Genomic DNA, 115343 nt, shown 5'->3' with positions numbered 1-115343 from the left:
GGACTACAAATATCTGCCGCATGGTGTGCTGGAAGATATTGATGCACTGACCCTCGACGATGTTAAAGCTGAACATAAAAAAATGATGGCGGAAGATGATATGGTCATTTTAGCAGCAGGCAGTGTCAATGAATCGATCACAGAAGAACTGTCACTCATTTATGCGAGAGAAACCCCTGTGGAACAGACCCATCAGCCGTATCCCCATGCTGCTGTCGGTGAAGTAAAACGGGAAACAGATCATCAGCAGATTGAACAGGCAAAGTTAAACATGGGTTTCAGGGCAGATTTGGACAGTGCGACAATGCGTATGGCTTTTAACGTGCTGAATCAGATGTTTGGGGGCTCGCCATCAAGCTACTTGTTCAGTAATATTAGGGAAAAGCAGAGTCTTGCCTATCAGATTGGTTCACAGATTGATATGAGAAATGGCTATATGTTTGTCATGGGCGGGGTCGATCCTGAAAATCTCAAAAAAGCCGAAACCGGTATTTTAGAGGAGCTTGAACGCTTCAGAAACGGTGATTTCAAAGATGAATTTCTCAATGAAATCAAAGGTATGATGAGAGTGAACCGCAAGGAGATCATGGATAAACCAAAGGGATTGATCGCCCTTGAATACAACCATCTTCTGAAATCAGAAGGGACACCCTCATGGGAAGCACAGCTCGAGAGCGTTGACAGGGAAATGATTATTGAAGTCAGCCGAAATGTAAAACTGGATACGATCTACGTATTGAGGGAGAGTGAAAAGAATGAAGCTGATTGAGTATAAAGACATTGATGAAAAAGTGTACAGACATACAAACGCTAACGGCCTGGAAACTTTCATCGTTCAAAAACCGGGTTACAGTAAGAAATTTGCCACGTATACGGCGAAATACGGCTCAATGGATGATCATTTCACAGTAGATGGCGAGTCACATCGTGTGCCTGACGGCATTGCACATTTTTTAGAACATAAAATGTTTGAGAAAGAAGACGGGGATGTATTCAATCTGTTTTCAAAATATGGAGCCAGCGCGAATGCGTTTACGTCATATGACCGGACCTCCTATCTTTTCAGTGCAACGGATGATTTTGATAAAAACCTCAAACTTCTGATGAATATGGTTGAACAGCCATATTTTACCGATGAAACGGTTGAGAACGAAATAGGCATCATCAATGAAGAGATAAAAATGTATCAGGATAACCCTGGATACAGGCTTTATTTTGAAACCTTAAACCAAATGTATCATCATTTACCGGTAAAAACGGATATTGCCGGTACTCAGGCATCCATCAGCAAAATTACAAAAGAGCATCTGTTCCTCTGTCATTCCACATTTTATCACCCATCTAATATGGTGCTGATCCTGGTCGGGGATTTCGATGTTGAAGCATTGATGACATTTGTTGATGAGCACCAAAACGCCCGCGGTATTGAATATATCCCAGAGATAGAACGAAAACTGCCCGAGGAACCTGCAGATATTGTGCAAAAGGAAAATATTATTGAGATGGATGTGCAGGAGACTAAGATAATGCTCGGATTCAAAAGCATGCAGGAGTCATTGGATAATACAGCAAGACAGAGACGCGACATTTCAATGATTTTTGCCCTGGATATGGTTTTTGGGGAACAGTCCGAATTCTATTATGAAATGATGGATAGCGGTCTGATAGATGATTCCTTTAATTACAGCCATATGGAAGAAGCTTCATTTGCCCATACGATGATCGCTCTGAATACCCAGGATCCAAAAACATTCAGGAATCGATTTATTCAAATTATCGATGAAGTCAAACAGAAAGAATTTTTCACGGAAGAGAAGCTGTCAAACCAGAAAAGGGAAATTCTCGGCGATTATCTTGCCAGCCTGAATTCACCGGAATATATCGCTAATCAGTTCACCAAGTATCATCTGGATGGCTATGACCTGTATCACCTTCCTGAAATCATTGATGATATCACTGTTGACGAAGTAAAAGCGGACTTCATTGATGTAATGGACACCGATTACATGGTGGAGTGTATATTGAAACCGCATGGCTAGGTATATTATCATAGGCAGTACCGGTGACATAGGAAGTGCTGTACATAAAGCTCTGGACGGCAATGAAATCATCACATTTTCAAAATCAAGGCCTGCCAGATACGACAGTACGCACTATTTTCTTGATTTATCAAAACCGTTTGATCAGGGGCTGCTTAAAGAAAAATTGGGGAATATAGACAGTGTGGATGGTCTGATCTGGTGCCCTGGTGAGAGTTTATACAGCCTGATACAGGATACTGCACTGGAGGCGGTGGATACACAGTATCACCTGTCTATCCGTTCCCTGGTGACATTTATACACACCCTTCTCCCCCTCCTGAAAAGAAGCAAAAATGGGCGTATTATTGTCATCACTTCCGTCTGGGGGAGAAATGGCGCGAGTTTTGAAAGTATATATGCCTCGATGAAAGGTGCTCAGGAGGCCCTTGTCAAGTCTCTGGCGAAGGAACTTGCGGCTACAGATATTACTGTGAACGCTATAGCACCGGGGGTTGTAAAAGGAGCAATGACAGATATGCTCTCCGCTGAAGACCAGGCCTCTCTGATTGACGAATTACCTCAGAGGAAGTTTGTGGACACCGATGAGATTGCACATGCCATAAAGTATCTGTTGGATGAAAAAGCGGATTCAGTGACTGGTGAGATCATGAATATCAACGGGGGGTGGTACACGTGAGTGAAGAAAAAATTGAAGGCAAGGCGATGTATCCGGAAAGAAATATTGAGCAGTATATGGAATATGAGATTTTAAATAACCGGCCGGGACTGCTCGGAGATATCTCCTCCCTTCTCGGCAATCTGGGGATCAGCATCAACACGATCAACGGTGTTGAGAACCGGAGACGCGGGCTTCTTGTGCGCACGGACGAAATGAATAAACTGCAGCGTTTTCAGCAAATGTCAAGGTATATCGATGATATCAACATGCTGAAGGTAAGAAAACCGCAGGTCAGAGACCGTCTGGCAGTCAGACACGGCAGATTCATCAAACGGGCAGAAGAAGATAAGAAAGTATTCCGTTTTACCCGTGAGGAAATCGGTATACTGGTGGATTTTCTTGCAGAAATTTTCCAAGAGGAGGGCCACCGTCTGATCGGTATCAGAGGGATGCCGCGCGTCGGGAAAACAGAATCCGTCGTCGCAGGCAGTGTGACAGCCAAGAAAAAATGGCTGTTTCTGTCATCCACTCTGATAAAACAGACGGAGCGGACCAGTCTGTTAAAAGGTGAGTATAATGATAATAATGTATTCATCATTGACGGTGCTGTGACGACGAATTCCACAAAGGAAAAGCATAATCAGGTCATCAGGGAAATCATGAATTTTCCGGCGATCAAAGTGGTGGAACATCCTGACCTTCTGGTGGAGAGTCTGCGGTATAAGATAGATGATTTTGACTATATCATTGAACTTCGTGAGGATGAGAACCAGGAGATCACGTATGAGAAACACAAGAAGAAACACTGGTTTCAAAATGATGATATGGATTTCTTTGGTGGAATGTAGGAGGTAACAGAACCATGAAACTTGGGGCATATTTAAAAGAGAAACGTGAAAATTCCGGTATTACACTTAAAGAAATACAGGAGAAATCCGGCATCCGGAAAAGCATCATCAAGACAATTGAAGCCGATGATTTCTCGCGTCTGCCGGATCCCAGGCATACAAAATATCTGATCGGCCAATATGCGGATACACTGGGACTCGATGGTAATGCCCTGATCGAAAAACACGCTGATGAATTTCCTGACTATACTGTAGAGGGTAAGAAGCGTCATCAATCCGGTAACGAAGATTATAAGTATCTGAAAAAGGTATTGATCAGTTTTCTTGTGATGATTGGTGTATTGTTCACTGGCTGGATGATTCTGCTTCAGATCGGTTCAGAAGCGGATATTTTTGAGCAGAAACCTGTTTATGATGTAAGTGATGTCAGCATTGAAGAAAGTGAAGAGGCTTCAGAGGAAGAATCCACCGAGGAAACCCCTGAGGAATCAACGGAGGAAGCGTCGACCGAGGAAGCGGCTGGTAATACAGAATTTTCATTTACAGGTTCAGAGGGCAATACTCTGTATTATGATATACAGACAGACGGTCCGTTCACACTTTCTCTGAGCGGCGGCAGTGCTTCGTGGGTGACGCTTTCTGATGATGCAGGCAATACATATGCATACGAAGAGCTGAGTGAAGGGGAGTTTGATATCGCTGAAGAAGCGAATATCCTCTATCTGACGCTGGGCAACTCTACGGACTTCTCGGTCATGGTTGATGGTGAGACGCTGGACGATGCCCAGAAGCCGGATGCTGTGACGGTGTATTACCAATTCAATATAGAAAAGGAGTAAGCTTATGAATATACCTAATCAACTGACAGTGTTTAGGGTAGTGCTTATCCCTGTTTTCCTGTGTTTTGCTCTCATTGATTTCGGTTTTGGAACAATTTCGGCCCTTGGCGGAGAGGAAATAAGGATCAGCCAGTTTATTGCCGCCGTCATTTTCATCATAGCGGCGCTGACCGATTTTGTTGACGGTTATCTGGCCAGAAGATGGAGCCTGATCACCAACACGGGAAAGTTCCTTGATCCGCTGGCAGATAAAGTGCTGGTAACCGCAGGTTTGATCGTATTAGTCGAATGGCAGATGATTTCATCCTGGATCGCAGTATTGATCATTGCAAGAGAATTTGCAGTCACCGGGCTCCGGCTTCTGCAGATCGAGCAGGGATTTGTCTCGGCTGCCGGACAGCTCGGCAAGATAAAAACCATTTTTCAGATGATCGCGCTTGGCCTGCTCCTGTTCGGTGATCTGTTCACTCAGTATCTGCCTTTCTCCCTGGGTATGATTACGATGTATATTGCTGTATTCTTTACAGCTTTATCAGGCATTGAATACTTTTATAAAGGGCGGGCGGTATTTATGGCTGATAAGGAAAAATAAAATACGCACGTTTTACAGTACGACTATGTTATTGTTGATGTATGGAGATTGCTGAAAAGGGAAAACTGGTTCCGGTATTATGAAAAATGATTTTAAACAGCGAATATACGTTCGCTTTTTATATTTTCTCGTGATATAATAATAATCAAGAGAAATATTGGAGGGTTATTATGGACGAAAGACAAAAAGCGATTGATACAGTGATAAAGAATATGGAAAAGTCATTTGGCAAAGGTGCGGTCATGAAACTCGGGGATGAATCGGTACGTAAAGTATCCGCAACTTCAAGCGGGTCGATCACCCTGGACAGTGCCCTTGGTGTCGGCGGCTATCCAAACGGCAGGATCGTCGAAGTCTATGGTCCGGAATCCTCCGGTAAAACAACCGTGGCACTTCACGCTATTGCTGCAGCACAAAAAGATGGCGGTATTGCGGCCTTCATCGATGCAGAGCATGCCCTTGATCCCGAGTATGCCAAAACGCTTGGCGTAGATATTGAAAACTTGTACCTGTCACAGCCGGACACAGGAGAACAGGGGCTTGAAATAGCTGAAGCGTTTGTAAGAAGCGGAGCGGTGGACATTGTGGTTGTAGACTCTGTGGCAGCACTCACACCGAAGGCGGAAATCGAAGGTGAAATGGGTGACGCGCACGTCGGTCTTCAGGCCCGCCTGATGTCCCAGGCGCTCAGGAAATTGTCCGGTGCAATTTCGAAAAGTAATACGACAGCTGTTTTTATTAACCAGATACGTGAAAAAGTGGGTGTGATGTTCGGCAATCCGGAAACTACCCCCGGCGGACGTGCGCTTAAATTCTACAGTTCGGTGCGGCTGGAGGTCAGGCGTGCGGAACAGCTTAAGCTCGGTCAGCAAATTGTAGGCAACCGTACGAAGCTTAAAGTGGTTAAAAACAAGGTTGCACCGCCTTTTCGTGTTGCTGAAGTGGATATGATGTACGGCGAAGGGATATCCAAGACCGGAGAACTTGTAGATCTTGGCGCCGAACATGAAATCATACAGAAAAGCGGCGCATGGTATTCCTATGAAGGTGAACGGCTCGGCCAGGGTAAAGAGAATGTGAAAGCTCATCTTAAGAATAATCCTGAACTTCTGGCAGAAATTGAAGAAAAACTGAGGAAGGCGCTCGGTTTCGGAGAAAATGCAGAAGAAAGCGAATCGGAGGAGTCTTCAGAAACACCGTCAGAGTCATTGTTTGAAGACGATGAAAATTAATAATGAACAGTCAGGCACCTGAAAGCGGAGTGCGCTTTTATGGTGCTTGATTTTATGTACAAATATCTTTAGAATTGATTATATATAATATTAGGTTTGGATTATATTATATACAACAATAGCTAGAGCCTGTTAGGGAGGTGTTTATTGTGGACATGATAGACATTTTCTTAATCTTGCTTGGCATTATTCTAGGTGTTGTAATCGGATATTTTATCGTCAGAGATATTTTGACTAAACGGCAGCAGAAGGCTCGGAACTCTGCAGAAAACATTATCAGTGAAGCAGAGAAAGAAGCTGAAAGTCTCAAAAAGGAAAAGCTGCTCGAGGCAAAAGAGGAGAACCAGGATCTCAAAGATGCGTTTGAACGTGAATCCAATGCAACCAGGGAAGAGTTTAAAGCGCAGGAATCCAGGCTTCTCCAAAGGGAACAGACGCTCGATCGTAAGAGTGAAGTTCTGGATAACAAGGACGGGGCACTGGATAACAAAGAAGCCAAAATTGAAGAAAAACAGCAAATGGTTGATGCCGAGGATCAGAAGATTAAAGAAATCATCAGTCGGCAAGAAGAAGAGTTATCCCGCATCTCCGGACTTACACGTGATGAAGCACGTAATGAAATCTTCACAGAAGTGGAAAAAGAACTGTCACACGATATGGCCGTAATGGTTAAAGAGAAAGAAGATCAAATGAAACAGGAAGTGGATAAGAAAGCGAAAGAGCTGCTCGCTGTAACAGCACAGCGCTATGCAGCTGAGTATACAAGTGAATCCACAGTATCTGTAGTCAACCTGCCCAACGATGAAATGAAAGGACGCATCATTGGCAGAGAAGGCAGAAACATACGTACGCTTGAAACGTTAACCGGCATCGATTTAATTATCGATGATACGCCGGAAGCTGTCATTCTTTCAGGATTTGATCCGATACGCCGCTCTATTGCTAAAAATGCATTAGAAGCATTGGTCGAAGATGGAAGAATTCATCCGGGGCGAATTGAAGAAATGGTGGATAAAGCGAAACGCAGTATGGAAACAAACATCAGAGATGCCGGGGAGGCAGCAGCATTTGAACTGGATATCCACAATCTTCATCCGGAACTTGTGAAACATCTGGGTAAGATGAAATTCCGCCTGAGCTATGGCCAGAATGTATTGAAACATTCAGTGGAAGTCGGTCATCTGGCCGGGATGCTTGCAAGCGAACTGGGAGAAGATGTCCAATTGGCAAAACGCGCAGGACTGCTGCATGATATTGGTAAAGCCATTGATCATGAAATGGAAGGAAGCCATGTTGAGATCGGTGTTGAACTTGCTAAACGGTATAAGGAACACGAGACGGTCGTCAATACGATTCATTCCCACCATGGTGATGTGGAACCGACAAGTATTATCGCCATTATTGCAGCTGCGGCGGATGCACTCAGTGCAGCGAGACCGGGGGCGAGAAGAGAAACACTTGAAAATTACGTCAAACGGCTCGAAAAACTTGAATCCATTGCGGAGAACTATGAAGGTGTTGAAAAAACCTTTGCGATCCAGGCCGGGCGTGAAATCCGCGTGATGATCAAGCCCGATGAGGTGGATGACCTCAGCGCGCACAGGCTGGCAAGGGACATTAAGAAACAAGTCGAAGATGAACTGCAATATCCTGGGCACATCAAAGTGACAGTGGTCCGAGAGATGAGGGCAGTAGAATATGCCAAATAGAAAACCAGCAGGGTTTCCTGCTGGTTTTTTATACGATTTATAAGTTAATCTCTATATTGCGGATATTTTTAAACGCTTCGCTTGTTTCATGGGTTCTGTTTGAATAACGTTCATATTTCTCTGCAAGTTTGTAGGCGCTGAGATAGAGTTCCAGGCTATCTTTGGCTTTATCTTCAACGGACTCACTTTTTGATGGGTTTGCCATGAGTGTAAGTTTTGCAAATTCCTTCGGGTCGATGGATAATGTCAAATTGATTCACTCCTAAATATTTTATTGATTAAAAATACCCTGAAACATGTATAATAAAACATGTAATTTACAATTAAAGGATGGAATATAATGCGCATTTTATTTATAGGGGACATAGTCGGAAAAATCGGCAGAAGAATGCTGAGTGAACATCTGATGAAACTGAAAAAGGAATACGGTGCCCAGGTGACTGTTGTGAACGGGGAAAATGCTGCCCACGGCAAAGGCATTACAAAAAAATTATACAAGGAAATTTTAATGTATGGTGCGGATTTCATCACACTTGGAAACCATACCTACGCCAAAAGTGAGGTCTATGAACTTCTGGATTCAGACGTGCGCATGGTCCGTCCGGCGAATTACCCTGAAGAGAATCCAGGGAGAGGATATGATTTTATCAATGTCAATGGAGAGAAACTTCTGATCATGAACCTGCAGGGAAGAAGTTTCATGCCGGCGATTGACTGTCCGTTCAAAAAGGCGGATGAAATATTGGCGAATAATGAAGCGACAGCCGTATTCGTAGATTTTCACAGTGAAACAACAAGTGAAAGCATTGCAATGGGCCGCTATCTTGACGGCAGGGCGGATGCTGTTGTCGGCACACACACACACGTACAGACAAATGATGAACAGGTGCTGCCTGAAGGCACAAAATACATTACAGATGCGGGCATGACCGGATTTAAAGATGGCGTGCTGGGAATCAGAAAAGAAGAAGTGATCGAACGGTTTCTTACACAGATGCCGGTACGTCACGAAGTGCCGGAAGAAGGTGAAGGGATCTTATCCGGTGTCATCATCGATACAAAAACCAATAAAATCGATAAGATAAGGATCGAGGAAAAGAGAGCGCAGCCGCAGGACTGATTTTTGAGAAACTCCCCCATGATATCGAAAAGTCCCCCTCAATTCTGATATATTAATTTACAATAAGCGGGCGATAAATTATAACGACCGCTTCAAAAGTATCATGTAAAGCGATCTATCTGATGTATAAGGCTGAATTCGAATGGATGGATGCATACACCAAAGGCGTGATGCAGCTTTTCGTGTATTTTTTACTTTTATTCTGTTAAATATACAACAGTTGTGTCATAATTAAAAAAATAGTTCGGTTATCGAAAGAAATGGGTGGAACGATTGGTTACAGTTTATAAGTATGCCCTGACCTATAAATGGTTCATTGTCATCGCCCTGTTGTTCATGCTGGTGGAATTGGCCGCTGAACTCACTCAGCCATATCTGATTTCAAAGGTCATCGATGACGGGATCGTTGCACAGGATATTGATGTGGTTTGGTTTTACCTGCTGGTCATGATACTGATCAGCGCTGCCGCATTTTTGAGCGGGGTGGGAAATACATATTTTTCCGCCCATATCGCCACCGGTTTCAGCTATGATCTCAGGACCGCGATCTTCAAAAGAATACAGTACTTTACACTGGCCACGCTGTCCAGGTTTCCGACGTCCAGTCTGATTACCCGGTTGACACAGGATATCCTGCAGACGGAGAGCCTTTTGTACATGTCCCTCCGTATTATGCTGAGAGCTCCTCTAATGGTCATCGGTTCGCTGGTGATGTCGTTTGTCGTCAATCCGGTGCTTGGCTTCTACCTGTCAATTTTAACGCCGGTGCTGCTGATATTTTTATTTGTTGTGGCGAGAAAAGGCGGCAAAGTGTTTTTGAGCGTTCAAAAAAGATTGGATAAAATCAACCGGTTCATCCAGCAGAATCTCGAAGCTGTCAGACTGATCAAAGCGAACGACCGGGGTGCATTCGAAACAGATAAATTCAGCAGAGTTGCCGACCGATTGAAGACGGACACGGTATATGCTTTGCGATTGATGGAATCCATCATGCCGGTATTGCTCCTCATCATCAACGGCAGTCTGCTGATTGTCATCTGGATGTCATCCAGCCTGTTGCAGGCGGGCAATGTGCAGGTCGGGGAAGTGGTAGCAGTCATCAACTACGGCCTCAGAATGCAGGGCGGTTTCTCAATGTTCGCATTCATCATCATGATATTCAGCCGTTCCAAGGCATCGAGTGAACGTATGGAAGAAGTGCTAAAATCCCCGATCAGCGTCAACAAAAAAGCCAAGGCGGCCAAAGAAGATAAAGCTGGCTCTTTAAAATTTGAAAATGTATCATTCAAATATCCTGGGTCTTCCAAGTATGTTCTTGAGGATATCTCTTTTGATGTCTCAGAAAATGAGAAGTTTGTCATCATGGGCGGCACAGGATCAGGCAAGAGCACACTGCTCAGCCTGATCCCAAGGATGTATGATGTTGAAGAGGGGAATGTATATGTCAATGGTAAAAATGTCAGTGAATGGCACGAAGACGATCTGCGGGAGGCCATCGGCTACGTCCCCCAGTCGGCTGTGCTATTTTCAGGCAGTATTTATGATAACCTGCTCTGGGGCGACTTGGCGGCGGAAGCGTCGGAAATATACACTTCTGCGAAAAAAGCGCAGATCCATCATTCCATCGAATCATTTGATCACAGATATGACACCCGTGTCGGCCAGCGGGGTGTCACTTTGTCCGGCGGACAGAAGCAGCGCTTATCCATTGCCCGGGCGCTGGTCAGAAAGCCTTCCATCCTGATTCTGGACGACAGCACATCAGCGCTTGACATTAAAACTGAATCAGCCCTCTGGGATGCTTTGAAAGATGAAAATGCCACGAGAGTCATCGTCACCCAAAAAATTATTACAGCAAAAACCGCTGACCGGATCCTGTTGATGGATGATGGCAGAATCAGTGCAATCGGGGCTCATGCAGAACTGATGGAACAATCCGTCCTTTACCGCAGGATTGCAGAGTCCCAGTCAAAAGGGGGACATCTCGATGATTGATTTTCTCAGGCGGCCTTTTGGTCATGAACCGATACTGTCAAAAGAGGATCTTACGAAGCGAAGGCGGAAGGAGGCAGCCCGGGCGAATGACATACCGGGCACTCTGAAACGGCTGTGGAAATTCATCTCCGAGGAGAAAATTCTGCTATACGGCATTATTCTGCTTGTGACACTGACCAGTCTGCTCAGCATTACCGGACCGTTTCTGGTCGGTTATATCGTGGATAATTATTTTGTGCCGCGTGCGTTTGACGGACTTTTCCGAATCCTGCTGATCTTACTGATCACCTACATCCTTCTGTCAACAACTCAGTACATTGCAGCGTTCCTGATGGTGGGACTGTCACAGCGGACCGTTTACAAGATGCGCCGCCGGCTGTTCTCACATATGCAGAAGCTGCCCATAAGCTTCTTTGATCAACGGCAGCATGGCGAACTGATGAGCCGGATGACCAATGATATTGAGACCATATCACAGACGCTGAATTCGTCTTTCATCCAATTGACGACAAGCATCGTCACTTTGATCGGCACAGTCAGTGTGATGATCTATCTGAGTCCGCTCCTGACATTGGTGACGATGACCGTTATCCCGGTATTGGTTCTGGCGGTGAAATATATTACAACACGCACCGGACCGCTATATAAAAAACGTCAGGAATCCACTGGAGAACTCAATGCGTATATTGAAGAGATGGTCTCCGGACAGGAAATTGTAAAAGTCTTTTCACAGGAAGAAACGGCGATCAATAACTTTAATGCCCGTGCCCGCAGCCTCAGGGAAATAACGTTCTGGGCATTTCTTTTCGCCGGCCTCATCCCCAAAGTGATGAATACGCTGAACAACATCAGCTTTACGATTGTTGCCGGTGTCGGCGGTTTGTTTGTATTCTTCACCAACGGTATTGTCACGATTGGAACTATTGTCGTCTTTGCCGAGTATGCGAGGCAATTTACCCGGCCGCTGGCTGACTTGTCGAACCAGTTTAACCAGGTCCTTTCAGCCATTGCGGGCGCAGAGCGTGTTTTCGGCATCATGAACACAGAAACAGAAGCGGATAATGGCACGATTACAGAGCGGGAGATCAAAGGTGAAATCGAGTTCGATCATGTGACTTTTTCCTACGACTCTGACCAGCTGGCACCGACGATCAATGATTTAAGCTTCAGGATTGTCCCTGGGGAATCCATCGCCCTAATCGGTGCGACCGGTGCCGGTAAGACCACCGTCATGCAGCTGCTGGCGAGGTTTTATGAGACGGACGGTGGAGCAGTGAAAATTGATGGTGACGATATCCTCGATTATCAGCGCAGTGTCGTGCGTTCCCAGACAGCATTCGTGCTTCAGGAACCGTATCTGTTCGAAGCGACAATCAGAGAAAATATCCGTTACGGCAGGCTCGATGCAACCGATGAAGAAGTGATTGAAGCGGCAGAATTGGCGAATGCCCACGATTTCATCATTCAGCTGGAAGCGGGCTATGACACGGTGCTTGAAGCAAATGATGGTTTTGTCTCCCAGGGTCAGAAGCAATTGATCTCAATTGCCCGGGCACTGATTACCGATCCGGCAATTCTGCTGCTTGACGAAGCGACAAGCAGTATCGATACAGTGACGGAGTTGAAGATCCAGGAGGCGCTTGAACGTCTGATGAAAGACAGGACAAGCATCATTATTGCCCACCGTCTGAATACAATTAAAGCGGTGGACAGGATATTCGTGATGGCACATGGGAAGCTGGCGGAAAGCGGGACCGACAGCGAACTGATGGCCCATGGCGGCCATTATTACCAGATGATTGCCGATAATGAATAGGCCGCAGACTTCACAAACCGGTTCAGATGTATTAAGATGTAAATAATCGAATAAAATTCATTACCACTAGGGGTGTCCGAATGGACTGAGAATTACCCTTACCACCTGATCTAGATGATACTAGCGTAGGGAAGTGGCATATTTTCATATATGCACACCACTCCGCTAGTGGTGTGTTTTTTATTTGAAAATATTTAATGGAGGTTATCGATTTGACGCTCAGAAAAGGTTTGACGCTCGCTGATGTACTGATCACTGTGGTCGTCGCACTTGTATTCGCAGTGGTCTACTCGATTTGGGGCGGTGTTTATACGGCACTTCAGCCGCTCGGGCTGCATTTGAACGAGCTGGTCTACGGCGTATGGTTCATCGCGGCTGTTGTGGCCTATCTAATAATCAGGAAACCCGGTGTCGCACTTATCGCTGAATTCGCAGCTGCTTCGGGGGAAACTATTGTCATGCTGCAGTTTGATGTCATGCTGATGCTATACGGTGTTATCCAGGGACTGGCATGTGAAATTGTTTTCGCACTAATCAGATATAAGAGCGTGTCATTGATGGCTGCTGTGTCAGCAGGTGTTGCCGCCGCTTTGTCCACGCTGCCGCTGGATTGGTTTTACGGGTATCTGGGGCAGCTTGAAACATGGAACCTGGTATTGATGATCGGCTTCAGAGTGTTGAGTGGTGCACTGATTGCCGGATGGCTGGCCCATGTATTATATCGTGCCTTGAAAGAAACCGGTGTCCTGAAACTGGTTGGCAGCCGCAGGGCTGGTCATGATGAGGGGTTGTAAAATATGATTGAGATAAAAAATCTGCGGCTTAGATTTCCCGACGCGGAGGAAAAGCGCTTCACCGGCCTGGATATCACGATTAAAGAGAAAGAGAAGGTACTGATTCTCGGCCCCAGCGGGTCGGGTAAGAGCACGCTCCTCAATGTCATGGGATCGCTGATTCCGCATGCCATGGAGGTGCCGTTAAAAGCATCAGTGCTTAATGTGCCCAAAAATGGCGCATATGTATTCCAGGAACCGGATTCTCAGTTTACCATGCCGAGTGTGGCTGAAGAACTCGCGTTTGTTCTCGAGAACAAGTCAGCCCCGGTTAACGGCATGGAAGAAAGAATCAAGACGGTATTGGATACAGTGGGATTGGATGTTGATATCCGTACGACTATTGACACGCTCTCTGGCGGTATGAAACAAAAACTTGCGGTTGCCTCCGCCCTATTGCAGAATGCTGAAACATTTTTCTTGGATGAACCGACAAGCATGCTGGATGAATCCGCCGCCAGAAATTTATGGGAGACAGTCGGAAGTATCTGGGACGATAAGACCGTGGTCATTGTGGAACACCGTGTCGACCATATCTGGGATATGGTTGACCGGGTAATATTAATGGATGATTCAGGCGGAATCACAGCCGATGGAGCGCCCGGACAAATATTAGAAGAACAGCGGGCACTGCTGGATGCATTTGGTGTCTGGCACCCCTATTCATGGCACCGGGCGCCCGCCCCGGTTTCCTATGATCCGGGTGAAACACTGATCAGACTTGAAGGATTAAAGATCACCAGAGGGAAAAGGCAGATTCTCCATGCCGACGGCATAAATATCAATAAGGGTGAGTGGGTGACTGTTGAAGGCGGGAATGGCAGTGGTAAAACCAGTTTTCTGCTGGCAATCATGAAACTGATAAAGTCAGATGGCCGTATCCATTACAGAGACAGAAATATCACGAAAACATCGGAGATCGCCGGAGACGTCTATCCGGTTTTTCAGAATCCGGAACTGCAGTTTATCACCCATAAGGTATTTGATGAAGTTTATATCAATTTAGAATTGCACTTTGACAAAACAGAGGCGATGAGACAGACAGGCTTAATACTCGAAAGGATGGGCCTGGCGCCCCTCTCCCATCTCCACCCCCTTGAAATATCGACAGGCCAGAAAAGGCGGCTCAGTGTTGCGACCGCTGCAGGAGGCGTCCCAGAGGTCATTATGCTGGATGAACCGACGTTTGGCCTGGATCAGAACCATGCATTCAGGCTCCTTGAGTTATTTGACGAGATGGTCAGACAGGGAACAACAGTTGTGATGATTACCCATGACGAAGAGATTAAGAAACGTTATCCGTCAAAACGACTGATGATCGAAGATGGCATGCTGCGTGAGAAAACAGGTGTTGAAAATGCTTGATATGATCAAGAATTACACGACGTTTATCGACAGGACCAACCCTGTGACTAAACTATCATTAGGTGTGATGATTTTTATCACCGTTGTATTGATGCATAATCCGAATCAGTTATTTTACCTGGCGCTGATGCTGATGCTGACACTCCTGCTGTTTTCAGGCGTCCGGATAAGGTATCTTGTCCTGCTGATTGGTGTCATGCTGGCATTCGGATTATTTTCCAGTGCCTACATGATTTTCTATGGTGAAGGGCGTACGACATTATTCAGTTTCGGCATCATCCATGTGACTGAAGAGAGCCTCATGCGCGGCATCCATATAATGATGAGGGGGCTTGCGTTATCATTTTTCGGCGCTCTAATCATATTTACGACACGGATTACAGATGTCTTCTACAGTCTGATGCAACAGCTCAGGATAAAACCGAAATACGCCTATTCATTTATGGCTGCCATACGCATGGTACCGATCATCGCCCGGGAATATATATCGCTGCGCCAGGCACGCAAAGTCAGGAAGCCCCTGATCCATAAAAAATATGTTTCAGGTATTACAGGCTTTAAAACGACCATTGTCACGCTGCTCAGCCAGAGTATACGGAGAGCATGGCGGCTGAGTGTGGCAATGGAGTCCAAAGGTTTTGATGACGGACCGAGGACTTACTATCATCAGACATCATTTTCAATCTCTGACTTCTGGCTGGTGATTTTTACAGTACTGCTCTTTATCTTTTCAATGATTTTCGGAACAATTATTGAACCTTTTGCAACAACTGATGCAAGATAGTCCAAATCGTGGTGAAACACCTTTGAATTATAGGGATAAAACATTTATACTTGTGTATAGATTTTAAAATGGAGAATATAAATCCCGAACGATTTTCGATTCAATATATGTAGAGGTGGAAGTAAAATGTATTCGAAGGACGAAATTGTAGAAGAAGCGAAACAGCTGGGCAGAATGATGTCGGAAACCGAGCAGGTTGAATTCTTCAAGAAGGCGGAAGCGAAGATTCATGAAAATAAAGAAGTCCGTGAGAAGATGGCAAGTCTGAAGAGCCTGCAGAAACAGGCAGTCAACTTTCAGAATTACGGTAAGGACCGTGCTTATCAGATGACTGAGGAAAAGATCAAAAATCTGGAGACGGAACTGGATGAGATGCCGATTGTCGTCCAGTTTAAGGAATCGCAGGGTGAGGTTAACGGACTGCTGCAGATGGTTTCCCACGCCATCAGCAAGACAGTTACAGAGGACGTCATCACATCCACCGGCGGGGACCTTCTTCAGGGGGAGACCGGCGCAGCGATGAGAAACAACCCAAACAATCAGCAGTAAGAGACAAAAGAGTATTAAATATAAAGGCTGTTCATCTTAACGAGATGTACAGCCTTTTGTTAAATAGGGGGAGTATATGACACGGAATATCACCTTAACGGGAGTATTTGTCGCTTTGAATGTCGTTCTCGGCCTTTTTATTATCATTCCCCTAGGGCCGGTGAGAGCAGCCCCTGTTCAGCATCTGATCAATGTAATCAGCGTTGTTTTCACAGGTCCTTGGAGCATTGCCCAGGCCTTTCTGTCATCAACGATCCGCGTGCTGATGAATACGGGATCACCCTTCGCATATCCGGGCAGCATGGTCGGTGCGCTCCTGGCGTGGCTGATGTACAGGAAATTCAGGACACTTCATATGAGCGCCATCGGTGAAGTCATCGGCACCGGCATCATTGGTTCGATAGCGACACTGCCGCTGATTATGGTTCTGGGGCTGGAACTCGACTTCTTTTATGTGTTGGCCCCGGCCTTTATCGCCAGTTCGTTAATCGGTGCGGCACTCAGCTGGTTTATACTCAGACAGCTGGATAAAAAAGGGATACTTGAACGCTTCAACAAGTAAAGTGCATCATGGTATAATTAAAAAGACAATCAGAGAGATGGAAGTGTTGATATGACAAAAGTAACGCCGATGATGCAGCAGTATCTGAACATCAAAGACGAACACCCTGATGCATTGCTTTTATACAGGCTGGGGGATTTCTACGAACTTTTCTATGATGATGCAGTTGTAGCAAGTAAAATTCTGGAAATCACCCTGACTTCAAGGGATAAGAATAAAGACGCGGTACCGATGTGCGGGGTCCCGTATCACTCTGCCAAAGGGTATATGGAAAAGCTCATCGATCATGGCTATAAGATCGCCATCTGCGAGCAGATGGAAGACCCGAAGCAGTCAAAGGGCATGGTTGCCCGGGAAGTGGTCCGTATTATTACTCCCGGCACCCTGATCGATGACTTCGGGATGGACGACGGCAGCAACTTCATCCTCTCTTTATTGGAACGCGGGGGGGTTTATAGTGCCGCCTATTCCGATATTTCCACCGGGGAAATCAATGCGTTTTCAGCCCGGGATCTGACTGTCCTGAAAAGTGAAATCGACCGGGTCAGACCAAGTGAAATCGTTGTTGAGGAGAATAGCACAGGCATACTGGCGGAATTATATCAGGATCCTCCGTTCAATACGGCCTATTCAAACGAAGATGAATTTCCACTGGATTACAGCCGGGAAATTACAAACAGTGAAAAAGAAGTGCTGAATTTGCTGGTCGCCTATATCAGAGCGCATAATATGCGTGAATTGAAGCATTTCAGAACGGTCGAAAAACATAAAATTAAGGAGACGATGCAGCTGAACTATGCTGCAATTTCCAATCTTGAATTGCTGGAGAGCCTCCAGACGAAAAAAACCAAGGGTTCGTTGTTCTGGTACCTGAATAAAACGGGCACGCCGATGGGCAAAAGGAAACTCAGAAAATGGATGGAGCGGCCTTTGCTTGATAAAAATGCGATAAAACTCAGGCAGGATGCAGTCCAAACGCTCCTTGATCACTTTTTGGAACGGGAAGATATCCGCATGAATCTGGATAATGTATATGATATCGAGCGGCTGGCCGGCAGGCTCAGCTTCGGTAATATCGATGCCAGGGATCTGGTGCAGCTGAAGGATTCACTGCGTTCACTGCCACATATAAAGGCTGCACTGGCAGAGGCAGGACTGATCGATTCACCATTATTCAAAGACTGCGATACACTGGATGATGTCTGCGCTATACTGGAAGAGAGTCTGTCAGACTCCCCCCCGAAAACAATTCGTGAAGGCGGAATTTTCAAAGAAGGCTTCAGTGAAAAACTGGATGAACTCAAATATATATCTGACAACGGCCGTTCCTGGCTGAACGGATATATAGAGGATGAGCGTGAACGCACAGGTGTCAAAAATTTGAAAGTCGGATTCAATAAAGTATTTGGCTACTACATCGAGATATCGAAAGCGAATGCCCAAAATTTTGATGCGGAAAAGTTCGATTATAACCGTAAGCAGACACTGACGAATGCAGAGCGTTTTATCACACCGGAATTAAAAGAAATGGAAAACAAAATTCTGGGTGCGGAAGATGAAAGTATTATATTGGAATATGAGCTGTTTACAGACCTCAGGGATGAAATGGAGTCATACATCCCAAGGCTTCAGGGAACAGCGGACATCATCAGCACTCTGGACTGCCTCATTTCATTTGCCGCTGTTGCCAACGATTACAGGCTCGTCAGACCAGAGTTTACAGAAGGGGAACTGTCGATTGAAGACGGCCGGCACCCTGTCATAGAGAAAGTGATCGGAGAAAACACTTACGTGCCAAATTCATTGGAAATGACTGACACGGCATTCCTCTATCTCATCACAGGGCCGAATATGTCGGGTAAAAGTACTTATATGCGTCAGACGGCGATTATCTGTATACTTGCCCAAATAGGGATGTATGTTCCGGCAAAATCAGCCAGAGTGCCGATATTCGACCAAATTTTTACACGTATTGGTGCGAGCGACGATCTGGCTAGTGGTAAGTCGACATTCATGATAGAAATGATGGAAGCTGATGAAGCATTGAAAAATGCAACAAAAGACAGCCTGCTGATTTTTGATGAGATTGGCCGGGGCACATCGACGTACGACGGCATGGCGCTGGCACAGGCAATGCTCGAATATATCCATGAAGAAATCGGCGCCAAAACGCTGTTCTCGACCCATTATCACGAAATCACCCGGCTCGGCAACACTTTAGACGGCCTGAAAAATGTCCATGTCAAGGCGACGGAGTATGACGGCAAACTCGTTTTCCTGCATAAGGTAAAGCCCGGTGCAGTAGAACGCAGCTACGGTATACATGTCGCCCGGCTGGCAGAACTGCCGGGCAAAGTGACCCACAGAGCAGATGAGCTGTTGCATGTTTTTGAGGGCGGCACAGATATCTCCGCTGATATGCAGCTTGAACTGCCGCTGGATGATTCTGAGGCCGATAACGCACATCCTGTGGTGGATATGCTCAAGGATGCCGATATCGACAATATGACTCCGATGGATGCCATGATGACATTAAGCGAAATGAAAAAGAGACTGGAAGGCGAGTGATTAGATGTCTCCGATCAGAGTACTCGATCCAAAAATACAGAATAAGATCGCTGCGGGTGAAGTGGTTGAGCGCCCCAGTTCAGTCATCAAGGAACTGATTGAGAATTCAGTTGACGCAAATGCCGATGAAATCGAAGTGTTCATCGAGGAATCGGGGATGAAGCTGATGCGCATCGTCGATAATGGCGAAGGTATCCATCATACCGATGGGCCGCTGTTGTTCCAGCGCCATGCGACGAGTAAAATCGATGATGATTACGATTTATTCCAGATCAGGTCACTCGGCTTCAGAGGCGAAGCGCTGGCAAGTATCGGTGCCGTTTCTAAAGTAAAAGTGGAAACAAAACATCGCGAGGGTGACCCAGTCCTCATACAGTTTGAAGGCGGCACGCTTAAAGAAGAGATGCCGGGCAGGGAAAGACAGGGCACTGATATATCCATCAGTGAATTATTCTATAATACACCGGCCCGTTTAAAATATGTAAAGTCCATGCGTACTGAGAGCGGCAAGATCATTGATATCGTCCAAAAGATGGCACTGTCTCAACCCCATATCAGCTTCAGGCTTATAGTGGATCACAAAGAGCGGCTTTTAACAAAAGGAAACGGCAATTTAAAAGAAGTCATCAGTGACATATATGGTATTAATATCGCCCGGCAGGCGGTAAAGATAGAAGCGTCGGATGCGGACTTTAAGTTGTCCGGCTATGCGGTCAGACCGGAAATCAGCAGGAGTCACAGAAATTTCATCCATACTTCAGTAAACAACCGCCATATCAGAAATTTCAAACTGTCCCAGTCGGTAATCAACGCTTATCACACGCTGCTGGCCAAAGACAAATATCCGATTGTCATCATAAATGTTGAAATGGACCCCAAATTAGTCGATGTAAATGTCCATCCGTCTAAAGTGGAAGTCAGATTTTCAAAAGAGCGTGAACTGAATACACTGGTTGAACAGTCAATACGCAATACTTTAAGAAATGAAATGCTCATCCCGGATGTTTCGACTGGAAATAGTGCACCTGTTGACAAAACTGAACAGCCGGCGATGGATTTCTCCGGAGCAAAAAAGGATGCACTGACAGAACAGATCAAACGACCGGAATCTGTCGAAGAATCGGATATCACCCGCAAAACATCGTTACCGTATCAGACAGAAACAAAAGGCGTTTACGGGCCGGACAGAAACACTGCGAAACAGTTGCAGGATGATGTTGCTGAGTTTAAAGGACCGGAGCAGTCCAGCTCCGGCAGCAGGGATATCAAAGCAATGATTGACGAACCACTTGAAGATAGCAGATCCGTTAAGGAAAAACTGCCTTATCTGGAAATCATCGGGCAGCTGCACGGCACGTATATCATTATGCAAAATGAGTCAGGGATGTATATGATGGACCAGCATGCCGCACAGGAAAGAATTAAATATGAGTTCTACTACGATCATATCAATACTGAACAGGATGAAGGCGTGCCGCTGCTCATCCCCTATAATTTCGAGTTCCCGCTGGATGATATCATCACGATTGATGAGAAACTGAGGGATTTGAGGGCTCTGGGATTCGAAATTGATAAAACTGGCATCAAACAATATTCAGTCACCAGGCATCCCAGCTGGATCAAAGAAAAGAATCCGGAGGCGGACATTGAAGACCTTATTCAATTCATTGCCAGAGCAGACAATTTTTCGGCCAGTAAATACCGTGAAGAGATGTCGATTATGATGAGCTGCAAGCAATCGATAAAGGCCAATCACTATTTGGATAAAGCGCATATGGAAGCCCTGCTCTCGGAGCTTCGGAAGTGTGATTCACCATATACTTGTCCGCACGGCAGGCCGGTCATCATCCACATGACCACGTATGAAATAGAACGCATGTTCAACAGAATTATGAAATAGGGGGAGAAGGCATGAAAATTTATGAAGAATTTATCAGGAATGAAGACAGACAGATTGCTGTCAAGGTTTTCATGCCGGAAAAACCTGTCTGCGCAGTGCAGATACTGCATGGTATGGCCGAACATATGGAACGTTATTCTGAGATGATGGCATGGTTCGCGATGAATGATTGCATGGTAGTCATGCATAATCACAGAGGCCATGGGGCGGATGCAGAAACGCCGGGACATTTTGAAGATTTCAATCTATTGATCACAGACGCACTGGCCGTCTCATCAATCATTCCCGGAGACTGCAGAAAATTTATCCTCGGGCATTCCATGGGATCGATTGCAGCACGTCGGCTGCTTGAGACAAATGTCTATGATGGTGGAATTATCGTCGGCACAGGCAATAAGGATACGGTCGCTGATTTTATTTCAGCGAAAGCGATGGCGTCGATTGCCAAAGCAGCACCGGCGAAAAAAAGTAAAACAATCAACAAACTGGCATTTTTAGGTTATGACAGCAGTTTTAAAGGGAATCATAGTAACAGATGGCTGTGCAGCGATGACACAGTAGTGAATAACTACAACCGTGATCCCCATTGTGGATTTCTGATGAGTAACCGCGCGCTTTATGAGATATTGAGGCATATCGGACAGGCGCAAAAACAACAGAATCTGAAATCCATCGCCAGTCATTTACCGATACTGTTAATCGGCGGCAAGGAAGATCCTTTTTCAAATAACGGCCGGGATCTGCGCAGATTGGCAAAAACGTTCATCCGCTATACTGATTCAGTGACAGTGCAGCTCTATGAAGACTCAAGGCATGAAGTGCTTTTTGAAAAGAATCGTGAGCAGGTTTACAGCAGACTGCTGGAATGGGTGATGAAACATGTCTGACAAGAAGAAGTTGCTTATATTGGCCGGGCCAACAGCAATTGGCAAAACCGCACTCAGTATAGAGATCGCCAAAAGATTCAATCTGGAGATTATCAGCGGCGATTCGATGCAGGTGTACAGAGGTATGGATATAGGTACCGGGAAAATCCCCGAAGATAAGAAAGCAGGGGTTAACCACCATATGATTGATATCATGAATCCAAGCATCTCATTTTCTGTACAGGAGTTCCAGAAGTATGTGGTTGAAATCATTGATGAAATTCATGAAGACGGCAGGATACCGTTTATCGTGGGGGGCACCGGGCATTACATACGTGCACTCGTATATGGCTATGAATTTGATGAGGAAGACGATGGGGAGAAACAGGACCTTACAGAAAAGTTCGAGGCGATGGGCACGACTGTACTCCATGACAGATTAAGCGAACTGGCACCGGAATTGGCTGAGGAGATCCATCCAAACAACAGGAAGCGTGTCATCAGAACACTGGTGAAATACGAACTGAGTGACAGAATCAGCAGCAGGACCGGGCCCGGCTACACAGATGAATTGAAATATGATACATTTATCGTAGGATTGACACGTGAACGGAAGAATATTTACGCAAATATAAACGACAGAGTTGAGCAGATGATTGCAGAAGGACTGGAAGAAGAAGCACGAGAGCTGTTTGATCACAGGTCTCCATCCAGAACAGCCGCGCAGGCAATCGGGTATAAGGAATTCGTACCCTATTTTGAAGGCATTGAGACTTTGGAGAATGTCAAAAACAGGATTAAACAGAATACCAGACAATTTGCTAAACGGCAGCTGACGTTTTTCAGGAACCAGCTGCCGGTGGCGTGGTATGATATGGATAAAGGACAGACGGATATAATATCTGAAGATATATATCAATTTCTACAGACAAAGGAGAGAAGGTAGGATGGCTAATGATAACCTGCAAGATAAGTTCCTCAGTGAGTTCAAAGAATCCGCAACAGAAGTGACGGTATTCCTGGTTAATGGTTTTCAGCTCAAAGGCACGGTCGTAGACTTTGATAAGTATGTGATTCAACTGTATTCCGGCGGCAAGGATAATCTGATATATAAGCATGCCATCAGCACGTTCATGAAATGATGGACTCAGCATCCCAATCCACCCGGATGGGGTGCTTTTTTAGCTCCCGGCAGTACATACAGTAATTAATAACGGAGGTGCTGTTATGACAGACACATACAATGGAATCATCGTCGGCGTCAATACACCGGACAGGAAGGATGCGGATAAGGAGATTGAAGAATTGGTCAGTCTTGCTGAATCCATCGGCATCAGGATTATCGGCACACATGTCCAGAACAGATCATCCATCGATTCGAAATCGTATGTCGGCAGCGGTTTTTTAAATGAAGTATATGATCACCATGTTGATTCATCCATTGATTATACAATTGTCAACGATGAGATTACAGCGAGTCAGAACCGGACGATTGAAGAAATGATGGATACCCGAGTCATTGACCGGACGCAGGTGATTCTGGACATCTTCAGTTTGAGAGCGCAGTCAAAAGCGGGGAAGCTGCAGGTCGAGCTGGCACAGCTTCAATATTTGTTGCCGCGGCTGCGCGGCCAGGGGATCAACCTGTCAAGGCTGGGCGGGGGCATTGGTACCCGGGGCCCCGGTGAAACTAAACTGGAGACAGACCGGCGCCATATTAACTCAAGAATTAAAGAGATAAAGAAACAATTGGAAGTGATCGAGTCCCACCGTGAGCGGTATCGGGAACGTCGCAACCGTAACCAGGTGGTTAAGCTGTCCCTCATTGGCTATACCAATGCCGGTAAATCTTCACTGTTCAATGCGATGGCACAAAGTGATACACACGAAGCAGATTCTTTGTTTGCCACGCTTGATCCCAAGACAAGGAAACTCGTCCTGCCTGCCGGATTTGAGTGTGTGGTCTCGGATACGGTCGGATTCATCCAAAATTTGCCGACGACCCTCGTGGAAAGTTTTAAATCTACGCTGGAAGAAGCGGCGGACAGTGATTTTCTGATCCATGTCATCGATAATGGTTCAGATAACATGCAGGTGCATTATGATACGGTGAGGCAGCTGGTCAGACAGCTGGGTATGGAGGATATACCGTCGATTGTATTTTTCAATAAGTCGGACATTGATGACCAGCGGCATTACACGCCCTCAGAGCCCCACCAGTATGTGCATAAGGACATGCCGGGCGATGTGCTGAACGGGTATCTGGAACAATTTATGAAAGAATACATGGGCGGGTATAACGTGACAGTAAGTCTGAATGAACCTCAGAAGCTTTACGATCTTAAGCGGTATACCATCGTCGAATCCCAGGCGCTGGATGACATTCAGCAGTATTATCATATTAAAGGATATGAACCGGAAGGGTCATGGAGCAAAAGGATTACAGAAAGAAATGAGGAGTAAACGTGCATCACGTGACTAAAAGCATAGAGGAACTTATCGAAACCTCTCTTGCAGAAATTGAACCGATTATGAAGGAGAATAAAAAAATCAGCCGCGCGAATTTCCATAAGGTGATGACAGCCTTTCATGATGCGGGTGTAACGGAAAGTGACTTCACCGGAACGACCGGTTATGGATATGATGATACCGGCCGGGACAAACTGGAAGAGATCTATTCTCAGGTCTTCAGAAGTGAAGATGCTATTGTAAGGAGCCAGATCATTTCGGGGACGCATGCCATCAGTCTCGTGCTGATGGCGCTGCTTGAGAGGGATGATGAACTGATCTATATCAGCGGGGAACCTTATGACACACTTGAAAAGGTCATTGGCAATTCGGAGGAAGATGTCGGCAGCCTTAAGGAAAAAGGTGTCGGCTATGAAGTGGTCGACCTTGTGGATGACAAGTTTGATATTGAAGGTATCCTGGATAAGATCAGCCATAGAACGAAAATAGTCGCGATCCAAAGATCCAGAGGTTACAGCATGCGCAAGTCGCTTACCATCGATGCAATGGAAACAGTGATAGAAACGATCAAAAAAAGGTATCCGGATACAATCATTTTCGTCGATAATTGCTATGGAGAATTTGTGGAGACGAGGGAGCCTGTTGAAGCTGGCGCTGACATTATCGCGGGCAGTCTCATTAAAAATCCGGGCGGCGGCATTGCCAAGATGGGCGGTTACATCGCCGGGAACCACGATCTGATCAAAAGGATCAGTTACCGGTTGACGGTGCCGGGGATTGGCAAGGAAATGGGCGCCAGTCTGAATGTGTTAGCGGATATGTATCAGGGATTCTTCACCGCGCCGCATACAGTCATTGAAAGCCTGAACGGTGCCGTGTTCACGAGCCATCTGCTGTTAAGCGCAGGACTGAAGACAGACCCGGCACCGGCAGACATCAGGACAGACCTGATACAGAGTGTCTCATTCAATACCGAAGCAGAGATGATCACCTTTACCCAGATGATACAGAAAGCATCTCCTGTAAACTCTAAATTTCTGCCCGTGCCGGATGATATACCTGGGTATGATGCGCCGGTCATCATGGCAGCTGGGACATTCGTCCAGGGGGCATCTCTGGAATTGAGTGCCGACGGCCCCCTCAGAAGCCCCTATACTGTGTTCGTGCAGGGGGGGCTTGTATTCGAGCATGTCGTTTATGCGCTGGGTGAAGCTTTAAAAGAAATGAAGGAAAAAGAGATGATCCACATATAGCAGATTTTTAATGAATATCATCTCAAAAGCGCGGAAATAAACAACTTCATCGTATTCGGCCTCCACTTATGCTATAATTCATAAAAATCAGAATATTAAAAGGAGGACTATATTTGGCACGTTACGTGGAAATCAGTTACCCGATTCATGAAGCGATGCCTGTACACCCGGCCCTCCCCAAAGTTGTTCTGGAGCCGAGAGAGCGACTGGACAAAGGGGATGACTGGAATGGCTCGTTACTCAGTATCTATTTGCATGCCGGCACACATGTGGATGCCCCGTGGCATCATCTGAACGACGGTATGGGCATTGACCAGATCCCCATTGAAGATTTCATCTATAAGAATCCGGTCATGCTGGATGTACCGCTCGCACCGAATGAATTCGTGTCCGTCGATGTACTCAAAGCTGACGCGGCGCTTCAAAATGCGGATCTGATCATCTTTAACACGGGGCACTGGCGATACAGGGACTCGGATATAGAGAAGTACTCTGGAGATTTTCCGGCAGTCTCCCCTGAGGCGGCTGAATACTTGAGAACGGAGATGCCGAATGTCAAAGCTGTAGCCATCGATACCCTCAGTATTGAAAATTTGAATGATGCCAAAGATAATGGCTATTTTGTTCATCATGCATTTTTAGACCATCATAAATATGAAGAACCGCCCATGCTGATTTATGAGGACATCAATCCGGAGCCGTTAATCGGAAAAACGTTAAAATCAGCGTTTACAACGCCGCTGAGAATCACCGGTCACGATGCATCTGTGGTGAATATTGTTGTGGAAACGGTAGTTTAGATAAAAGGACAAAGCAACCATCGCTTTTATCTTTCGTATTCATATGCCTGCAGCAAAGAAACACATACATCCAGAACCGGTGTATGAATATCTCCCTTGTTGTCATGGAAGTACTTTTGGATAAATTCAAATTCTGTCGTTTTATGATATCCCATGTCATAAAACATGCTTGTGCCCATTTCCCGATGATAACTTTCGTAGATCGACAGGGCGGTATCAGCGAATGACGGGTCGATGATCTGCCTGCTGCTGTTGATAACCGCAATACCTTCTTCGAGCAGCTGATGGGTGACGTCAGTGACGCTTTTGATTTCAAAAATTTTTGCGGTATTTTTGGACAGTCCAGTGAGGGTGTTGATACCCAGATTGATCAGGAGCTTTTCATATCTCAGCTTTTCAAAGTCATTCGACTTCGAGATTTCCAGCTGTGACTGTCCCAAATCATCAATCAGCTGATCCAGATATCTGTAATTCCGGCTGTCTATGATCAACTTTGAATCCTGGAAATGCTCTATCCTGTCCTCCAGCTTCTGTCCGCTGATGTAGACGACGGCAGGTATGCTGTTTTCAAACCATTCATCAAATCCCATGCCGTTCTGACACAGAATAATTTCCGTGTCCGCATGCACCAGTTTTATAATCACGTTTGATAATTCTTTAAGTGCGGTTGCTTTTGTCGATATGAATACCACGTCGAAACTGTCTGTCGGAGATGTATTAATATTTTCTACCACGTATGGATAATAAGTGTCCGTGTGATTCTCTGATATCGTTAAGCCGTGCCTTTCCCTTCTGCCGAACAGAACAACTTCATGTCCTGTTTTTTTTAATTCCCTGGCGAGGATACTGCCTACGGCGCCGATTCCTATTACTGCTGCTTTCATTTGATTCCCTCCTGTTTAAAAGGCATAATATCCATATCAATCATATGTTAAAATAATTATAATATACATCACATGAAAGGGATAGCCGGATGAAAACTACAAATGAACTGGTTCAGATGAAACGGGATAAGGAAAAAATAACGATGGTTACCGCCTATGATTACCCGAGTGCCAAGCAGAGTGAGCAGGCGGGACTGGATACCCTCCTGGTGGGTGATTCATTGGGCATGACGGTTTTAGGATATGACAGCACTGTCAAGGTTACCCTGGATGATATGATCCATCATGCGAAAGCGGTCAGAAGAGGTGCGCCCGATACTTATGTTGTCGTGGACATGCCATTTGGAAGTTATCACACCGGCGATGACGCGGGTGTGCGTAACGTCCTTGATCTGTACCGGTCAACCGGTGCCAATGCCGTTAAACTCGAGGGGATTGAGTGTCTGGAGATTATCAGGAGATCTGTCAGTGCCGGCGTGCCGGTATGCGCACATCTGGGACTGACGCCCCAGTCTGTCGGGGTGACCGGGTTCAAGATGCAGGCAGCTACCACAGAAGGTGCAGAACAATTGATTGAAGATGCAAAAAGGGCGGAAGCGGCAGGGGCGACCATGATCGTCCTTGAAGCGATACCGGCCGACCTTGCAGAAAAAGTCTCTGACATGCTGGATATACCGACGATTGGCATTGGTGCCGGTGTAAACACCGACGGCCAGGTGCTCGTGTATCATGATCTCCTGCAGTATGGCAGTGACAGGCAGCCGAAATTTGTTAAAACTTATAGTGATTTTAACACCGCAGGTGTATCCGGTCTGAAAAGCTATGCCGCCGAAGTTAAAGAAAGTGTGTTTCCAGATGAAACGACAACTTATAAAAAGAGGGTATTTGATCAATGATGGAAACTGTTTACACTATTAAAGATGCAAGGGAAGTTTTAAGCAGCTGCAGGGACAAGAAAATAGCGCTTGTCCCAACAATGGGGGCGTTGCATGAAGGGCACACGGCATTGATGGCGGAAGCGGCAAAATACGGGGATATCGTAGCTGCAAGCATTTTTGTAAACCCGCTTCAATTCGGTCCTGATGAGGACCTTGATGATTATCCAAGAAATCTTGAACGGGATTTGAAGATATGTGAGGAGAATGGGGTGGATGTCGTGTTCGCACCTTCTGAAGCCGAGATGTATCCTGAGCACCCTGAAGTGATACTCAGTTTAAAAAGCATGTCTTTGGTACTTGACGGCGTGAAAAGGCCGGGGCATTTTGAAGGCGTCATCACGGTGGTGAATAAACTATTCAATATCATCCGTCCGGATTTTGCGATGTTTGGTGAAAAGGACCGCCAGCAGCTGATGATTATCAAGCGGATGGCCGAAGATTTCAACCATGACCTGGAAGTCATCGGTGTACCGACGGAAAGGGAAGAAAGCGGTCTCGCGAAAAGCAGTCGCAATGTGAATTTAAGTGAAGTTGAAAAAACAGAAGCCCCTGCAATTTTCCAGGCACTCGAAATCGGCAGGGATTTGATCCATGCAGGAGAGCAAAGCGCAGCGTCTGTCAAAGAACGGATTGAAATGCATATAATAGATCATACTTCAGGGAAAATTGATGACCTTCAAATTTTTACCGCCCGGAATCTGGATGCTGTTCAAACGATTGACACAGATGTTATAATATTCATTGCTGTTAAGTATGAGCGTGCGCGATTAATAGATAATATGATGGTGATTATAAATGATTAGAACTATGATGAACGGTAAAATTCATCGTGCTGTTGTAACAGAAGCGAATTTAAACTATGTGGGCAGTGTCACAATAGATCCAGTGCTTCTGGAGGCTTCGGATATCCTGCCGGGTGAGAAAGTCCAGATTGTAAACAATAATAACGGTGAAAGAATTGAAACATATGTCATTGAAGGACAACGCGGTTCGGGAGAAGTCTGCCTGAATGGCGCTGCTGCCCGAACGGTGCAGATTGGTGATGCTGTGATTATCATCAGCTATGTCCAGCTGGAAGCAGCAGAAATTTCAGCGCATGAGCCGAACGTAGTGATCGTGGATGATACAAATAATATAATAAATGATGATTACAAAGAAAAGAGACAGACAGAATATATTGCGCATTAAGTAATTAGACGAGCGTTTAGTTACTTTTTATACAGGGGGACGGAAGGATGTTGAGAAGAGCGTTTACCATAGTTTTTCTATATATACTCGCTATGTTTGCCGCACCGATGATACAGTCATATGATTTTGAAAACGGCTGGAATGCACAGTATGCTCAAAACTGGCTGCAAACACATGTCTATCCCAACTATGACCGCAGCATGATCCAGCAGGTGAACAGCACTCAGACACAGGATGTTGAAATCACCATGGATGAAGCGGCAGATAGTGAAGATGAGGAAGTGATTGACAGTGAGTATGTCGGTGACTTCGTCGTAAATGACGCACCCGGACTGTTTCATCTGACGCTGGTGGATGAAGGCAGAGTAGCCGGCGCTTATACGAATAGTGACGATGTATCCATCAATGACATCAATATAGAAAATCTCGACCGTGAAAAGGTCAGGGAAGTTTATGGTGAACCTCAGGATTTCATCATCAAAGGATGGAAACGGCTGCGCGTGGACAGTGAACATTTTGAAGTGTTTGATCTGCAGGAAAATTACGTATACTTTTTCTATGATACCCATAAGAATGACAAAGTGAACGGCATGCTGCTCCTGGATAAGGAACAGGTCACAAACATTGATACACTGTATAACAATCCTGAGGCAGCAGACAGCTCCAGGCTGAATCATCTGATGGTGAATGCATCAAGAATTGAATATGGCTTAAAACCGCTGGCACATGATGAAAATGCAAGTGCTGCCGCACGCGGTCACAGCCGGGATATGGCACAGAATAATTACTTTGATCATAATTCTCCGGATGGAGAAACGCTGAAGGACAGGATAGAGGAAACGGATGTAACATACAGGATGGCAGGGGAAAACATTGCCATGGGGCATACTTCTCCAATATTCTCCCACCACAGTCTGATGAATTCACCGGACCACAGGGTCAATCTGCTTCATGAGAGTTTTACTCATCTTGGTACCGGCACCGCTTTTGGCGACGATGATACGCCGTACTACACAGAGAATTTCATAAAAAAATAGAAAATGATTATAATAGGGTAATATTTAACTTTTTCGTTGTTTAAGTATAATAGAGAAGGGAAGTATTGTTGAGGAAGTAAGATTAATAATCTTATTTTCAATATCGGATTCCATCCTAATAGATGTTCAAATGAGGGGATGCAATTGATCACTAAAACACAGGAAAAAGAAAAACCGGATTCGAAAGATATACTTGAGCAAGTAAGAATCATACTTGGCAGATAAGACACAACCGGACATAGCGCAGATGGATGGAGACCGATATTAGAGATAAAAGGACGTATGCGAATTCGCATACGTCCTTTACACGTGGATTAAAATTCTCTGAACAGGCCGACGACTTTGCCGAGCACTGTCACACTGTCCAAATAGATGGGATCCATCGCCGGGTTCTCGGGCTGAAGACGGTAGTAGCCGCTTTCCTTATAAAATCTTTTGACTGTCGCTTCATCATCTTCTGTCATCGCCACGATAATATCCCCATTATGTGCAATATTCTGTTTTCTGACAATGACGCGGTCGCCGTCGTGTATCCCTGTATCTATCATGCTGTCCCCGGCAACGTTCAGCAGAAAGATCTCGCTGTTATGGTTTGCAGTAAAATGCTCCGGGAGCGGAAAATATTCATCTACGTTTTCCACAGCAGTGATCGGCAGCCCGGCTGTGACTTTACCAAGTACAGGCACCTGGATGACTGGAGAGTACTCGCTGTTTTCTTCCATTACAACTTCTATGGCACGGGGTTTTGTCGGATCACGTTTTATGAAGCCTTTATCCTGAAGCTTTGAGAGATGGCCATGGACGGTTGAACTGGACTGCAGACCGACTGCATTGCCAATTTCCCGCACACTTGGCGGGTACCCTTTTTCCTGAACGGTTCTCTTGATGAATTGGAAAATTTGTTTCTGTCTGTCTGTGAGCTCTTTCATACTATACCTCCAGCAATTTTATTAACTTAATTCTACCATATGGCGCCGAACGTTACAAACGTTTGTTCGTTGAAGTGTTGACATAGAACAAGTGTTCCGTTAATATTAATGATACAAACTTACGTTCGTGGAGGTAATGGTTATGTCATTAAAGGAGTTTAAGATGCTGTCCGCTGTCTTCGTATTTGTGCTTGTGTCCGGTCTTTTTTTCATGTTGCAGTCCCACAGCAAAGAGAACATCCATTCCGAAATCATATATATAGACGAGTTTCAGATTATTGATACAGGTGATGAACAGAAAGATATTATGGAAACGGGTGTTCCGCCGGAACGGTATGCCGGTGGTTCGTCCAGGGGGGATAGGTGAATTGTCAGGATTGATAAATTCGCTGAAGGGCTGTTTGAAAAGTATGGGAATGGTCTCATGCTTTTTTTTGTGTTAAATTATAAGTGAATGGACAGGAGGGTTCATCATGCTGGATAAAAGAAAACTGGATCGGATTAATACCCTGGCTGCCAGGAAGAAATCAGGCAGTATCGGCTCCGGAGAATTGCAGGAGTTGAAGGGGCTGCGTGAAGAGTACCTCGAAAATTTCCGCTCTTCATTCAGAAACCAGGTGGAACACACAAAAGTAGTTGACCCCCGAGGTAATGATGTGACACCTGAAAAGTTAAAACGGATCCAAAAGCAAAAAAATATAAAGAAATAAAGGAGAATTGCCATGACGTTCGATAAGACAGATCAGCTCGCTATTAATACGATCAGGACACTTTCAATTGACGCAGTGGAAAAAGCACAATCCGGGCATCCGGGGCTGCCCATGGGGGCGGCGCCAATGGCCTACACACTTTGGAGCCGTCATCTGAATTTCAATCCGAATTCTGTTGACTGGTTCGACCGCGACCGCTTTGTATTGAGTGCCGGTCACGGTTCAATGCTTGTATACAGTCTGCTTCACCTTACCGGTGCACTCGAGATGGAAGAATTGAAAGAATTCAGACAGTATGGTTCCAAAACACCTGGCCATCCGGAGTTTAAGCATACAGACGGTGTGGAAATCACGACCGGTCCGCTCGGACAGGGGCTTGCAATGAGTGTCGGCATGGCTATGGCAGAAAAACATTTGGCTGCGAAATACAATCGTGACCAATTCAATGTGGTGGACCATTACACTTATGTCATCGCCAGCGACGGCGACATGATGGAAGGTGTTTCCCATGAAGCGGCATCTTTGGCAGGTCATTCCGGTCTGGATAAACTGATCGTTATGTATGATTCAAATGACATTTCTCTTGACGGTGATTTGGATAAAGCATTTTCCGAGAGAATACAGAATCGTTTTGAAGGCTATAACTGGCACTATATCAGAGTCGATGACGGTAATGATACAGAAGCAATCGATCAGGCGATTACCGAAGCGAAATCTTCTGATAAACCTGTTTTAATTGAGGTTAAAACAATTATCGGCTATGGTGCGCCCAACAAGCAGGGTAAAAGTGCCGCCCATGGTGCCGCGCTTGGCCCTGAGGAAAGGCAAGCAGCATTTGAGTATTACGGTTTTGATCCGGAGGAGACATTTGTCGTCGACGACTCTGTATATGATCGTTTCAGTGAAACACTGAAGACACGCAGCAACGGCAAAGAAGCTGAATGGCTTCAAAATCTCGAAGATTACAAAGCGGCACACCCGGAGCTTCATAAGGAACTGACTGAAGCGATTGAAGGTATTCTGCCCGAAGGATATGACAAAGATATGCCGTTCTACGAAGCGGGAGAATCGAAAGCGACAAGGGCAACCTCCAGCGATATGATCCAAGCGCTGTCAAAAAGTGTACCGGCTTTATTCGGCGGAGCTGCTGATCTTGCAAGCAGTAACAAGACAAATGTCAAAGATGAGCCGGACTTTTCCAAGGAAACACCGGCAGGTCGAAACATCTGGTTCGGTGTGCGTGAATTCGGCATGGCAGCGTCATTAAACGGTATGGCAGCCCATGGCGGGATCCGTTCGTATGGTGGTACATTCCTGATCTTCAGTGACTATATGAAACCGGCGGTCCGCCTGAGCGCATTGATGAAGCTTCCGGTCACTTTTGTTTTCACCCATGATTCTGTTGCAGTGGGCGAAGATGGACCGACACATGAACCGGTCGAACAGCTTGCCGGTCTGCGTGCGATTCCCAACCTGAATGCAATCCGTCCTGCAGATGGCAATGAAACACGTGCAGCATGGAAAGTTGCAATGGAAGCAACTGAATCCCCGACGGCACTGGTATTGACCCGTCAGAATGTCAAAACGATAGATGTACCTTACGACAAAGTGGAAGCAGGTGTCCAAAAAGGTGGATATATCGCTTTTGATGAGGGGGACGACGCTATCCTGTTCGCTACCGGCAGTGAAGTGCCGCTTGCAGTAGATGCAGCAGAACAGCTGAAGACTCAGGGAGTAAAAGTCAAAGTTGCCTCTATTCCGAATATGCAGCAGTTTTTAAAACAGGATGAGGCCTATATCGAAAGTGTCCTGAATCCACAGATTGAAAACAGGACTGCAATTGAAATGGCTGCCAGTCTGGGATGGCACAAGTTCATCGGCATGCACGGCAAACTGCATACCATCGACACGTATGGGGCAAGTGCGCCCGGAGATCTTGTGGTTGAGAAATACGGCTTTACTGTTGAAAGGGTACTGCAAACTGTTCTGGAGAAATAACTTATTGAAAAACACCTGTTTTTGATGTAAACTTTATAATGGTCTACGAAGAAAGAGGTGAGCAGTTTGGCTACTTGGATTTGGTTGATAATTGTTGCGGTTGCACTCATCGGTGGCGCGGCGCTTGGATTCTTCATGGCAAGGAAGTATATGATGGACTACCTTGAGAAGAACCCGCCTATTAATGAAGATATGCTCAGGATGATGATGACCCAGATGGGTCAAAAACCTTCCCAGAAGAAGATTAATCAGATGATGACAATGATGAACCGCAACATGGATTCAAAAGAAACTAAAGATCGCGTAAAGAATACGAAAAAATAATAAATGAACGCTCTGTAAACGTGAGGCAGAGCGTTCATTTTTTTGTATAAATGGATTGAGTATGTACTATACTCAGTCATCACAAAGTAATCTTATTTCATGTAAGCAGGAAAAGTATGAAAGTTAATTTCCTAAAATTATTAATATTGGTATTTTTCAAAATATTTATTGTGGAAGCATTTCCCTTCGTATATAATTAAGTTATATCTTATAAGGAGGTAAAAAAATGAACAAGAAGAAATTTTTTCTATTCTTTGTTCTGGTACTCACATTAGCGCTCGCTGCATGTACTGACGATTCTTCGGTAGATGAAGAAGTTGATGAGAGTACCGGAGGGGGAGAGGAGTCGTCTGATGCCGATGCTTCAGGGGAATCCGGCGGTACGGGTGACTTGACGGTCGGTCTGATGGAGGACGTGGTTACAGTGGATCCGCATGGTTCCAATGACTCTGCATCTGCACAGGTCAGGCGGAATGTTTATGAAACACTGGTGTTCCAGGGGGTTGATATGGCGCTCGAACCAGGCCTTGCCACAGAATGGGAGGCGACTGAAGATGATGTCTGGAACTTTCAGCTCAGAGAGGGAACGACATTTCACAGCGGTGCTGAATTTACCGGCGAAGATGTGAAAGCAACACTCGACCGTGTTCGGGATGAAGCAATCGCTTCTGAGGTAGCGTTTCTCTTTGAAATGATTTCGGAAGTGGAAGTGGTTGGGGACTACGAAGTGAATTTACATACAGAATACCCATTCGCTCCGCTGCCGAGCCATCTGGCGCATAATACCGGCGGCATCATCAGCAAAGACTTGATTGATCAGGACTATCAGGCGGCACTGGATGAAGCCGGTGTAGATATGACCGCGGATGAATACTATGACCTCCGTGCAGAAGGCGGTTCTGAATATGAAGACATGGTCGAACAGATTTCAGAATACACCGGTTCGGTCATCGGTACTGAATCCGACGGTACCAATCACCTTCAGCTGGAGTCCCGTTCTGCCGGTGAAGAAGTTGTACTGAGTAGATTTGATGATTTCCAGGGCGGAGAACGTAATTTTGAAAATGTCACCTTCCGGGTGATTCCTGAAAATGGTGCACGGATGGCTGAACTGGAGACCGGCGGGATCCAGATTGCTGATGAAGTTGACTCATCAAGCGCCCCGCGTGTGGCAGAAGGTCAGGATACTGAGTTATTCGAACAGGAATCTGTAAGAATGAACTATCTCGGCTTTAATTTAGAGAAAGAACCATTCGATGATGAGAGAGTCAGACAGGCGATATCCCATGCAATTGACAGGGATGCAATTGTTGAGGGTGTTTATGATAACATGGGTATTTCTGCCCAGAGTCCTCTGGCTCCGGATGTGTGGGGATATGATGAAGACCTGGAAAGTGTTTCCGTGGACATGGAACGCGCACAGGAACTGCTTGCTGAAACGGAGGTTGCTGATGGATTCGATACGACCATCTGGGTGAATGATGATCAGCAGATCATAGATACGGCCGTATATATACAGGAACAGCTGGCAGATCTCAATATCAATGTAGAGATTGAACAGTATGAGTGGGGGACATTCCTGGACAGGACAGCAAACGGCGATCATGATATGTTCATCCTGGGCTGGACGACGGTAACCGCGGATGCGGATTACGGGCTGTATGCACTGTTCCATTCAGACAGTCACGGCGCAACCGGCAACCGTTCTTTCTATACAAATGAAGAAGTGGATGCTTTGCTTGATGAGGGACGTACTGAAGCGGATGAAGATACAAGATTTGAAGCTTACTCAGAAGCCCAGCAGCTGTTGATTGATGATGCGCCTGCTGCATACTTGTACCATACAAACTTCACTATCGGTGTGAATTCCTCCCAAATCAGCGGGGCAGAAGTGGATCCGGTAGGAAACATCAGACTTGAAAATGTTTCATTCAATGAATAAATAATGTGCATTAGATCCCGGAACTGTTAAGTTCCGGGAATTTTATTTACCTCTTAATTCAAGAAATACATATACGGAATAAAAGTTCCTTTTAAATCGATCTTTGTTTATTTTATACCAGTACAGTGTTATAGTAGGCAGTAATCATAAAATGAAAGGGGTTGCAAAATGGAATTCAGTATTTGGGATATTGTAACAGATTTCGCTTTAATTTCTTTGCTTTTACTGATCAGTATGCTCCTGCGGGCTAAAATACCGTTGATTCAACGGTCATTCATGCCTGCGAGTATTATCGCCGGTCTGCTCGGTCTTATATTCGGGCCGGGATTTTTAGGCATCATACCGTTTACAGATTTTATCGGAGAGTATCCGGGTGTATTGATTGCGGTAGTGTTCGGTACGCTGCCCTTAACAACACAAAAGTTCAAATGGTCTGAAATTGCCGGCAGGGTCGGGAAACTTTGGTCCTACTCCCAAATCATCATGATCCTGATGTGGGGCGTCGGGCTATTGTTTGCCCTCATCTTACTGGTGCCATTATTTGATGTTCATAACGGTTTTGGCCTCATTCTGGCAGCCGGTTTTGTCGGCGGACATGGCACGGCTGCAGCAGTCGGTGATGCTTTTTCTCAACAAGGCTGGGAAGCGGCGACTTCTCTGGCAATGACCTCTGCCACAATCGGTGCACTGCTCGCAATTTCAGTGGGTCTGGCGCTGATTAAACGGGCATCTAACCAGGGACATGCAAACTACATCAGCAGTTTCGACGAGTTGCCGCAAGAATTGCGGACCGGTCTTCTCTCTGAGGATAAACGTGAATCGATGGGCAGGGAGACGGTTTCCAGCATCTCCATTGACCCGCTGGTTTTTCATCTGGCGCTGGCTATCCTGGTCACCGGCATCGGGTACTACTTAAGTGTGCTGGGTGAATCGCTGTATGAAGGGCTTGCGATCCCGGCGTTCTCCCTGTCATTCCTGGCCGGTCTGACCTTGAGAATCTTTTTGGAACGGACGAACATGGATAAATATCTGGATAAGCCGACGATGTCCAAAATCAGCGGCGGATCGACCGACCTGCTGGTGGCGACTGGAATTGCTTCCATCAATTTGACCGTAGTGGCTCAGAATATCGTGCCGTTTATCATTCTTATGGTGTTCGGTATCCTGCTCACTTACGGCTTTTACAGATATGTATCGCAATTCTACTTCCAGGAAAACTGGTTTGAAAAAGGAATATTCACATTTGGCTGGATCACTGGAGCTGTAGCGATGGGTATCGCACTCCTCAGAATTGTTGATCCTAAATTAAGAAGTAAGACACTGGACGACTTTGGTCTCGCTTATATACCGATCGCACCCGTGGAAATTGCACTCATTACATTTTCACCGCTATTTATTCTTAATGGGTTGCACTGGGTGTTCTCGCTGATAACGATTCTGATCGGTGTAGGAATCTTCATATTCTCATATTATAAAAAATGGGTTCGGTTTAGTTAAGGAGGGTTATTGATGTCTGACAGTCTGGAATGGCTGTATTTACAGGAAGAAGATGTGATTAAAGCTGGCGCATTGGATTTGAAAGCATGTATGCAAACGATTGAGGAAATGTTTCTGCTCATCGGCCGAGGGGATTATATACTTGGCGGTCCGAAACGCAATGATCACGGTTTGATGCTGTGGTTTAACGAATCAGAGGAATTTCCGAATATGCCGACCGCCGGCCCCGACCGTCGGTTTATGTCACTGATTTCCTATTTGGGCGGTGATTTCGATGTCATGGGTAATAAATGGTACGGGTCCAATATTGCAAATACTAAAAAGGGGCTGCCGCGTTCCATCCATACCTTCACGCTGAATGATAAGGAAACGGGCGCCCCGCTTTCCATGATGGCGGGTAATCTGATCAGTTCAACACGTACGGGTGCTGTGCCGGGGGTATTCTCGAAGTATCTGGCCGCAAACGATGCCAGGGTTCTGGGGGCAGTCGGCGGCGGAGCGATCAACCAGTCATGTGTTGAAGCCATTGTCACTGCCGTCAGCAGTCTGCAAAAGGTGGTCCTTTATGACATTAACAAAGATAAGGGTGAGGAAATCGCGCGCTCAATGCGCGACAAACTTAACATCCAGGTAGACGCAGTCGATGATATCGATGACTGTGTTTCGCAGTCCGATATTCTGAGTGTTGCAACGGCCGGCAAAGTCAAACCTAAGATTAATGAAGAAAGTGTTAAACCCGGGCAGTTGATTCTCCTGACCGGTGCTGCTGATATAATGCCCAAAATGTACAGTCAATACAGAATTGTGGCTGATCTCTGGTCCATGCATGAAAAATGGCTTGAAGACGGTCTTCAGCGGCCGGAAGGTGTTGAAAGTATAAAATCCTGGGCAATGTCCGGAGACATTCTTGAAATGGTGCACAACGGTGAAGTCGACAAGGAAAGTATCGATAACTTTGGAGATATCATCAATGGCCATGTCACAGGAAGGAAAGATGATGATGAAGTCATCATCGGTATAATGGGCGGCCTCCCTACTGCCGATGTCGCATGGGGCTATAGAGTATACCAGTATGCACTGGATCAGGAAATCGGGATTAAACTGCCGTTATGGGACAGTTCCTACCTGGTATAAAAATGAATTTAACTTCAGACAGCTGTACTTGGCTGTCTGATTTTTTATGGAAGTCCAAATTTTATGAAATTAAATATTTCAATTATCGAAATATATGGTAGAATTTACAATTGAATGGCGCAGGGGGTGATGGAATGGGCGTATTTAAGAAGCTTGCCTGGTTTTTTAAAAAGGAATGGAAAAGCTATATCCTGGGGGTGGTCATGCTGATATTGGTTGCTTTGATGGAGCTGGTGCCGCCACAGGTCATTGGTTTTGTCATCGACCATATTACGAATGATACCCTGAGTGGAAATCTGCTTATACAATTTGTCATCCTGTTGATCGCAGTGGCAATTCTTACATATATCTTCCGGTATTACTGGCGCATTATGATTTTTGGTGCCAGTTACCGACTGGCCAGAACCTTAAGGTCCCGGCTTTACAAAAAATATTCGGTCATGAGTCCTCAGTTTTTTCAACAGAGACGGACCGGGGATCTGATGGCACATGCCACAAACGACGTCCAGGCGGTGCAGGCAACGGCCGGCGCAGGCATCCTGACGATTGCCGATTCGATAATTACAGGCGGCGCAGTACTGGTGACGATGGCTGTGACCATCAGCCCCAAGCTGACGCTGATTTCCATGCTGCCGCTGCCTCTGATGGTTGTTCTGACCAGCTATTACGGCAAACTGCTGAATCGGGGGTTCAGAAAAGCCCAGGCGGCATTCAGCCGGCTGAATGATAAGACTCAGGAAAGTGTCGCCGGCATTAAAGTGACGAAAACATTCGGCTATGAGAAAAGTGACCGCGAGGATTTTCGTGAATTAAGCGATGAAGTGGTGGATAAAAATCTGAAAGTCTCTAAAGTGGATGCCCTGTTCGATCCAACGATCATGTCCGTGATCGGTATCAGTTATTTCCTGGCTATTGTCTTTGGCGCTGGAATGGTGCTTGATGACACCATTTCAATCGGTCAATTAGTGACGTTTACGACTTATCTGGGTATGATGGTCTGGCCGTTGCTGGCATTGGGCATGTTCTTCAACCTGGTTCAAAGAGGCAGTGCCTCCTACGACAGGATCCGTGAAATCATGGATACAGAAAACCAGGTTGCCGCTGATTATAAATTGGACGCTCCGCCTGAGGGCGACATACAATTCAATATCGGCGCCTTCAACTTTCCTGGAGATGAATCGGAAGGGCTGAGAGATATACGGTTTACAATCCCCGAAGGATCCACTGTCGGCATCGTCGGACGCACCGGTTCCGGCAAAAGTGCGCTGCTCAGATTGCTGCTGCGTGAGTTTGAGATGACGAATCCAGAAGATATCACTTATGGCGGACATCCCGTAAAAGATTACAGACTGGATCGCCTGAGGGATCAGTTTGGATATGTGCCCCAGGAAAACTTCCTGTTTTCAACAACCATCAGGGAGAACATCGCATTCAGCCACCCGGAAATCGATGACAAGGAGATAAAGGCGGCTGCTTTATTGAGTGACATCCATGAAGATATCGCAAGGTTTGCAGCAGGCTATCAGACGATCGTCGGCGAACGGGGCGTATCACTTTCAGGCGGACAGAAGCAGCGGGTGTCGATTGCGCGTGCGCTTATTATGGATCCGCCGGTATTGATTCTGGATGATTCATTGTCTGCGGTTGATGCAGAAACAGAAGCGCGGATCCTGGCGAATATGCAGTCAAACCGGTCAGGAAAAACAAATATCATTACAGCACATCGTATGAGCGCAGTGATGAAAGCGGATCTGATCATCGTCATGGATAACGGTACCGTGATCGAAAGCGGCACCCATCAAGAACTGATGAAGCGAAAAGGCTGGTACCATGACACATATAATGCCCAGGCGTTACGTGAAGCGCTCGAAAGCACGCTCGATGAAATGACCGACAGGAGGGATGGATGATGGAAACAGACCGGACATTCAACCTGACTTTCAACGACCAGAAAACCGTACTCATCCGGCTTATGAAATATGCGCTGCCTTTCAAAGGTGTACTTGCACTAGGTTTTATGATGCTGATCATCTCCACGCTCACCGGGGTCGCCACCCCTTATATCGTGATGATTTTTATCGATGAGTATCTGACGCCCGGTGTATTCCCTGAAAATGAAATCATATGGCTGATCATCATATTTTTCATCGTTCAGATTGCCGGGGCCATTTCCACATATTTTCAAATTTATCTGTTTCAGTATTTGGCATTCAAGGTCATCCAGCAACTGAGAATTGATGCGTTCGAAAAAATCGGGAAACTTGGAATGCGGTATTTTGATAAGGTATCCGGCGGCAGTGTCGTCTCCAGGCTGACCAACGACACAGAAGCCATTGTGGAAATGTTTATCGGAGTGCTTGCAACGTTTCTCATGGCAATCTTCATGGTGATTTCCAGCTTTGTCATGATGTTCATCCTGGATTTCAAGCTTGCTCTGATGGCGCTTGTATTCGTACCGGTCATCATCATTATTATGGCTGTTTACAGAAGGTATTCTGCAAATTTCTTCTCCCATGCAAGACAGCTCCTCAGTGATTTGAACGCCAAGCTTGCCGAATCAATCGAAGGGATGAAAATTGTCCAGGTATTCAATCAGGAAAAACGGTTAACAGCTGAGTTTGAAGAGATAAACGATATGCATTATCATTACAATTTGCGAAATGTGAAATTGGACGGTCTGCTTTTAAGGCCGGCCATCAGTATGATCAGTGTGTTGGCGATTGCATTGATACTTTCCTACTTTGGTGTGCTGAGTTTCAGCGGCGGTGTTACCGCTGGCGTCATTTTCGCCTTCATACAATATATGGAACGCTTTTTTGAACCGCTCAATCAGGTCAGCCAGAATCTGAACGTCTTCCAGCAGGCGCTGGTTGCCGCCAGCCGCGTATTTACTTTAATCGATGACGATCGGCTGCAGCCGGAACAGGACGAAAATTCGTCGTTTGGCATCGATAACGGCCGAATCGAGTTTAAAAATGTCACGTTCAGTTATGACGGGGAGGTCAACGTTTTAGATGATATTTCATTCACTGCAGCGCCCGGGGAAACGGTAGCGCTGGTCGGACATACGGGTTCAGGGAAAAGTTCGATCATCAATCTTTTCATGCGGTTTTATGAATTTGATCAGGGGGAAATACTGATTGATGGGCAGTCGATTAAAAAAATCCCCAAAAATAACATGAAAAGGAATATCGGGCTCGTCCTGCAGGATCCGTTCATCTTCTACGGCACAGTAGCATCAAATATTAAACTGTATCATCCTGAAATGACATTTGAACAGATAAAAGCTGCAGCCCGGCTTGTCCATGCCGATAAGTTCATAGACAGGCTGCCGGAGGGCTATCATCACAGAGTGATAGAAAAAGGCAGTGCCTTCTCCAGCGGTGAACGTCAGCTGATCGCATTTGCCCGGACCATGGCAGTGGATCCTAAAATACTGATTCTTGACGAAGCCACCGCAAATATCGACTCGGAAACGGAAGAACAAATTCAGGAATCACTGGATAGAATGCGGAGCGGCCGCACGACATTGGCCATTGCCCATCGGCTGTCCACCATACAAAATGCCGATCAGATACTGGTGCTCAACCACGGTAACATCGTTGAACGCGGGACACATGATGAACTGATCAAGGCCGAAGGCATCTATCGTCAAATGTATCAGCTGCAGAACGGCCAGTTCTAATTGTCATAGAAAGTTCTAAATCAGTCACATAAAATATACAAATACCCCCGGTATATCTGATAGAATATTTATGAATGGGGGTATTTTACATGGGCAGCGAAGTTACGTTTCTCCTTGCATTTGGAGCCGGTGTTTTAAGTTTTATCTCACCATGTGTGCTTCCGGTGTTCCCGGCGTTCATCTCTTACATCACCGGGATGAGTTACCACGAGGTGGAAAAACAGAAATTCAATATACGGGCGATATTACATACGCTTTTTTTCCTCATCGGGTTCAGCCTGGTGTATATTGCTCTAGGTTTTGGAACTTCTTTTCTGGGCGGATTTTTAATAGAGCATTCGGATCTGATCAGACAATTGGGATCAATCCTGATTATGGTGTTCGGACTGATCATCACCGGTGTATTGAACTTTCAATTCCTGATGAAGGACAGGAAAATCCAGTTTAAAAACAGACCTTCGGGTTTTCTGGGATCGATATTCATAGGCATGGCTTTCGGGGCCGGCTGGACGCCGTGTAATGGCCCTATCATTGGCGCTATTTTCGCAATGAGCGCGACCGAGCCGAACAATGCACTAATGCTCATGATTGTGTATTGTCTTGGTTTTGCGGTACCATTCTTCGTCCTTAGCTTCTTTGTTTCCAGAACGCGCTGGATGCTCAAATATTCCAACATGGTGATGAAAGGCGGCGGTGTCATCATGATTCTGATGGGGATACTTCTTTATTTTGATGGACTGACCCAGATCATCACCTGGCTGCAGCCGCTCTTCGGGGACTTCCAGGGGTTCTAAACGATGACTGTTGAAAATTTACTATTTACCGCCGCGTCTGTTATGGCTGTTTTCATGGGTATGGCCGCCATTGTTGTCAGACAAAAGGCGGCCAAGCGTCCATTGACGATGAAGAAAATATTGATTCCGCCAGTGATGATGTCCACCGGTGCACTCATGTACGCTTTCCCGTACTTCAGGCTGACACCTTTTGAAATTGGTGAATCGATTGTGATGGGTGCCTTGTTCTCAATTCTCCTTGTGGTCACCACAAAATATGAAGTGAAGAATGATGCGCTGTACGTGAAGCAATCCAAGCTTTTTCCAGCCATATTAGTGACCCTTCTGATACTGAGAATCATCTTAAAGACCATCTTATCCATCAGTATATCTCCGGGAGAAATCGGCGGCATGTTCTTCCTTCTCGCCTTTGTCATGATTGGGATCTGGAGGTTGTCCATGTACTTCAATCTGAGAGCATTTAAAAAGCAGCAGATCAGTTCATTCTGATCTGCTGCTTATTTTTTCTGTCTGTTCAAAGATGGAAAATTTCTGTTTTTCATCATCAGCATATTCGAACAGATCTTCATACGGACGGTAATCAATCTCGAGCTCACTCAGTTTTTTCTTCATGAATTTATGGTCGCGTTTCGGTGTGGCGATGATATACCCTTTCATCATATGATCCAGGGTAATCTCCTGTGCGCCGGTGTCCAGGGCGATTTTAGAAATCCTGCCGGCAATTCTTTCTTTAGCCACATCCCTGAACAGTTCAGGCACCGGGCTCACCAATTCATTCAGCAAGTCTTTGGATCTTTGGTTCCATAATGGCAGGGCGTGCTCTATATAGAAATCCTGCCAATCCAGTTCGCTGAACCCGTCTTCCTTTGGCATTTTCTTCAGGAATTTCCTGAACATGAAAAAGCCGCCGACAGCCAGCAGTCCCAGCATGATGAATCCCCAGAGTACAATCAGCCACATAAAAATATCGTACATACGGTCACCTCTCAGTTAATTATATTATAGGTAAATTCAACAGCATTGTCCATCTCTCATTTTCCTTCGATATATGGGGTGAAGGGAGGTGAGAGATATGCCAAAGAGTTTAACCGCAAAGTTTTATTACGTGGAGACAGCGGAAGACGGCAATGACAAATTGCGTTTCAGATCCCTGAGGAATCTGGATACGACGTCTTCAGACGACGCGATCAACGCACTCGCTGAAATTTATCAGGTACTTAGCAAAGATGTCTATGCGATTGTCGAGAAAGAAGAAGTATATGTAATCAACTAAAAGGAGGGTTTTAATCAATGACACGAAAATTGACTGTAGTTTTCAATACCGAACTGGGGCGGCGTTTTACACTCAACATCAACAATCCGGCGGATGAAGTGACGGAAGAGCTGTTGCTTGCTGAAGCACAAAAAATGATTGACACGAATGCGCTTGCACCAATGCAGGGGAAGCCGGTCTCTGTACATTCCGCGAAAATTGTAGAACAGCACGTTACGGAAATCATCTAACAGATGGAGTGGGTTCCGCTCGTCAGCGAAGTTGGATTTCCGGCAGTCATCACTTTCTTCCTTCTGTACAGGATGGAACGGAAGCTGGATGATCTGATAATTTCCATCAATCAGCTGAACTGAAATGACCGTCCCTGGAATAAACGCCGGGGACGGTTTTCTTGATGCACGCGGCAACTGTATAAATACGAGGAGGGCATCAATGAATCCAATTGAATTTTTGAAAAAGAAAGGCTTTAGAGTGACATCGGACCCGAATACTTATGAAAGCGGCGTATGGGGACTTAGAAATTATACTGTAAAGAAGAATAACTACGATGCGTACTGTCATGGCTATCATAGAGCCTACGACTTTGGAAAGCATGATGGGGCCGCCGTCCCCTCGATCGCTGACGGCCTGATCACGCTTGGCACTTCCATCCATGCCAACTTTGGGGCACAGGTGGTGATTGCTTATCCGCAGCTCGGCCTGCAAGCCATTTACGGCCATCTAAAGGCGAATATCCCGGTAAAAGCCGGTCAGACGGTTCAGCAGGGGCAAACGATTGGCTATCAAGGAAATACGAATTATAATGGTGTCTCAATGGCATCGCATTTGCATATTCAATTCCAGCCGCTCGGGTATATTGCAGATGAGCGGACATTTGTCTGCAGCGGCATTGATGTGAAGCATATCGATGTCTACAAAAAACCGCCTCCGCCGGCCCGAAAGGAGAAAGCAATGATTATCGACGTGTCACATCATCAGGATCCGTCTAAAATAGATTACAAGACACTTTCCAAGCATGCAGACCACGTGATTATTCGTACGATGGATGCTGATATGGAAGACAGGGCATACAAGATACATCATAAGGAGTTCAGAGCGCATGATGTGCCCACTGCTGCGTATGCCTTTGTACGGGGGCAGAACGATACGCACATGGTGAATGAAGCAAAAATGTTCTGGGACCGTACCAAAGATTTAGCACCGACATTCTGGTGGCTCGATGTGGAAGCAGTGACCCATCCGAACATGAGAAAAGGCGTTTCCATTTATCTGAATGAAATGCGTAAGCACGGCGCTAAAAAGGTGGGGTTATACATTGCCCATCATCTGTATAAACAATTGAATCTAAACACCACTGAAGCCGATGCCGTGTGGATTCCGCACTATGGTTCCGGCAGCGCCGATCCAGACAGCGAACCCAGCTTTCCGGCAGATATACACCAGTATACCGAACAGGGGAGACTGCCCGGTTACAAGGGGAATCTGGATCTTAATCGAATCATCAGCGATCAGACACTGGCGTATTTTACGGACGGGAAACCGGGGAGGAAAAAACCAGCAGTGCCGCCCAACACAGGTAACAGTACAGCCGCTGACAGGACATCAAGCTATACCATACGAACCGGGGACACGCTGAGTCACATTGCGCAGAAATTTGACACAACGACCCGGCAATTACAGAATTTGAACGGCATCAGCAACCCGGATCACATCCAGGCAGGTGTAACGATTAAAGTATCAGCCGGCACAGCCGCAGCCTATACTGTTCAGGCAGGAGATACGCTGAGTCACATTGCCGGGCGGTATGGTACAACCATCAAAGCGTTGAAAAACCTTAACGGTATCTCAAACGCGGATGTGATTTATGCCGGACAGAAACTTTATGTCAACAAAAGCACAGCCCCCGCACCTAAAAAGCAGTACCACACTGTCAGACCCGGAGATACTGTCAGTGCGCTTTCATCCAACTATGGATCTTCCCAATCCCAGATCGTCAAATGGAATCACTTGTCATCTGCGGATAAGATATTTATCGGTCAGAAACTGCGTGTTAAGTAATAAAAATTTATAGCGTTAAACAAACATGTACTTCAATTGGCAGGACTTTATACACCTTGTTATACAAACACCCGTGGACCAGACATTGCCCACGGGTATATATTATTCACCACCGCCCCCGCGCCTTTTTTAAACATCGCGCATTTCAATAACAAACAAATACATATAAAGGGAGCGTTATTTGAAAATGGAGCGGGCGATTTTACCTGAGATCTTTCCGAATATCCTGCGCCCGGCCCGCTGGCCGATTCTGTTATTCTTTACCGCTTTAGCATCGTTTGAATACTTCAAAATTTTATATAATAACCGTTTCACTGTTCAATCATCCTTTCAATGACGGCTGCTTCGTTTAAAAATATCCTTAGTTTCATTCTACCAATTAATATACATCCAGTCATTTACTTCTTAAAAAATGCATCCTGATTATTTCGACCGTCACTCAAATTTAACCGGGTGAGGATTTTCTAGTATAATGAAGAATGCGAGGTGTTGATATTGAAAATTTTACATACAGGGGACTGGCATATTGGCAGACGGCTGAATGGCATGGACCTGATCGAAGACCAGAAGCACGTGCTGGACCAGATTGTTGATTATATACGTGAGACACAGATTGATGTCTGTGTCATTGCAGGGGATATTTTTGACCGCAGCAATCCGCCGCAGGCGGCCCTTAAACTGGTGAACGACTATCTGTACAAGATTAATATAGAGCTTGGTGTACCGGTGCTGGCCATCAGCGGCAATCATGACAGCAAGCCCCGGCTGGAATATGGCAGTTACTGGTTCGAGAAGAGCCGGTATCATATGCGGACACAGATTGAAAACATACTGGAGCCGGTGGTGATCGGCAATACGCATTTTTATATGGTGCCGTACCTGGATGTGCTGGAAGCGAAAGTTTATTTTGAAGATGACACGATTGTGACCCACCACAATGTATATGAAAGGGTCACAGCCGAGATATACGATGTCATGGATCCGGAGGCATATAACGTGTTTATCGGGCACATGTTCATGGCCGAGGGCAAAGCGAGCGAATCGGAGCGCCCGCTGTCCATCGGACTGTCTGAAGAGGTCAGTGCATCACTCTTTGAACGGTTCGATCTTGTGCTGCTCGGGCATCTGCACCATCCGTTCGCGATCACCCGTGAGTCGATTTTCTACAGCGGCTCATTGCTTAAATATTCCTTTTCCGAAGTCAGCCAGCCCAAAGGGTTCCGGGTCATTCAAACCGATGCCGGCGCAGCATGCCGGTTCATCCCTTTAAAACAGAGGCACGACCTGGTGCAGTATCACGGCAGTTTTGATGATGTCATCAACGAGCGGGTCGGTTTCGAAGACAGTACGGCATACTTCAAGTTTGAATTGACAGACATGCAGTCCATTTCAGATCCGATGGCAAGGTTAAAGCTGCTCTATCCGAACACGCTGGAACTCAGACCCGTGTTTAGCGAACGGGAAAAGTCTGAGTCTGCCATCGATATCAAGGCTGCTGATGACCGGGAGATTTTCCAGTCATTCATCAGCCAGGTGTACGGCGGGGAAATGACTGATTATCAGAAAGAGATATTCCATCAATACTTTACAGGTGATACAGATGAAACCGATTAGACTGGAAATGAATTATTTTGGCCCATTTGAAGCTGAACAGATTTCATTCGATTCTGTTAAACACAGCCTGTTTCTCATCAGCGGGAAGACGGGCTCGGGTAAAACGATGATTTTTGATGCCCTGACCTATGCACTGTACGGCACACTCTCTACAAACGGCAGGCAGGAATCTTCCGTGAGAAGCCAGTTTGCGGCTGATACGGACATCAGCAGTGTCAAACTGACATTTGAAATCAGGGGCAGCCAGTATACCGTTGAACGGGTGCTCCCCTATTATAAAGAAGGCAGAAAATCCCAGGTGCCGCCGAAAGCCGTATTATACGATGCTGACGGCGTTTTACTGGACAGCAGCATCAATGGGGTGAAGGAAAAAGTTGAGGAAATCATCCAGCTTACCTCTGATCAGTTCAGACAGATTCTGATATTGCCGCAGGGTGAATTCAAGAAGCTGCTGACTTCGACGAGTGAGAGCAAGCAGGAAATTTTGCGGACTTTATTCCGGACACAGCGGTTCGTCAATTTTGAGATAAAACTGAATGAATTGAAAAAAGATCGTCAGCAGGAAATTGAAATCGTCGAAAATAAGATTGGAGAATTGTTCAGTACGATTACAACCAGCGGTGACGAGTCGCTCAGGCCATTGCTGGATAACGAGTATCCGACTTTTCAGAAACGGCTCGATGCCATCGATCAGATTCAGGAAGTTCTGACGGACGCCAAGGAAAAACTGGAAGCAAAAGTGTCAGTACTTAAAAATGAAAGACAGACGCTGGACGCCTCCATCCAGGCGAAAGAGCGGCATAACCAGCAGGTTGAGAAATTGAACGATGCGCAAAAAGCACTGGCGCAGCACCAGGATCAGCAGGATAAAATCGACCGTCTGGCATCACAGATCAAAGAATATAAATTGATCAAAACGATGGAGTACGAGCTTCGGACGGAACAGACGGCCGTGGAACAGAAAGATCTCCAGGTGTCACATATCCGGGACTTGGAAAAAGCGCTGGCTGAGAACGACAAAGCCGGTGAGGCGCTCAAGGAGGCGCTGGATGCATTACATGACTCGTATGACACTCATGAACAACACCGGAAATGGCTCAATGCCACCGAACGGTTTGTCAAAGATCCCCGTTTTCAAAATATGTACGATGAATTAAAGAAAGACCGCGCCGAACTGAAAAAGCGCGCGCAGGAAATCAACACAGATGAAAAAGCGCACGCTGAGATAAAAAAAATGCTGGAGCAGAATGACTGGTCTCAACAGCGCGCGGATGAGATGAAGGCGGAGAAATACCGGCTGGCATCTGAACTGGAGCGCATCACTCAAAAAATTGAGACAGAAGAAAAACACACAGAAGAAGCGCGGGAAAAAGAGAAACTGACGGAAACATCGGGATCCATCACGGCACAGATCAATCACATAAATACGCAGATTGAAAACATGAAGAATGAACTGGGCGGTAAATACAAGAATGAAGACCGGGCGCATATTGAACATCTGGCGGCCCATCTTACCCCCGGCAGTCATTGTCCGGTCTGCCAGCAGCCGGTCACAGTCCTGCCCGGGACACATGAGTATCTGTCTGAGGCTGAGGAGGCTGAACTGAAACGGCTGCAGAGTGAAAAAGAGCGGCTGACAGATAAACAGGCGGAGACGGAGAGAAATATTTCAGTCATCGCCCGGATCCTGAATAATGCAGAAAGACAGGACCTGAAGTCTCTGCACTCAGATGCGGCTGACCGCCAGAACAAGCTTCACAACGCGGACCGTCAGATCGAGGCGTTTCATCAGGCTTATGAGGAAAAGACAAGGCTTGAAGCGCGGCAGCGGGAAGCCGAATCGAGGCTGAACCAGAACAAGCTCGACCAGAACAATTTGGAAAACAGCATCGGCCGGACCAGGGCACTGATCGAGGATTTCGAGGCGGAGACAGGCTTTGATGATTTCGACACTTTCATGGAGACATTCAAAAACAGACAGTGTAGCGTGGATCAATATGAGAAACAGAGGGCACAGAAAGGGCAGGAACAAAAAGCGCATGATGAAAAGAAATCACGGCTCGAAGCGAATCTGGAATCGGCCAGAGATTCACTCAGTAATACAGAGAACCAGCTCAGCCGGCTGACCCCGGTGATCGACCGCTTCATAAAAACTCATGAACTGACGGACCGGGCGCACCTTCTGGATGTGCTGAAGGCAACGGATATCGATGAGTCAGAAAGAACGGTCAACGCGTATCATACACACACTGAAGTGCTGAAGGAACGCATTAAGGATCTCTCAGCGTCTATTGAATCAACAGCACCGGTGGCCGTCGATGAAGAGAAGACGCAGCTCAGCCAGCTGGACGCGGATATTGAGAGTTATACCAGCCAACGGGCAACGCTCGCCGCCCATATTGACAGCAACAGGCGCACGAAGGAAAAGATTGAAGGCCTTACAGCGGAATATGACAGTGAACTTGGCAAGTTCACTGAACTGATCGAACTGGTCGATGTGGTGACCGGCAAAAATGACCAGAAAATCTCATTGGAACGCTTCGTATTGACGTATTATCTGGATAAGATCCTGTCAATCGCCAATGTACGCCTGCTTGAGATGACCAGCCACAGATATGAACTGCGGAGAAGTACAGCGAAAAGCAACCGGAAAACCGGTCTGGATATCGAGGTTTTTGATTTCTATAATAACAAGCCCAGACATATATCCTCATTGTCCGGGGGAGAATCGTTCCAGGCCTCCCTTACGCTTGCGCTTGCACTGAATGAAGCATTGCAGCAGGAGTCCGGCGGTATCAGCCTGGATACGATGCTGATTGATGAAGGGTTTGGCACGCTGGATCCGGAAACGCTGGACACCGCCATCAGTGCATTGATCGATCTGCAGACCGGCGGCAAAATGGTCGGCATCATTTCACATGTCGATGAATTGAAAGAAAGACTGGATAACATTCTTACAGTAAAAGCGGTCAATGAGCGGAGTACAGCACAGTTTGAGGGATAAGTGCCACATTATTTTCACAAAAATCGATAAATCACTGCTCAAAATCAGATATTTCTCTGATATAGTAAATTGTAGATTATTATATCGGGGGTTATAGGATGAGAAAAGTTTTATTATCTGTAATCGGATTATCGTTGCTATTGGCAGCTTGCGGTTCCTCCGATGTGGAAGTAATGTCCCAATATGGCAATGAAGTCAATGATTTTGAAGTCACCGATGAAAATGGGGATACATTTGCGCGGGAGGAAATGGAAGGCAAAGTCTGGCTGTTGAATTTTATGTTTACGAATTGTGCCACTGTCTGTCCGCCGATGACCGCTAACATGACACAGGCAGTGAATGCACTTGAAGATAAAGGCGTTGAAGATTACGGGGTGCTGAGTTTTACAGTGGATCCCCAAACGGATACACCCGAAGTCATGTCAGAGTATTTGTCTCAATACGGCGTGCCTGAAGATACCGAATGGAAACTGCTCAACGGCTATGACTATGAGTTCATCAGAGGTTTTGCCGAAGATAATTTCAGAACGATCGTTGCGCCGCCGCCTGAAGGCAGCAACCAGGTGACGCACGGCACCAGTTTCTATCTGATCGACCAGAACGGGAAAGTCATCAAAGATTATTCCGGTATCGCCACAGGCGATTCAGAGTTCCCGCTTGAAGACATCGTCTCGGATGTTGAAACGGTGGCCGAAGAAGGGCCGCAGTAAAATAGAACCCGGGTATCCGTCCCGGGTTCTATTTTTGTTCTTGTATAAAATAAATGATAATATCAGTCAGTAACACAGTTGATAATTGAATCTGGATGGAGGACATAAAATGGCGCGAAGAAAAGTGATATTGGATTGTGATCCCGGGCATGATGATGCGGTGTCCATCATCATTGCGGCTTCCCAAAAGTCGGATCTGGATATTTTGGGGATCACCACAACAGCCGGCAATGTGGAAGTAGAGAAAACAACGTGCAACGCGTTAAAGATCAGTACACTGCTCGATATCGATGCACCTATTTTTCAAGGGGCGAAAAGACCAATGGTGAAGGCGGCTGAAATTGCCCCGGAGATACATGGAGAAACCGGCATGGACGGTCCCAAACTGCCCGAACCGAAAATCACTGCGGAAGAGAAACATGCGGTGGATTTTATCGTGGATACATTAAAACAAGCGGACGGCAAAGTCACGCTCGTACCGACCGGTCCCCTGACAAATATCGCCATGGCACTCATCAAAGCACCGGAAGTTAAAGGAAAGATCGATGAGATCGTATTGATGGGCGGCGGCACGTTCGGTAACTGGACCCCGGCGGCCGAATTCAATATATATGTTGACGCCGAAGCGGCCAAAGTCGTCTTTGACAGCAATCTGCCGATCACGATGTTCGGCCTCGATGTGACGCATCAAGTGATTGCAACAAAAGGGCTGCGGGAAAGGTTCAGCGCCATTGATAATAAGATTTCACATTTCGTCGTTGAATTACTGGAATTTTTCGGAAAAACCAATGAAGAATTATTCGGCTTCGACGGCGGGCCGATCCATGATGCCTGCACCACGATGTATCTGATACAACCCGAACTTTTCAATTTCAAGCATGTCAATGTGGAGATAGAAACAAAAGGTGAATACACGTATGGAATGACCGCCGTCGACCTGTACAATGTCACCGGCAGAATTCCGCACGTAAAGTTCGCAGATTCCGTGGACCAGGAAGCGTTCTGGCAGTTATTCGGGGAGATACTGTCATCCTACAGCAGATAATGAAAATGCTTTTCATATCATTCTCTGTAGTACAATGTTAGTTACGACAACACACAATGATTGGAAAGAAATGACTCAATGCATTAACAGAGTCGACCAGCTGAAGCATGACCTGAAAATCGAAGTATTTACTTCATCTTTCTTCTGCCGAGTCATTTTCAAAACCAGATGCTGTCAGTAATTGGATTATGAATATCCCAAAACTCATAATCTCTTCATCTATTTCTCTGTTGCCTCTGCATCTTGTGTGTCAGGGTTTGTGCCACGCCAGTAGCGATAGGAGACCCAGGTCAAAGTCAACACTGCAACCCATGAAATAATCAACACCGCAACATGGAATACTGACGGGTTCACTGCAAAGGCACCTAAAGCCACCAGAGAGACCTGGCCAGGGATGGAGGACAGGAAAGTGGCGGATATGAATGCATATTGCCCTACCCCTAAGGCTCCAGCACCATAATTTACTGGCCAGTATGGCAGACCGGGCATCAGCCTCACAGTACACATAGCCCAAAACCCAGCATTAGTGAGGTAATTCTGTACAATCGAACTGTGTTGTCCCAGGAGGTGAAAGATGAAGCGTTGACCCAGAGCACGGGCCAACCAATAGCCGATCCAAGAGCCAAGCATCACTCCTAAGAAGGAGAGCAGTGTCCCTCCGATCAGGCCGTAGAGGGAGCCGGCCACTAAGGCAGGCACCACTATGGGGATAGGGGTGATAGCGATCGCTGCGGTAATCCCAAAAAACACCAACCAGCCAGCCCAGCCATAACTAAGAATAATCTCTCGCATTTCCGCCGGTGCCGGCAGATCCAGATTGAAACTTACCCATAACAACGATGTGCCCAGCACAAGCAGAATAATCAGAGACCCTATCGAGCGCCAGGAAAACAAGTTAGTCCTCTCTTCGCCGGAGCTCATAGATTACTCTCTTGTGCCTTGACTCTGGTCCACACCCCGTGTTTATTCAATAAGATATGCCTGTCATCCAGTCTTATATTTTTCTCAGAAACATCACATGAATCATCAACTTTTCTGACAATACTTGTGAACTTTATTTTACTTTCTCCTAAACTTTGTTTCATACATAGCCTCCTAAGAACAGTGAAAAAGAACCCGACTCTGACAAGCTTAAAAGTACAACCAAATAACCATCAGAAAGGGCTTTTATAGTGGCCACTCTACATCAGAACACACTGAATTTCAATCGCACGATCAAACTTTAAGTTTACCGATTTTCCGGCTATCAACCAAACTCAGGAACAGTACAGAACTTCTGTGCTGTTTATATTAAGCAGAAAAATTGAGCCCTCTGTGAAGGACTGATAGAATTATTGTTAACTTTGGACAATATCAATTAAAAAGGGCTCAGCAAGACAATGATATATGATAAATTGACACAAAGAGAAGGATGTTTATAAATGAGATTAAGTGTACTGGATCAGGCCCCGGTAACCATTGGCAATACATCAGTGGACGCATTGCATAAAGCGGAGGAACTGGCGGTGCTGGCCGATGAACTGGGATATCACCGCATGTGGATGGCCGAACACCATGGGACAAAATCCCATGTGAGTGCTGCGCCGGAAGTCATCGCAGCAAGACTCGCGGCCAAAACGGAAAATATCCGTATCGGTACCGGCGGTGTAATGATGATGCATTATTCACCCTATAAAATGGCCGAACTGTTTAAAACACTAAGCGCGTTTTCACCCGGCAGGATAGATTTTGGTGTCGGACGCGCGCCCGGCGGCGACCATAATGCAATATACGCACTGTCGCAGGGCAAAAGACCGGTGATGGATGATATGTATGGGAAGTTTGAGATCGCACTCCAGCTGGTCAATGATGAAGTGCCTGAAGGCAGACTCTATGGTTCAATCCCCGCGTTTCCGGCAGGCGTCACACTGCCCCAAGCATGGATGCTCGGCTCCAGCGGCAACAGCGCAATCGCCACCGCCCAGATGGGTGTCGGTTACTCATTTGCCCAGTTTTTCAACGGTGACTTGAGCAAAGGGATTCTGGATCTGTACAAAGAGCGGTTTGAACCGTCCGCATTCATGGAAGAACCACAAGTCAATGTTTCCTACATGGTGACCACCGCAGAAACACGTGAGGAAGCGGAATATGAAGCGCTGCCTTTTGATATCACAAGGCTCAAGATGCAGCAGGGACAGATATCCCAGACGATGAGCCCCGAAGAAGCAAAAGATTATCCGCTGACTGAGATGGACAGGATAAAGATCCAGCAGGAAAGACATATGCATCTGGTCGGTTCAGCCAAAGAGATCGCAGAGCAGCTGCAGAATGAACAGGAGAAATACGGCTTCGACGAAGCAATGATCTGCAGCATCCCGCATTCCCAGGAGAAACGTCTGGATGTGTACAGACTGCTGGCGAAAGAATTGTTCTAACCCTGCAGCGGTGTAAGAAAATAAGTTAAAAATGACGTCCGTTTTTAGAACGGATGTCATTTTTAACATCAAGTATTATTTTCTTTAAACATTATATTCAGCAAACAAATCTGATATATTACCGAGACGAGGTGAAATTGATGAAAATTTATTTGGGCAGTCCATTTTTTAATATGGAAAAATTCTTCTTTGATGAAATGGCAGAAGAACAATGATGGATTCGCAGATGCTGGAAAATTACGCGAACGAGTTTCTTCAGAAAAATTTTAATCTGTCCCTCGCAGTCCCTGTGCGCATTTCCAAGCGGATGACAGCGAAACTCGGGGCATTTCAAATTAAATATAAAAACAGCAAAGTGATAGTTGAAGAAATCGTTATGTCCCATAACTTCGTCATACATAATGCTGCGCCGACCATCCTTGATGTTCTGTATCATGAGTGTGTCCATTATGCACTGTATGCCACAGGCCAGCCCTACAGGGATTCAGACCGGACATTTACCGATACATTGAAACGTCTGGGGATTTCCAAAACACAAACCTATAAGTACAAAGGGCAGAGTCATCTGTATGAGTGCAGAAAATGCAGATATCAATTCACCCGGCAGGTCAAAGGCTATGAGAAGCGGTATATATGCAGAAACTGCCGCGGGCAGTTCAGTTATAAAGGCGTAGTGATGCAGGAATAGTAAGCATTCATCCGGATTAAATGAAGGGGAGTGAAGATATGGCAGAAAGTATTGTGAAAGACATGACGCTTGCTGAGGACGGCCGCAAGAAAATCGACTGGGCGAAATCACATATGCCGGTGCTGAATTCAATCCACAAACGATTCGAAGCTGAGCAGCCTTTTAAAGGGTTGAATGTCGTCATTTGTTTGCACTTGGAAGCAAAAACGGCTTATCTTGCCAAAGTCATTTAATCCGGTGGGGCACAGGTCACGATCACAGGCAGCAGTCCGCTTTCGACACAGGATGATGTAGCGGCAGCACTGGTTGAGGACGGGTTGACGGTGTTTGCCAAAAATAATGCAGATGCCGATGAATTCAAAGTACATCATATTAAAACGCTGAGTGTTAAACCTGATTTAATGATTGATGACGGGGCGGCTGTGTGGCTTTACTTCATTCTGAACGGCCGGATCTTACAGAAAACCTGCGGGGTATCTGCGAGGAGACAACGACAGGTGTTCTGCGCAACCGTGCACTTGAGGTTTCAGGCGCACTTAAATTTCCAGTAGTTGCCGTCAATGATGCGTATTGTAAATACCTGTTTGACAATAGATATGGCACGGGCCAGTCGGTCTGGGACGGGATCATCCGGAGCACTAATTTGATTGTCGCCGGAAAAAATGGTGTTTTTTATCAAGGGTGGCTAAGTCCATTATAAAATCCGCCTTCTAAAAATTTTAAAGGATGGGATTAAGGATGAAAAAAGTAATACTCGATGTTGATACCGGAGTGGATGATGCACTTGCCATCATTTATGGCCTGGAAAGTAAAAAGATGGATGTGTTAGGAATTACCACTGTCAGCGGTAATGTGCCGCTGCGTATGACAACCCGTAATACTAAAAAGGTACTCACATTGATTGGTCGGGAAGATATTGGAGTGTATGCAGGTGCTGAGGGGCCATTGATTCGTGAAGCCGAATATGAGTATAATATTCATGGGACCGATGGCATCGGAAATGCACTTGATGGTATGGAAATAGAGGATAGTGATCACGAAACCCCATTCGCTCCGGATTTCATTGTGGAGCAGGCAGAGAAATACAAAGGCGATCTCACCTTGATTATGGTCGGCCCGCTTACCAATCTGGCACTGGCCCTGCGAAAAGAGCCGAGAATTAAGGATTGGGTGAACGATGTCATCATTATGGGCGGAGTAGTGTCTGAGATGGGCAAAGGTAATAAATTGCCAAACTCTGAATTTAATATTTTTGCCGATGCGGAGTCCGCTGCGATCGTCCTCCATTCCGGACTGGAAATCACACTGGTCAGTTTGGATGTCACGTTACAAACATATATGAAGCTCGAACATATTGAGCAGCTCAAAGGAACAAAGTATTATAATTTTACATTAGACAGTACAAAAGTTTTCAGGAACTTCAGTGAAATGAGATATGGGACCGATGGATGTGCACTACATGACCCGTTAACGATCGGATATTCACTTGATCCGACTTATATCGAAACCAAAAAGTACTATGTGGATGTAGAAACAGACAGTAAGCTGAGTTATGGGCAGACCATCTGCGATTTTAGAAATCTATGGGATTGCGAGCCGAATGTTAATATTTGCGTGAATGTAGATGCTGAAAGATTTATCCATGATTTCATAGAAACTTTAAAAATGGCGAAGTAATTTTTGTTGAAAGGGGAGGGCTTCCCCTTTTTTTAATAGTAATTACTGACCATACATAACATTTTCGTCCGCACTATTTAAAAGTCGGTCATCAGAAAACCTTCTATGATATTTTTTATCTTGAACCCCCCCTTTCCTGCGGTGTCTCCACAGCACCAAAATTCCAAAATCTGAAATTATATACCAAAAATATTATTTATATTGAATTTTTATGTCATTCGATTTAATGTATTTATGAAAGCGCTATCTCAAAAGCGGCGGTGATTGCTTTGCATACAATAGATCAGGATCCTACCACCTGAAGATCCGCTCGAGCAAAACCAGAAGGAGGAAACAAAACGTGGCTGAAACAAATTCCATAACAGAAGCACAGAATCAAAAAACGATGAAATTGGATGCAATGAGCACCCGGGAGATTCTACAGATGATGAATGAAGAAGATAAAACCGTGCCTGAAGCGGTGAATGACGAAATCATTTCAATTGAAAAAGCGGCTCAGGCTGCTATCCATTCATTTGAAAAAGGCGGCAGATTGATTTATATCGGCGCCGGTTCAAGCGGCAGGCTCGGAATTTTGGATGCGGCAGAGTGTCCGCCAACATTCGGGACTCACCCGGAACAGGTTATGGGGCTGATCGCTGGAGGCGAAGCGGCACTCACTGAAGCGGTTGAAGGGGCGGAAGATGATCCTGAGGAGGCGCGGGCGGAACTGAAACACATGCACCTAGATGAAAAAGATACTGTCATCGCTCTGGCCGCAAGCGGGCGCACCCCCTATTGCATCGGTGGGTTGGAGTACAGCAGACAGACCGGCGCAAGTACTGCAGCAATCAGCTGTAATAAAAATGCCAGGATCAGTGATTATGCAGATATTCCGATTGAAATTGAGGTTGGTCCGGAAGTTTTAACAGGATCCACGCGGTTAAAAGCAGGCACAGCACAAAAACTGGCACTGAATATGATTTCAACAAGTGCCATGATTGGCATCGGCAAAATCTATCAAAATCTGATGGTCGATGTGCAGCCCTCTAACGAAAAGCTTCGCAAACGGGTCAAGGATATTGTCTCGCTGGCTACACACATCGATGCCGAGTCCTCAGCCGCGTATCTGGAAAAGGCAGGGCAGGATCCCAAAATAGCCATTATTATGATCGAATTACAATGCACATATAATGAAGCGAAAGCGCGTCTTGAACAAACGAATGGATGGGTACGGGCAGCGGTTAAATTGGAGGATAAGGAAGGTGACGCCCATGAATAATAAAGAACTGGCGCAAATTATTGTCAAAAATCTTGGCGGTGAGGGGAATATTGCCAGCCTCACCAATTGTATCACCCGGCTGCGGATTAACCTTAAATCTCGGGATGATGTTCATCTGGATGTAATTAAGGGATATGACGAAGTGCTGAGTGTCATCGATCAAGGGACAATTCAAATTGTTTTGGGACCCGGAAAAGTCACAAAAGTGGCTAATGAAATTCATGACAGCACACGCATCAGTGTCGATGTCGAAGGGGAGGCTGATGACGATGAATTCAATATCGCTGAAGATACGAAGGCTTCCTATAAAGCGAAACAAACTTCCCGTTTTCAGCAGCTGTTCAGGCATATCGGAAACATTTTCGTGCCAATTGTGCCGGGGCTGGTCGCTTCGGGTTTAATGCTCGGTATTGCCAATCTGATTTTGAATATGGCAAATGCTGGCATGATCGATCAAGCGGTGCTTGAATCGGACTGGTATATGCTGCTGCAATCGATCGGCGGTCTGCTCTTTGGTTCACTCGGTGTGTTCGTCGGCATCAACACGGCCAGAGAATTCGGAGGTACAATGGTACTCGGTGGTATTGCAGGTTTACTGATTTATGCACCAATATTGGCTGACATCAGCACATTAAGTTTATTCGGGCTGGATTTGAGTATCAATTCAGGGCTCGGCGGATTGTTAGGTGTGATTATAGCTGCCTATCTGTTTACAAAGTTAGAAAAGTTTGTCCGCAATCGTGTCCATGACAGTCTGGATCTCATATTAACACCGCTGATCACGGTAATGGCAGGATCACTGGCAACAATCGTGGTTATACAGCCGATTGCCGGCATATTGATGGACGGCATTACATGGTTCCTGGTTGACGGCATGCTTGAAGCAGGCGGTGTCTTTGGCGCATTCATCCTGTCAGCGACATTCCTGCCCCTGGTCACCGTTGGCATGCACCAAGGCCTGATCCCTGTCCATCTGGAATTGATCGAACAGTTTGGTTCCACGACACTGCTCCCAATTCTCGCAATGGCAGGCGGCGGTCAGGTTGGTGCGATGATCGCAATTTATCTTAAAACAAAAAGCCAGCGTCTGAAAAACACCGTCGCGAGTGTTACCCCGGTTGGCTTTCTCGGCATTGGCGAGCCGCTGATCTATGGGGTCACGCTGCCGCTCGGCCGACCGTTTATTACAGCGAGTCTTGGTGCTGGTTTCGGCGGTGCATTTCTCTCCCTGTTCAACGTAGGAGCGATTACGGTAGGGCCGTCAGGGGTTGTAATGATCCCGCTTATCGCAGACGGTAATTATTTACTATATATCATCGGGCTTGTGATATCTTATATCGGCGGATTTTTACTCACGTATTTATTTGGCTTTAAAGAAGAAATGGTCTATAAGCTTTACGGGGAAACGCCGGATAAAGCCGCTGCTGAAAAAACGAATGACGAAGCATTGATTAACAGCCCGCTGACCGGAGAAGTGCGCGCATTGAGCGAACTGACCGATGAAGTCTTTGCCAATGGACATGCTGGCAGAGGCGTCGCCATTTATCCAAGTGAAAGCAGTTTGTATGCACCGGTTGAAGGGACTGTGTCTGCTGTCTATCCAACCGGACATGCTGTAGGAATAACCACCGCAAGCGGCATCGAAATCCTGATGCATATCGGTCTGGATACAGTCGATATTAAAGAAGAGATATTTGACCTGCACGTTTCCCAGGATGACAGGGTCACAGCCGGCCAGCTCTTGTGCACATTCGATACAGACGCAATTAAAGAAAAAGGGTATGACATCGCTTCACCTGTTGTCATTACCAACGCAAATAATTATGAAGCAGTCACCCCTGTAAATGAAAGACATGTTGAAGCAGGCAGCAGACTGCTGGCAGTGAAATAAGAAATATATTGAACGATCGGTCTTTCTTATCAGTCCTGCCAGCTGGGTCACAGGGATGATGCGTCAACCCATCTGAAAGTAAAAAATAAGATAGGTTAGCAGCCATTGGACCGAGTAATAATCCAGCCCTCATTCCATCAGGGCTGGATTTTATGTCCGAAAGTTTGAGTATGCAACTTTAAATTTTGCTCCACTCATTTTGTTTTGAGAAGCAAGTGACAACTAGCAAAACAGCTATGGATAAGGGTAGACCGATAAAAATAGGGTGTAAACCAAAGGGGTGCCCTAAAATCTGCCAGACAGTGGCTACGATCAAACCGCTCCACATGGAAGCAATGCCCGCGGTGTTCGTTACTTTTTTCCAGAATAAGCCGAATATTATTGGTGCTAACAGTCCTGAAACCGTCATCGCCGTTCCGGTAACCATCAGATTGACCAGCTCTGGAATTGACAGCGCCAATACAAGCGCCACAATGGATACGATCAACACGGAAAGTTTACTCCAGACCAACATCTTTTTATTATCATAATGTGAAAAATTCGGTCTGATAATATCGTTTACGATCGAAGATGACCCTGCTAAAAGGAAGGAGTCCGCGCTTGATATGACGGCTGCCAGTAATACAATAATCATCACCACCACTAAGGAGAAGGGAAATACATCTTCAACAGCACCATAATAAATGAAGACCGGATCAATATCTTCCAGCCGTAAACCATATCGGCTGAATACACCGATGGCAACAGCAACAACACCGAGTAATACAGCAATGGTCATAGAAATCCAATACGCATTACCCGCGGTCTTCACACTTTTAGCGGCCCACGTCCGTTGCCAGAGATCTTGTCTGACAAATTGAAAAACACCTAACGTCAAGAGATATATAAATATTTCGCTCGGCGCGATATTCATCACGCTGAGCATATTTTCCTGATCTACAGAGCCTGCATATTCTGCAACTGTATTCCATCCCCCCGAAGCGACCAGTACCGTGACCAGCAAAAGGATGGTGCCTAATGTAAGGACGGTTCCGTGAATCACATCCTGCCAAATGACAGCCTTCAATCCGCCAAAATAAGTTTTAAGCGTTAACAATAACCAGCCGATAAAAATGCCTAAAGTAACATTTAATCCGATTGTCAAATTCAATATTGTGGCAATCGCAACAAACTGCATTCCGGTCATGGCACAATATGAAAATAATATACTAATGACAGTCGGGATGCGGGCTTGTCCGCCATAACGCAAAGCAGTATAGTCACCCACAGTGACCATATTATGAGTTTCTCCCAGACGCCTGATCCGCTTGAGTAAAAAGGATGCGAAAATAACCACGCATATAAACATGGTAATATGTATCCACTGCTGTCCCATTCCCAAACTGTAACCATTCTCCATGTAACCTAACAATGTAGATCCGCCAACGCCAGTCCCGATAAATGTCAAAATGATAGGGAAAAGCGAAACAGATCTGCCGGCAAGCGTATAATCTTCATACGTTTTTGTTTTTCGATTCATATATAAAGCCATTACAAACAGGAATATAAAATAAACAAGAACAATGACCGATAATATGATTCTTTCATCTCCGCTAAACATACAATAACCCACCTCTGTAAAATTCAAATGATGTAAATCTTAAGCTCATATTTCTTTATTTATAGATAACTTTAATAATCTTAACATTAAGATTCAGATTTGTATTTTACTAATGATGCAAAAGTGTAATTATACTATGAAAATTGTTTGCATATTTTATTGGATCAAGGGCTCCAGTGTAGGCCAGTCAGTCTGTGACAGTCTTCTTATATGAAAAACGAACAATTACTCTCACTTTAAAAAGAAAGAAGGTAATTGTTCGTTTTATTTTACTTTTTTTACTGGGGTCCATACTATCGTACAAATCAGATTATTCTGTTGCAGCTTTCTTATTTGATGAATCTGCAATAGATATAATAACCATCACAACAAAATTGGATATAATGCCGTATATGATTGCGTTATTTGAAGTGAGTCCTTCAACAGCCAATGTGATTAATACGACTGCACCACTGATTATAATTGATACGAAAGCTGCTCTGCCTGTTGCTTTTTTCCAAAATAAACCGAGCAGGATAGGAACGAAAATTGAGCCTGCTAATAATGCATACGCGATATCTATAGCAACTAAAAGTTCTTGTATCCATAATGCAATGAGAACTGCAATAACACCGATGATAAGGGTTGTGATTCTGGAAATAATCAGAAATTGTCTATCAGTCGCATTCGTAAATACGTGATCTTTAAGTATATCTTTAGATATAAGCGTCGATGATGCTAAAAGCGTGCCTGATGCTGTGGACATAATAGCGGCTGCGACCGCAGCAAAAACAATCCCCAGAAGTCCATTTGGAATGGTTTCAAACGCCATTTCTGTGAACACATTTTGGGTATTTTGAATATTTGGTATTACTATTAAAGCACACATACCGATAACAATCATGGCTAAAGAATACAGCAGGCTGTAAACACCAACTAACACACCACTCATTTTAGCCGTTTTAGTGTCTTTAGCAGTAAAATATCTTTGCCAAATGTCTTGTCCAACCATCATTCCCAGCGTGTAAGTCAGTAAATAGCTCACAATTTCTGTAAAACCTATGGCTGTCACATCGAAGTATTGTGATGGCAGTTGTGCAGTTAATTCATTGACTCCTCCAGCTGCGCTCAAACTTTGTGGCAGCATGATTATAAATATGCCCAATGTCATGATTGAGAATTGTATGACATCAGTCACTGATAATGTCCACATGCCTCCCAAAATGGTATAGAAGAATACCACACCGCCGCCAACTAACATGGAAGTTGTCAAATTCCAATTAAATATTCCGGATAATAGGGCACCGATCGCAATCACTTGGGTAACACTGATCATTAAAGTATATATTGCAGCGATAACAGCGCCAATGAGTTTTGATTGAGTGTTAAATAATTTTCCTAATAATTCGCTTATGGTCAGCAGTTTGAACCCCATGACTCGATTGAGAAAAAGAAGACCAAATAATGTAATGCCTAACCCCATAGAGAAAACGAACCATATTCCGCCCAGTCCCATTTCATATCCGAGCTGGGACGATCCGATGGTAGAGGAACCGCCTAAAAATACAGCTGTCAAACATCCGAATAACATGAACACGCCTAAATTTCTGCCCGCGACCATGTATTGTTCTGATGTTTTTGCTTTAATGCTGCCTATGACGCCAATAGACATTAGGATAATGAAATATAAAATGATGATAATGAAATCAATAGCTGCCATTTAGATTGTGCCTCCTGTTTAAAAACTGTATACGATTTCAATAATGAGTTTGAAGCGGGTGATTTAAAAAATCACTCGCCTGAATTATTGAGAATCGCGTTTTTTCATAGCGATTAGACTGATCATTTCAAACATTACAGAAGAAGCAGCCACAGCTGTGATTTGCCCGCTATCATATGCAGGAAGCACTTCTACCAGATCAAATCCTTTAATATCCAGACCATGTAAACCTCTTACATATTCCAGTCCTTCAAAGCTGGTTGGACCGCCTGCCTCTGGTGTTCCAGTGCCGGGCGCATATGCTGGATCAAGGAAATCAATATCATATGAAACAAAAGCTGGATTGTTTCCAACTTGATTGTGAATCTGTTTCATTACTTCACTGATCCCCAATTCTCTGGCCTCTCTCATGGAGATCACTTTATATCCAAGGTCCTTGGCATCCTGGATATCTTCAGGGCCATATAAAGGCCCGCGCATACCTATTTGTATGGAATGCTCGACATCGACTAACCCTTCTTCAACTGCTCTTCTGAATGGCGTACCATGCATATACTTTTCACCGAAATAATTATCCCAGGTATCACCGTGAGAATCGAAATGTATGAGAGTTATTGGCCCATATTTTTTTGCAAATGCTCGCAGGTGTCCCAATGATATCGAATGATCTCCGCCCATCATTACTGGGGTTATCTCTTTTTCCAGCAATGGAGACAGAGATTCTGTTATATTATCGTATGTCCTGTGGATATTACCTGGTATTACGTCAATATCTCCATAGTCTACGCCCGAACAGTAATCGAAGATATTAATATCCTGGTCTGGGTTATAAGGACGTAAAAGCACTGAAAAATCTCTAATATGCTGGGGGCCATACCTTTGGCCTGTCCGGTTAGATGCTGCAGTATCGAAAGGTACACCGAGGACTGCGAAATCAATATCAGTGGTATGGACATGTTCTAATCTCATAAACGTTCTGGGTCCGACAAATCTTGGTGACATGGATGAATCTTTTGGTTTATACATAAATAAGTTCTCCTTTTATTGTATTCGATATCCCTTTACAAATTCCCTATTGATAAATATTTAGTCTCCAAATAGGGTTCTATGCCTTCTGTGCCGCCTTCACGCCCAATCCCGCTTTCTTTCATCCCGCCAAACGGTGCATGGGCGGCCGATGGTGCGCCGTCATTCCAGCCGATGATCCCAAATTCGAGATTATCATGAATGTATGTCGCAGTTCGATAATCGTTTGTAAAGAAGTAAGCGGCCAGGCCGAACGGTGTGCTGTTTGAAATGTCTATCGCTTCATCTAAATCATTAAATGACACCATTGGGATGACGGGTCCAAATGTTTCCTCCTGCATGATACGCATGCTTTGATCTACGTTTTTGAGTACAGTGGGGTGGATATAGAAATAGTTCTTATCTGAGTCGGAATCGTATTTGTTGCCACAAAGTAATTCGGCCCCATTATCCAACGCATTATCGATTTGGAAAGCGACCTTATTGAACCCTGCTTCATTAATGAGCGGTCCCACATCTGTATCTTCATTCATTCCATTGCCGACTTTCAGCTGCTTTACTTGTTCCACCAGTTTACGGGAGTATTCTTCTATAATGTTTTCATGGACGAGTATGCGGTTGGCACATATACATGTCTGCCCGGCGTTGCGGAATTTTGAAGCGATTGTCTGATTGACCGCAAAATCGATATCCGCATCCTTGGCAACAATCAGCGGGGCATGACCACCCAATTCCATTGATACGCGTTTCATCGTATCGGCACTATTTTTAATCAGCGTTTTACCCACCGGTGTAGAGCCGGTAAAAGTAATCTTTCTGATCTGCTTGCTTTCGGTAAAAATATCACCGACTAGCTTGCCGGAATGATTGACGCATTGGATGACATCTTCAGGAATGCCTGCATCATGTGCCAGCTGGACTAATTTTATCGTTGTGAGCGGGGTTTCTTCAGCGGGTTTTATGATAAAAGTACAGCCGGCGGCCAGGGCTGGTGCCGCTTTTCTAGTCATCATCGCCGCGGGGAAATTCCATGGCGTAATTGCCGCAACCAGACCGACAGGTTTTTTGGACACAAGGATCCGTTTGTCTTCTGAATTGGCTGGAATTCTCCGGCCATATACCCGTTTCGCTTCTTCAGCATACCAGTCTATATAGCTTCTGGCATAATCCACTTCCCCTAAAGACTCATTGATTGTTTTCCCGCTTTCCAGAGTCATGACTTCAGCGATTTCATTCTTTTGTTCGTGTATGCGTTCGGACCATTGATATAACAGTGACGCTCTGTGATGCGCATCCATGCGGGCCCATGATTTAAAAGCGTTGTGCCCCTGTTCAATCTGATCCCTGATTTTTTCCGGTGTGTCCTTCTCAATTTCTTTAATGATGCTTCCATTGGCCGGATTTTTAATTGGTATTGTATGATCAGTCATGATTCGCCTCCTGTGCGGTTTCAAAAGCGCCTTCCAGTATTTCTAAGCCTTTTTCAATCTCATTGTCCGTGGCCACCAGCGGGATCAGGAAACGGATCACATTGCCTTTGATACCGGCAGACAGCAGGAGCAGACCGTTATCATTGGCATATTTGGTGATGGCACTCGTCTTTCCTTTATCTGGCTGAGGTTCATCTTCGCCATTCATAATTTCAACGGCCACCATCGCTCCTAATCGGCGTATTTCACCAGTAAAGTCATGATGTTCTTTCAGCTGGTGCAGTTTATCCTCAATCTTTTGCCCTTGAATTTCCGCTTTCTCCAGCACCTGTTCATCATTAATAATATCGATCACCGATAAGGCGGCGGCACAGGCGACCGGGTTCCCTGCATAGGTGCCGCCAAGTTCGCCCGGCTCTGAGGCATCAAGAATCTCACTTTTCCCGACGACACCGCTCAGAGGCAGACCAGCCGCCAATGACTTGGAAACCGTAACCAGATCCGGTTCCACGCCGAAGTGTTCCATCCCGAACAGTTTCCCTGTTCTGCCGAAACCGGTCTGAATTTCATCGGCGAGAAAAACAATATTATTCTCTTTACAGAAATCGGCCACTGCAGTCACAAATTTTTTATCCGGTATGATAAAGCCGCCTTCGCCCTGAACCGGTTCCATAACCACGCAGGCGACAGTTTCCGGGGCGACTGTTTCTATGAAGAAATTTTTGAAATCCTCAATCGTCTGCTCAATATAATCGGCTTCTGAGACACCCTCAGGGCGGTAGTTGGTGTAAGGGTAGGGCGCCTGATAAATTTCCGGTGCAAACGGACCAAATCCGAATTTATAAGGTTTCACCTTACTCGTCATGCCCATCGTCAAATTTGTCCGGCCATGGAAGGCGCGTTTAAAAGAAACGACTGCCTGCTTACCTGTATATTTTCTTGCTGCTTTAACCGCATTTTCCACGGCTTCTGACCCGGAGTTCAGCAGCATCGCTTTTTTGTCAAAGCGACCGGGCGTCATTTGACTTAACTTTTCTGCCAGCTCTATATATCCTTTATACATCATGACATTAAAGCCCGGATGTAAAAACTTATCTATCTGGTCCTTGACCGCAGCAGTGACTTTGGGATGGCTGTGTCCCACATTCAAAGTGCCGATGGCACCGGCAAAATCGATAAATGGAGTGCCGTCTATATCTGTTATGGTGGCGCTTTCAGCTTTGGCGGCAATATTTCTGTTCCCATTGCTAACGCCTCTGGGGATGAATTTGTCTCTTTTATCCTGCAGCTCTTCAGTGTTGTCATTTTTTAATTCGTTGATTTGGGTCATGGGAATACCTCCTAAATAGTCTGAGAATTATTTATTATGTTAACGTATTTTGATATGATTAAAAGTACCAATTTTAATTTTTATATGGGATCAAAATGAGGGGGATAGAATGATCATTCATATTGATAAAAGCGATAACAGGCGATTTGTCTACCAGCAAATATATAATGAACTCAGGGATATCATTCTGGAGAAGAAATTATCAGCGGGTGATCCATTGCCGCCCAAACGACGCCTGGCATCCGAACTGAAGGTCAGTATTAACTCTGTGACAAATGCCTATGAACAACTATTGGCCGAGGGATATATTTATTCTAAAGAAAGAAGCGGATATTATGTAGAGGACATCACCCAATTCACCGGATTAGAGCAGAGTGGCCCGGATAATCGCTTGCCTAAGGATTTAAAGGAAGAAAGGGTTCAAAGGGAATCCTATCAATACTCGTTATCCCATATGAGCACTAATCTTAAATTATTCCCATTTAAAGCGTGGATAAAAAGTGAAAAATTAGCAATTGAGCATCACAAAGATGAAATGTCGGATATTTCTCATCCCCAAGGCCCTTATATGGTAAGGGAAACCATCGCTAAACTGGTGAGCTTGAATCGGGGCGTGGTATGTGAACCCGAACAAGTTGTCATCGGTCCGGGGACCCAGCCATTAATCAGACAAGTATTAGACATGGAGGAATTTAAAAATTCAACTGTCGGTATGGAAAATCCAGGTTACGGGAGAATGCATCAGTTGTTTAAGGATATGAATCTGGATGTTTTACCCGTCTCATTGGACCGGCAGGGCTTAAACATCGATGAAGTGAAAAGTAAAAAACCAAATGTTTTATATATCACCCCGTCCCACCAATTCCCCACCGGTAAAATAATGACCATATCAAGACGGATTGAGATTTTAAACTGGGCAGCTGCTTCCGGTGTTCGTTATGTCATAGAAGATGACTATGACAGCGAATTTAAATACGGCACGGATAATATTCCTTCACTGCAAAGTCTGGATAATAAAACCAACGTGATTTACTCAGGTACATTTTCGAAGACCCTGACCTCCAGCCTGAGAATCAGTTATCTTGTCCTGCCGCCCGAATTATTGAGGGCGTACAGAGCGAATTATTCCAGCATCATTCAAGGCAGCAGCACTCTAAATCTGTTCACCCTCCATTATTTCATAAAGTCCGGTGAGTATGATAAACACTTGAAAAGAATGAATCATTACTATGAGAAAATCCGGAGTGCATTGGTAAAAGAAATAAAAAATCAATATAAAGATAGAGTGGAAATCACGGATATCCCGGCAGGGCTGCATTTTATCGCCAAGTTTAAATCGGGTAAAAGTTATGCGGAAGTCGAACAAAAAGCGAAGGCGCACAGACTGGAGCTCTATACTTTGGAAAGATTTAAAATTGATGACAGTCCAACAGAAGAAGACCGGATTTCGTTAGTCATCGGATTTGCTAAGCTGCAGGAGGAAGAGATAAGGCCTGTAGTGGATGTGTTAAAGCAGATTGTTTAAGAGTGTAAGAGAGATTTCGTTTACACAGTAAAAATTAATATTGACTTTTATATATCCATATCCTACCCTTAATCTTGTAACATGTCACATGTTACATATTTAATTGGAAGCGCTTCATAAAGATGTTTGATTTTTAATACCATTAAGCCAAGGAGTGAATCGAATGAAAGCGGTTCAAATTACAGAAGCACATCATATGGAAGTATTGGAGATGCCGGAACCTGCTTTAACGCATAAAAATGAAGTGAAGATAAAAATTAAAAACGTAGGGGTCTGCGGCACCGATATGCATATCTATCATGGCACCAACCCGCTTGCCACTTACCCAAGAATTGTTGGACATGAAGTGGCCGGAGAAATAGTAGAAACAGGTTCAGGAGTGGAAAATGCATCAGTCGGGGATCATGTGGTCGTAGAGCCCATCAGCTATTGTGGCGAGTGTTATGCATGTAAAAGCGGGCGTCCGAATGTGTGTAAAGACTTGTCTGTTTTTGGCGTGCATGAAAACGGCGGCATGAGAGAATTTGTCGTGCTCCCTGAAAGACAAGTGCATAAAATTAATGCGGATATTGATTGGGATGAAGCGGTGATGGCTGAACCTTACACAATTGGTGCGCAGGCGACCTGGCGGGGCAACGTGCGAACAGGCCAGACTGTGTTTATCCAGGGGGCGGGCCCAATCGGTATCACTGTCTTAAAGATGGCAAAATTACGCGGCGCAACGACAATAGTCTCTGATCTCACCAACGAGCGATTATCTTTTGCTGAACAAAATGGCGCGGACTATACGATTAATCCGTCTGAAGCGGAAACCAAAGATCAGATAGATGAAATGACTGACGGTGAGGGCGCTAATGTGGTGATTGATGCCGTTGGCACACCGGAAACATTTGAATTGAGTGTGGATGCTGCTTCACCAGCAGGGACTGTCGTTACGTTAGGCTTCAATGCCACCCCGTCTTCCATCGCGTTGATGCCAATTACTAAAAAAGAGTTGACGATTGCCGGGTCGAGACTGCAGACACATCAATTCGAGAAAGTCGTCGGTCTCATTAATTCAAAAGAATTAACACATGACAATCTGATCACACATAAGTTTCATATTGACCATATTCAAGACGCTTTCCAATTTATAAAGGACAACCCGGATAAAGTGAGAAAGGCAGTTGTAGATTTTGAGTAACAACGCTTGAGATTATGCAAAGATGGAGAATTAATAAAAAATATTACTTAATATCGTAACAAAGGAGCGAAATTTATGCCTCTAATAATAACCGCCTTAGGTATTTTACTGCTGTTGATATTGATCATGAAATTTAAAATTAACACAGTAATTTCATTAGCTGTCGTTTCATTCTTACTGGGGGTGGCCCTGGGTATTCCGATCGATGAAATTATGGGGTCGATCGAAGCAGGTCTCGGCAGCACGATCGCCAGTACAGGACTGATTTTTGGCTTCGGCGCGATTCTTGGCCGGTTAATTGCTGATGCTGGCGGCGCCCAGCGCATTTCCATGACTTTAATCGATAAATTCGGGGAGAAATGGGTGCAGTGGGCTGTCGTCCTGACTGCATTCATTCTCGGCATCGCATTGTTCTTTGAAGTCGGCCTTGTACTACTCATACCGATCGTCTATCAAATTTCAAAACAGACCAACATATCTTTTCTATGGCTTGGGATGCCCATGGCCACCGCATTGTCAGTCACACATGCGTTCCTGCCGCCACATCCCGGCCCGACTGTAATTGCTGATCAATATGGTGCGAACATCGGGATGGTCCTGGTGTATGGGATTATCATTGCGATTCCGACGATCATCATTGCCGGTCCTTTATATACAAAATTAGCGAAAAAACTGGTGCCTTCTGCTTTTGAAAAAGCTGGAGAGGGCAGTATCGCAAAATTAGGCGACGTGAAACAATATAAACTGGAAGATACCCCTCGATTTGGAATCAGTGCATTCACTGCGCTATTCCCCGTCATTTTGATGGGTTCTTCTACCATCATTACTTTAGTACAGGATACAATAGGACTGGAAGATAATATCGCATTTGATATCATCACGACCTTAGGTACACCTTCGATGGTAATGCTGCTATCGGTATTACTGGCAATTTATACAATGGGCATCGCCCGCAATATCCCAATGACCAATCTTATGAATTCAGCAGAAGATGCGGTCAAAGCCATCGGTATGCTGCTGTTGATCCTTGGTGTCAGCGGTTCATTGAAGGAAGTACTGATGGATGGCGGCGTCGGTGACTATGTGGCAATGATTTTTGAAGGCAGTACCATCACACCGATATTCCTGGCCTGGCTCATCGCCGCTATCATCCGATTGGCACAGGGCTCTGCGACAGTATCTGCATTAACAACTGCCGGGCTTGTACTCCCGTTGATCGAAGGGACAGATGTTAACCTGGCTTTGATGGTATTAGCCACTGGTGCAGGCAGTATTATTGCTTCCCATGTAAATGATACAGGATTCTGGATTGTCAAAGAGTCATTTGGTTTAACGATGAAAGAGACGTTTGGCACATGGACCGTATTGGAAACGATCATTTCAGTTTCCGGACTTATCTTTGTTCTGATGCTCAGTTTATTCATTTAAGTATAATTGATTATAGAAATGTCCCAGGAATCTCCTGGGACATTTTACTATATTTATCCATAAGTATTCTCATATAAAATTGTTGCTTCCTGCTTCATACTTTCAATATGTTTATCAAGGACGGTTGAAAATGCTTCAAGATTGCGGTTTTCCATTGCATCGTATAATTCCCAATGATCCCTATGTCGTTTTATCGTGCTCTCAAATGAAGTCGATTGCACAATGCGTGCCAAAGCCACATGAGTGTTTAACGAAGAGTAAAACGCCTTCAGAGTTGTACTGCCCTCCCAATCGATGAGTGCAGCATGAAATTGCATATCCAGACTATTGTACTTTTGAAAAGGGAAGGGATCAATATCAAGCAGATCATCCATCTGTCGAATCACCTGTCCCCATTCTCGAATTTTACTGGCTGATATCGTATGTATCACTTTTCTGGCAGCCCATAATTCAACCATCAGCCGTGCATCCAATTTTTCTAAAAAAGTCTCCAATTTCACTTCTGTTACATAGGTGCCCTTACGAGGAACAATTTCGATCAACCCTTCGTACTCCAGTTGATTGATAGCTTCCTTTATAGGGGAACGGCTAATTTGGAATTCATCCGATAAATCATAGATGTTCAATTTTTCTCCAGGCATGTATACTCTGTTAAGAATTTTTTTGCGCAAAATATCATAGGCTTGCTCTACTAAAAGAGAAGACTTTATCTCCGTCATAAAATTAACCCCTCAATTCATCTATTACCCAATTCATCAAACTCACGAATGTCATCATTCCAACCTTTATAAATAATTATATACGTTTGTAAAAAGAAAGGAAACAGGAATTGGATGGCAAAGGGGTTGATATATAGTTAACAAAGTATCAGAAAGTGAAAGACATTCGGTCATTTGAAACTGGATATGGTCGTTTCCCGCCAGGGCAAAAGTAAAGAGTGCCTCCCTATTTTGTTGAACGGAAAACATGGTGTTATGTCACCTTGAAAATGAAAGGCCGTTCCGCCTTTTCCATAGAACAGGTGGGAAGAACACTTCATCGTGAGTTACACGCCGGTACATTTCGGACGTCGACCGTAGCTCGGGATAAGAAACTCATGTGTCATAAAACACTGGAACAAAAACTCGGAATATCGATATACTTCGCTGCCCCTCTATGCATTGGGGTAACGGGGCAGTAGTGAAAATGCCAATGGCCATCTGTAGAAATTCTTTTCAAGTGCACTGCCCTTATGATATCAGACGATTCTGTCCGCCAGGCGTTGTCTCTGATTAATCAGAGACCTAGGAAATGTCTGGGAGGAAAATAATATACGAAGCGCTTCAGGAAGAACTATTGCATTTAAATTGACAAATCGTCACATGAAAAAGTAAAGAAATTATATAAACTTAGATAAATTCGGAGTATTTTATAACGAATTTATTGAAAACAGTGCAGATTTCAAATATATGTATTGTTTTTTTATGCAGTTTGATGAAAAAACATTTTCTGTTGTACAACAATTGCGTTATTGCGTTTTTACAAAAAAATTTTCCCAGGATATCATGTATAGAAATGATGCGGAGGAGATTTAATGTTTGTGATGATAATTTTGGGAGGTATTTGTGCTTCATTTGTTTATGCTGTGACTTCAATGGAAAATGTTAGTTTCATTTACCGTAGAAGTGAATGCGATAATTGTAAACATAAATTAGGATGGCATGAACTCATTCCGGTGTTAAGTTATTTTTTCCAGAAAAGAAAGTGCTTGTGGTGCAAACAGAAAATTGATATCAGTTACCCGGCCTGCGAAATTCTAATGATTGTCCTGTATATTGTCCCTTTGTTTTTTAGTTTAGGGCTTAAAGATTATACACTCTACTATTTGATAGTGACATTGTTGCTACCAATGTCACTATATGATTTCAGAACTTTGATTATACCGAATCATATGAATTTACTATTTCTAATTACTGGGCTTTTTCTAACTAACTTATACTATGTTGAGCCCCTATGGGATATTGGCGCTATATTAATCCTACATCTTGTTTACTTTTTATTTTCAGAATCCATTGGTTATGGGGACATTAAATTATTCACTGTACTAACACTAGTAACACCTATCAACTTTTTTATTTATGCGTTTTTTCTGACTTACATTGTAGGCGGTTTATTTGTCATCATTTTAACTCTTTATAGAGAAAAGATGATACCGAAAATACCTCTTGTACCATTTATCTCTACTGCAATAATTCTTAATTTCTTTCTATACGAAGAAATTGACCAAATATACTATGGAGGGTTTCTATGACATTAATGATTAAGGAAATGCATATTGCCGATAAACCTAGAGAAAGACTAATGACCTACGGTGCGGATAAACTCACAAATCAAGAATTGTTAGCTATTATCATAAATACTGGAAGCAGGGACGAATCAAGTATTACAGTTGCAAATAGAATCATTAGAGATATGAAATCTATAAGAGATTTAAGGCATTTAACATTCCAGGAATTGATTCAATTAAAAGGAATAGGGGAAGCAAAGGCAATAACAATCCTTGCGATGATAGAGATTGCGATACGGATGCATACACATTCCATGGAAGAAGATGTATATATCAAAAGTCCGTCTGATGTTTGTGACTTGTTGATGGAAAAATTGAGATACTATCAGCAAGAACACTTTGTTGTTCTTTATTTATCAACTAAAAATATGGTTATACATCAGGAGACAATGTTTAAAGGATCACTTAACAGTTCTATTGTTCATCCACGAGAAATTTATAAAGAAGCAGTAAAAAGAAGTGCTGCTGCCATTATATGTGTACACAATCATCCAAGTGGAGATCCATCTCCATCAAGGCAAGATATTGAAGTAACAAAAAGACTTCACGAGTGTGGTGATATTATCGGCGTAGATTTTCTCGATCACATCATTATTGGCTCTGGTAAGTATATTAGCTTAAAAGAAATGAATTACATAAAGTAAAAAGGGGTGTTTCATTGGGGCTCGATATGTATATTTATCTTGAAGACAGAGTTACAGAAGAGGTTATAGAGTATAGTTATTATAGGAAATTTAATGCACTGCAAGGTTATTTTGTGAAGCATTTTGAAATAGAGAATTGCGGTAAAGTAAAGTTGACCTATGACATTATTAACGAGATTTACTTAGTACTGAACGAAATCAGACATCATCCAGAAAAAGCACACTTGCTAATGCCAGCTTTTCCAGGTCCATTCTTCGGGTCATATAAGTATGATCAAATCTATCATGGCTATATTCATCAAGCAGCGTGTGATTTTTATCATGCGAAATTTCTGGATTACAGTAAGTATGAACTGTATTTTACATCGGATTGGTGAAGAAATTCCAAAACCATCTTAAAATCTAAAGATGGCGTATTTATTTTCTGATTAAAATGGATAAATATTATTTCATCAATTAGATGTGCATTCGTGTGGATGGAGAGCGGCAACTTTTTCGAAACGTGTTTTGAAATGCTATCCTTACACCCAGTACACAATTTCTGATGTGCTGTTAGAAGTAAAGGGAACGATTGATATTAGTAGCTTTATATAGATAGTGAAAAATTTTTGTCACTGGTGTGAAAAAGGTTGAATTGAACGTATAATGTATTGACTGCATTCAATTTTGAATGGTACAAGAACATTTACAAACAATATTATATACGGATTATAGCGAGATTTTCTAGATATATATAAATAATTAGATGTTCAGGCACCATTAATATTCCTGTGTTTTTCTGTTTGATAAAAACAATTTACTCAAGCGTTTCAACTCTCATAAAACGGGAATTTTAAATCCTGGAGGGATGAAAATGGATTATAATTTACTTGGTAATTCTGGATTGAATGTTTCTAAATATGCACTGGGTACGATCCCGTTCAGCGGAACGAAGGGGTTTGAACCGGCGGCTGATATGAATCAGCAGACGGCGGATTATATCGTGGATTATGCTTTGGATAAAGGGATCAATCAGTTTGATACGGCGAATCTGTATGCCGGCGGTGATGCTGAGATTGTGTTTGGCCGCTCAATCAGGAACAGACGTCATGACATGGTGATCAGCAGCAAGACCGGTTTCCAGCTGACTGATAACCCCAACGATGGGGGAGCCACACGCATCAACATTGAATCTTCTATCGATGAAACACTGGAGCGTCTGGGAACGGACTATCTGGATCTGTACTATGTCCATCTGTGGGATGGTCAGGTGCCAGTGGCAGAGACGGTCAATGTGATGAATGATCTGATCAGAAAAGGTAAGATCCGCTATTGGGGCGTCTCCAACTATAGTGGATGGGCGTTGGGTATGACGCACACCTATGCAAAAGAGAATGGATTGATTCCGCCAATTGCCCAGCAGATATACTATACGCCTGAGTCGAGGGAGGCGGAATATGAACTGCTGCCGGCCGGTAAAGCGCTGGGTATCGGCAATAGCATCTGGGCTCCGTTTGGTGAAGGGCTTCTCACAGGTAAGATTACCAGGAATAAAAAAGCAGAACCCGGCACAAGACAGGGCAATGACTGGCCGGAGCCTTATATAAAGAACGAGGACTTTTATTATGACCTTGTGGATATACTGATTGATACAGCCTCGAAATATAATGCAACGGTGCCCCAGGTTGTTCTTGCCTGGCTGAGGGACCGGCCTAACGTGGATTCCATCGTGATTGGCGCTAGAAATGAAGCACAGATGAAAGAGAATATGGAATCATATACGCTTGAGCTGACAGAAAAGGATAGACAGCTAATTGACGATTTTACCAACCCTGAACCCATTTATCCGTTATGGCATCGTGCGATGACCGCAATGGACCGTGCAACGGATTCCGAGAAAGTCTATCTGGCGCAGTACAAGAAAATGATGGATAAAAAGAATAAAGATATATAAAAATAGGGAAGCTGGAGCTTGATTCCAGCTTTCTTTAACTTAATAAAACGGTCAAATGAAAAAACGGAACAAGAACAATTAAAACCAAATTTATATTTTACACGAAATTGAGCGATAATTTTGAAGTTTTTCTGAATCACGTGTTGAAAGGATGAAATTATTACGATAAGATGAACTTAGATTGTTTTCGACATAACAGGAGGCGATGACATGAACATCACAGTTGGAATGATAAATATTGAATTGAATCGCATTGCCTCCTTTGATAGAGCTTAATTATTCATCAAATTCTGCTCTAGATATCATATATATTATTTTTCTGTGTATAGGGAGGCGGCCTGCCTCTCTATTTTTATGCAATTTTTAAGTGTGCACAAGAAGAATGTGCACTTTTTTATTGATAATTTAAATAGTATTCTGAAATAAAAGAGTTGATGTAATGTGTAATATTATTAATGTATGAAATGCAGCTAAGCGGTGCGATTGACGCGCATTTAAAACGGAATGGAGGGATTTTAAAATGAATGAACTGCTCAGGAGTATTCCGCCCAGTTATTTCGGGAGCACTATGGCCCGGGAACTGGAAACCGGAGATTTACCGCTGTTAAATCTGGCAGTAGGTATTCCCGATGGTGACACGCCGGAGGGGGTTCTCAGGACTGTCGCAGCATCCGTATATCAACCGGAGAACCAGAAATATGGTGTCTTCAGAGGAAAACAGTCTTTCAAGCAGGCCATCATCCAATTCTATCAAGATCATTATGATGTGGTCTTGGATGAAGACAATATCGCCATACTATACGGCACAAAAAGCGGGCTGGTCCAATTTCCGATGACTTTCATCGAACCGGGGGAAGGCGTTTATCTGCCAAACCCCGGATATCCGGATTATCCGGCGGGCGTTAAACTTGCCAGAGGCTTGGTGTATGACCTGCCACTCCTTAAAGAGAATGATTTTTTGCCGGATTATGACGCTTTGGACAGAGAAGAACTGGACAACGCCAGGCTGATGTATTTAAACTATCCTTCTAATCCACTGGGCGCTGTGGCGACAAAAGATTTCTTCAATGATACAGTGGCAAGGTTCAAAGATACCCGGACGAAAATTGTGCATGACTTTGCCTACGCCCCATTTGCTTTTGACCGGAGACATCCGAGCATATTGGAAAGTGATAAAAACCTGGAGTGTGCGATGGAAGTGTATTCACTCTCCAAGGGGTTTAACATGTCCGGCTTCCGGGTCGGTTTTGCCGTTGGCAATAAGGAAATGGTCGAATCGATCAATGTGTATCAGGATCACACCCAGACAGGCATGTGGGGAGTGCTTCAGGACGCGGCAACAGAAGCGCTCAGGCATGAGTCAGATATGTTGGATCACCAGAACGACAAGTTTAAAAAAAGAAGCGCACGTGTAGAAACATCATTTAAGAACATGGGGATTCCTTTAAATCCTGTTAAAGGCGGGATTTTCGGCTGGGTATCCGTACCGCCCGGATTTGATGGTGAAAGTTTCACCGATTTTCTCCTTAAAGAAGCGTCCATCCTGGTGACCCCCGGAATCCCATTCGGCTCTCTGGGACGAAACTTTATCCGCATCTCCCTGGCGGTTGAAGATGATGTACTGACATCGGTCATTGAACGGTTCGACAGGATAAAATATTTATGGCAATAGAAACTGAAAAAATCCAAATTCACCCTTGAAACTCACCGCACTTACATGTAACATAAAAATTGTAATGAACACGACATAAAAAGGGATGTATAAAGACTCATCATCGTATATGCATTACCTTTGATAGAACAGTGATTTCATTCATGTTCTAGATATCATATATATTATTTCTTATCTGTGTAGAGGGGCGTAAGCCCCTCTATTTTTTTGAATTTCTTTATAAACATGTCCGGAATATGGTATTCTTTTAATCAGATATAATGGACTTTGGGAGCGTGGAACTGTGAACAGGCTTTTCAACCGAAACAAAATGCTGATCATCCTATTCGGCATCATAGTACTCATTTTACTGATTGGTTTTTCGATGACAGACAGGGACTCAACGACGAAAGCTGAACAGTTCACTGCTGATGCTGCAGCAGGCACACAATCAGTCATCGGTGCACCTCTGAATATCATCACAAATATTTTCAGCTCCATATCCCAGAGCTTTAACGCAGTCAGTGAAAATGAAGATTTGAGGGAACAGCTCGATATGCTGCCTCAGATGGAAGAAGATATAGAACGGCTGGAAGCAGAGAATGAGGAGCTGAGGGAAGCGCTGGATGTCAGTTCCAAAAGGGAATATGAAAGCATCAACGCCCGTGTGATTTCACGCTCTCCCGATCAGTGGCTCGACAGCTTCACGATTGACAAGGGTACGAGTGATGGTGTCGAGGAAGACATGGCAGTGATGACTTCCGAGGGGCTGATTGGTACTGTTAACCGTGCCAACGGCGGTTCAAGTTACATAGAAATGATTACAACGAACACTTCCCAGGACAATCTTTCTGTTGAAATCACACATGATGGGTCACCGGTTTACGGGACGATCAGCCACTTTGATAATGAACGTAATCTGCTTGTCATAGAAAATATCAAAAACAGAAGTGAAATTGAAGAAGGCGATGATGTATTTACAAGCGGGCTTGCCGGAGACTTCCCTGAAGGTATCATTATCGGTACAGTGGCGGAAGTGGAAAATGATGAGTACGGACTCAGCCAGAATGCTTATGTACAACTGGCCGGCAATGCGGATGATGTTGATTCGGTATTTGTCCTTCAGAGAGATCCGGAATCGATGGAGGAGTAACATGAAAGCTATTGTTATCTTTATCGCATCGCTGGTGTTCATGTACGCGGATTTTTTGTTTGCTGAAATCAGCCCGGTGACCATCAGCGGTCTTGAAGTCTACTTTGTCCCCAGATTGCTGCTGATGTATATATTATTGATTTCGATATATATCAGTCCGTCCATGAGTGCGTTCACAGGCATCGTATTCGGCATCATGCTCGATGTTTATATCGGCTCCGTCTACGGGGTCCATACTTTTGGCATTGCGGCTTTTGTTGCATTCATGCATACCGCTTTCAGAGTGTTCTACAGGGATGTCGTCGCCATGGCTTTCGTAATACTGCTGCTGACGTTCGTTTATGAATCATATATATTCCTTATCTACAGGGTGCTTGATCTGGTCTCCCTGCCGGTATTTGATTACCTGGCGTTAAGAGCCGCGCCGAGTCTGCTGCTCAACGCGCTGTTGTTTATCATCATTTTTGTCACTGCCCTGAAAACGTCCAAGGTTCGGAATAACCTCCAGTCAAAGCATTGACATGCCTGTTTTGACACGGTATAATGTAATAGTTGGTGAATTTGTAGACATCAACCGCACAAGTTTGGGTATGAAGTGACGGCAGTCCACCTTTAGTTGGCGTGTCTTAGAAAATCAGGAGGTGTAAGTATGTTTGCAATCATCGAAACTGGTGGTAAACAGTTGAAAGTAGAAGAAGGCCAGACAATCTTCGTTGAAAAATTGAACGCGGATGCCGGCGATACTTTTACGTTTGATAAAGTGCTTTTTGTTGGCGGCGACGCGGTGAAAGTCGGTGCGCCAACCGTGGAAGGTGCTACTGTTTCCGCAAAAATTGAAAAACATGGCCGCGGCAAAAAGATAAATGTAATCAAGTTCAAACGCAGGAAAAACTATCATCGTAAACAGGGCCATCGCCAGGCATATACAAAGCTGACAGTCGAAAAGATTGAAGCTTAATGATTAAAGTAAATATCAATATCAATGACGAAGGCCGTGTTGAATCGTTTGACATGTCTGGCCATGCGATGTTTGAAGAACATGGCAAGGATATCGTCTGTGCCGGTGCTTCGGCCGTGGTGTTCGGTTCAGTGAACGCAATTATCAACATGACTGAGGCAGATCCATCCATTGATATGGATGAGGCATCCGGGTTTTTCAGCTTCATTGTCGATGAAGCTGAAGACGAGAAGATGCAGACACTTTTGGAAGGCATGATCATTTCATTGAAAACGATAGAAGAAGAACACGGTGAACATATCAAACTTGTATACAAGTGAGGTGAAAACAATGCTCAGACTCAATCTTCAGTTTTTCGCATCCAAGAAGGGTGTCGGTTCAACGAAAAACGGACGTGATTCAATATCCAAGCGTCTCGGAGTTAAGAGACAGGACGGTCAGTTTGTTACCGGCGGTTCCATCCTTTTCCGTCAGCGCGGTACGAAAATGCACCCGGGTGAAAACGTAGGAATTGGCGGCGATGATACATTATTCGCCAAAATTGACGGTGTTGTCAAATTCGAACGCTATGGTAAAGACAGGAAACGCATTTCCGTATACCAGGAAGCTAAATAATTGAACAGACGGGCATCAGCTTCAGCTGGTGCTCTTTTTAATTAAGAGATAAATCACGATATGATATAATATAAAGGAATCGGGGTGAAGTCATGTTTATAGATCAGGTAGATATATATGTGAAAGCCGGGGATGGCGGCCATGGACTGGTCGCCTACAGAAGAGAGAAATATGTGCCGAACGGCGGTCCCGCCGGCGGCGACGGCGGACATGGCGCGGACATCATCTTCGAAGTGGACGAAGGTCTGCGGACATTAATGGATTTCCGTTATCAGCGCCACTTTAAGGCAAACCGCGGAGAAAATGGCATGAGCCAGAAGGCCCATGGTAAAAACAGTGCGGCGCTGGTATTAAAAGTGCCGCCGGGCACCATTGTCAAAAGAAAAGATGATACAGAGACGATTGCCGATTTAACACAGCACAAGGCGCGTGCAGTCGTTGCCCGCGGCGGTCGCGGCGGGCGCGGCAATGCACGCTACGCCACACCCAGAAATCCCGCGCCCGACTTTGCTGAAAATGGTGAACCGGGCGAAGAATTGGATGTCATTCTGGAATTGAAACTGATGGCTGACGTCGGACTCGTCGGTTTTCCCAGCGTGGGCAAATCCACGCTGCTGAGTTCGGTTTCAAAAGCAAAACCTAAGATAGGCGACTATCCGTTCACAACGCTCAAACCGAGCCTGGGTGTTGTGGAGACAAATGATAGCAGATCTTTTGTTATGGCTGATCTGCCGGGATTGATAGAAGGCGCCTCAGAAGGTACAGGGCTTGGTCATCAGTTCCTGCGGCATGTGGAACGCACAAAAGTCATTGTACACGTCGTGGATATCAGTGAATCCGAAGGCCGGGACGCCCTGGAGGATTATCGGACCATCCGGAGAGAGATGGCTTTATATAATGAATCGCTGATCAAACGGCCGGAGATCATCGTCCTCAATAAGGCGGACCTTATAGAGGACGGAGATACATTTGAACTGTTCAAAGCTGAAGCCGGTGAAGATAAGGAAATCTTCCATGTATCAGCTGCCACGCAGGAAAATCTGGAAGGTCTGCTTTATCGGATCGCGGATCTGCTTGAAGAGACAGATGAACTGGAAGCAGCTGAAGAACATACCGATGAAAGGGTCGTCTATAGATATGAGAAAGACGCGGATGCATTTGAAATCACGCGTGATGATGATGGCGCCTTCGTTGTATCCGGCGATTCGATAGAACGGATATTCAAGATGACCGATTTCAACCGTGACGCAGGGGCACGGCGGTTTGCAAGACAGATGCGCACGATGGGCATTGATGATGCACTCAGGGAAAAAGGCATCGAGCCCGGGGACACTGTGCGTATTCTGGGCGGAGAGTTTGAATTTGTAGAATGATGGTGATGTCATGTATCAGTATATAAAAGGGGCGCTCAAAGAGGTCACGCCCTTGTATATCATCGTGGAAACAGGCGGTATCGGGTATATCGTCCATGTGCCCAACCCGTTTCGTTTTGAATCAATGACAGGCAGTGAACTGACAATTTTTACGGAGTTGATTGTGCGTGAAGACAGTCATACTCTATACGGTTTTAAGGATATGCCGGAAAAAGAGCTCTTTCAGTCACTTCTGAAAGTGACTGGTATCGGTCCCAAAAGCGCAATGGCGATACTTGCCACTTCGACACCGGACGGTGTGATCAGCGCGATTGAAAATGAAAATTACGCTTTTATGCAGAAGTTTCCCGGGGTCGGCAAAAAGACGGCCAGCCAGATTATTTTGGATCTGAAGGGCAGACTGACGCAGAGCGGGGATCCCCCGCAAGCTGTGACTGAATCCGGCAACTATGAACATTTCATCAGCGAAGCACTGCTTGCGCTTGAAGCGCTTGGCTATTCCAAGCGTGAACTCACACGTATTGAAAAGCACTTGGAAACAGTCGAAATCAATTCTGTGGACGAAGCAGTCAAAGCCGGATTAAAATTTCTAGTACAATAATGGGGTGCTGCTATGGATGATCGTATTTTGGACGAATCCCAAAAAGAAAATGAGGAAAATGAAGAAATGTCACTGAGGCCGGAACGCTTAGCCCAGTACATAGGACAGCATTCACTGAAGGAAAATTTGGGTATTTTCATCGAAGCTGCAAGGATGAGGGAGGAAGCACTGGATCATGTGATTCTTCATGGACCGCCGGGGCTGGGTAAAACCACGCTCTCAAGCATAATTGCCAATGAACTTGGTGTAAACATCCGCACGACTTCCGGACCGGCTGTGGAACGCGCCGGTGATCTTGCTGCCATTCTTTCAAGTCTGGATGCTGGAGATGTCCTGTTCATCGATGAGATACACCGGCTGCCGCGGGCGGTGGAGGAAGTGCTGTACTCCGCGATGGAGGACTTTTTCCTCGATGTCGTCATCGGTAAAGGCGAAGAGGCGAGAAACATAAGGATCGATCTGCCGCCGTTTACGCTCGTTGGTGCGACCACACGGTTCGGCAGTCTCTCGGCGCCGCTCAGAGACCGTTTCGGTGTCCAGCTCAGGCTCGAATACTATGATTTCAGGAGTCTCATCACCATCGTGAACAGAACGGCTGAAATATTCGAAGTGTCCATTGATCCGGACAGTGCCGAGGAATTGGCCAGACGTTCCAGAGGAACGCCGCGTATTGCCAACCGCCTGCTCAGACGTGTCCGGGACTTCTCCATCGTCAAAGGTGAGCCGTCCATTAAGCTTGAAACGACAAACCATGCGCTAAAAGTACTTGAAGTGGACCCGCTCGGCCTGGATCCGACCGACCATAGAATTATGAGAACAATTATTGAAACATACAAAGGCGGACCGGTCGGCCTTGAAACTGTTGCTGTCTCCATAGGTGAAGAAGTCATTACTCTGCTCGATGTTTATGAACCGTACCTGATTCAGCAGGGGTTCCTTGAAAGGACACCGCGGGGCCGGCGGGCCACAGGTAAAAGCTTTGACTACTTTACAGAAAGCGAAAATGGAACGATTGATATATTCAGAAATGAGGAATAGCGTTTGAAACTCGATGACTTTGATTTCGAACTGCCGGATGCGCTGATTGCCCAAACACCGCTTGAGGACAGGTCAGCCAGCCGGCTGCTTGCACTGGACAAGAAAACCGGCCGGATTGCGGACAGGCTGTTTACAGACATAACGGATTATTTCAATCCCGGTGATGCCCTTGTATTAAATGATACAAGGGTACTGCCAGCACGCCTTTTCGGCGTTAAATCCGAAACTGGGGCGAATATAGAAATGCTTTTGTTAAAACCGATTGAAGGCGGTTATGAGGTGCTGGCAAAACCTGCAAAACGTATTAAAGAGGGCACGGAAGTCATTTTCGGTGATGGACTTTTAACAGCGGTCTGTACAAAAATATTCGACGAAGGTGTCAGACATATGGCCCTGAAATATGACGGTATACTGGAAGAAATACTCGATCAGCTGGGGGAAATGCCGCTGCCGCCCTACATCCGTGAAACGCTGGAAGATAAGGAAAGGTACCAGACCGTTTATGCAAAGCATTCCGGTTCGGCGGCAGCGCCCACAGCAGGCCTGCATTTTACAGATGAACTGCTCGATGACATCAGCGCAAAAGGTGTGAATATCGTTCACATCACACTGCACGTGGGGCTCGGTACGTTCAGGCCGGTCAGTGTGGATCATATTGAAAATCATAAGATGCATGCTGAATTCTATATTATGGATGAAGATGCAGCAGCTATTCTGAATGAAACTAAAAACAGCGGCAAAAAAATTGTAAGTGTCGGGACGACCAGTACACGGACGCTCGAGACGATTGTTCAGAATCATGGAAAATTCAAAGCAGCGAGCGGCTTCACTGATATTTTTATCTATCCGGGTTTCGAATACAAAGCGATTGATACGCTGATAACGAATTTCCATCTGCCGAAGTCGTCGCTTATGATGCTCGTCAGTGCGTTTTGTGACCGGGATATGATTTTGAACACTTATCGGCATGCCATCGAAAAACGCTACAGGTTTTTCAGCTTCGGGGATGCGATGATCATATATGAGGGTGAGTATTAATGTCAGCAATCGAATACGAACATATAAAAACATGTAAACAGACAGGCGCCCGCATCGGCAGGCTTCATACGCCGCACGGGACGATCGACACCCCGGTATTCATGCCCGTTGGCACACTGGCCACTGTCAAGTCGATGACGCCGGAGGAACTGGCGGAAATCGGCAGTCAGATTATTCTGAGCAACACGTACCATCTGTGGCTAAGACCGGGGAGTGACATTATCCGGGAAGCCGGCGGACTGCATCAGTTTATGAACTGGGATAAGCCGATACTCACGGATTCCGGCGGTTTTCAGGTATTCAGTCTGAGTGAACGGCGGAAGATTGAAGAGACCGGGGTTCACTTCAGAAGTCACCTGGACGGTTCAAAGTTATTTCTGAGCCCTGAAGGAGCGATGGATATCCAGCACCACTTGGGTTCTGATATCATGATGTCGTTTGACGAATGTCCGCCGCATCCAGCTGAACACGGTTACGTCAAAGACTCGATAGAGCGTACTTCCAGGTGGGCGGAGCGAGGACAGAATCACCACCTCAAGAGCGGTCACGACAGAAAACAAGCTCTCTTCGGTATCGTCCAGGGGGGTGAATATACGGATTTAAGAGCACAGAGCGCGAAAGAATTGGCTGCCATGGATTTTGATGGTTACTCGATCGGGGGGCTTTCCGTCGGTGAGCCGAAATCGATTATGTACAGAGTACTTGAAGAAACCATGACTTATCTGCCTGAGCATAAACCCCGTTATCTGATGGGGGTCGGCTCGCCCGATGCGCTGATCGAAGGCGTAATCCGCGGCGTGGATATGTTTGACTGTGTGCTGCCGACCCGTATCGCACGCAACGGTACGACAATGACATCGAAGGGCAGAGTGGTTGTCAGAAATAAGAAATTCGAGCGCGATTTCACACCGCTTGATGACTCCTGCGACTGCTATACATGCCGGAATTATACGAAGGCTTACCTGCGCCATTTATTCAAAACAGATGAAATTCTGGGATTGAGACTTACTACTTATCATAACCTGTATTTTCTGGTAAAATTAATGGAAGATGTTCGAACTGCGATTTTAAATGATAATCTTATGGATTTTAAAGAAGCATTTTTCGAATCATACGGATTGAATGTTGAAAATCCAAAAAACTTTTAATAAGGAGAGATTTATTAGATGGAATTCTTCATGGCCATCCTGCCGTTTCTGGTACTCATCCTGGTAATGTATTTCCTGATGATCCGGCCGGCACAGAAAAAACAGAAAGAAGTAAAGAATATGCAGGACAACCTGCAAAAAGGCAATCAGATCATAACAATCGGCGGTATGCATGGCGTTGTTGAATCATTCGACCAGAATTATATGTATGTCCGTACAGAAGATGAGGATGGAATGGTCCTTAAATTCGACCGTGTCGCGCTTAAACAAATCGTAGAATAATATGCCCAAGCTGACATACTATTGTCGGCTTTTTTTAGTTTCACTTTAAGTGTACAATGATATTATTGATGTGTTGAAGATCTACATAAAATAGAGGTGTGCCAATTGAAAACGAAATCCAGTAAAATAATAATGTCTTTATTAATTGTGGTTGTATTATTTACGGCCATTGCTCTGACACTGAAGGACGTGGTCAGTAATGTTAATCTGGGTCTCGACCTGCAGGGCGGTTTTGAAGTGCTCTATGAGGTGGAACCCCTCAATGAAGGGGATGAAATTGACAATGAAGCAGTCACCAGTACGGCAAGCACTCTGGAATCCAGAGTTAACGTGCTGGGTGTGTCAGAACCCAATATCCAGGTGGAGCAGGGCAACCGGATACGCGTCCAGCTGGCTGGTGTAGAAGACCAGGCGCAGGCGCGTGAGATGCTCAGCACCCAGGCTGAACTGACCATACGTGATGTCGATGATAATGTGCTGCTGGATGGAGACGACCTCGTTCAGGGCGGTGCCAGCCAAAACTTCGACGAACAGGGACAGCCGATGGTGTCGTTGGAACTGGAAGACGCCGGTAACTTTTCAGAAATTACACAGGAGATTTCCGAACGTCCGCAGGGTGAGAATATGATGGTCATCTGGATGGACTTTGAAGAAGGGGAAGACAGCTTTGCGGAAGAAGTCCAGAAGGAAGATCCCAAGTTCGTTTCAGCACCGACCGTTTCCCAATCGATTAACTCCTCCGAAGTTATGATTTCCGGTGGTTTCGGCGGGGAAGAAGGTCTGGAGCGTGCACAGAATATCGCAGATCTCCTGAATGCCGGAGCACTGCCGGTACAGCTGAATGAAATCTATTCAACTTCTGTCGGTGCCCAATTCGGGGAGCAGGCACTGAATGAAACGGTGACTGCTGGCCTGATCGGTGTCGCACTTGTACTGCTGTTCATGATCGCCTTCTACAGGCTGCCGGGTGTGGTGGCTGCTGTAACACTGTCAGTATATATATTCCTGACCATCCTTGGATTTAATTTTATCAATGGCGTACTGACCCTGCCTGGAATTGCAGCATTGATTCTCGGCGTGGGTATGGCCGTCGATGCCAATATCATCATGTATGAACGGATCAAAGATGAATTGCGGATCGGCAGGACTTTGAAGCAGGCCTATAAACGGGCAGCCTCGCAGTCGATATGGACGATTGTCGACGCTAATCTGACAACATTGGTTGCGGGTGTGGTATTATTCATTTTCGGTACGAGCAGTGTCCAGGGATTCGCTACCATGCTGCTGCTTTCCATTTTGATGAGCTTCATCACCGCCGTTATCCTGACAAGAATCCTGTTATCCCTGCTGATTCAATCCGGGTTCTTCAATAAACGCCTGGCCTGGTTCGGCGTCAAGGACAGGAATCGTCACAGTATCAATGAAGGAAAAGATATTGAAGATTTAAGTACCCCGTGGGACCGCCTTGACTTTGTCAGGCATGCCAGGAAATTATTTACATTCAGCATTGTACTCATAGTGGCTGGCGCGATCGTTCTTTCTATATTCCGATTGAATTTGGGTATCGACTTTACCAGCGGTACGCGGGCGGATATACAGACTAACGGCGAAGCCACTGCAGAAGAGGTGGAAGAAGAACTCGTCTCCATGGATATGCAGCCTGAGAATATCACGACTGCCGGTGAAGGGACGGTCGTGGCCAGATATAACACAGATTTGTCTCAGGATCAGGTCACCGAAATGCAGAGTACGTTTGATGAAATGTACGGCGAACAGCCAATGATCAGTACGGTAAGTCCTGTCATCGGGCAGGAACTGGTCCGAAATGCAATATACGCGTTGGCGATTGCTTCTGCAGCCATCATTCTGTATGCCACGATCCGTTTTGAATGGCGCATGGCGCTGCCGGCGGTCATCGCGCTGTTCCATGATGTTTTCATCATAGTGGCCATGTTCTCCATACTGAGACTGGAAGTGGACATCACATTCATCGCAGCAGTACTCACGATCGTAGGTTATTCCATCAATGATACGATTGTGACATTCGACCGTATCAGGGAGAATCTGCGCAAGATCAAAGTCATCCACAAAGCGGAAACGATTGACATGATCATTAACCGTTCGATGAAACAGACATTAACCAGATCGTTGAATACAGTCATTACGGTCATCCTTGTCGTCGTATTCCTGGTGCTGTTTGGTTCAAGCGCAATACTGAATTTCTCAATTGCCCTCTTGATTGGTCTGATCAGCGGCATATATTCATCAATGTTCATCGCAGTCCAGATCTGGGGCGTGCTTAAAAAACGTCAGCTCCGTAAAAATGACGGAAACCTGACGGTATATGAAGAGAAAAAGAAAGATGAAGAGAAAATTCTAGTGTAATAATATAGAAAAATATGGACGCTCAGGGGAAGCCCTGAGCGTTTCGTAAAGGTGGAAGGATCTGATGTTCCAGTCCAAATATGAATGGAAAGTGCGTAAGAAGACGGCGGATATTGATGACAGCGACGCCGCTGATTTCAAGTTAAACACGCTTGAACAGACGATTTTGGAAAATCGTGGATATGTCAATGCCAGGCATCTGGATAAAATATTTAAACCAAAGTCTCATGATGCTTCACAGATTTACGCCATCGATGAAGCGGTGAACCGGATCAATACCGCGATAAAAAATGATGACAGCATTTTGATATATGGTGATTTTGATGCGGATGGCATCACAAGCACAGTGCTTCTGTTAAAAGCGCTTAAGAAGAGAACCGATAACGTTGATTTTCTCATTCCGGACCGTCTGACAGATGGATACGGACCGAACCGAAACCTGTTCGAAGAGGTGGCTGCCGATCAGTTCAGCCTGGTGATTACTGTGGATAATGGAATTTCAGGCAGAAAAGAAATAGATTTCCTGCTGAGGCAGGGTGTCGATGTCATTGTCTGTGACCATCATACGTTCGGGAGCAGCGTGCCTGAATGTATCATCATCCACCCGGCTCACCCGCAAGGGGAGTACCCCTTCAATGCGCTGGCCGGGGTGGGTATTACATACAAGCTCACCGAAGCGCTCGGACTTGCAGACGAAGCTGGCATGTCTCTGGCTGCCATCGGCACTGTGGCTGATATGGTACCATTGGTCGATGAGAATAAAAGGCTGGTCATAGATGGTCTGCGGGTACTGAATGATAGCCCGCCTGAAGGTATCAGGGCGTTGTTGAACAGTTCAGGACATGACGGAATCATCGATGAGGACACCATCGGTTATTCCATCGCCCCGAGATTGAATGCTTCCGGCAGACTGGGGGAGGCTGCCATTGCTGTGGAACTGCTGATTGAAGAAGACAGGAGTACAGCATACGAAATGTCCATGGTGCTGGAACGTATGAATCAGGAACGCAAGGAATTGGTCGATCATATTTATGCTGAAGCAGAAGGCAAAGTAGACGGCCAGGACCAGGTCAATGTTATCTATGGCGAAGGCTGGCACCCGGGGGTTATTGGCATTGTGGCTTCAAAATTGGTCGATCGGTTTGGCAAACCCGCCATTGTACTTACCCTTGACGGGGAAATCTACCGGGGGTCTGCCCGTTCCATCGAAGGCGTGGATCTTCACAGTGTCATCGGCGGTCACTGTAAATCTTATGAAAACTTTGGCGGGCATTCCCAAGCACTTGGAATTGAAGTTTCAAAAGATGATGTCGAAGATTTCAAAGCTGAACTGGGCGATTATTTCAACAATCTGGGACTGGATCTGCGGCCGGTGAAATATATTGATTACCAGCTCAAACCGGGCAATATGACCATGAAGGAATTTGAACGATTCGGCAGACTTAAGCCTTTCGGCCAGTCGTTTTATCCCCCGCTATTCATGATCAATAATGCCCGTACGGGGCTTGTCAAACAAGTCGGTAAAGACAAATCCCATATTAAAATGACCATTCCTGAACTGGATATGGATGTCATCGGATTCAGTTTCGGCCACCTGAACAGCGAAGTGCGGGCCGGGGATACCATCAGTCTGATCGGTACGGTGAACATTAATGAGTTCAATCAGAAAAGGACTTTGCAAATGGTGCTGATGGACGCGGCCATAGATACTGTACAAATTATAGATATGAGAAGCAAATCGGACCAGAATTTTGATATCATTTCAAAAGACGATGTTTTTCTGATCGAAGAGGGCAGGGAGACACAAGGGCCCAACTACTATAATTATGGCGAAAGACTGCCCTTTGTGACCGGCAGCGTGATCCTCAGGGATCTGCCCGCAAGTCTTGACAATCTTTCCTATTCATTGAATGATATCCATGTTTCTAAAATAATCATGATATTCCACAGTAAAACCGAGTTGTTTTTCACAGGCATACCAAATCTTAATGATGTGCAGAGCGTATATGAAATCATCAACAGCGCTGAAGATGGGTCCATCGATTTGGCCCGGCATGCGCCGGCATTATCAAAAAAACTGGGTATTTCTATGATTTTTCTAAAAATGACGATCGATATATTGGAAGAATTAAAGAATATTGTGCTGAAAAATGGTATAGTATACAAGGTGGATGATAAACCGTCCTGGGACATGTTTGAAACAAAACATTACAGATGGCTTGCCGGCAGGATGGATGCTGAAACCCATCTGAAAATGTCGTCGGCAAATGAACTGAAACAATACGTCAGAACATTAATTTCGAATTGAGTGGTGTTTAAATATGGATTTAAGACAATATGTATCAGAGGTTGAGGATTACCCTGTAGAAGGGGTTAGTTTCAAAGATATTACAACGATAATGGATAACGGGGAAGCTTATGGCTATGCAACCGACCAGATTGTGGAATATGCCCGGAAGAAAGCGGTCGATGTAGTCGTCGGACCGGAAGCCAGAGGTTTCATCATCGGCTGCCCGGTGGCATACAGCATGGGGATTGGTTTCGCACCAGTGCGCAAAGAAGGCAAACTGCCGCGCGAAGTGATCAGCTACGAGTACGATTTGGAATACGGGTCAAACGTTCTCACGATGCACAAAGATGCAATCAAACCCAACCAGAGGGTTCTGATCACCGACGATCTGCTGGCGACCGGCGGCACGATTGAAGCATCCATTAAAATGGTGGAATCGCTGGGCGGTATTGTCGCCGGGATTGCGTTCCTGATAGAACTCAGGTATCTAGAAGGCAGCAAACGGCTCGAAGGATATGATACCATTTCCTTGATATCCTATGATGAATAATGTTAAAAAGTCTGTGAAAACAGGCTTTTTTTGGTCATTTATTTATTTGAAAGTTATTTTATAGTATGATGATGCTAACTATTTATTTTAAAGAGGCGGTGAGGTCATGAATAAGGAGTATCCATATTCAGAAGATGATGTTCTGGACATGTGCAGTCAATATATGGATGAAGATGATATGCGCATGGTCAGAGATGCCTACGAACTGGCCGAAGATGCACATGAAGGCCAGTTCAGAAAAAGTGGCCTTCCGTACATTCTTCATCCCGTGCAGGTGGCAGGGATTCTGGCTGAGTTGAAGCTGGACGGACCGACAATTATTGCCGGCTTCCTGCATGATGTGGTGGAGGATACCCCTTACACATTCGGGGACCTCGAGACCATGTTCAATGAAGAAGTTGCTGTGATTGTAGACGGTGTCACTAAACTTGAAAAAGTGAAATACCGTTCCAAACAGGAAGAACAGGCTGAAAATCACCGCAAATTATTTGTAGCAATCGCCAAAGATATCCGGGTGATTCTGGTCAAACTGGCTGACAGACTGCACAATATGCGGACGTTAAAAGCAATGCCTGAAGCAAAGCAGATCCGGACCTCCCGGGAAACGCTTGAAATTTACGCACCGCTTGCCCACCGGCTGGGAATTTCCAGCATAAAGTGGGAGCTTGAAGATACGGCGCTCAGATATATGGAGCCGCAGCAGTATTTTAAAATTGTCAGCATGATGAAGAAAAAACGGAGCGAACGCGAGAAAGTGATCAATAATGCGATTGAACGTATTGATGCTGAGATGGACAATACCAGCATCGAAGGAAAATTGTCCGGCCGTCCCAAGCATATATACAGTATCTATAAAAAAATGAATAAACAGCATAAGCAGTTCGAGCAGATATTCGACCTGCTAGCAGTCAGAGTCCTCGTCCATAACATAAAGGACTGTTACGCAGTGCTCGGTCTGATTCATACCATATGGAAGCCGATGCCGGGCAGATTCAAAGATTATATCGCCATGCCGAAGCCGAATATGTACCAATCCCTGCATACCACTGTAGTTGGACCGAACGGGGACCCGCTCGAGTTCCAGATCAGAACGTTTGAAATGCATGAAATTGCTGAACACGGGGTAGCAGCACACTGGGCATATAAAGAAGGTAAAGAGGTGAAAGGCGACACCTCTATCGATAAGAGAATCCACTGGTTCAAAGACCTGATTGACCAGGAGACATCCTCTCCGGATGCCGAAGAATTCATGGAAACGTTAAAGACTGACCTGCTCAGTGATAAAGTGTATGTATTCACACCAAACGGCGATGTGATTGAGCTGCCGAAAGGTGCTGTGCCCATCGACTTCGCATATTCCGTCCACACCGAAGTCGGCAATAAAATGATCGGCGCCAAAGTGAACGGTAAAATTGTTCCCATCGATTATGAACTCTCCACAGGTGAAATCGTAGAAGTACGTACGAGCAAACAGTCATACGGGCCAAGTATGGATTGGCTGAAGCTTGTCAAATCCTCCAGTGCCAAAAACAAAATCAAAGCGTTTTTCAAGAAGCAGGATCGTGCAAGCAATATCGAAAAGGGCAAATTTGCCATTGAACATGAGATAAAAAACCGCGGTTATAAACCGGATGATGTGTTAAAAGACCAGTACTTGAATCCAGTGCTTGACCGCTATAACATCTCCAATGATGATGATCTTTTCGCAATGGTGGGGTTTGGCGGTGTGACGGTTCAGCAGGTGTCCAACCGCCTGATGGAAAAGTTTAAAGTCACTGAAGAAAAAACAAATCAAATCGAAGAAATAGACCGCTCACACCATTACAAAGAAATATCCACCGAATCCGGCGTTTACGTCGAAGGTATGGACAATCTCCTGATCAATCTTTCCAAATGCTGCAATCCGATCCCGGGCGATGATATTAAGGGGTATATCACAAAAGGACACGGGGTAAAAGTGCATGTGGCGACATGCCCGAACATAAAAAATGAGACAGAACGGGTCATCGATGTTGAATGGGTCAAGAATAAGTACAAAGACCGCAAATATCAGGCTGATTTGGATATTACAGGCTATGACAGACAGGGACTTGTCAATGAAGTGCTCAACGTCGTTGCCAGCACCAAATTCCCGATCACCAGAGTGAATGGTGTGGCTGATGTGGATAAACATGCAAAGATCAGCCTGTCGGTAATGGTCCAAAATGTTGCGGACCTGTATAAAGTAGTCGAGAAGATCAAACAGCTCCCGGATATCTACAGCGTAGAACGCGTATTCAAATGAGGTGAAAATAATGAGAGTCGTGCTTCAGAGGGTTTCCAATTCGATGGTGATCAGCAATGAGTTATATAATGAAATCGGACAGGGTTATTGTCTTCTTGTAGGTGTTTCTTCAGACTCAACTGAAGCGGATGCAGTCAAACTGGCCGAGAAAATTGCTGCGAGCAGAAATTTCGAGGATGATGAAGGTAAGATCAACCGTTCCATTGCCGATGTCGGCGGGGAGATTTTAAGCATTTCACAATTCACGTTGTATGCGGATATGAAAAAAGGGAACCGGCCCAGCTTCACTAAAGCCGCCGGGAGAGAACATGCAGACAGACTTTACAAGCTGTTTAATGAAACATTGCGGGACGCCGGCCTCGTTGTCAAAGAAGGGTTTTTCGGAGAAATGATGGAGGTCAGGATCAATAATGACGGACCGATTACTATACTCTATGAAGCTGCAGATGGAAAGATTCTGTAATGGACACTGTCAAACAGCTCTTTAAGACCATCGGCAGCGGTGTACTGTACTTTTTCAAGTACAAAAAGCATCTTTATATTCCACCGCTGTTTTTTTTAATTCTGGCAGGCATCATCATCGGTGCTGCGGTCTTTGTTTACAATACATTCATAAAAGCAGAAGCGGAACAGGTGGACATGTCATTTGAAGAAACTGCCGGGGCGTACGATTTTTCGGGTACAACGATTGTGCTTGATCCCGGCCATGGCGGCAAAGATCCCGGTGCCACCAGTGCGACGGGTGTTACAGAATCCGAGGTTGTTTTCAACATAGCGAATACACTGCGAAACCGTCTGGAAGAAAGCGGCGCCGAAGTGATTCTGACAAGGGAGAAAAATGAGTTTGTTACACTGGATGCCAGAGGCATTGAAGGCGATCTGTTCATCAGCCTTCACAGCGATGCGATGGAGGACCCTTCGATCACCGGTTTTACCACCTACTATACTTATGCCAATCAGGAAGCATTTTCACAGAGCATCAATGAATCACTTGATGAATATTCCTACTTCCATAACAGGGGGAATAACCAGTACAATTTCCAAGTCATATGGCAGCTAGATTATCCGGCCGTGCTAATTGAACTGGGTTACCTGAGCAATGCGTTCGATGACCATACGCTCACGGATGAATCCTATCAGGACCGGATGGTGACGGCGATTCTGGAAGGCATCAGTAATTATTTGAATTGAATGCTTGACTTGTGAGCATTTTATCAATATTATATTATTTAATCGAATCATAATATAAAAGTATTCAATGACCCGAAGAGGTGGTGCTGGAGATGACACAGAGATATCTGCCACGGCTGAAAGCAGATGCATCGAAGGGGCCGGTGAACCGACACTTCGGCAGAATCCTCTGGAATGGGGCGGTGACGATCGTTAAACGGCAAGAGGGTCTGAATGTCAGGCCGAATCTGGGTGGCAACGCGGCTCGACCGTCCCTTATATCCCGAACCGGGATATAAGGGACTTTTTAATTTACAAAGGAGTGTGAAAACATGATCCAAATTCCAAGAGGAACGCAGGACATTTTACCAGCTGAGTCATACAAATGGCAGTTCATAGAAAAAAAGCTGAATGAAATCGCTAATAATTACAATTATAAAGAGATCCGGACCCCTATATTTGAATCCACAGATCTGTTTGTCAGGGGAGTCGGCGGTTCAACGGATATTGTCAATAAGGAGATGTACACTTTTAATGACAAAGGTGATCGGAGCCTGACATTAAAACCTGAAGGGACAGCCCCAGTTGTCAGAAGTTACATTGAAAATAAGATGCAGCATGATGTGACTCAGCCAGTGAAAGTCTATTACCTGGACCCGATGTTCCGGTATGAGCGGAAACAGAAAGGGCGCTATCGCCAGTTTGTCCAGTTTGGTATCGAAGCCATCGGAGTGGAGGACCCGCTGATAGATGTCGAAGTCATCAGCATGCTGATGACTATCTATCGCTCTTTCGGTCTTGAAAACCTCAGGCTCTATATCAACTCCATTGGCGACCAGGACAGCCGCGCCAACTATAATGAAGCACTGGTTGGACATTTTAAGCCGTCCATCCATGAGTTCTGTTCGGACTGTCAGACCAGAATCGACACAAATCCGATGCGGATACTGGATTGCAAGAAAGACCGTGATCATGAACTCATCCAGACAGCGCCGAGGATGTACGATTATTTAAATGATGCATCGAAGCAATATTTTGAAGCGGTGAAATCCAATCTGAAAGCCATCGGTATTGAATACGAAGTGGACTACAACCTGGTTAGGGGGCTGGATTATTATACCCATACAGCATTTGAAGTGATGAGTGATGCTGAAGGCTTCGGAGCAATTACAACGCTCTGCGGCGGCGGCCGATACAATGGTCTGCTCGAGCTGCTGGACGGTCCGGAGGAAACCGGCATCGGTTTTGCGCTCAGTATCGAAAGACTGCTGCTTGCACTTGAAGCCGAAGGTATAGAAATCCCGGAACCCGAAGGTATCGATCTCTATATCTGTACGTTGGACGATAAGGCGATGGAAAAGGCGAGCCATCTTATACATTCATTGAGAGCGAACGGCATCAGCTGTGATATCGACTATAAACGCCGCAAGCTGAAAGCGCAGATGAAAGATGCGGACAGAAAAGGAGCCGCCTACACGATTGTGCTGGGTGAAAACGAACTGTCTGCGGGGAATGTCGAACTCAAACACATGGCAACAGGAGACTCAAAAACAGTTCATCTGGATGAACTGGTCACTGTACTGGAGGAAGAACGATGATTAGAACATATGCGACAGACATAACAGAAAGCAATACGGGTGAAAGTGTTAAGTTAAACGGATGGGTGCAAAGACGGCGTGATCTTGGCGGTCTGATCTTCATAGATCTGAGAGACCGGTCAGGTATCATCCAGGTGGTCTTCAATCCGGAAGTTTCCAAAGTGGCGATGGAAACCGCAGAGGATATCAGATCGGAGTATGTGGTTGAAGTCTCCGGTGAGGTGCTGACCCGTGATGAATCCCAATTCAACGAAAATATATCGACGGGCACCATCGAAGTGATGGCGGATACTTTAGAAGTCCTTTCCAAGGCGGAAACACCGCCTTTTCAGGTCTCAGACGAAGATATCGGGGAAGATGTGCGTCTCAAGTACCGTTACATGGATCTCCGCAAACCAAGACTGCAGAACATATTAAGGCTCAGGCACCAGATTAACCGCAGTGTGAGAAGTTTCCTGGACAATGAGGCTTTTACAGATGTGGAGACACCGGTACTGTCAAAATCCACACCGGAAGGCGCGCGGGATTATCTTGTCCCTTCCCGCGTCCATGAAGGCGAATTTTACGCCCTGCCGCAATCCCCGCAAATTTATAAACAGCTGCTGATGCTCTCCGGTATGGAAAAATATTACCAGATCGTCAAATGTTTTCGCGATGAGGACTTGAGGGCAGACAGACAGCCGGAATTCACACAGATTGATATTGAAATGTCATTCGTCAGCCAGGAGCAGATGCTCGAGCTGAACGAACGGATGCTCAGCCAGGTAATGAAGGAGGTCAAAGGCATCGACGTCAAATTGCCGTTCCCGAGGATGACTTACGGCGAAGCAATGTCACAGTACGGTTTGGATAAACCGGATACACGTTTTGGCATGAAACTGATTGATCTTTCTGAGTTCAGCCGGGAAGTTGATTTCAAAGTATTCCGTGCGGCGGTAGAAAACGGTGGCATGGTCAAAGCAATTGTCGTCAAAGGGGAAGCGGATAACTACTCGAGGAAAGATATCGACAAGCTCGAGGAATATGTTAAAACCTACGGGGCTAAAGGGCTCGCATGGCTTAAAATGAAAGAAGATGCGCTGAACGGGCCGATTGCTAAATTTTTCAACGACGATAATCGAAAAGCATTGTTTGAAAATATGAATCTGGACAACGGGGATCTCATTTTATTTGTTGCTGACACAACCAAAGTGGTGCATGCATCCCTGGGTAATTTGAGGAACAAGCTGGCCAGAGATCTGGATTTGATCGACAAGGATCAATACAATTTTCTGTGGGTGACCGACTGGCCTTTATTCGAGTATGATGAAGACTCAGGGCGGTATACAGCAGCCCACCATCCATTCACCGCGCCAAAGAGAGAAGATGAAGACATGCTCGAAAGGCATCCGGAAAAAGTGAAAGCCAACGCTTATGACATCGTACTGAATGGCTATGAACTCGGCGGCGGCTCCATACGTATCCATGATGCAGAACTGCAGAAGGAAATGTTCAGGGCATTGGGATTCACGGACAAAGAAAGGGACAGGCAATTCGGTTTCTTGATCGAAGCATTTAAATACGGCACGCCGCCGCATGGCGGTATCGCTTACGGTCTGGACCGTCTCGTCATGCTGCTCGCAGGGACCGACAATATCCGGGATGTCATCGCGTTCCCTAAAACCGCCAGTGCTTCAGATCTCATGATGAATGCACCGTCTCCTGTGAACGAGGAACAGCTGAAAGAACTGCACATTGAAGTGGACAATGAAGAATAATTTAAATTTATATGATAAAGGGTAAAGCCAATTAAAAGCGGGCTTACCCTTTTTTATTTCCAGACTTCTTTCTGTTATCATACAGAAATGTAGGGTATATAAGCACTGAAAGGTGGTCGTTCATAATGAAGACAGCATTTATTTCTGATATTCATGGAAACGCAACAGCTCTGGAAGCTGTGCTGGCAGATATTGGTAGGAAACAGGCGGATAGAATCGTTGTGCTTGGTGATCTGTGTTACCGCGGTCCGGAACCGAAAAAATCACTGGATCTGGTAAGAAATTTAAATACGGATGTCATCAGAGGCAATGCCGATGATTGGATATATCGGGGTGTCAGGGCCGGTGAAGTACCCCGGCAGAACCTGGATATCATGAGAGAAGAGCAGCAGTGGACGCTTGACCGATTAACCGCAGAGGACGTGGAATATCTCGGTCACCTGCCAGCTGAAATCACCGTCGGACTGACAGAGAACATCACTGTCCATGGATTTCACGCAACACCCGATAGTGTGTTTGAACCGGTCCAGCCGAACGAACCGGACGAAGTGCTTGAAGACAAATTAATGAAAAAACAGGAATCGGATATTTACCTGTATGGGCATATCCATCACCCGTATGTGCGTCATATCAAAGGCAAATGTGTCGCAAACCTGGGCAGTGTCGGACTGCCATTTGATGGATTGAACCAAGCATCCTATCTGATTGCAGAAGGTGATGGCTCGCAGTTTAATGTCGGTATTCACCGCGTTAAATATGATATTGAAAAAGTTAAAAACCAGCTGAAGGCAGCGGATTACCCCAATTTGGAATTCCTGAGCGGCACCATCGAACGCGGGTCTCTTCCACAATAATTTTATATCAGCTCAATAAGAGTCACTGAGGAAACTAAATGCCCGTTTGATTCTTATTGGGTTCTTTATCGTTTCATAAAATGGCAATTGGAAGGTGATTTCAAGTGGTGATAAACAATTCAGTTGTTACTATAATATATCAATTACCATATAATCCATATTTGAAAAGAGGGGTTAGATGATCAGATTTGATACTGATTACACTGAAGGGGCACACAAGCAGATTCTTGAACGTCTGATTGAAACGAATGATGAGCAGCTGCCGGGTTATGGCACCGATCATTATTCCAATACAGCGAAAGCGTACATAAGAAACCTCTGCGGCAATGAGGTGGATGTCCATTTCATGATGGGAGGGACGCAGGCGAACATGACCATCATTTCATCAGCACTCAGGACGCACCAGGGCGTCATTTCTCCGGATACCGGACATATCGCTGCTGATGAAACGGGAGCCATCGAGTCGACCGGACACAAAGTACTGCAAGTGGCCAATGAAAATGGCAAACTCTCTGCCGGCCAGGTAAATGAATATGTCGAGGATCATTGGAACAGTATCGAACGCGAACATATGTCCCAGCCAAAAATGGTCTATATATCACAACCGACCGAATCAGGCACCTTATACTCAAAGGCGGAGCTGGACGAATTGAGAGCGGTATGCGATACGCATCATCTATATCTGATGGTCGACGGGGCAAGACTCGGATATGCACTGGCGTCCGAAAAAAATGATGTCGGCTTGGAGGATCTCGCCAATTTATGCGATGTCTTCTACATCGGAGGGACGAAGATAGGCGCCCTGTTCGGAGAAGCGGTGGTCATCAAGCATGAAAATCTCAAAACGGATTTCCGCTATATCATAAAGCAGAAAGGCGGGATGCTGGCCAAAGGCAGGCTGCTTGGCATCCAGTTCAAAGTGCTTTTTGAAAACGATCTGTACCTTGAAATATCCAAACATGCCTTGGAGATGTCGAAACGTCTGACAGAGGCATTTGAAGACCAGGACATCGAAATGGCTTACCCATCCCAGACCAATCAGCTTTTCCCTGTATTGACCACACATCAGATGAAACAATTGAGTTCAAAATATGCATTCCAGCCTTGGGAGCCTGTGGATTCTGACAGAACGGCGGTACGCTTCTGCACCAGCTGGTCAACTGACATTCAGGATGTCGATGCTTTAATCGACGACTTGGCGAAACTTCAGAAAGGGAATGCAGGCAGCTGAGGACTCTATAATAGCCGAAAGCAAGGTGACAGCTTTTAACATAAATGCATTTAGTTTTAAGTACTTGGAGGTATTTAGTGAGAGTTATTTTCTTATCAATCATATCATTATTGATTTTATCCAGCTGCCAATCTAATGAAACATCGGAGGAAACAGCAAATAATGCAGCGGACAATACAGATGAAACGACAGCAGAATCTTCTGATGAGAGTACCAATAATGAGACGTCAGAGGAAACAGCCAGCAAGGAGCAATCTGAGACAAATGAAACATCGGAGGGACCCACTGAGGAAAATAAGAATAGCGCAAATGAAGCAGAGGAACAAAAGTCTGCGAACAACTCTAATGATAACGAAAATAATCAAAACGCCACTGCGTTTGATATTCATTCCGATGCGGTTCAACAAGCATTATTTTCCCCAAGCAGTATTGAGGAAGAAAATTTAACATTTTCACAAGATGTCATTACCCAAGGGATGTCCCGGGCTGAAGTCGAAGAACAATACGGTACTTATGATCTGATTTATCCAGGTGAAGGGGCCCCCGTAGTTATCTATGGAAATCTGGGGGTGGTTTATTCAGACTCACGTCCTTTCATTCCAAATAAGGATCCCGGTGAGGAAAATACAACCCCCGATGAAAACAATGTCGAAGATGTTTTATTCTATGCTGGCTTGCCATATAACGAAGTGGTAGAGGCATTGGGAGAACCTGATGTTGGTGTTTATGAAACCGAAGGGGGACCCGTCGGTGGTGTGCAACGCATGGAGTATGTAATCGAGGACAAAGAAACCGCCACAGTCAAAGGTGTATTTGATTTACACGAAAACGAAGCAGGGGAAGAAATAGTTGGTAGTATGCTAGTCACAGAGGAGCCAGACGATGCTGATGAATCTACAGCACAACAGCCAGAAGAATCAGGTACTATTAATAGAGACAGATTTGATGCATTTATAAGTAATTATATCAATAGTTTAATGGCATATTATAATAACGGCAATGACACTATACTGGATTATATGCGTGAAGAATCACCAATGTACGAAAAAATCTCATCCAACAAAGCTTCTGGAAATTATCGGAATCATGAAACGTATCATACAGAAATTATTGATATTACAAATGTTGAGGGGAATGTATATGAGGTTATTGTTAGCAGGGAATATTCACATGAAACTTCAAATGGAAGGAGCACTACAGAAGTAGAATATACAATCGTTGAAACACCTCAAGGATTTATGATTTTTGACTATCAAGCGTTGAATAATGACTCGAATGGCTAGTCGCAATTTCATTCTATGAAACATAGTAAGACTCATTTTGATTAATTTTCCAAAATGGGCCTGTTCTTAATATAGAAATTGACATGAATTTAAAATATTTGATAATATGAACATATACTAATATTATCATATAAATAACTTAACATTAATAAGGAGGCATTCATGTGGAAGAGTCAAATGGGAATATGTCGCCTGAAGACAAAAAAGAACTTGATGAAGAAACCTTATTTGTTGTATCCCAGACTTTCAAAGCGCTTGGTGACCCCACGAGGATTAAAATATTGAACTTACTGTTCCATGGCGAGTACTCTGTCAATGATATAGCGGTTACGCTGCATCTTAGACAATCCACTGTTTCACATCAGTTAAGATTTTTGAAAAATTTACGATTGGTTAAGTATAGAAGAGACGGGACGACATTGTATTATTCACATGATGATGTCCATGTAATGAATGTGCTGAAAGAAACAATTGATCACGCCTGCCACCACTAGTGCATGAGTGTAAGATTGAATTATACTTAAAACATGTATGAGTGCACATATTAACATATATTAAAAGGAGGGAGATAAATGAGTCACGAACATGCCCACACACATGGTGCAAATAAAAAGGTATTATTGATCAGTTTTATTATTATTACGCTCTATATGTTCATTGAGACAATCGGTGGATTACTCACCAATAGTCTGGCCCTGCTGGCGGATGCGGGACACATGCTGAGTGACGCGGTATCACTCGGGATCGCATTATTAGCTTTTACGGTGGGAGAGAAGCTTGCAAATCACAGTAAGACATATGGATATAAGCGTTTTGAAATATTGGCAGCAGTCCTTAACGGATTGACACTCATAATCATCGCACTGTATATATTTTATGAAGCATTCCAACGTTTTCAGAACCCGCCGGAGGTTGCTTCAACAGGGATGCTGATCATCGCAATCATTGGCTTATTGGTTAATATTCTTGTGGCCTGGACCATGATGCGTGGTGCAGATGTCAAAGAGAACTTGAATATGCGCGGCGCATATATGCATGTGATTAGTGATATGCTCGGTTCTATTGGAGCAGTTGTTGCAGCTTTGCTGATCATGTTCTTTGGATGGGGCTGGGCAGATCCATTAGCCAGTGTCATTGTTGCGGCGCTGGTACTTCGCAGTGGCTATTATGTTGTGAAGGCAAGTCTTCATGTCCTGATGGAAGGGACACCGCGGAATGTGAATTTGGAAAATGTAATCGACACCATCCGAAATACGAAAGGTGTTCAAGATATTCATGATTTGCATGTATGGAGCGTAACAAGTGGATTAAATACACTTTCCTGCCATGCAGTTGTAGATAACCAGATGTCAGTAGCTGGAAGTGAGCGTGTCCTCGAGGCACTTGAACATAGGCTTGAACACCAAAATATTCATCACATGACGATACAGGTGGAAACACCTGAACATCAGCATGACAATTCGATTTTATGCAAAGTAAAAGGTAAATTACCTGAAGGACACTCCCATGGACACAGTCATCAGCATTAATAAAAGTAAAATTTTTGAAGGGGAGAAAAAAGAGGCGTGTATGGCAATGATTTTAAACCTTTGCCAGGGGACTGAATTATATTTGAGATATCGGTTTTTGTCAGTATCCGAAGATAATGATATAGATAAAAGCGATAATTGCCATAGTGATAAGACTTATTGCATAATATTTGCGCGGATTCTCTTCATCATCATCCGGCAGTCTATTTAAAATTGTTCCGATGGCACCACCGCCAATCAAACTGACTGCTATAGACCCGATCATTCTAGGAAATGTATAGAAAGTGATTACTTCCATAATTATGTATAAAAAGCCGAAGAGTGCCACACCTAAAAGGGTTGCAATACCATACTTTTTTGTATTCGGATTTGTCATTTTCTCCTCCTGCATTCCTTATACTCCTTAACTAAAAGTTCATATTACAATATATGATCAAAGACTATCCCCATCATAACAATACTGGCAATGATTGTCAGAGATTTTACTTATCCTGTCGTTCATGGGAAACCTTACACTCATCCATCAACAATAATAAGACACGTACGCAGACATTGTGCCTCGTATCCGCCACTCTAAATATGAGCTGTAACAGGAGCAGATAATATTTCATCTTTCAACCACCTGTGTACCTGTGCCCATGTCGCCCAAGTGACGGCGGTCTTTTCGCAGTATCATCATCCCGGCCAGAATGAGCAGAAGCAGGATGCCGGAATTGCCGAACATGAACCAGCTCATTGAGTAATCCCTGTAGATTCCGGCAATGACCCCGGTATGGCCAATCTGCCAGGGCAGAAATTTTACCGTGTTGCGGATCAGGCTGTGGAGATACGTATGTCTGCTGAAGATGACTTTCAAGTTCATTTTTCTTTTTCCGACAGTTCCATATGGAAATTTATACTCCATGATGGAGAAACAGAGAACAACCGGCAGAACAGTGGTCACGAAGGAAATTAAATGGGCATTCATTTCGCTGAATTCCGGAATATCTTCGAAAAGAATCAGGTAAAGCAGCATCATCGTGATGAATAACAGGCAGAGATAGATCACTATGGCGATATAGTCGATCGCTAGAGCAATCAGACGCGTTTTATTTGCAGCAGGATTCTTCATAAACACATCTCCCACGGACTTTATATAGTATAATATTACCATGAGCAGTTGTCTGATCCTATAGCGATCCGCTAATAAACGGAGGAAATATAATTCCCGGAGCACCGTTATCACTGAATAATATTGGCCGTGTGTTTTCAGGAGATATGATGCTGGTTTGTGAACGGTTCGAACTCATTGATGTACATGATTATGATGTGCTATAAATGACTGGCATTGCACGGGAGATGCGATTCGATATTTAGAAGGAATGATATTAAATGGCAGAGCAACACGGTGAACGCTGGCTGCAGGAAAAGTATGGCACAATGAAGCAGGCAGCTGCTTTTTATAACAATCAGATGCTGGATCATGTCAATGATGTGATGATAAATTTCATCGCCGGACAGGACATGATGTTCATATCAACCGCAGATTCAAAAGGGGAATGTGATGCGTCATTCAGGGCTGGCATGCCGGGATTTGTCAGGGTGATCGATGAAAAGACACTGATATATCCTGAATACAAAGGAAATGGGGTAATGGCGAGCCTTGGGAATATTACTGAAAACCCGCATATCGGATTAATGTTTATCGATTTTACCGAAAATCAGATCGGCCTGCATGTGAATGGCAAAGCCTCAATCATTGAAAATGATCAATTGGCTTTATCGGACATTCCTGAAGCGGTAAGGGAAGAAATGAAAACTGAAGAAGGAAGCAAAGCGCTGCGCTGGGTGGTCATCGAAGTGGAAGAAGCGTATATCCATTGTTCGAAACATATCCCAAAACTAAAAAAGCTGGATAGATCAATACACTGGGGCACGGATAATGAAAAACAAAAAGGCGGGGATTTTTTCAATGCTAAACACAGCAAAAAGGATTAGGCGCACGAATGCGCCTAATCCTTTAATGGTAAGATTTAAGCCTCCAGAGCTGACTCCGGGGGCTTAAATCAATGGAAAATATTATCAGACTTTCTTTTTCCCGAAATAGAGCAGGCCGGTAAGCAGACCGATCAACAGCATAACTGACGCAAAGATGAGGAAGGGCACCGGACCGAACATGAAGACGAGCGGTGCAGATAATGCTGTGACCAGACCGCCGCCAAGGAACGGTTCGAAAACAAGCTGTTTATAACCGAAACCTTCAACTGCGGGTGACTTCATTTCAGGGTCCGCCACACGCATCAGCATCAAGCCCGTAGCTGTAACCCCAGTGGACTGTCCAAAATCACCGACAGCTCTTTCAAGCCAGTATGCAGGCATCATCCGGGGACCGAAAACGAAGAAGCCGAAAACGTTCCAGGCAATGCCGGCGAGCGCCAGCAGCAGGAATGGCACAATATATTCACCAAGTACTGAAAGTGAGACGGTGGCAATCGCACTTGTAATCAGAATATCAAGGGAGAAGCCCTGGATTCTTGTGATAATCTGTCTGTTTACGAGACGCGAGGTATCCAATCTGTTAAGAAATACTTGTACAATGAGCCCGCCGATCATTGCCAATGGGAATAATGGTACGTATGTCATAAAATCGGAACCAAACAGGGCACCCTCCACCCATGTGATGGCCTGTAATATAAGGTAGCCGATAAGAATGGCGAAACCGACGATTGAAAAATGAAAAGTGAGTGTTTCAATCGATTCGGGTCTGACTGTCAAATCCCCGGATGTTTCACGGTTCTCAGATTCGACAACGCCCGCTTTTTGGGTCGGGGACATTCCTTTTACATCTGTGATGACGTTTGCGTGATTTCTCCGTACGCCCCAGTTGATGAAAGCAATGCCGACAATGACCCCGGTCAGAATACCAACTGTGGCCAGTCCAACAGCAAGGTCATATGCTTGCGGGAATCCCAAATCTTCAAATGTCCCCTGCAAACCGGCAGCGGTCCCGTGCCCGCCTTCAAAACCAATCTCAATGAGGGCACCGGTAAATGCCGGCATATTATAGAAAGGCACGAGTATGAGCAGCGCCAGCAGCAGACCGATGACATACTGTCCCCAGCCGAGTGTCCAGCCGAACGCCAGCTGCGGTCCGCCAACTTCCCAGACTCGTTTCAACCCTGGCAGGACTGTACCTATAAAAAGGGTTGCAAAAACAATGTTGATCATCAGACCGGGAAGTGCCGACCATACTTCGACAATCTCTGTGGTCATCACCCCGGAAGCCCAAAACGAGTCTCCCCCGGTGAAATTAGCAAGTATCTGGCCGAGGGCTTCAGGCCCCAAGAGCAGTGCCAGAAACCCGCCGATGACTGAGGCGGGCAGGAACAGGTTCTGCATCCATTTTGAACGCATCCTGATCCATTTGCCGATTAATAGAAATATTCCTAAGTATAATAATGCAAAGCCAATCTGTTCAGGACTCATATTTTCATTCCTTTCTTGTTCTTTAAATACCGATATTTACTCATTGTTACATAACATAATCATAAGTGCATAAAAATTGACTGGATTTTGAAGCGGATGTTTATTCCAGCAACCCTGCAGCGTCCAGGTATTCCTGTGCCACCTGATAAGGATCTCTGTCTTCCACGGATACCTGATAGTTCATGTCCTGCATCTCCTCGTCCGTGATCTGGCCGCCGAGTTTGTTGAGCGGTTCGATGATGTCCGGATGTTCATCAAGGAACTCCTGGGTGAATAAAGGGGCGCCCTGATATGGCGGGAACACGTTTTCATCATCTTCCAGCGTCACCATTTCATACTGCCTGAGTTCTGCGTCGGTGGAATACGCATCCAGCAGATTGATATCACCATTATTGATTGCCTGATACCTCAAACTGGGTTCCATGGTCCTGACATTGCTGAAATCAAGATTATAGGTCTCCTGTATGGCTGGATAGCCGTCTTCACGGTCATTAAATTCCAGAGTGAAGCCCGGGTTTATGTCTTCTTCTATACTTTGCAGGTCACTGATCGTCTCGAGGTTATTTTCTTCTGCGAACGTTTCTTTAACAGCCAGTGTATAAGTGTTATTAAATGCCATCGGGTCCAGGAGCGTCATATCGTATTGTTCTTCCAGACTCGATTTTGCCTGCTCATAGACGGCCGCTTCTTCATTTGATTCTGGTGTTTCATTTGTGAGTTCCCCAAGGACTGTACCGGTGAATTCCAAATATCCGTCAATATCCCCGGATTGCAGTGCATTGAAAAGGAAGGTGGTCTTACCCAGTCCGTCTTCGACCTGGACCGTGTAGTCCGTTTCTTCTTCTATCAGGATCTTGTACATGTTGGTGATGATTGACGGTTCCGCCCCCAGTTTGCCGGCGATCGTAATCGACTCGCCCCGCTGTGCCAGAAGGGGGGCACTAATGATTAACACCAGTACCAGAAGTACTGAACTTAAGGTGGCGATAATTTTCTTATATGAGAGATTCTGTATGACGCGCAGCAATATATCAAATAGAATTGCGAGCAGTGCCGCCGGGATGGCGCCGATCAATATCAATGATGAATCATTTCTGTCGATACCGAGCAGGATCAGGTCCCCCAGACCGCCCGCGCCAATGAGCGCTGCCAGTGTCGCCGTACCGATGATCAGTACCATAGCGGTACGGATACCTGCCATGATAACCGGCATGGCAATCGGCAGCTCAACTTTAAGGAGGCGGCGCATGGTCTTCATGCCGATGCCTCTGGCCGCTTCCACAAGTGATCCGTCGACTTCCACAATACCCGTGTATGTATTCCTCAAAATCGGCAGCAGTGCATAGACCACAAGCGCAATGATGGCGGGCAGCCGCCCTATGCCGAACAGGGGAATCATCAGGCCGAGCAAAGCAAGGGAAGGAATCGTTTGCAGCACCGCAGTGATATTGATGACAATTTCAGATGCCCTTCGTGCTTTAGTCAGGAGAATGCCAAGAGGAACCCCAATTAATACCGCAATCAGCAAGGCGATAAACGACAGTTGTATATGCTCAATCAGGGTGGTGAAGAGTTCTCCTCGCCTTGAATTGAGTGTTTCGAAAAATCCATTCATCGTTCGTCACTCTCCTTACTGTCTGCAAGATATTTGAAAACATCTTTGTTTTTCAGTACTTTTCTTTTGTCATCTTCCTTTACGATGATGCCATCAGACTCGGATAGATACTGGAAGGCATCATTAATGGATGCTTTGGATGAGACAGTCGGATAGCCGGATATATTTTCGGATGTTGAGAATGGGTGTGTTTTTGCGACATCTCCCACGGTGATATGCTGAAACCCGCCGGCACCGGCATCCCCGATGAAATTTTTTACAAAATCATTTTGCGGCGCACCCAGAAATTCCTGCGGGGTGCCAATCTGTTCCACATGGCCTTCTTTCAGCAGACAGATTCTGTCTCCGAGCTTCAGCGCTTCCTGTATATCATGGGTAACAAAGACGATGGTTTTGTTAATCTGCTTTTGGAGATCAATAAGATCATCCTGCAGCTTCTCCCTGCTGATCGGATCGAGTGCACTGAAAGGTTCATCCATGAGGATGACAGGCGGATCTGCAGCCAGTGCCCTGGCAACACCCACACGCTGCTGCTGGCCGCCGGAAATTTCATCAGGCCTGCGGTCCCTGAACTGTTCCGGTTCCATACCGACCATTGTAAGCAGCTCATCAATCCGTTCGTCTATTTGTGCTTCCTCCCATTTTTTCATCAAGGGGACCTGCGCAATATTTTCTTTGATGGTCATATGCGGGAACAGGGCAATCTGCTGAAGTACATAACCGATATCCCAGCGCATTTCATACACCGGGTATTCACTGATGGGTCTGTCTTTGAAATAGATATAGCCGGTAGTCAGATGGATCAGGCGGTTGATCATCTTCAGTGTGGTCGTCTTACCACAGCCGGACGGACCGATCAGGACGAAAATTTCACCTTCTTCGATATTAAAACTCACTTCATCAACCGCAACTTTATCTCCATATTTTTTCGTCACATTTTTAAATTCGATCATTGGCTCGCTCCTTAATGATGTCATATTTAGAATTATAAATAATTTTATGTATAATTAAAATAAATGCCTATGTAAGTAATCAAGATTCCAATGAAATATACCCTCTTTTGAGTGTAAAAAACACATTCTGAGGGCAATTATATAGATTAATGAAACGAAAGAACAGGGGTGATTGGTATGATAATTCAAGCATCAGAGGAAAATATTGAAGATATGACAACTTTGGCTTTTGTTTTATGGCATGAGGATTATGATGTGTTAAGAGCGGAAATGGCAGATCATATTAACGATGACGCATGTGCGTATTATATAAAAATGCTGGAGGGTTCGCCGGTCGGATTTGCAGAGTGCCGGCTCAGGCATGATTATGTTGAAGGGACTGATTCTTCCCCGGTCGGATATCTGGAAGGGATCTTTGTTCTTGAAGCTTACCGCCATAGAAACTACGGAAGTGAGCTGGTGGAGGCCTGTGAAAAGTGGGCGAAGGGAAAAGGATGCTCGGAATTTGCGAGTGATTGTGAGACGGATAATCCGGCGAGCCTGCAATTCCATCTGGACACTGGCTTTGAAGAGATGAACCGTATCATATGTTTCAGAAAAGACCTGTAATAATATATGCGGGGGTTTTATACGGGGTAAAAGAAAAGGGATACAAATCAGTATCTTTTTTAAAAGAAGTATGATATTATAATTGTAACAGGAATACCTGGGAAGTGCGTGATGTGTTGAATTATATTTTGACCTAACACTTTTTTTGAAAGGGAGCCCAATAGGTTTTCCTGCAAAAAACAAGCCTGCATAAGACAGGACGTTTGGAGCAGGGAACAGGGCACCCACCTGCACTTAGCAGGCCAAAATAATCAACAATAACACACGGCTTTTCCCGGATATTCCGATAAGTACCGAATGCTTGCATTCGGTGCTTATTTTTATATATTAAATGAATATGCCCATTGGCGTTTCGTCAATGGGCATATTGCCGTTACTCCTGTATATTATTGAGTTTGCTGTACACTTCCGCGAGCTGCTTTTCATATTTTGTCTGATCTGAGGATTGGAAATACCCTTTATCTTTTAATGAATCGGGCAGGTACTGCTGTTTGACGAAATGATTCTGATAACTATGGGGATATTTATATCCGATAGCGTTGCCAAGTTGTTCCGCACCGGCATAGTGCCCGTCACGCAAATGTCTTGGCACTGCTCCAATATGGCCTTTTTTGATATCTCCGAGCGCTTTGTCTATGCTGGTGATTGCACTGTTGGATTTAGGTGACAGCGACAGTTCGATGACTGCCTGGGACAGAGGTATCCGTGCTTCAGGAAAACCCAGCCTTTCAGCAGAGTGTATGGCATCCAGCGTACGGCTTGCCGCCTGAGGGTTCGCCAGACCGATGTCTTCATAGCTGATGACAAGCAGCCGTCTGACGATGGTCACCAGGTCACCGGCCTCTATCAGCCGCCCGAGGTAATGCAGTGCCGCATCGACATCACTGCCCCGTACAGATTTCTGAAACGCACTCATTACGTCGTAGTGCTGGTCGCCATCCTTATCATGGAGAAAGGCGGTCTTCTGCATACAGCTCTTGGCATCTTCAAGTGTAATCGTCACTTTTCCGTCGTCATCTTTGTCAGTGGAAAGTGCAGCGAGCTCCAGCGCATTCAGCGCTGTTCTGACATCACCGTGGCTGGAAAGGATGAAGTGTTCTTCTGCCTTGTCCTCGAGTGCCAGATCAATATCACCCAGACCTCTGTCCTTATCTGCCATTGCCCTGTGTAAACCGGTTCTGATATCCTCATCTGCCAGCGAATTCAGTTCGAATATCTGACATCTGCTCCTGATGGCGGGATTTATCGCGTGGTACGGATTTGATGTTGTCGCACCGATCATGACGATGCTGCCGCTTTCCAGATGGGGGAGCAGGAAATCCTGCTTGGCTTTATCGAGCCGGTGCACCTCATCAAGCAGCAGAATGACAGAACCGCTCATCCTGCCTTCCTCAGCCACCGCCTGCATATCTTTCTTCGTATTGGTGACCGCATTGAGCGTTCTGAATTTAAAGCTTGTTGAACCGGCGATGGCACTGGCAATGCTCGTTTTACCGATGCCGGGCGGCCCGTAAAGTATCATAGAGGAAAGGCGGCTGGCCCGGACCATCCTTCTTATGATACCATCCCCGCCGACCAGATGTTCCTGTCCCAGGATTTCATCTATGGAAACGGGACGCAGTCTGAAACTGAGTGGTTGTGTTGTCATTTTTTCACCTGCTTCCGGTAATATGTTATATTAATATATATTACAGTAATCTATTTTAACATGAACTGAAACGATGGGGTGCTTTATGAAAATCTCTACAAGAGGAAGATACGGCTTATATTTCATGCTGGCTTTGGCAAAAGATTATCAGGAAGGAAAAAGAAGTGTGAAATCTGTCGCAGAGGAACGCGGGATCAGCGACCTGTATCTGGAACAGATTGTCGCCAGCCTGAAAAAGGAAAAACTCGTGAAAAGTACACGCGGTGCCTATGGCGGTTACGAATTGAATTTTCCGCCGGATGAAATAAAAATTGGCACCATTTTCAGATCGCTTGAGGAGAATATCGTCGCGGTCGAAAGTGATGACAAGGATACTCAGACGGAAAGGTATCTATGGGGCAGGATCAGGGATGCACTCCGGGACGTACTGGATCATACGACCCTGCAGGACTTGCTCAACCATGATGAGGATGAAATTGATGACTATATGTTCTACATTTAAAAAGCACCCGTTTCGGGTGCTTTTTCGCGTCAGAACCTGCCTGACCTGAGGATCGCGTAGATCATACCCATGAAGAGGAGGAGTGCCACGGCCGAACCGAATTCAATCGCCGGCAGACTCCAGAGGACTGTCGTCTGTCCGCTTATTGCTGTGCCGATGATCAGCCCCACCAGGATGATGCTGAATGACAGCAGTACGATACTGAATGACAGTCTGTTGCCAATACGATCCAGACGTTTCAAGTAGGTTTCACTGCGTTTTAATTCCATTAATATCGGGACTTGGCGATCTTTTAGTCCTTTTGAAAATTCGTGTACATTGCTGGAGAAGCTGGAAAAATCATCGGTGAAATCATTCCAGCCTCCCCACAGGCGGTCAGCCATATTTTTAGGGTTATATCTTTCCCTGATCAGCTGTCTGCCGAAGGGTTCAGCGACATCAACGATACTGAACTCTGGATCGAGCTGGCTGACGATACTTTCCAAAGTCAGAATTGTTTTGCCAAGCAGCGTAAAATCGCTGGGCAGGTTGATATGATGTTTATTCGCAACGTTAAAAAGATCCTGCACAGCCTCTCCGAGATTCAGTTGGGACAGCGGCACATCATAATACTTGTCCCTCAGAAGTTCCGTATCCTTTCTGAGCATTTTCATATTCACATCATCGGGCACTGCCCCCATGTGTGTGATTGCCCTGACAACACCTGAAGCATCACTTCTCATCATCGACAGAATCAGGAAGCCGAAGTTAGATTTCATATCCTGTGTCAGGCTGCCGGCCATACCAAAGTCCATAAGCGCAATGGTTTCATCTTCCAATATATTGATATTACCGGGGTGGGGATCACCGTGGAAGAATCCCTCGATAAGAATCTGATGGAAAACAGCGTTTGTCAGCCGCTCTGCAAGCACTTCCCTGGAATATCCGTGTGTTTCGATGCCTTCAAAATCATTGATCGGCACGCCGCTGATGAATTCCATCGACAAGACATTTCTTGTCGATGCGTCCCAATATATTTCGGGAATTTTGATGTTGTGATCATCTTCAAACTGTCTGGCAATCTTATCTGCATTTCTGCCTTCGATCGTATAATCAAGCTCATTCAAAATAGCGGTTGAAAATTCCTCGATCATCCCCACCAGCTGATATTGCTGTGCCCAGCTCGTCTGTCTCTCAGCGAGGGCTGCCAGTCTGTGAAGTATCTCCAAGTCGTTTCTGACAGTGTTCTCGATATTGGGCCGTTGCACTTTAACTGCCACCGTTTCTCCAGTGACGAGCTTTCCTTTGTGTACCTGACCGATAGATGCAGAGCCGAGGGGTTCTGCATCCAGCGTCTCAAACACATCCTCCAATTTGGCGTCAAGTGATTCTTCTATGATGTTGACGGCATCTTCATATGGAAAAGGGGGGACATGGTTTTGAAGCTTTTCCAATTCTTTTAAAATATCTACAGGAACAAGGTCCGGCCGCGTACTCGCGATCTGGCCCAGCTTGACGAAAGTGGGGCCCATTTCTTCGATGAACAGACGAATCCGTTCCCCGCGTGTCTTTCCTTCCGCCTCGCTTTTTTGTTGCTTAAGCAGCAGCTTCCTGGGTATGGACAATATTTGATCCAGGCCAAGCTCTTCAACGATGAAATGAAATCCGCTTCTAGAAAATGCAACGGCAATTTCCCTGTATCTCTTAATGTATTGTATGCGTTTTTCGAAAATCATTTTATCCTCCGCCTATCACTTTTTCCTTGTCATTATTTCCAGTATAACCCGACTGGGCGGGTGACATCATCCATAAAGCATGAAAAAGGCTCCCATATTTTGAGAGCCCCGGTGCCTAACCGTCAATTTCTTTGAAATAATTACTATAGATTGCTTTCAGAGCTTTCTCTTCATCTTCCAGACGAATCGCAAACATCATGCTGATTTCTGAAGATCCCTGATTGATCATGCTGATGTTGATGTTACCTTCACTGAGCGCTGTGGTGGTCTTTGTTGCGATGCCGATATGTTCCTTCATGCCTTCGCCGACAATAACCAGAATGACCAGGTTATCTTCTACATACATCTCTTCAGGTTCCATGTGTTCTTCGATTTCTTTCAATATGTTTTCAAGTTTAGTGTTACCTTCAAACTTACTGGAGCGGATGA

109 protein-coding genes, 1 other RNA gene, 1 pseudogene, 1 riboswitch and 1 other annotated feature (2 of these 113 cut by a window edge) are annotated in these 115343 nt (G+C 45.2%); of the genes and pseudogenes, 90 read left to right on the top strand and 21 right to left on the bottom strand.

The genetic code is table 11. The annotated features are described in order from the left end of the window. The 8 genes from yfmF to rny form a co-directional block, all read left to right on the top strand. Positions 1–769, top strand: the 3' portion of a protein-coding gene (gene yfmF, locus G343_RS0113190; RefSeq protein ID WP_020008631.1) for an EF-P 5-aminopentanol modification-associated protein YfmF. The gene continues 497 nt to the left of window position 1, outside the view; only the last 769 of its 1266 coding nucleotides appear in the window; its start codon lies off the left edge, out of view; its stop codon occupies positions 767–769. Further along, the gene (yfmH, locus tag G343_RS0113185) at positions 756–2039 is read left to right on the top strand and encodes an EF-P 5-aminopentanol modification-associated protein YfmH (protein WP_020008630.1); all 1284 of its coding nucleotides are present in this window, start codon (positions 756–758) and stop codon (positions 2037–2039) included. Before yfmF ends, yfmH begins: the two co-directional genes overlap by 14 nt. Then, a complete protein-coding gene (locus G343_RS0113180) occupies positions 2032–2718 on the top strand; it encodes an SDR family NAD(P)-dependent oxidoreductase (RefSeq protein WP_020008629.1) in 687 nt (228 codons plus the stop codon). The genes yfmH and G343_RS0113180 overlap by 8 nt, the downstream gene beginning before the upstream one ends. A 26-nt stretch (positions 2719–2744) precedes the next feature. Further along, entirely contained in the window at positions 2745–3548 is an 804-nt protein-coding gene (locus G343_RS0113175; protein ID WP_026366401.1) for a DUF3388 domain-containing protein, read from the top strand. Between the two features lie 14 nt (positions 3549–3562). Then, on the top strand, positions 3563–4387 hold the full coding sequence (locus G343_RS0113170; protein ID WP_020008627.1) for a helix-turn-helix domain-containing protein: 825 nt from the start codon (positions 3563–3565) through the stop codon (positions 4385–4387). Positions 4388–4391: 4 nt separating this feature from the next. Further along, positions 4392–4979, top strand: a complete 588-nt coding sequence (gene pgsA, locus G343_RS0113165; protein WP_020008626.1) for a CDP-diacylglycerol--glycerol-3-phosphate 3-phosphatidyltransferase — start codon at positions 4392–4394, stop codon at positions 4977–4979. A 170-nt stretch (positions 4980–5149) separates the two neighbouring features. Then, positions 5150–6211, top strand: coding sequence for a recombinase RecA (recA, locus tag G343_RS0113160; RefSeq protein ID WP_020008625.1), 1062 nt, complete (start codon positions 5150–5152; stop codon positions 6209–6211). A 149-nt stretch (positions 6212–6360) separates the two neighbouring features. Then, positions 6361–7920 (top strand): ribonuclease Y, encoded by a 1560-nt coding sequence (rny, locus tag G343_RS0113155; protein ID WP_020008624.1) that lies wholly within the window; start codon positions 6361–6363, stop codon positions 7918–7920. Between the two features lie 37 nt (positions 7921–7957). Here the strand turns inward: rny and G343_RS0113150 are convergent, their stop codons facing one another. Beyond that, positions 7958–8170, bottom strand: a complete 213-nt coding sequence (locus G343_RS0113150) for a hypothetical protein (RefSeq protein WP_020008623.1) — start codon at positions 8168–8170, stop codon at positions 7958–7960. A gap of 90 nt (positions 8171–8260) precedes the next feature. Here G343_RS0113150 and G343_RS0113145 point away from each other — a divergent pair, with 90 nt between their 5' ends. The 16 genes from G343_RS0113145 (at position 8261) to G343_RS0113070 (ending at position 26800) form a co-directional block, all read left to right on the top strand. Beyond that, positions 8261–9040, top strand: coding sequence for a TIGR00282 family metallophosphoesterase (locus G343_RS0113145; RefSeq protein ID WP_020008622.1), 780 nt, complete (start codon positions 8261–8263; stop codon positions 9038–9040). Positions 9041–9313: 273 nt separating this feature from the next. Next, complete coding sequence (locus tag G343_RS0113140) at positions 9314–11035, top strand: ABC transporter ATP-binding protein (protein WP_020008621.1); 1722 nt, start codon at positions 9314–9316, stop codon at positions 11033–11035. After that, a complete protein-coding gene (locus G343_RS0113135) occupies positions 11028–12851 on the top strand; it encodes an ABC transporter ATP-binding protein (protein WP_020008620.1) in 1824 nt (607 codons plus the stop codon). The genes G343_RS0113140 and G343_RS0113135 overlap by 8 nt, the downstream gene beginning before the upstream one ends. Before the next feature lie 58 nt (positions 12852–12909). Beyond that, positions 12910–13000, top strand: a riboswitch (TPP riboswitch). A 63-nt stretch (positions 13001–13063) separates the two neighbouring features. After that, a complete protein-coding gene (locus tag G343_RS0113130) occupies positions 13064–13645 on the top strand; it encodes an ECF transporter S component (RefSeq protein WP_020008619.1) in 582 nt (193 codons plus the stop codon). Between the two features lie 3 nt (positions 13646–13648). Next, positions 13649–15049 carry an ABC transporter ATP-binding protein gene (locus G343_RS0113125; RefSeq protein ID WP_020008618.1) on the top strand — a complete coding sequence of 467 codons (1401 nt, stop codon included), beginning with the start codon at positions 13649–13651 and terminating at the stop codon, positions 15047–15049. After that, positions 15042–15833, top strand: coding sequence for an energy-coupling factor transporter transmembrane component T family protein (locus G343_RS0113120; RefSeq protein WP_020008617.1), 792 nt, complete (start codon positions 15042–15044; stop codon positions 15831–15833). The genes G343_RS0113125 and G343_RS0113120 overlap by 8 nt, the downstream gene beginning before the upstream one ends. Positions 15834–15959: 126 nt before the next feature. Then, complete coding sequence (locus tag G343_RS0113115) at positions 15960–16382, top strand: YlbF/YmcA family competence regulator (RefSeq protein WP_020008616.1); 423 nt, start codon at positions 15960–15962, stop codon at positions 16380–16382. Positions 16383–16458: 76 nt separating this feature from the next. Further along, entirely contained in the window at positions 16459–16944 is a 486-nt protein-coding gene (thiW, locus tag G343_RS0113110; RefSeq protein WP_020008615.1) for an energy coupling factor transporter S component ThiW, read from the top strand. A gap of 51 nt (positions 16945–16995) precedes the next feature. Next, positions 16996–19512, top strand: a complete 2517-nt coding sequence (gene mutS, locus G343_RS0113105; RefSeq protein WP_020008614.1) for a DNA mismatch repair protein MutS — start codon at positions 16996–16998, stop codon at positions 19510–19512. A 4-nt stretch (positions 19513–19516) separates the two neighbouring features. Then, on the top strand, positions 19517–21412 hold the full coding sequence (mutL, locus tag G343_RS0113100) for a DNA mismatch repair endonuclease MutL (protein ID WP_020008613.1): 1896 nt from the start codon (positions 19517–19519) through the stop codon (positions 21410–21412). An 11-nt stretch (positions 21413–21423) separates the two neighbouring features. Then, positions 21424–22299, top strand: coding sequence for an alpha/beta fold hydrolase (locus G343_RS0113095; protein ID WP_020008612.1), 876 nt, complete (start codon positions 21424–21426; stop codon positions 22297–22299). Continuing rightward, positions 22292–23224, top strand: a complete 933-nt coding sequence (miaA, locus tag G343_RS0113090) for a tRNA (adenosine(37)-N6)-dimethylallyltransferase MiaA (protein WP_020008611.1) — start codon at positions 22292–22294, stop codon at positions 23222–23224. Before G343_RS0113095 ends, miaA begins: the two co-directional genes overlap by 8 nt. A 1-nt stretch (position 23225) precedes the next feature. After that, positions 23226–23420 carry an RNA chaperone Hfq gene (hfq, locus tag G343_RS14715; RefSeq protein WP_020008610.1) on the top strand — a complete coding sequence of 65 codons (195 nt, stop codon included), beginning with the start codon at positions 23226–23228 and terminating at the stop codon, positions 23418–23420. Positions 23421–23505: 85 nt separating this feature from the next. Continuing rightward, the gene (gene hflX / locus G343_RS0113080) at positions 23506–24741 is read left to right on the top strand and encodes a GTPase HflX (protein WP_020008609.1); all 1236 of its coding nucleotides are present in this window, start codon (positions 23506–23508) and stop codon (positions 24739–24741) included. Positions 24742–24743: 2 nt separating this feature from the next. Further along, a complete protein-coding gene (locus G343_RS0113075) occupies positions 24744–26000 on the top strand; it encodes a methionine gamma-lyase family protein (protein ID WP_020008608.1) in 1257 nt (418 codons plus the stop codon). A gap of 113 nt (positions 26001–26113) precedes the next feature. Then, positions 26114–26800 carry a cyclase family protein gene (locus G343_RS0113070; RefSeq protein WP_020008607.1) on the top strand — a complete coding sequence of 229 codons (687 nt, stop codon included), beginning with the start codon at positions 26114–26116 and terminating at the stop codon, positions 26798–26800. A 26-nt stretch (positions 26801–26826) separates the two neighbouring features. On the opposite strand, the gene G343_RS0113065 is transcribed toward G343_RS0113070, so the two are convergent. After that, on the bottom strand, positions 26827–27684 hold the full coding sequence (locus G343_RS0113065; RefSeq protein WP_020008606.1) for a 2-dehydropantoate 2-reductase N-terminal domain-containing protein: 858 nt from the start codon (positions 27682–27684) through the stop codon (positions 26827–26829). A gap of 89 nt (positions 27685–27773) precedes the next feature. Here G343_RS0113065 and panB point away from each other — a divergent pair, with 89 nt between their 5' ends. Genes panB through G343_RS0113045 form a run of 4 tightly spaced genes read left to right on the top strand, consistent with a single transcriptional unit; the run spans position 27774 to position 30847 of the window. After that, positions 27774–28580 carry a 3-methyl-2-oxobutanoate hydroxymethyltransferase gene (gene panB / locus G343_RS0113060; RefSeq protein WP_020008605.1) on the top strand — a complete coding sequence of 269 codons (807 nt, stop codon included), beginning with the start codon at positions 27774–27776 and terminating at the stop codon, positions 28578–28580. Further along, entirely contained in the window at positions 28577–29425 is an 849-nt protein-coding gene (gene panC / locus G343_RS0113055) for a pantoate--beta-alanine ligase (RefSeq protein ID WP_020008604.1), read from the top strand. The genes panB and panC overlap by 4 nt, the downstream gene beginning before the upstream one ends. Next, positions 29418–29810 (top strand): aspartate 1-decarboxylase, encoded by a 393-nt coding sequence (gene panD, locus G343_RS0113050; RefSeq protein WP_020008603.1) that lies wholly within the window; start codon positions 29418–29420, stop codon positions 29808–29810. Before panC ends, panD begins: the two co-directional genes overlap by 8 nt. A gap of 47 nt (positions 29811–29857) precedes the next feature. Next, on the top strand, positions 29858–30847 hold the full coding sequence (locus tag G343_RS0113045; RefSeq protein WP_020008602.1) for a CAP domain-containing protein: 990 nt from the start codon (positions 29858–29860) through the stop codon (positions 30845–30847). Between the two features lie 314 nt (positions 30848–31161). On the opposite strand, the gene lexA is transcribed toward G343_RS0113045, so the two are convergent. Next, positions 31162–31776 carry a transcriptional repressor LexA gene (lexA, locus tag G343_RS0113035; RefSeq protein ID WP_020008601.1) on the bottom strand — a complete coding sequence of 205 codons (615 nt, stop codon included), beginning with the start codon at positions 31774–31776 and terminating at the stop codon, positions 31162–31164. A 142-nt stretch (positions 31777–31918) separates the two neighbouring features. Between lexA and G343_RS0113030 the strand changes: the two genes are divergently transcribed. The 11 genes from G343_RS0113030 to G343_RS0112980 all read left to right on the top strand — a co-directional run bounded on the left by G343_RS0113030 (position 31919) and on the right by G343_RS0112980 (position 44349). Continuing rightward, positions 31919–32143, top strand: coding sequence for a hypothetical protein (locus G343_RS0113030; protein WP_020008600.1), 225 nt, complete (start codon positions 31919–31921; stop codon positions 32141–32143). Between the two features lie 103 nt (positions 32144–32246). Beyond that, positions 32247–32486, top strand: a complete 240-nt coding sequence (locus G343_RS0113025) for a DUF896 domain-containing protein (RefSeq protein ID WP_425413882.1) — start codon at positions 32247–32249, stop codon at positions 32484–32486. Positions 32487–32498: 12 nt separating this feature from the next. Continuing rightward, on the top strand, positions 32499–34484 hold the full coding sequence (gene tkt, locus G343_RS0113020; protein WP_020008598.1) for a transketolase: 1986 nt from the start codon (positions 32499–32501) through the stop codon (positions 34482–34484). Positions 34485–34550: 66 nt separating this feature from the next. Continuing rightward, positions 34551–34808: a YneF family protein gene (locus G343_RS0113015; RefSeq protein WP_020008597.1), complete on the top strand. Its 258-nt coding sequence runs from the start codon at positions 34551–34553 to the stop codon at positions 34806–34808. A 226-nt stretch (positions 34809–35034) separates the two neighbouring features. Next, positions 35035–36750, top strand: a complete 1716-nt coding sequence (locus G343_RS0113010; protein WP_020008596.1) for a glutathione ABC transporter substrate-binding protein — start codon at positions 35035–35037, stop codon at positions 36748–36750. A gap of 168 nt (positions 36751–36918) precedes the next feature. Further along, a complete protein-coding gene (locus G343_RS0113005) occupies positions 36919–38247 on the top strand; it encodes a sodium/glutamate symporter (protein WP_020008595.1) in 1329 nt (442 codons plus the stop codon). Positions 38248–38259: 12 nt separating this feature from the next. Further along, positions 38260–39381 (top strand): tyramine oxidase subunit B, encoded by a 1122-nt coding sequence (locus G343_RS0113000; RefSeq protein WP_020008594.1) that lies wholly within the window; start codon positions 38260–38262, stop codon positions 39379–39381. Positions 39382–39515: 134 nt separating this feature from the next. After that, complete coding sequence (locus G343_RS0112995) at positions 39516–41291, top strand: ABC transporter ATP-binding protein (protein ID WP_020008593.1); 1776 nt, start codon at positions 39516–39518, stop codon at positions 41289–41291. Next, positions 41291–43066 (top strand): ABC transporter ATP-binding protein, encoded by a 1776-nt coding sequence (locus G343_RS0112990; protein ID WP_020008592.1) that lies wholly within the window; start codon positions 41291–41293, stop codon positions 43064–43066. Before G343_RS0112995 ends, G343_RS0112990 begins: the two co-directional genes overlap by 1 nt. A gap of 89 nt (positions 43067–43155) precedes the next feature. Further along, the gene (locus G343_RS0112985) at positions 43156–43860 is read left to right on the top strand and encodes a cytochrome c biogenesis CcdA family protein (RefSeq protein WP_020008591.1); all 705 of its coding nucleotides are present in this window, start codon (positions 43156–43158) and stop codon (positions 43858–43860) included. A 3-nt stretch (positions 43861–43863) separates the two neighbouring features. Beyond that, on the top strand, positions 43864–44349 hold the full coding sequence (locus tag G343_RS0112980) for a CcdC family protein (protein WP_020008590.1): 486 nt from the start codon (positions 43864–43866) through the stop codon (positions 44347–44349). Here G343_RS0112980 and G343_RS0112975 read toward each other — a convergent pair. Continuing rightward, positions 44341–44835, bottom strand: a complete 495-nt coding sequence (locus G343_RS0112975) for a DUF2621 family protein (protein WP_020008589.1) — start codon at positions 44833–44835, stop codon at positions 44341–44343. The genes G343_RS0112980 and G343_RS0112975 overlap by 9 nt on opposite strands. Before the next feature lie 97 nt (positions 44836–44932). Between G343_RS0112975 and G343_RS0112970 the strand changes: the two genes are divergently transcribed. From G343_RS0112970 to G343_RS15055, 4 genes are all read left to right on the top strand, one after another. Then, positions 44933–45133: a DUF1659 domain-containing protein gene (locus tag G343_RS0112970; RefSeq protein ID WP_020008588.1), complete on the top strand. Its 201-nt coding sequence runs from the start codon at positions 44933–44935 to the stop codon at positions 45131–45133. A gap of 17 nt (positions 45134–45150) precedes the next feature. Next, positions 45151–45363, top strand: coding sequence for a DUF2922 domain-containing protein (locus tag G343_RS0112965; protein ID WP_020008587.1), 213 nt, complete (start codon positions 45151–45153; stop codon positions 45361–45363). A gap of 3 nt (positions 45364–45366) precedes the next feature. Continuing rightward, positions 45367–45486 carry a YvrJ family protein gene (locus G343_RS15265; protein WP_020008586.1) on the top strand — a complete coding sequence of 40 codons (120 nt, stop codon included), beginning with the start codon at positions 45367–45369 and terminating at the stop codon, positions 45484–45486. A 79-nt stretch (positions 45487–45565) separates the two neighbouring features. Beyond that, the gene (locus G343_RS15055; RefSeq protein ID WP_020008585.1) at positions 45566–47191 is read left to right on the top strand and encodes a LysM peptidoglycan-binding domain-containing protein; all 1626 of its coding nucleotides are present in this window, start codon (positions 45566–45568) and stop codon (positions 47189–47191) included. A gap of 177 nt (positions 47192–47368) precedes the next feature. Here the strand turns inward: G343_RS15055 and G343_RS15595 are convergent, their stop codons facing one another. After that, complete coding sequence (locus G343_RS15595; protein WP_020008584.1) at positions 47369–47506, bottom strand: hypothetical protein; 138 nt, start codon at positions 47504–47506, stop codon at positions 47369–47371. A 180-nt stretch (positions 47507–47686) separates the two neighbouring features. Here G343_RS15595 and G343_RS0112945 point away from each other — a divergent pair, with 180 nt between their 5' ends. The 4 genes from G343_RS0112945 (at position 47687) to G343_RS0112930 (ending at position 53564) form a co-directional block, all read left to right on the top strand. Then, positions 47687–48805, top strand: coding sequence for an exonuclease SbcCD subunit D (locus G343_RS0112945; protein WP_020008583.1), 1119 nt, complete (start codon positions 47687–47689; stop codon positions 48803–48805). Then, a complete protein-coding gene (locus G343_RS0112940; RefSeq protein WP_020008582.1) occupies positions 48792–51809 on the top strand; it encodes an AAA family ATPase in 3018 nt (1005 codons plus the stop codon). The genes G343_RS0112945 and G343_RS0112940 overlap by 14 nt, the downstream gene beginning before the upstream one ends. 98 nt (positions 51810–51907) lie before the next feature. Further along, positions 51908–52519 (top strand): SCO family protein, encoded by a 612-nt coding sequence (locus G343_RS0112935; protein WP_020008581.1) that lies wholly within the window; start codon positions 51908–51910, stop codon positions 52517–52519. Between the two features lie 109 nt (positions 52520–52628). Next, entirely contained in the window at positions 52629–53564 is a 936-nt protein-coding gene (locus tag G343_RS0112930) for a nucleoside hydrolase (protein ID WP_020008580.1), read from the top strand. A gap of 219 nt (positions 53565–53783) precedes the next feature. On the opposite strand, the gene G343_RS0112925 is transcribed toward G343_RS0112930, so the two are convergent. Both G343_RS0112925 and G343_RS15490 read right to left on the bottom strand, forming a co-directional pair. Next, positions 53784–54485: a TVP38/TMEM64 family protein gene (locus G343_RS0112925; protein ID WP_020008579.1), complete on the bottom strand. Its 702-nt coding sequence runs from the start codon at positions 54483–54485 to the stop codon at positions 53784–53786. Then, complete coding sequence (locus tag G343_RS15490; protein WP_020008578.1) at positions 54482–54649, bottom strand: hypothetical protein; 168 nt, start codon at positions 54647–54649, stop codon at positions 54482–54484. Before G343_RS15490 ends, G343_RS0112925 begins: the two co-directional genes overlap by 4 nt. A 336-nt stretch (positions 54650–54985) precedes the next feature. On the opposite strand from G343_RS15490, the gene G343_RS0112915 reads away from it, so the two are divergent. The 6 genes and pseudogenes from G343_RS0112915 to G343_RS0112880 all read left to right on the top strand — a co-directional run bounded on the left by G343_RS0112915 (position 54986) and on the right by G343_RS0112880 (position 61495). Next, on the top strand, positions 54986–55978 hold the full coding sequence (locus G343_RS0112915; RefSeq protein ID WP_020008577.1) for an LLM class flavin-dependent oxidoreductase: 993 nt from the start codon (positions 54986–54988) through the stop codon (positions 55976–55978). Positions 55979–56189: 211 nt separating this feature from the next. After that, a complete protein-coding gene (locus G343_RS0112905; protein ID WP_245541960.1) occupies positions 56190–56666 on the top strand; it encodes a SprT-like domain-containing protein in 477 nt (158 codons plus the stop codon). Between the two features lie 20 nt (positions 56667–56686). Then, positions 56687–57366 (top strand): annotated as a pseudogene (locus tag G343_RS14880) (adenosylhomocysteinase). 38 nt (positions 57367–57404) lie between these two features. Then, complete coding sequence (locus tag G343_RS0112890) at positions 57405–58343, top strand: nucleoside hydrolase (RefSeq protein ID WP_020008572.1); 939 nt, start codon at positions 57405–57407, stop codon at positions 58341–58343. 340 nt (positions 58344–58683) lie between these two features. Beyond that, positions 58684–59604, top strand: coding sequence for an N-acetylmuramic acid 6-phosphate etherase (gene murQ / locus G343_RS0112885; protein ID WP_020008571.1), 921 nt, complete (start codon positions 58684–58686; stop codon positions 59602–59604). Then, a complete protein-coding gene (locus G343_RS0112880; RefSeq protein WP_020008570.1) occupies positions 59597–61495 on the top strand; it encodes a glucose PTS transporter subunit IIA in 1899 nt (632 codons plus the stop codon). The genes murQ and G343_RS0112880 overlap by 8 nt, the downstream gene beginning before the upstream one ends. A gap of 178 nt (positions 61496–61673) precedes the next feature. On the opposite strand, the gene G343_RS0112875 is transcribed toward G343_RS0112880, so the two are convergent. From G343_RS0112875 to gabT, 5 genes are all read right to left on the bottom strand, one after another. Next, positions 61674–63095: a sodium:solute symporter family protein gene (locus tag G343_RS0112875; RefSeq protein ID WP_020008569.1), complete on the bottom strand. Its 1422-nt coding sequence runs from the start codon at positions 63093–63095 to the stop codon at positions 61674–61676. A 310-nt stretch (positions 63096–63405) separates the two neighbouring features. Beyond that, positions 63406–64794 carry a sodium:solute symporter family protein gene (locus G343_RS0112870; protein WP_020008568.1) on the bottom strand — a complete coding sequence of 463 codons (1389 nt, stop codon included), beginning with the start codon at positions 64792–64794 and terminating at the stop codon, positions 63406–63408. An 84-nt stretch (positions 64795–64878) separates the two neighbouring features. After that, entirely contained in the window at positions 64879–65820 is a 942-nt protein-coding gene (gene speB / locus G343_RS0112865; RefSeq protein WP_020008567.1) for an agmatinase, read from the bottom strand. A 35-nt stretch (positions 65821–65855) separates the two neighbouring features. Then, a complete protein-coding gene (locus G343_RS0112860; RefSeq protein WP_020008566.1) occupies positions 65856–67250 on the bottom strand; it encodes an NAD-dependent succinate-semialdehyde dehydrogenase in 1395 nt (464 codons plus the stop codon). Next, positions 67243–68580 (bottom strand): 4-aminobutyrate--2-oxoglutarate transaminase, encoded by a 1338-nt coding sequence (gene gabT, locus G343_RS0112855; RefSeq protein WP_020008565.1) that lies wholly within the window; start codon positions 68578–68580, stop codon positions 67243–67245. Before gabT ends, G343_RS0112860 begins: the two co-directional genes overlap by 8 nt. 109 nt (positions 68581–68689) lie before the next feature. On the opposite strand from gabT, the gene gabR reads away from it, so the two are divergent. From gabR to G343_RS0112840, 3 genes are all read left to right on the top strand, one after another. After that, the gene (gene gabR, locus G343_RS0112850) at positions 68690–70105 is read left to right on the top strand and encodes a MocR-like transcriptional regulator GabR (RefSeq protein ID WP_020008564.1); all 1416 of its coding nucleotides are present in this window, start codon (positions 68690–68692) and stop codon (positions 70103–70105) included. A gap of 163 nt (positions 70106–70268) precedes the next feature. Beyond that, positions 70269–71288 (top strand): zinc-binding alcohol dehydrogenase family protein, encoded by a 1020-nt coding sequence (locus tag G343_RS0112845; protein ID WP_020008563.1) that lies wholly within the window; start codon positions 70269–70271, stop codon positions 71286–71288. Positions 71289–71363: 75 nt separating this feature from the next. Continuing rightward, entirely contained in the window at positions 71364–72716 is a 1353-nt protein-coding gene (locus G343_RS0112840) for a gluconate:H+ symporter (protein WP_020008562.1), read from the top strand. A gap of 53 nt (positions 72717–72769) precedes the next feature. Here G343_RS0112840 and G343_RS0112835 read toward each other — a convergent pair whose 3' ends face one another. Then, on the bottom strand, positions 72770–73435 hold the full coding sequence (locus G343_RS0112835; protein WP_020008561.1) for a GntR family transcriptional regulator: 666 nt from the start codon (positions 73433–73435) through the stop codon (positions 72770–72772). Positions 73436–74289: 854 nt separating this feature from the next. Here G343_RS0112835 and G343_RS0112830 point away from each other — a divergent pair. The 30 genes from G343_RS0112830 (at position 74290) to G343_RS0112685 (ending at position 104407) form a co-directional block, all read left to right on the top strand. After that, the gene (locus G343_RS0112830) at positions 74290–75006 is read left to right on the top strand and encodes a prepilin peptidase (RefSeq protein WP_020008560.1); all 717 of its coding nucleotides are present in this window, start codon (positions 74290–74292) and stop codon (positions 75004–75006) included. Continuing rightward, complete coding sequence (radC, locus tag G343_RS0112825; protein ID WP_020008559.1) at positions 75003–75686, top strand: RadC family protein; 684 nt, start codon at positions 75003–75005, stop codon at positions 75684–75686. The genes G343_RS0112830 and radC overlap by 4 nt, the downstream gene beginning before the upstream one ends. Before the next feature lie 14 nt (positions 75687–75700). After that, positions 75701–76063, top strand: coding sequence for a hypothetical protein (locus tag G343_RS0112820; protein WP_020008558.1), 363 nt, complete (start codon positions 75701–75703; stop codon positions 76061–76063). 476 nt (positions 76064–76539) lie between these two features. Then, positions 76540–77619 carry an aldo/keto reductase gene (locus G343_RS0112815; protein ID WP_020008557.1) on the top strand — a complete coding sequence of 360 codons (1080 nt, stop codon included), beginning with the start codon at positions 76540–76542 and terminating at the stop codon, positions 77617–77619. A gap of 520 nt (positions 77620–78139) precedes the next feature. Then, the gene (locus G343_RS0112810; RefSeq protein ID WP_020008556.1) at positions 78140–79291 is read left to right on the top strand and encodes an aminotransferase class I/II-fold pyridoxal phosphate-dependent enzyme; all 1152 of its coding nucleotides are present in this window, start codon (positions 78140–78142) and stop codon (positions 79289–79291) included. 283 nt (positions 79292–79574) lie between these two features. Beyond that, positions 79575–80423, top strand: a complete 849-nt coding sequence (gene mreC / locus G343_RS0112805) for a rod shape-determining protein MreC (protein WP_020008555.1) — start codon at positions 79575–79577, stop codon at positions 80421–80423. Between the two features lies 1 nt (position 80424). Further along, positions 80425–80943, top strand: a complete 519-nt coding sequence (gene mreD / locus G343_RS0112800) for a rod shape-determining protein MreD (RefSeq protein WP_020008554.1) — start codon at positions 80425–80427, stop codon at positions 80941–80943. Positions 80944–80985: 42 nt separating this feature from the next. Beyond that, positions 80986–81060: a sequence feature (ribosomal protein L21 leader region), on the top strand. Between the two features lie 12 nt (positions 81061–81072). After that, complete coding sequence (rplU, locus tag G343_RS0112795) at positions 81073–81381, top strand: 50S ribosomal protein L21 (protein ID WP_020008553.1); 309 nt, start codon at positions 81073–81075, stop codon at positions 81379–81381. Beyond that, positions 81381–81701: a ribosomal-processing cysteine protease Prp gene (locus tag G343_RS0112790; RefSeq protein ID WP_020008552.1), complete on the top strand. Its 321-nt coding sequence runs from the start codon at positions 81381–81383 to the stop codon at positions 81699–81701. The genes rplU and G343_RS0112790 overlap by 1 nt, the downstream gene beginning before the upstream one ends. Before the next feature lie 10 nt (positions 81702–81711). Beyond that, positions 81712–81996: a 50S ribosomal protein L27 gene (gene rpmA, locus G343_RS0112785; protein ID WP_020008551.1), complete on the top strand. Its 285-nt coding sequence runs from the start codon at positions 81712–81714 to the stop codon at positions 81994–81996. A 92-nt stretch (positions 81997–82088) separates the two neighbouring features. Then, entirely contained in the window at positions 82089–83369 is a 1281-nt protein-coding gene (gene obgE, locus G343_RS0112780) for a GTPase ObgE (protein WP_020008550.1), read from the top strand. A 10-nt stretch (positions 83370–83379) separates the two neighbouring features. Further along, complete coding sequence (ruvA, locus tag G343_RS0112775) at positions 83380–83970, top strand: Holliday junction branch migration protein RuvA (RefSeq protein WP_020008549.1); 591 nt, start codon at positions 83380–83382, stop codon at positions 83968–83970. Between the two features lie 12 nt (positions 83971–83982). Next, the gene (ruvB, locus tag G343_RS0112770) at positions 83983–85008 is read left to right on the top strand and encodes a Holliday junction branch migration DNA helicase RuvB (protein ID WP_020008548.1); all 1026 of its coding nucleotides are present in this window, start codon (positions 83983–83985) and stop codon (positions 85006–85008) included. A gap of 3 nt (positions 85009–85011) precedes the next feature. Beyond that, positions 85012–86046, top strand: a complete 1035-nt coding sequence (gene queA / locus G343_RS0112765) for a tRNA preQ1(34) S-adenosylmethionine ribosyltransferase-isomerase QueA (protein WP_020008547.1) — start codon at positions 85012–85014, stop codon at positions 86044–86046. Continuing rightward, complete coding sequence (tgt, locus tag G343_RS0112760; protein WP_020008546.1) at positions 86046–87194, top strand: tRNA guanosine(34) transglycosylase Tgt; 1149 nt, start codon at positions 86046–86048, stop codon at positions 87192–87194. The genes queA and tgt overlap by 1 nt, the downstream gene beginning before the upstream one ends. An 18-nt stretch (positions 87195–87212) precedes the next feature. Continuing rightward, a complete protein-coding gene (gene yajC, locus G343_RS0112755; RefSeq protein ID WP_020008545.1) occupies positions 87213–87476 on the top strand; it encodes a preprotein translocase subunit YajC in 264 nt (87 codons plus the stop codon). 105 nt (positions 87477–87581) lie between these two features. After that, positions 87582–89861, top strand: a complete 2280-nt coding sequence (secDF, locus tag G343_RS0112750; RefSeq protein WP_020008544.1) for a protein translocase subunit SecDF — start codon at positions 87582–87584, stop codon at positions 89859–89861. Between the two features lie 64 nt (positions 89862–89925). Continuing rightward, the gene (gene recJ / locus G343_RS0112745; RefSeq protein ID WP_020008543.1) at positions 89926–92169 is read left to right on the top strand and encodes a single-stranded-DNA-specific exonuclease RecJ; all 2244 of its coding nucleotides are present in this window, start codon (positions 89926–89928) and stop codon (positions 92167–92169) included. A 13-nt stretch (positions 92170–92182) separates the two neighbouring features. Then, positions 92183–92701 (top strand): adenine phosphoribosyltransferase, encoded by a 519-nt coding sequence (locus tag G343_RS0112740; protein ID WP_020008542.1) that lies wholly within the window; start codon positions 92183–92185, stop codon positions 92699–92701. A 106-nt stretch (positions 92702–92807) separates the two neighbouring features. Further along, positions 92808–94985: a RelA/SpoT family protein gene (locus tag G343_RS0112735; RefSeq protein ID WP_020008541.1), complete on the top strand. Its 2178-nt coding sequence runs from the start codon at positions 92808–92810 to the stop codon at positions 94983–94985. Between the two features lie 10 nt (positions 94986–94995). Then, positions 94996–95448, top strand: coding sequence for a D-aminoacyl-tRNA deacylase (gene dtd, locus G343_RS0112730; RefSeq protein ID WP_020008540.1), 453 nt, complete (start codon positions 94996–94998; stop codon positions 95446–95448). After that, a complete protein-coding gene (locus G343_RS0112725) occupies positions 95448–96176 on the top strand; it encodes an N-acetylmuramoyl-L-alanine amidase family protein (RefSeq protein ID WP_020008539.1) in 729 nt (242 codons plus the stop codon). Before dtd ends, G343_RS0112725 begins: the two co-directional genes overlap by 1 nt. A gap of 67 nt (positions 96177–96243) precedes the next feature. Continuing rightward, complete coding sequence (locus tag G343_RS15865) at positions 96244–96372, top strand: hypothetical protein (RefSeq protein ID WP_281167430.1); 129 nt, start codon at positions 96244–96246, stop codon at positions 96370–96372. A 115-nt stretch (positions 96373–96487) separates the two neighbouring features. Then, a complete protein-coding gene (gene hisS, locus G343_RS0112715; protein ID WP_020008537.1) occupies positions 96488–97753 on the top strand; it encodes a histidine--tRNA ligase in 1266 nt (421 codons plus the stop codon). Beyond that, complete coding sequence (aspS, locus tag G343_RS0112710) at positions 97750–99510, top strand: aspartate--tRNA ligase (protein WP_020008536.1); 1761 nt, start codon at positions 97750–97752, stop codon at positions 99508–99510. Before hisS ends, aspS begins: the two co-directional genes overlap by 4 nt. 125 nt (positions 99511–99635) lie before the next feature. Next, a complete protein-coding gene (locus tag G343_RS0112705; RefSeq protein ID WP_020008535.1) occupies positions 99636–100364 on the top strand; it encodes a metallophosphoesterase family protein in 729 nt (242 codons plus the stop codon). A 178-nt stretch (positions 100365–100542) separates the two neighbouring features. Further along, a complete protein-coding gene (locus tag G343_RS0112700; protein WP_020008534.1) occupies positions 100543–101595 on the top strand; it encodes a threonine aldolase family protein in 1053 nt (350 codons plus the stop codon). 77 nt (positions 101596–101672) lie between these two features. Then, positions 101673–102878 (top strand): hypothetical protein, encoded by a 1206-nt coding sequence (locus G343_RS0112695; RefSeq protein ID WP_020008533.1) that lies wholly within the window; start codon positions 101673–101675, stop codon positions 102876–102878. Positions 102879–103063: 185 nt separating this feature from the next. Then, a complete protein-coding gene (locus G343_RS0112690; RefSeq protein ID WP_033426634.1) occupies positions 103064–103372 on the top strand; it encodes an ArsR/SmtB family transcription factor in 309 nt (102 codons plus the stop codon). A 78-nt stretch (positions 103373–103450) separates the two neighbouring features. Continuing rightward, on the top strand, positions 103451–104407 hold the full coding sequence (locus G343_RS0112685; RefSeq protein ID WP_020008531.1) for a cation diffusion facilitator family transporter: 957 nt from the start codon (positions 103451–103453) through the stop codon (positions 104405–104407). A gap of 100 nt (positions 104408–104507) precedes the next feature. Here G343_RS0112685 and G343_RS0112680 read toward each other — a convergent pair whose 3' ends face one another. Both G343_RS0112680 and G343_RS0112670 read right to left on the bottom strand, forming a co-directional pair. Next, complete coding sequence (locus tag G343_RS0112680; protein ID WP_020008530.1) at positions 104508–104798, bottom strand: hypothetical protein; 291 nt, start codon at positions 104796–104798, stop codon at positions 104508–104510. Between the two features lie 216 nt (positions 104799–105014). After that, positions 105015–105518: an RDD family protein gene (locus tag G343_RS0112670; protein ID WP_020008528.1), complete on the bottom strand. Its 504-nt coding sequence runs from the start codon at positions 105516–105518 to the stop codon at positions 105015–105017. Between the two features lie 260 nt (positions 105519–105778). Between G343_RS0112670 and G343_RS0112665 the strand changes: the two genes are divergently transcribed. Next, positions 105779–106384 carry a pyridoxamine 5'-phosphate oxidase family protein gene (locus tag G343_RS0112665; RefSeq protein ID WP_020008527.1) on the top strand — a complete coding sequence of 202 codons (606 nt, stop codon included), beginning with the start codon at positions 105779–105781 and terminating at the stop codon, positions 106382–106384. 84 nt (positions 106385–106468) lie between these two features. Here the strand turns inward: G343_RS0112665 and G343_RS0112660 are convergent, their stop codons facing one another. The 3 genes from G343_RS0112660 to G343_RS0112650 all read right to left on the bottom strand — a co-directional run bounded on the left by G343_RS0112660 (position 106469) and on the right by G343_RS0112650 (position 110440). Continuing rightward, positions 106469–107872: a sodium/glutamate symporter gene (locus G343_RS0112660; RefSeq protein WP_020008526.1), complete on the bottom strand. Its 1404-nt coding sequence runs from the start codon at positions 107870–107872 to the stop codon at positions 106469–106471. Between the two features lie 100 nt (positions 107873–107972). After that, complete coding sequence (locus G343_RS0112655; RefSeq protein ID WP_020008525.1) at positions 107973–109487, bottom strand: ABC transporter permease/substrate-binding protein; 1515 nt, start codon at positions 109485–109487, stop codon at positions 107973–107975. Beyond that, positions 109484–110440: an ABC transporter ATP-binding protein gene (locus tag G343_RS0112650; RefSeq protein WP_020008524.1), complete on the bottom strand. Its 957-nt coding sequence runs from the start codon at positions 110438–110440 to the stop codon at positions 109484–109486. Before G343_RS0112650 ends, G343_RS0112655 begins: the two co-directional genes overlap by 4 nt. Positions 110441–110617: 177 nt before the next feature. Here G343_RS0112650 and aac(6') point away from each other — a divergent pair, with 177 nt between their 5' ends. Together aac(6') and ssrS are read left to right on the top strand one after the other, a co-directional pair. Then, complete coding sequence (gene aac(6'), locus G343_RS0112645; RefSeq protein ID WP_020008523.1) at positions 110618–111049, top strand: aminoglycoside 6'-N-acetyltransferase; 432 nt, start codon at positions 110618–110620, stop codon at positions 111047–111049. A gap of 91 nt (positions 111050–111140) precedes the next feature. After that, positions 111141–111334: non-coding RNA, 6S RNA (gene ssrS / locus G343_RS15260), on the top strand. A gap of 88 nt (positions 111335–111422) precedes the next feature. Here ssrS and G343_RS0112640 read toward each other — a convergent pair. Then, positions 111423–112697, bottom strand: a complete 1275-nt coding sequence (locus tag G343_RS0112640; RefSeq protein ID WP_020008522.1) for a replication-associated recombination protein A — start codon at positions 112695–112697, stop codon at positions 111423–111425. 85 nt (positions 112698–112782) lie between these two features. Here G343_RS0112640 and G343_RS0112635 point away from each other — a divergent pair, with 85 nt between their 5' ends. Then, positions 112783–113199 (top strand): RrF2 family transcriptional regulator, encoded by a 417-nt coding sequence (locus G343_RS0112635; protein WP_020008521.1) that lies wholly within the window; start codon positions 112783–112785, stop codon positions 113197–113199. Between the two features lie 29 nt (positions 113200–113228). On the opposite strand, the gene G343_RS0112630 is transcribed toward G343_RS0112635, so the two are convergent. Then, on the bottom strand, positions 113229–114914 hold the full coding sequence (locus G343_RS0112630; RefSeq protein WP_020008520.1) for an ABC1 kinase family protein: 1686 nt from the start codon (positions 114912–114914) through the stop codon (positions 113229–113231). 115 nt (positions 114915–115029) lie between these two features. Next, positions 115030–115343, bottom strand: the 3' portion of a protein-coding gene (locus G343_RS0112625; RefSeq protein ID WP_020008519.1) for an aspartate kinase. 1051 nt of this gene lie beyond the right edge of the window; 314 of the gene's 1365 nt are visible here — the last part of the coding sequence; its start codon lies off the right edge, out of view — the gene reads right to left on this strand; its stop codon occupies positions 115030–115032.

This window comes from Salinicoccus albus DSM 19776, assembly GCF_000385175.1.
Taxonomy (GTDB): Bacteria; Bacillota; Bacilli; order Staphylococcales; family Salinicoccaceae; genus Salinicoccus; species Salinicoccus albus.
Note: the sequence above shows the minus strand (reverse complement) of the source record. Positions and strands in the feature narration are given on the sequence as shown.

Excerpts from the sequence above, each read along its gene's own strand:
- panB (WP_020008605.1), top strand. The coding sequence starts at position 27,774 with ATGAAAACTACAAATGAACTGGTTCAGATGAAACGGGATAAGGAAAAA.
- rpmA (WP_020008551.1), top strand. The coding sequence starts at position 81,712 with ATGCTCAGACTCAATCTTCAGTTTTTCGCATCCAAGAAGGGTGTCGGT.
- G343_RS0112990 (WP_020008592.1), top strand. The coding sequence starts at position 41,291 with ATGGAAACAGACCGGACATTCAACCTGACTTTCAACGACCAGAAAACC.
- G343_RS0112940 (WP_020008582.1), top strand. The coding sequence starts at position 48,792 with ATGAAACCGATTAGACTGGAAATGAATTATTTTGGCCCATTTGAAGCT.
- G343_RS0113000 (WP_020008594.1), top strand. The coding sequence starts at position 38,260 with ATGTCTGACAGTCTGGAATGGCTGTATTTACAGGAAGAAGATGTGATT.
- G343_RS0113030 (WP_020008600.1), top strand. The coding sequence starts at position 31,919 with ATGTCATTAAAGGAGTTTAAGATGCTGTCCGCTGTCTTCGTATTTGTG.
- G343_RS0113115 (WP_020008616.1), top strand. The coding sequence starts at position 15,960 with ATGTATTCGAAGGACGAAATTGTAGAAGAAGCGAAACAGCTGGGCAGA.
- G343_RS0112840 (WP_020008562.1), top strand. The coding sequence starts at position 71,364 with ATGCCTCTAATAATAACCGCCTTAGGTATTTTACTGCTGTTGATATTG.
- obgE (WP_020008550.1), top strand. The coding sequence starts at position 82,089 with ATGTTTATAGATCAGGTAGATATATATGTGAAAGCCGGGGATGGCGGC.
- G343_RS0112880 (WP_020008570.1), top strand. The coding sequence starts at position 59,597 with ATGAATAATAAAGAACTGGCGCAAATTATTGTCAAAAATCTTGGCGGT.
- G343_RS0112660 (WP_020008526.1), bottom strand. The coding sequence starts at position 107,872 with ATGAGTCCTGAACAGATTGGCTTTGCATTATTATACTTAGGAATATTT.
- speB (WP_020008567.1), bottom strand. The coding sequence starts at position 65,820 with ATGTATAAACCAAAAGATTCATCCATGTCACCAAGATTTGTCGGACCC.
- hflX (WP_020008609.1), top strand. The coding sequence starts at position 23,506 with ATGACAGACACATACAATGGAATCATCGTCGGCGTCAATACACCGGAC.
- G343_RS0112635 (WP_020008521.1), top strand. The coding sequence starts at position 112,783 with ATGAAAATCTCTACAAGAGGAAGATACGGCTTATATTTCATGCTGGCT.
- G343_RS0112930 (WP_020008580.1), top strand. The coding sequence starts at position 52,629 with ATGGCGCGAAGAAAAGTGATATTGGATTGTGATCCCGGGCATGATGAT.
- mreD (WP_020008554.1), top strand. The coding sequence starts at position 80,425 with ATGAAAGCTATTGTTATCTTTATCGCATCGCTGGTGTTCATGTACGCG.
- G343_RS0112680 (WP_020008530.1), bottom strand. The coding sequence starts at position 104,798 with ATGCAGGAGGAGAAAATGACAAATCCGAATACAAAAAAGTATGGTATT.
- G343_RS0112655 (WP_020008525.1), bottom strand. The coding sequence starts at position 109,487 with ATGAATGGATTTTTCGAAACACTCAATTCAAGGCGAGGAGAACTCTTC.
- G343_RS0112690 (WP_033426634.1), top strand. The coding sequence starts at position 103,064 with ATGTCGCCTGAAGACAAAAAAGAACTTGATGAAGAAACCTTATTTGTT.
- mutL (WP_020008613.1), top strand. The coding sequence starts at position 19,517 with ATGTCTCCGATCAGAGTACTCGATCCAAAAATACAGAATAAGATCGCT.
- mutS (WP_020008614.1), top strand. The coding sequence starts at position 16,996 with ATGACAAAAGTAACGCCGATGATGCAGCAGTATCTGAACATCAAAGAC.
- G343_RS0112725 (WP_020008539.1), top strand. The coding sequence starts at position 95,448 with ATGGACACTGTCAAACAGCTCTTTAAGACCATCGGCAGCGGTGTACTG.
- tgt (WP_020008546.1), top strand. The coding sequence starts at position 86,046 with ATGTCAGCAATCGAATACGAACATATAAAAACATGTAAACAGACAGGC.
- panC (WP_020008604.1), top strand. The coding sequence starts at position 28,577 with ATGATGGAAACTGTTTACACTATTAAAGATGCAAGGGAAGTTTTAAGC.
- G343_RS0112915 (WP_020008577.1), top strand. The coding sequence starts at position 54,986 with ATGAGATTAAGTGTACTGGATCAGGCCCCGGTAACCATTGGCAATACA.
- hfq (WP_020008610.1), top strand. The coding sequence starts at position 23,226 with ATGGCTAATGATAACCTGCAAGATAAGTTCCTCAGTGAGTTCAAAGAA.
- G343_RS0113125 (WP_020008618.1), top strand. The coding sequence starts at position 13,649 with ATGATTGAGATAAAAAATCTGCGGCTTAGATTTCCCGACGCGGAGGAA.
- G343_RS0113005 (WP_020008595.1), top strand. The coding sequence starts at position 36,919 with ATGGAATTCAGTATTTGGGATATTGTAACAGATTTCGCTTTAATTTCT.
- G343_RS0112835 (WP_020008561.1), bottom strand. The coding sequence starts at position 73,435 with ATGACGGAGATAAAGTCTTCTCTTTTAGTAGAGCAAGCCTATGATATT.
- lexA (WP_020008601.1), bottom strand. The coding sequence starts at position 31,776 with ATGAAAGAGCTCACAGACAGACAGAAACAAATTTTCCAATTCATCAAG.
- G343_RS0112905 (WP_245541960.1), top strand. The coding sequence starts at position 56,190 with ATGATGGATTCGCAGATGCTGGAAAATTACGCGAACGAGTTTCTTCAG.
- G343_RS0112670 (WP_020008528.1), bottom strand. The coding sequence starts at position 105,518 with ATGAAGAATCCTGCTGCAAATAAAACGCGTCTGATTGCTCTAGCGATC.
- G343_RS0113170 (WP_020008627.1), top strand. The coding sequence starts at position 3,563 with ATGAAACTTGGGGCATATTTAAAAGAGAAACGTGAAAATTCCGGTATT.
- G343_RS0112985 (WP_020008591.1), top strand. The coding sequence starts at position 43,156 with ATGGGCAGCGAAGTTACGTTTCTCCTTGCATTTGGAGCCGGTGTTTTA.
- G343_RS0113095 (WP_020008612.1), top strand. The coding sequence starts at position 21,424 with ATGAAAATTTATGAAGAATTTATCAGGAATGAAGACAGACAGATTGCT.
- G343_RS0112830 (WP_020008560.1), top strand. The coding sequence starts at position 74,290 with ATGTTTGTGATGATAATTTTGGGAGGTATTTGTGCTTCATTTGTTTAT.
- G343_RS0113065 (WP_020008606.1), bottom strand. The coding sequence starts at position 27,684 with ATGAAAGCAGCAGTAATAGGAATCGGCGCCGTAGGCAGTATCCTCGCC.
- G343_RS0113045 (WP_020008602.1), top strand. The coding sequence starts at position 29,858 with ATGTTGAGAAGAGCGTTTACCATAGTTTTTCTATATATACTCGCTATG.
- G343_RS0112705 (WP_020008535.1), top strand. The coding sequence starts at position 99,636 with ATGAAGACAGCATTTATTTCTGATATTCATGGAAACGCAACAGCTCTG.
- G343_RS0113135 (WP_020008620.1), top strand. The coding sequence starts at position 11,028 with ATGATTGATTTTCTCAGGCGGCCTTTTGGTCATGAACCGATACTGTCA.
- G343_RS0112735 (WP_020008541.1), top strand. The coding sequence starts at position 92,808 with ATGAATAAGGAGTATCCATATTCAGAAGATGATGTTCTGGACATGTGC.
- G343_RS0112925 (WP_020008579.1), bottom strand. The coding sequence starts at position 54,485 with ATGAGCTCCGGCGAAGAGAGGACTAACTTGTTTTCCTGGCGCTCGATA.
- gabR (WP_020008564.1), top strand. The coding sequence starts at position 68,690 with ATGATCATTCATATTGATAAAAGCGATAACAGGCGATTTGTCTACCAG.
- G343_RS15490 (WP_020008578.1), bottom strand. The coding sequence starts at position 54,649 with ATGAAACAAAGTTTAGGAGAAAGTAAAATAAAGTTCACAAGTATTGTC.
- G343_RS0112975 (WP_020008589.1), bottom strand. The coding sequence starts at position 44,835 with ATGTACGATATTTTTATGTGGCTGATTGTACTCTGGGGATTCATCATG.
- panD (WP_020008603.1), top strand. The coding sequence starts at position 29,418 with ATGATTAGAACTATGATGAACGGTAAAATTCATCGTGCTGTTGTAACA.
- G343_RS0112890 (WP_020008572.1), top strand. The coding sequence starts at position 57,405 with ATGAAAAAAGTAATACTCGATGTTGATACCGGAGTGGATGATGCACTT.
- G343_RS0112740 (WP_020008542.1), top strand. The coding sequence starts at position 92,183 with ATGGATTTAAGACAATATGTATCAGAGGTTGAGGATTACCCTGTAGAA.
- yajC (WP_020008545.1), top strand. The coding sequence starts at position 87,213 with ATGGAATTCTTCATGGCCATCCTGCCGTTTCTGGTACTCATCCTGGTA.
- G343_RS0113180 (WP_020008629.1), top strand. The coding sequence starts at position 2,032 with ATGGCTAGGTATATTATCATAGGCAGTACCGGTGACATAGGAAGTGCT.
- G343_RS0112790 (WP_020008552.1), top strand. The coding sequence starts at position 81,381 with ATGATTAAAGTAAATATCAATATCAATGACGAAGGCCGTGTTGAATCG.
- G343_RS0112815 (WP_020008557.1), top strand. The coding sequence starts at position 76,540 with ATGGATTATAATTTACTTGGTAATTCTGGATTGAATGTTTCTAAATAT.
- G343_RS15865 (WP_281167430.1), top strand. The coding sequence starts at position 96,244 with ATGACCCGAAGAGGTGGTGCTGGAGATGACACAGAGATATCTGCCACG.
- G343_RS0112860 (WP_020008566.1), bottom strand. The coding sequence starts at position 67,250 with ATGACTGATCATACAATACCAATTAAAAATCCGGCCAATGGAAGCATC.
- G343_RS0112640 (WP_020008522.1), bottom strand. The coding sequence starts at position 112,697 with ATGACAACACAACCACTCAGTTTCAGACTGCGTCCCGTTTCCATAGAT.
- miaA (WP_020008611.1), top strand. The coding sequence starts at position 22,292 with ATGTCTGACAAGAAGAAGTTGCTTATATTGGCCGGGCCAACAGCAATT.
- G343_RS0112630 (WP_020008520.1), bottom strand. The coding sequence starts at position 114,914 with ATGATTTTCGAAAAACGCATACAATACATTAAGAGATACAGGGAAATT.
- G343_RS15265 (WP_020008586.1), top strand. The coding sequence starts at position 45,367 with ATGGAGTGGGTTCCGCTCGTCAGCGAAGTTGGATTTCCGGCAGTCATC.
- G343_RS0113145 (WP_020008622.1), top strand. The coding sequence starts at position 8,261 with ATGCGCATTTTATTTATAGGGGACATAGTCGGAAAAATCGGCAGAAGA.
- radC (WP_020008559.1), top strand. The coding sequence starts at position 75,003 with ATGACATTAATGATTAAGGAAATGCATATTGCCGATAAACCTAGAGAA.
- G343_RS0112665 (WP_020008527.1), top strand. The coding sequence starts at position 105,779 with ATGGCAGAGCAACACGGTGAACGCTGGCTGCAGGAAAAGTATGGCACA.
- dtd (WP_020008540.1), top strand. The coding sequence starts at position 94,996 with ATGAGAGTCGTGCTTCAGAGGGTTTCCAATTCGATGGTGATCAGCAAT.
- G343_RS0112965 (WP_020008587.1), top strand. The coding sequence starts at position 45,151 with ATGACACGAAAATTGACTGTAGTTTTCAATACCGAACTGGGGCGGCGT.
- G343_RS0112935 (WP_020008581.1), top strand. The coding sequence starts at position 51,908 with ATGAGAAAAGTTTTATTATCTGTAATCGGATTATCGTTGCTATTGGCA.
- ruvB (WP_020008548.1), top strand. The coding sequence starts at position 83,983 with ATGGATGATCGTATTTTGGACGAATCCCAAAAAGAAAATGAGGAAAAT.
- G343_RS15055 (WP_020008585.1), top strand. The coding sequence starts at position 45,566 with ATGAATCCAATTGAATTTTTGAAAAAGAAAGGCTTTAGAGTGACATCG.
- G343_RS0112870 (WP_020008568.1), bottom strand. The coding sequence starts at position 64,794 with ATGGCAGCTATTGATTTCATTATCATCATTTTATATTTCATTATCCTA.
- G343_RS0112995 (WP_020008593.1), top strand. The coding sequence starts at position 39,516 with ATGGGCGTATTTAAGAAGCTTGCCTGGTTTTTTAAAAAGGAATGGAAA.
- G343_RS0112845 (WP_020008563.1), top strand. The coding sequence starts at position 70,269 with ATGAAAGCGGTTCAAATTACAGAAGCACATCATATGGAAGTATTGGAG.
- G343_RS0112700 (WP_020008534.1), top strand. The coding sequence starts at position 100,543 with ATGATCAGATTTGATACTGATTACACTGAAGGGGCACACAAGCAGATT.
- G343_RS0113175 (WP_026366401.1), top strand. The coding sequence starts at position 2,745 with ATGTATCCGGAAAGAAATATTGAGCAGTATATGGAATATGAGATTTTA.
- G343_RS0112650 (WP_020008524.1), bottom strand. The coding sequence starts at position 110,440 with ATGATCGAATTTAAAAATGTGACGAAAAAATATGGAGATAAAGTTGCG.
- tkt (WP_020008598.1), top strand. The coding sequence starts at position 32,499 with ATGACGTTCGATAAGACAGATCAGCTCGCTATTAATACGATCAGGACA.
- thiW (WP_020008615.1), top strand. The coding sequence starts at position 16,459 with ATGACACGGAATATCACCTTAACGGGAGTATTTGTCGCTTTGAATGTC.
- G343_RS0113010 (WP_020008596.1), top strand. The coding sequence starts at position 35,035 with ATGAACAAGAAGAAATTTTTTCTATTCTTTGTTCTGGTACTCACATTA.
- hisS (WP_020008537.1), top strand. The coding sequence starts at position 96,488 with ATGATCCAAATTCCAAGAGGAACGCAGGACATTTTACCAGCTGAGTCA.
- rplU (WP_020008553.1), top strand. The coding sequence starts at position 81,073 with ATGTTTGCAATCATCGAAACTGGTGGTAAACAGTTGAAAGTAGAAGAA.
- G343_RS0112970 (WP_020008588.1), top strand. The coding sequence starts at position 44,933 with ATGCCAAAGAGTTTAACCGCAAAGTTTTATTACGTGGAGACAGCGGAA.
- G343_RS0112875 (WP_020008569.1), bottom strand. The coding sequence starts at position 63,095 with ATGTTTAGCGGAGATGAAAGAATCATATTATCGGTCATTGTTCTTGTT.
- gabT (WP_020008565.1), bottom strand. The coding sequence starts at position 68,580 with ATGACCCAAATCAACGAATTAAAAAATGACAACACTGAAGAGCTGCAG.
- aspS (WP_020008536.1), top strand. The coding sequence starts at position 97,750 with ATGATTAGAACATATGCGACAGACATAACAGAAAGCAATACGGGTGAA.
- G343_RS0113120 (WP_020008617.1), top strand. The coding sequence starts at position 15,042 with ATGCTTGATATGATCAAGAATTACACGACGTTTATCGACAGGACCAAC.
- yfmH (WP_020008630.1), top strand. The coding sequence starts at position 756 with ATGAAGCTGATTGAGTATAAAGACATTGATGAAAAAGTGTACAGACAT.
- G343_RS0112685 (WP_020008531.1), top strand. The coding sequence starts at position 103,451 with ATGAGTCACGAACATGCCCACACACATGGTGCAAATAAAAAGGTATTA.
- recJ (WP_020008543.1), top strand. The coding sequence starts at position 89,926 with ATGTTCCAGTCCAAATATGAATGGAAAGTGCGTAAGAAGACGGCGGAT.
- G343_RS0112810 (WP_020008556.1), top strand. The coding sequence starts at position 78,140 with ATGAATGAACTGCTCAGGAGTATTCCGCCCAGTTATTTCGGGAGCACT.
- ruvA (WP_020008549.1), top strand. The coding sequence starts at position 83,380 with ATGTATCAGTATATAAAAGGGGCGCTCAAAGAGGTCACGCCCTTGTAT.
- pgsA (WP_020008626.1), top strand. The coding sequence starts at position 4,392 with ATGAATATACCTAATCAACTGACAGTGTTTAGGGTAGTGCTTATCCCT.
- G343_RS0112980 (WP_020008590.1), top strand. The coding sequence starts at position 43,864 with ATGACTGTTGAAAATTTACTATTTACCGCCGCGTCTGTTATGGCTGTT.
- recA (WP_020008625.1), top strand. The coding sequence starts at position 5,150 with ATGGACGAAAGACAAAAAGCGATTGATACAGTGATAAAGAATATGGAA.